The organism is Dyadobacter jiangsuensis (assembly GCF_003014695.1).
Classification (GTDB): Bacteria; Bacteroidota; Bacteroidia; order Cytophagales; family Spirosomataceae; genus Dyadobacter; species Dyadobacter jiangsuensis.
Genome location: NZ_PYAS01000005.1, coordinates 115344 through 230686, shown reverse-complemented (window position 1 = coordinate 230686; position 115343 = coordinate 115344). Strand labels below are relative to the sequence as shown.

101 protein-coding genes and 5 tRNA genes (2 of these 106 cut by a window edge) are annotated in these 115343 nt (G+C 48.6%); 85 read left to right on the top strand and 21 right to left on the bottom strand.

Annotation, left to right across the window (positions count from 1 at the left end):
- Nucleotides 1-966: the 5' portion of a TlpA disulfide reductase family protein gene (locus CLV60_RS12140; RefSeq protein ID WP_106595650.1), read on the bottom strand. 282 nt of this gene lie to the left of the window's left edge; only the first 966 of its 1248 coding nucleotides appear in the window; it begins with the start codon at nt 964-966; the stop codon falls past the left edge of the window.
- Between the two features lie 140 nt (nt 967-1106).
- On the opposite strand from CLV60_RS12140, the gene rsmH reads away from it, so the two are divergent.
- From rsmH to mraY, 5 genes are all read left to right on the top strand, one after another.
- Nucleotides 1107-2024 carry a 16S rRNA (cytosine(1402)-N(4))-methyltransferase RsmH gene (gene rsmH, locus CLV60_RS12135; protein WP_229210934.1) on the top strand — a complete coding sequence of 306 codons (918 nt, stop codon included), beginning with the start codon at nt 1107-1109 and terminating at the stop codon, nt 2022-2024.
- Nucleotides 2025-2239: 215 nt separating this feature from the next.
- Nucleotides 2240-2653: an FtsL-like putative cell division protein gene (locus CLV60_RS12130; protein ID WP_106595648.1), complete on the top strand. Its 414-nt coding sequence runs from the start codon at nt 2240-2242 to the stop codon at nt 2651-2653.
- A 22-nt stretch (nt 2654-2675) separates the two neighbouring features.
- Nucleotides 2676-4820 (top strand): PASTA domain-containing penicillin-binding protein, encoded by a 2145-nt coding sequence (locus tag CLV60_RS12125; RefSeq protein WP_106595647.1) that lies wholly within the window; start codon nt 2676-2678, stop codon nt 4818-4820.
- Between the two features lie 6 nt (nt 4821-4826).
- A complete protein-coding gene (locus CLV60_RS12120; protein WP_106595646.1) occupies nt 4827-6302 on the top strand; it encodes a UDP-N-acetylmuramoyl-L-alanyl-D-glutamate--2,6-diaminopimelate ligase in 1476 nt (491 codons plus the stop codon).
- Nucleotides 6303-6373: 71 nt separating this feature from the next.
- Entirely contained in the window at nt 6374-7588 is a 1215-nt protein-coding gene (mraY, locus tag CLV60_RS12115; protein ID WP_106595645.1) for a phospho-N-acetylmuramoyl-pentapeptide-transferase, read from the top strand.
- 164 nt (nt 7589-7752) lie between these two features.
- Here mraY and CLV60_RS12110 read toward each other — a convergent pair whose 3' ends face one another.
- Nucleotides 7753-8037, bottom strand: a complete 285-nt coding sequence (locus CLV60_RS12110; RefSeq protein WP_106595644.1) for a hypothetical protein — start codon at nt 8035-8037, stop codon at nt 7753-7755.
- 101 nt (nt 8038-8138) lie between these two features.
- On the opposite strand from CLV60_RS12110, the gene CLV60_RS12105 reads away from it, so the two are divergent.
- Both CLV60_RS12105 and CLV60_RS12100 read left to right on the top strand, forming a co-directional pair.
- Nucleotides 8139-10076 (top strand): SGNH/GDSL hydrolase family protein, encoded by a 1938-nt coding sequence (locus CLV60_RS12105; protein ID WP_106595853.1) that lies wholly within the window; start codon nt 8139-8141, stop codon nt 10074-10076.
- A 55-nt stretch (nt 10077-10131) separates the two neighbouring features.
- On the top strand, nt 10132-10581 hold the full coding sequence (locus CLV60_RS12100; RefSeq protein WP_106595643.1) for a DUF2442 domain-containing protein: 450 nt from the start codon (nt 10132-10134) through the stop codon (nt 10579-10581).
- Here the strand turns inward: CLV60_RS12100 and CLV60_RS12095 are convergent.
- Entirely contained in the window at nt 10578-11489 is a 912-nt protein-coding gene (locus CLV60_RS12095; protein WP_106595642.1) for a DUF1338 domain-containing protein, read from the bottom strand. The genes CLV60_RS12100 and CLV60_RS12095 overlap by 4 nt on opposite strands.
- A 72-nt stretch (nt 11490-11561) precedes the next feature.
- The gene (proC, locus tag CLV60_RS12090; protein ID WP_106595641.1) at nt 11562-12365 is read right to left on the bottom strand and encodes a pyrroline-5-carboxylate reductase; all 804 of its coding nucleotides are present in this window, start codon (nt 12363-12365) and stop codon (nt 11562-11564) included.
- Nucleotides 12366-12588: 223 nt separating this feature from the next.
- Between proC and CLV60_RS12085 the strand changes: the two genes are divergently transcribed.
- The 5 genes from CLV60_RS12085 to CLV60_RS12065 all read left to right on the top strand — a co-directional run bounded on the left by CLV60_RS12085 (nt 12589) and on the right by CLV60_RS12065 (nt 21219).
- Nucleotides 12589-16008, top strand: coding sequence for a transglutaminase family protein (locus CLV60_RS12085; RefSeq protein ID WP_106595640.1), 3420 nt, complete (start codon nt 12589-12591; stop codon nt 16006-16008).
- Nucleotides 16009-16035: 27 nt separating this feature from the next.
- Nucleotides 16036-18588: a circularly permuted type 2 ATP-grasp protein gene (locus CLV60_RS12080; protein WP_106595852.1), complete on the top strand. Its 2553-nt coding sequence runs from the start codon at nt 16036-16038 to the stop codon at nt 18586-18588.
- Nucleotides 18578-19453 (top strand): transglutaminase family protein, encoded by an 876-nt coding sequence (locus CLV60_RS12075; RefSeq protein WP_106595639.1) that lies wholly within the window; start codon nt 18578-18580, stop codon nt 19451-19453. Before CLV60_RS12080 ends, CLV60_RS12075 begins: the two co-directional genes overlap by 11 nt.
- Before the next feature lie 208 nt (nt 19454-19661).
- Complete coding sequence (locus tag CLV60_RS12070) at nt 19662-20642, top strand: pyruvate dehydrogenase complex E1 component subunit beta (protein ID WP_106595638.1); 981 nt, start codon at nt 19662-19664, stop codon at nt 20640-20642.
- Nucleotides 20643-20832: 190 nt separating this feature from the next.
- Complete coding sequence (locus tag CLV60_RS12065; protein ID WP_106595637.1) at nt 20833-21219, top strand: TraR/DksA family transcriptional regulator; 387 nt, start codon at nt 20833-20835, stop codon at nt 21217-21219.
- 201 nt (nt 21220-21420) lie between these two features.
- On the opposite strand, the gene CLV60_RS12060 is transcribed toward CLV60_RS12065, so the two are convergent.
- On the bottom strand, nt 21421-22641 hold the full coding sequence (locus CLV60_RS12060; RefSeq protein ID WP_106595851.1) for a metallophosphoesterase family protein: 1221 nt from the start codon (nt 22639-22641) through the stop codon (nt 21421-21423).
- A gap of 44 nt (nt 22642-22685) precedes the next feature.
- Here CLV60_RS12060 and CLV60_RS12055 point away from each other — a divergent pair, with 44 nt between their 5' ends.
- Entirely contained in the window at nt 22686-23516 is an 831-nt protein-coding gene (locus tag CLV60_RS12055; RefSeq protein WP_106595636.1) for a polysaccharide deacetylase family protein, read from the top strand.
- On the opposite strand, the gene CLV60_RS12050 is transcribed toward CLV60_RS12055, so the two are convergent.
- The 6 genes from CLV60_RS12050 to CLV60_RS12025 form a co-directional block, all read right to left on the bottom strand.
- Nucleotides 23513-24631 carry an acyltransferase family protein gene (locus CLV60_RS12050; RefSeq protein ID WP_229210933.1) on the bottom strand — a complete coding sequence of 373 codons (1119 nt, stop codon included), beginning with the start codon at nt 24629-24631 and terminating at the stop codon, nt 23513-23515. The genes CLV60_RS12055 and CLV60_RS12050 overlap by 4 nt on opposite strands.
- An 11-nt stretch (nt 24632-24642) precedes the next feature.
- Nucleotides 24643-25164 carry a KdsC family phosphatase gene (locus CLV60_RS12045; protein WP_106595634.1) on the bottom strand — a complete coding sequence of 174 codons (522 nt, stop codon included), beginning with the start codon at nt 25162-25164 and terminating at the stop codon, nt 24643-24645.
- A 64-nt stretch (nt 25165-25228) separates the two neighbouring features.
- Complete coding sequence (locus tag CLV60_RS12040) at nt 25229-26032, bottom strand: Rossmann-like and DUF2520 domain-containing protein (RefSeq protein ID WP_106595633.1); 804 nt, start codon at nt 26030-26032, stop codon at nt 25229-25231.
- Nucleotides 26029-26442: a PIN domain-containing protein gene (locus CLV60_RS12035; protein ID WP_106595632.1), complete on the bottom strand. Its 414-nt coding sequence runs from the start codon at nt 26440-26442 to the stop codon at nt 26029-26031. Before CLV60_RS12035 ends, CLV60_RS12040 begins: the two co-directional genes overlap by 4 nt.
- Complete coding sequence (locus CLV60_RS12030; RefSeq protein WP_106595631.1) at nt 26439-26681, bottom strand: hypothetical protein; 243 nt, start codon at nt 26679-26681, stop codon at nt 26439-26441. The genes CLV60_RS12035 and CLV60_RS12030 overlap by 4 nt, the downstream gene beginning before the upstream one ends.
- Before the next feature lie 64 nt (nt 26682-26745).
- Nucleotides 26746-27498, bottom strand: coding sequence for a 3-keto-disaccharide hydrolase (locus CLV60_RS12025; protein ID WP_106595630.1), 753 nt, complete (start codon nt 27496-27498; stop codon nt 26746-26748).
- A gap of 18 nt (nt 27499-27516) precedes the next feature.
- Between CLV60_RS12025 and CLV60_RS12020 the strand changes: the two genes are divergently transcribed.
- The 15 genes from CLV60_RS12020 (at nt 27517) to ftsZ (ending at nt 42211) form a co-directional block, all read left to right on the top strand.
- Nucleotides 27517-28218 (top strand): hypothetical protein, encoded by a 702-nt coding sequence (locus CLV60_RS12020; protein ID WP_106595629.1) that lies wholly within the window; start codon nt 27517-27519, stop codon nt 28216-28218.
- Between the two features lie 125 nt (nt 28219-28343).
- Complete coding sequence (gene rplM, locus CLV60_RS12015) at nt 28344-28787, top strand: 50S ribosomal protein L13 (protein WP_026350982.1); 444 nt, start codon at nt 28344-28346, stop codon at nt 28785-28787.
- Nucleotides 28788-28790: 3 nt separating this feature from the next.
- On the top strand, nt 28791-29177 hold the full coding sequence (rpsI, locus tag CLV60_RS12010; RefSeq protein ID WP_015812950.1) for a 30S ribosomal protein S9: 387 nt from the start codon (nt 28791-28793) through the stop codon (nt 29175-29177).
- A gap of 198 nt (nt 29178-29375) precedes the next feature.
- Entirely contained in the window at nt 29376-30194 is an 819-nt protein-coding gene (gene rpsB, locus CLV60_RS12005; protein ID WP_106595628.1) for a 30S ribosomal protein S2, read from the top strand.
- Between the two features lie 184 nt (nt 30195-30378).
- Nucleotides 30379-31215, top strand: a complete 837-nt coding sequence (gene tsf / locus CLV60_RS12000; protein ID WP_106595627.1) for a translation elongation factor Ts — start codon at nt 30379-30381, stop codon at nt 31213-31215.
- 136 nt (nt 31216-31351) lie between these two features.
- Nucleotides 31352-31954 (top strand): RNA polymerase sigma factor, encoded by a 603-nt coding sequence (locus CLV60_RS11995; protein WP_106595626.1) that lies wholly within the window; start codon nt 31352-31354, stop codon nt 31952-31954.
- 98 nt (nt 31955-32052) lie between these two features.
- On the top strand, nt 32053-32985 hold the full coding sequence (locus tag CLV60_RS11990) for a DUF3078 domain-containing protein (RefSeq protein ID WP_106595625.1): 933 nt from the start codon (nt 32053-32055) through the stop codon (nt 32983-32985).
- Between the two features lie 25 nt (nt 32986-33010).
- The gene (gene mscL, locus CLV60_RS11985; protein WP_106595624.1) at nt 33011-33340 is read left to right on the top strand and encodes a large-conductance mechanosensitive channel protein MscL; all 330 of its coding nucleotides are present in this window, start codon (nt 33011-33013) and stop codon (nt 33338-33340) included.
- Between the two features lie 153 nt (nt 33341-33493).
- Nucleotides 33494-34837: a UDP-N-acetylmuramoyl-L-alanine--D-glutamate ligase gene (murD, locus tag CLV60_RS11980; protein ID WP_374755644.1), complete on the top strand. Its 1344-nt coding sequence runs from the start codon at nt 33494-33496 to the stop codon at nt 34835-34837.
- 55 nt (nt 34838-34892) lie between these two features.
- On the top strand, nt 34893-36047 hold the full coding sequence (locus tag CLV60_RS11975; RefSeq protein ID WP_106595622.1) for an FtsW/RodA/SpoVE family cell cycle protein: 1155 nt from the start codon (nt 34893-34895) through the stop codon (nt 36045-36047).
- 1 nt (nt 36048) lies between these two features.
- A complete protein-coding gene (gene murG / locus CLV60_RS11970; protein ID WP_106595621.1) occupies nt 36049-37146 on the top strand; it encodes an undecaprenyldiphospho-muramoylpentapeptide beta-N-acetylglucosaminyltransferase in 1098 nt (365 codons plus the stop codon).
- Between the two features lie 18 nt (nt 37147-37164).
- On the top strand, nt 37165-38568 hold the full coding sequence (gene murC, locus CLV60_RS11965; protein ID WP_170118774.1) for a UDP-N-acetylmuramate--L-alanine ligase: 1404 nt from the start codon (nt 37165-37167) through the stop codon (nt 38566-38568).
- Between the two features lie 25 nt (nt 38569-38593).
- Nucleotides 38594-39370: a cell division protein FtsQ/DivIB gene (locus CLV60_RS11960; RefSeq protein WP_106595619.1), complete on the top strand. Its 777-nt coding sequence runs from the start codon at nt 38594-38596 to the stop codon at nt 39368-39370.
- A gap of 15 nt (nt 39371-39385) precedes the next feature.
- Nucleotides 39386-40732 carry a cell division protein FtsA gene (ftsA, locus tag CLV60_RS11955; RefSeq protein WP_106595618.1) on the top strand — a complete coding sequence of 449 codons (1347 nt, stop codon included), beginning with the start codon at nt 39386-39388 and terminating at the stop codon, nt 40730-40732.
- 39 nt (nt 40733-40771) lie between these two features.
- Nucleotides 40772-42211: a cell division protein FtsZ gene (gene ftsZ, locus CLV60_RS11950; RefSeq protein ID WP_106595617.1), complete on the top strand. Its 1440-nt coding sequence runs from the start codon at nt 40772-40774 to the stop codon at nt 42209-42211.
- Between the two features lie 35 nt (nt 42212-42246).
- Here ftsZ and CLV60_RS11945 read toward each other — a convergent pair whose 3' ends face one another.
- A complete protein-coding gene (locus tag CLV60_RS11945) occupies nt 42247-42789 on the bottom strand; it encodes an NADPH-dependent FMN reductase (RefSeq protein WP_106595616.1) in 543 nt (180 codons plus the stop codon).
- Between the two features lie 220 nt (nt 42790-43009).
- Here CLV60_RS11945 and accD point away from each other — a divergent pair, with 220 nt between their 5' ends.
- A complete protein-coding gene (gene accD, locus CLV60_RS11940) occupies nt 43010-43852 on the top strand; it encodes an acetyl-CoA carboxylase, carboxyltransferase subunit beta (protein WP_106595615.1) in 843 nt (280 codons plus the stop codon).
- Nucleotides 43853-43945: 93 nt separating this feature from the next.
- Here accD and CLV60_RS11935 read toward each other — a convergent pair whose 3' ends face one another.
- Entirely contained in the window at nt 43946-44419 is a 474-nt protein-coding gene (locus CLV60_RS11935; protein ID WP_106595614.1) for a nuclear transport factor 2 family protein, read from the bottom strand.
- Between the two features lie 59 nt (nt 44420-44478).
- On the opposite strand from CLV60_RS11935, the gene smpB reads away from it, so the two are divergent.
- The 21 genes from smpB (at nt 44479) to CLV60_RS11830 (ending at nt 67576) form a co-directional block, all read left to right on the top strand.
- Nucleotides 44479-44937: an SsrA-binding protein SmpB gene (smpB, locus tag CLV60_RS11930; RefSeq protein WP_015812934.1), complete on the top strand. Its 459-nt coding sequence runs from the start codon at nt 44479-44481 to the stop codon at nt 44935-44937.
- Between the two features lie 147 nt (nt 44938-45084).
- Entirely contained in the window at nt 45085-45594 is a 510-nt protein-coding gene (locus tag CLV60_RS11925; RefSeq protein WP_106595850.1) for an HNH endonuclease, read from the top strand.
- A gap of 412 nt (nt 45595-46006) precedes the next feature.
- Nucleotides 46007-47803, top strand: a complete 1797-nt coding sequence (gene rpsA / locus CLV60_RS11920; RefSeq protein WP_106595613.1) for a 30S ribosomal protein S1 — start codon at nt 46007-46009, stop codon at nt 47801-47803.
- An 86-nt stretch (nt 47804-47889) separates the two neighbouring features.
- Nucleotides 47890-47960, top strand: a tRNA-Cys gene (locus tag CLV60_RS11915).
- Between the two features lie 294 nt (nt 47961-48254).
- A complete protein-coding gene (locus tag CLV60_RS11910) occupies nt 48255-49529 on the top strand; it encodes a c-type cytochrome (protein ID WP_106595612.1) in 1275 nt (424 codons plus the stop codon).
- A gap of 45 nt (nt 49530-49574) precedes the next feature.
- Complete coding sequence (locus CLV60_RS11905; protein ID WP_106595611.1) at nt 49575-52673, top strand: TAT-variant-translocated molybdopterin oxidoreductase; 3099 nt, start codon at nt 49575-49577, stop codon at nt 52671-52673.
- 51 nt (nt 52674-52724) lie between these two features.
- A complete protein-coding gene (gene nrfD / locus CLV60_RS11900; protein ID WP_106595610.1) occupies nt 52725-54158 on the top strand; it encodes an NrfD/PsrC family molybdoenzyme membrane anchor subunit in 1434 nt (477 codons plus the stop codon).
- A 47-nt stretch (nt 54159-54205) separates the two neighbouring features.
- Complete coding sequence (locus CLV60_RS11895; RefSeq protein ID WP_106595609.1) at nt 54206-54736, top strand: DUF3341 domain-containing protein; 531 nt, start codon at nt 54206-54208, stop codon at nt 54734-54736.
- Nucleotides 54736-55359, top strand: coding sequence for a c-type cytochrome (locus CLV60_RS11890; protein WP_106595608.1), 624 nt, complete (start codon nt 54736-54738; stop codon nt 55357-55359). Before CLV60_RS11895 ends, CLV60_RS11890 begins: the two co-directional genes overlap by 1 nt.
- 34 nt (nt 55360-55393) lie before the next feature.
- Nucleotides 55394-56770 (top strand): quinol:cytochrome C oxidoreductase, encoded by a 1377-nt coding sequence (locus tag CLV60_RS11885; RefSeq protein ID WP_106595607.1) that lies wholly within the window; start codon nt 55394-55396, stop codon nt 56768-56770.
- A gap of 21 nt (nt 56771-56791) precedes the next feature.
- Nucleotides 56792-57901 carry a cytochrome c oxidase subunit II gene (locus CLV60_RS11880; protein WP_106595606.1) on the top strand — a complete coding sequence of 370 codons (1110 nt, stop codon included), beginning with the start codon at nt 56792-56794 and terminating at the stop codon, nt 57899-57901.
- A 29-nt stretch (nt 57902-57930) separates the two neighbouring features.
- Nucleotides 57931-59814, top strand: coding sequence for a cytochrome c oxidase subunit I (locus tag CLV60_RS11875; protein WP_106595605.1), 1884 nt, complete (start codon nt 57931-57933; stop codon nt 59812-59814).
- Nucleotides 59789-60817: a COX15/CtaA family protein gene (locus CLV60_RS11870; protein WP_106595604.1), complete on the top strand. Its 1029-nt coding sequence runs from the start codon at nt 59789-59791 to the stop codon at nt 60815-60817. The genes CLV60_RS11875 and CLV60_RS11870 overlap by 26 nt, the downstream gene beginning before the upstream one ends.
- A 20-nt stretch (nt 60818-60837) precedes the next feature.
- Nucleotides 60838-61731 carry a heme o synthase gene (gene cyoE, locus CLV60_RS11865; protein ID WP_229210932.1) on the top strand — a complete coding sequence of 298 codons (894 nt, stop codon included), beginning with the start codon at nt 60838-60840 and terminating at the stop codon, nt 61729-61731.
- A gap of 17 nt (nt 61732-61748) precedes the next feature.
- On the top strand, nt 61749-62336 hold the full coding sequence (locus CLV60_RS11860; RefSeq protein ID WP_106595603.1) for a cytochrome c oxidase subunit 3: 588 nt from the start codon (nt 61749-61751) through the stop codon (nt 62334-62336).
- A gap of 14 nt (nt 62337-62350) precedes the next feature.
- Complete coding sequence (locus CLV60_RS11855; protein ID WP_106595602.1) at nt 62351-63121, top strand: cytochrome c oxidase subunit 3; 771 nt, start codon at nt 62351-62353, stop codon at nt 63119-63121.
- A 31-nt stretch (nt 63122-63152) separates the two neighbouring features.
- Entirely contained in the window at nt 63153-63488 is a 336-nt protein-coding gene (locus CLV60_RS11850) for a cytochrome C oxidase subunit IV family protein (RefSeq protein ID WP_106595601.1), read from the top strand.
- Between the two features lie 9 nt (nt 63489-63497).
- On the top strand, nt 63498-64094 hold the full coding sequence (locus CLV60_RS11845) for a hypothetical protein (protein WP_106595600.1): 597 nt from the start codon (nt 63498-63500) through the stop codon (nt 64092-64094).
- A gap of 6 nt (nt 64095-64100) precedes the next feature.
- Nucleotides 64101-64640, top strand: a complete 540-nt coding sequence (locus CLV60_RS11840) for a DUF420 domain-containing protein (protein ID WP_106595599.1) — start codon at nt 64101-64103, stop codon at nt 64638-64640.
- Nucleotides 64637-64918: a CAMCR motif-containing small membrane protein gene (locus CLV60_RS11835; protein WP_106595598.1), complete on the top strand. Its 282-nt coding sequence runs from the start codon at nt 64637-64639 to the stop codon at nt 64916-64918. The genes CLV60_RS11840 and CLV60_RS11835 overlap by 4 nt, the downstream gene beginning before the upstream one ends.
- Nucleotides 64919-65053: 135 nt before the next feature.
- On the top strand, nt 65054-67576 hold the full coding sequence (locus tag CLV60_RS11830; RefSeq protein WP_106595597.1) for a glycosyl hydrolase: 2523 nt from the start codon (nt 65054-65056) through the stop codon (nt 67574-67576).
- A 4-nt stretch (nt 67577-67580) separates the two neighbouring features.
- Here CLV60_RS11830 and murI read toward each other — a convergent pair whose 3' ends face one another.
- The gene (gene murI / locus CLV60_RS11825; protein ID WP_106595596.1) at nt 67581-68390 is read right to left on the bottom strand and encodes a glutamate racemase; all 810 of its coding nucleotides are present in this window, start codon (nt 68388-68390) and stop codon (nt 67581-67583) included.
- A 132-nt stretch (nt 68391-68522) separates the two neighbouring features.
- On the opposite strand from murI, the gene CLV60_RS11820 reads away from it, so the two are divergent.
- From CLV60_RS11820 to CLV60_RS11740, 17 genes are all read left to right on the top strand, one after another.
- On the top strand, nt 68523-69113 hold the full coding sequence (locus tag CLV60_RS11820; protein WP_106595595.1) for an RNA polymerase sigma factor: 591 nt from the start codon (nt 68523-68525) through the stop codon (nt 69111-69113).
- Nucleotides 69094-69951 carry a hypothetical protein gene (locus CLV60_RS11815; RefSeq protein WP_106595594.1) on the top strand — a complete coding sequence of 286 codons (858 nt, stop codon included), beginning with the start codon at nt 69094-69096 and terminating at the stop codon, nt 69949-69951. Before CLV60_RS11820 ends, CLV60_RS11815 begins: the two co-directional genes overlap by 20 nt.
- A gap of 11 nt (nt 69952-69962) precedes the next feature.
- Nucleotides 69963-71087, top strand: coding sequence for a porin family protein (locus tag CLV60_RS11810; protein ID WP_106595593.1), 1125 nt, complete (start codon nt 69963-69965; stop codon nt 71085-71087).
- 164 nt (nt 71088-71251) lie between these two features.
- A tRNA-Tyr gene (locus tag CLV60_RS11805) sits at nt 71252-71334 on the top strand.
- A 63-nt stretch (nt 71335-71397) separates the two neighbouring features.
- Nucleotides 71398-71470 (top strand) — tRNA-Gly (locus tag CLV60_RS11800).
- A 173-nt stretch (nt 71471-71643) separates the two neighbouring features.
- Nucleotides 71644-71715: transfer RNA gene (locus CLV60_RS11795), tRNA-Thr, on the top strand.
- Nucleotides 71716-71967: 252 nt separating this feature from the next.
- Nucleotides 71968-73155: an elongation factor Tu gene (gene tuf, locus CLV60_RS11790; RefSeq protein ID WP_106595592.1), complete on the top strand. Its 1188-nt coding sequence runs from the start codon at nt 71968-71970 to the stop codon at nt 73153-73155.
- A 102-nt stretch (nt 73156-73257) separates the two neighbouring features.
- Nucleotides 73258-73328, top strand: a tRNA-Trp gene (locus CLV60_RS11785).
- A 19-nt stretch (nt 73329-73347) separates the two neighbouring features.
- A complete protein-coding gene (gene secE / locus CLV60_RS11780) occupies nt 73348-73539 on the top strand; it encodes a preprotein translocase subunit SecE (protein ID WP_015812909.1) in 192 nt (63 codons plus the stop codon).
- 33 nt (nt 73540-73572) lie between these two features.
- Complete coding sequence (gene nusG / locus CLV60_RS11775; protein ID WP_015812908.1) at nt 73573-74127, top strand: transcription termination/antitermination protein NusG; 555 nt, start codon at nt 73573-73575, stop codon at nt 74125-74127.
- A gap of 75 nt (nt 74128-74202) precedes the next feature.
- Nucleotides 74203-74652: a 50S ribosomal protein L11 gene (rplK, locus tag CLV60_RS11770; protein ID WP_015812907.1), complete on the top strand. Its 450-nt coding sequence runs from the start codon at nt 74203-74205 to the stop codon at nt 74650-74652.
- A 36-nt stretch (nt 74653-74688) separates the two neighbouring features.
- Entirely contained in the window at nt 74689-75387 is a 699-nt protein-coding gene (gene rplA, locus CLV60_RS11765; protein WP_015812906.1) for a 50S ribosomal protein L1, read from the top strand.
- 1 nt (nt 75388) lies between these two features.
- Entirely contained in the window at nt 75389-75919 is a 531-nt protein-coding gene (gene rplJ, locus CLV60_RS11760; protein WP_090149732.1) for a 50S ribosomal protein L10, read from the top strand.
- 90 nt (nt 75920-76009) lie between these two features.
- The gene (gene rplL / locus CLV60_RS11755) at nt 76010-76393 is read left to right on the top strand and encodes a 50S ribosomal protein L7/L12 (protein ID WP_019944912.1); all 384 of its coding nucleotides are present in this window, start codon (nt 76010-76012) and stop codon (nt 76391-76393) included.
- A 281-nt stretch (nt 76394-76674) separates the two neighbouring features.
- Entirely contained in the window at nt 76675-80541 is a 3867-nt protein-coding gene (rpoB, locus tag CLV60_RS11750) for a DNA-directed RNA polymerase subunit beta (protein WP_106595591.1), read from the top strand.
- A gap of 89 nt (nt 80542-80630) precedes the next feature.
- Nucleotides 80631-84953, top strand: coding sequence for a DNA-directed RNA polymerase subunit beta' (rpoC, locus tag CLV60_RS11745; RefSeq protein WP_106595590.1), 4323 nt, complete (start codon nt 80631-80633; stop codon nt 84951-84953).
- 168 nt (nt 84954-85121) lie between these two features.
- Nucleotides 85122-85451, top strand: a complete 330-nt coding sequence (locus CLV60_RS11740; RefSeq protein WP_041736494.1) for a DUF3467 domain-containing protein — start codon at nt 85122-85124, stop codon at nt 85449-85451.
- Here CLV60_RS11740 and CLV60_RS11735 read toward each other — a convergent pair whose 3' ends face one another.
- Complete coding sequence (locus tag CLV60_RS11735) at nt 85452-88193, bottom strand: M12 family metallo-peptidase (protein ID WP_170118767.1); 2742 nt, start codon at nt 88191-88193, stop codon at nt 85452-85454. It lies immediately after the preceding gene.
- Between the two features lie 335 nt (nt 88194-88528).
- Here CLV60_RS11735 and CLV60_RS11730 point away from each other — a divergent pair, with 335 nt between their 5' ends.
- From CLV60_RS11730 to CLV60_RS11710, 6 genes are all read left to right on the top strand, one after another.
- Nucleotides 88529-88990 carry a (2Fe-2S)-binding protein gene (locus CLV60_RS11730; protein ID WP_106595588.1) on the top strand — a complete coding sequence of 154 codons (462 nt, stop codon included), beginning with the start codon at nt 88529-88531 and terminating at the stop codon, nt 88988-88990.
- Between the two features lie 2 nt (nt 88991-88992).
- The gene (locus CLV60_RS11725; RefSeq protein ID WP_106595587.1) at nt 88993-91137 is read left to right on the top strand and encodes a xanthine dehydrogenase family protein molybdopterin-binding subunit; all 2145 of its coding nucleotides are present in this window, start codon (nt 88993-88995) and stop codon (nt 91135-91137) included.
- A 135-nt stretch (nt 91138-91272) separates the two neighbouring features.
- Entirely contained in the window at nt 91273-91416 is a 144-nt protein-coding gene (locus CLV60_RS34905) for a hypothetical protein (protein ID WP_310589311.1), read from the top strand.
- A gap of 39 nt (nt 91417-91455) precedes the next feature.
- Nucleotides 91456-92244, top strand: a complete 789-nt coding sequence (locus CLV60_RS11720) for a hypothetical protein (RefSeq protein WP_310589310.1) — start codon at nt 91456-91458, stop codon at nt 92242-92244.
- Nucleotides 92245-92297: 53 nt separating this feature from the next.
- Nucleotides 92298-94238 (top strand): KUP/HAK/KT family potassium transporter, encoded by a 1941-nt coding sequence (locus CLV60_RS11715; RefSeq protein ID WP_106595586.1) that lies wholly within the window; start codon nt 92298-92300, stop codon nt 94236-94238.
- A gap of 232 nt (nt 94239-94470) precedes the next feature.
- Nucleotides 94471-94836: a hypothetical protein gene (locus CLV60_RS11710; protein ID WP_146151549.1), complete on the top strand. Its 366-nt coding sequence runs from the start codon at nt 94471-94473 to the stop codon at nt 94834-94836.
- An 85-nt stretch (nt 94837-94921) separates the two neighbouring features.
- Here CLV60_RS11710 and CLV60_RS11705 read toward each other — a convergent pair whose 3' ends face one another.
- Nucleotides 94922-95203, bottom strand: a complete 282-nt coding sequence (locus CLV60_RS11705; protein ID WP_106595584.1) for a hypothetical protein — start codon at nt 95201-95203, stop codon at nt 94922-94924.
- A gap of 248 nt (nt 95204-95451) precedes the next feature.
- Between CLV60_RS11705 and porU2 the strand changes: the two genes are divergently transcribed.
- A complete protein-coding gene (porU2, locus tag CLV60_RS11695) occupies nt 95452-98781 on the top strand; it encodes a putative type IX secretion system sortase PorU2 (protein ID WP_106595582.1) in 3330 nt (1109 codons plus the stop codon).
- A gap of 38 nt (nt 98782-98819) precedes the next feature.
- Here porU2 and CLV60_RS11690 read toward each other — a convergent pair whose 3' ends face one another.
- On the bottom strand, nt 98820-99908 hold the full coding sequence (locus CLV60_RS11690; protein ID WP_106595581.1) for an acyltransferase family protein: 1089 nt from the start codon (nt 99906-99908) through the stop codon (nt 98820-98822).
- A 189-nt stretch (nt 99909-100097) separates the two neighbouring features.
- Nucleotides 100098-100724, bottom strand: coding sequence for an outer membrane beta-barrel protein (locus CLV60_RS11685; protein ID WP_106595580.1), 627 nt, complete (start codon nt 100722-100724; stop codon nt 100098-100100).
- 367 nt (nt 100725-101091) lie between these two features.
- On the opposite strand from CLV60_RS11685, the gene CLV60_RS11680 reads away from it, so the two are divergent.
- The 10 genes from CLV60_RS11680 to CLV60_RS34230 all read left to right on the top strand — a co-directional run bounded on the left by CLV60_RS11680 (nt 101092) and on the right by CLV60_RS34230 (nt 110531).
- Nucleotides 101092-102603: a serine hydrolase domain-containing protein gene (locus CLV60_RS11680; RefSeq protein WP_106595579.1), complete on the top strand. Its 1512-nt coding sequence runs from the start codon at nt 101092-101094 to the stop codon at nt 102601-102603.
- Between the two features lie 268 nt (nt 102604-102871).
- Entirely contained in the window at nt 102872-104110 is a 1239-nt protein-coding gene (locus CLV60_RS11675) for a site-specific integrase (RefSeq protein ID WP_106595578.1), read from the top strand.
- A 4-nt stretch (nt 104111-104114) separates the two neighbouring features.
- Nucleotides 104115-105182 carry a hypothetical protein gene (locus CLV60_RS11670; RefSeq protein WP_106595577.1) on the top strand — a complete coding sequence of 356 codons (1068 nt, stop codon included), beginning with the start codon at nt 104115-104117 and terminating at the stop codon, nt 105180-105182.
- 66 nt (nt 105183-105248) lie between these two features.
- Entirely contained in the window at nt 105249-105548 is a 300-nt protein-coding gene (locus CLV60_RS11665) for a helix-turn-helix domain-containing protein (protein ID WP_106595576.1), read from the top strand.
- Nucleotides 105538-106743, top strand: a complete 1206-nt coding sequence (locus tag CLV60_RS11660) for a primase-helicase family protein (protein WP_106595575.1) — start codon at nt 105538-105540, stop codon at nt 106741-106743. The genes CLV60_RS11665 and CLV60_RS11660 overlap by 11 nt, the downstream gene beginning before the upstream one ends.
- 218 nt (nt 106744-106961) lie before the next feature.
- Nucleotides 106962-107897, top strand: coding sequence for a DUF8464 domain-containing protein (locus CLV60_RS11655; RefSeq protein WP_106595574.1), 936 nt, complete (start codon nt 106962-106964; stop codon nt 107895-107897).
- Between the two features lie 122 nt (nt 107898-108019).
- Complete coding sequence (locus CLV60_RS11650; protein WP_106595573.1) at nt 108020-108397, top strand: plasmid mobilization protein; 378 nt, start codon at nt 108020-108022, stop codon at nt 108395-108397.
- Between the two features lie 43 nt (nt 108398-108440).
- Nucleotides 108441-109325, top strand: coding sequence for a relaxase/mobilization nuclease domain-containing protein (locus CLV60_RS11645; protein WP_229210930.1), 885 nt, complete (start codon nt 108441-108443; stop codon nt 109323-109325).
- Nucleotides 109322-109861: a hypothetical protein gene (locus CLV60_RS11640; protein ID WP_106595572.1), complete on the top strand. Its 540-nt coding sequence runs from the start codon at nt 109322-109324 to the stop codon at nt 109859-109861. Before CLV60_RS11645 ends, CLV60_RS11640 begins: the two co-directional genes overlap by 4 nt.
- A 505-nt stretch (nt 109862-110366) precedes the next feature.
- The gene (locus CLV60_RS34230) at nt 110367-110531 is read left to right on the top strand and encodes a hypothetical protein (RefSeq protein WP_170118766.1); all 165 of its coding nucleotides are present in this window, start codon (nt 110367-110369) and stop codon (nt 110529-110531) included.
- A 274-nt stretch (nt 110532-110805) separates the two neighbouring features.
- On the opposite strand, the gene CLV60_RS11630 is transcribed toward CLV60_RS34230, so the two are convergent.
- From CLV60_RS11630 to CLV60_RS11620, 3 genes are all read right to left on the bottom strand, one after another.
- Nucleotides 110806-111561 carry an SDR family oxidoreductase gene (locus tag CLV60_RS11630; RefSeq protein ID WP_106595570.1) on the bottom strand — a complete coding sequence of 252 codons (756 nt, stop codon included), beginning with the start codon at nt 111559-111561 and terminating at the stop codon, nt 110806-110808.
- A 41-nt stretch (nt 111562-111602) separates the two neighbouring features.
- Nucleotides 111603-112343, bottom strand: coding sequence for an SDR family oxidoreductase (locus tag CLV60_RS11625; RefSeq protein ID WP_106595569.1), 741 nt, complete (start codon nt 112341-112343; stop codon nt 111603-111605).
- Between the two features lie 195 nt (nt 112344-112538).
- Nucleotides 112539-115160: a sigma-54-dependent Fis family transcriptional regulator gene (locus tag CLV60_RS11620; RefSeq protein ID WP_106595568.1), complete on the bottom strand. Its 2622-nt coding sequence runs from the start codon at nt 115158-115160 to the stop codon at nt 112539-112541.
- Nucleotides 115161-115277: 117 nt separating this feature from the next.
- On the opposite strand from CLV60_RS11620, the gene CLV60_RS11615 reads away from it, so the two are divergent.
- Nucleotides 115278-115343 carry the 5' end (the start) of a YybH family protein gene (locus CLV60_RS11615; RefSeq protein WP_229210929.1) on the top strand. It continues 384 nt past the right edge of the window, so the window shows 66 of its 450 coding nt (coding positions 1-66); the start codon lies at nt 115278-115280; the stop codon falls past the right edge of the window.

The following is a 115343-nucleotide window of genomic DNA, read 5'->3' as shown; positions in this document are numbered from 1 at the left end:
ATTGCGCTCGAAAGACAGTCCGATGATCTCAATGCCACGATTCTTATTCTTTTTGTACCACGGAGCGAGGTAGTTGGTTTCATCCATACAGTTGGGGCACCAGGAACCCATGATCTGGATAATAACCGGCTTGCCCGCGAAACGAGGATCTTTCAATGTCCAGGTTTTGCCTTTGGTGTCTTTTAATTCAAAATCCACGCTTTCGAAGCCTGGTTTGAGGAACGTCATTTTGGTAGCGTCGGGCAGTTTGGCGTTAGCGTCAGGCTTGGCGGTCCAGGTTTTAAATGCCTTCACGCCCGACCACTGGTTGCCGCTCAATGTGCCATCGGGCTGGAAGCCTGCTTTGAAAAGCATCGCAAACGAGCCGTCGAATGTCGATAAATAGAGGCTGTCACCATTCACGCTGCCGGTCAGGAAGCGATAATCGCCAGTTGGAGTGAGGAATGAGCCGGTTACGTCGGTACCTTGCTGTGTGAAGTTTCCTACCGCAATGGTTTCATCGCCGGTGGCCGGGTTTCTAAATGTAGTGGCCCATTTGCCGCTTACATTACGGGTGCTTTTAGCTTCGCCCTTTTTGAAAAACTTATAATTTTCTCCTTGCTCGGCAGCAAAAGGTAGTGAGCCCGCCACAACACCATTGGCATAGCGATAGTAGGTACCTTTCAGTTCGTCGCCGGTCGATTTGGCGATGATCTTGGCATCGAACATCATCATCGGGATCACGAGGGAGTCGTTCTGGAAATAGCTGCTGTCCATTTTGAGCTTTTCCGTTCCGTTAATGATGTGCACGGTGAGTGTTTTGCCGTCGGGATTTGGTGAAATATCCAGTATCAGAGGCAGTTTCTGCTGGTCGCGGGTGAGTGTTGCGCGCCAGATGCCCGATTTTACGGGCGTGTCGGAAAATGCTGGAAAACTCGTTGAGATGATAAAAGATGAAAGTATTCCAAACAATAACAGGAGTCTCATATTCAAATTACTGGTGTTTAATGCGATGTGTGGTGCCAAAATTAATTCCCCGCGCGGGGATGATTCCTACGCTTGAAAATTGCTAAGTTTGTAACTGCCGGATTGCCGGAAATAGTTCCTCAGTACATTGCTTTTAACAAATGGATTCGCCTAGTACCTACCACGTTCCCGTCATGTTGTCCGAGTGCCTGGAAGGCCTTCAAATACAGCCTGATGGCGTTTATGTCGACGTCACTTTCGGTGGCGGCGGGCATTCCAGGGCTATTCTGGAAAGGCTTACGACCGGCCGGTTGCTGGTTTTCGATCAGGACCCCGATGCGGTCGCTAACGCGCTGGAATTCAAGGATGATCCACGGTTTACATTCATCCCGGCCAATTTCAGGCATTTGAAGCGCTATCTGAAACTCAACAAGGCGCCGCAGGTGAACGGCATCCTGGCTGATCTTGGCGTTTCGTCGCACCAGATCAACACGCCTGAGCGGGGGTTTTCTACCCGTTTTGACGCCGACCTGGACATGCGCATGAATCCCAATACCGAGAAAACGGCCCGCGAGGTGCTTAAAACACGCTCGGCAGGAGAATTGCAACGCATTCTGGGGATGTATGGAGAAGTGACCAACGCCCGCACAGCCGCGGAGGCAATTATCGCCGCCCGATACAATACGCCAATCGAAACCGTTAATGACTTGAAAAGCATTCTCATGCGCTATGCGCCCAAGCACCGCGAGAACAAGTATTTCGCACAGGTGTTCCAGGCGTTGCGGATCGAGGTGAATGATGAACTGGCGGTGCTCGAAGAGTTTCTCACGCAGGTGCCCGAGGTGCTCACGCCCGACGGCAGGCTCGTGGTGATGTCGTACCATTCGCTGGAAGACAGGCTGGTGAAAAATTACATCCAGAAAGGGAAGTTTTACGGAGAAGTCGAGAAGGACTTTTATGGGAACGAGCTCAAACCGCTGAAAAGCGTCACGCGCAAGCCCATCGAAGCGACCGCGGAAGAGGTAGCCGTAAACCCGCGCGCCAGAAGTGCTAAGTTGCGGATTGCGACGAAGGCGTGACGGTACCGGTGTGTGACGAAGTCAGGTGTGGTCAGGTATTGTCAAGTGTTGTCATTTATCGTCAAGTATTGTCAGAAATAGTATACATATTATTGAGTGAGAATATTTTACCGCGCGGCGAACCGCAATAAATGACCATTCATGACAACACCTGACTACACTTGACAACACTTGACCAAAACCCAGTCGCTCAAATATTCAACGTAACGTTACACATGGCTGAAAATAGAAAACGACCGAAACCAGTTCCGCCCAAACCGCCGAAGCGGAAGCGGGAATATTCGCTATTCAACTGGCTGAACAAGTTTTTGCCGCTCGACAAGGTTTTCGGCGAGAAGTTGCCGGGCCAGGAAGAGCGTTTGCCGGTGAAATACTTTTACTATTTCGGCTGGGTGATCATATTGCTTGTCGCTTATGAGCGGATCGGGTTCCAGTCGGAGGATTATGTGCGGAAAAGCATCAAGCTCAAAAAGGAGGTCGACGACCTGAAAGCGGAATATACCTCCATTCACGCGGAGTATGAGCGGGCCGGGAAACAGTCGGTGGTGGTGGAGAAAGTGCAGGCCGAAGGGTTGGTCGAGAACCTTACCCCACCCAAGAAAATCATTTTAAAAGAAGACGAAGAATAAGCCGTTTTTTTCTCAACGCCTCATGAAAAACGAAGTCGAAAGCGGTCAGAACAATAAAAAAGCACTGATCAACCGGGCCCGTTTGGTCGGCTGGATGCTGTTTTTGCTGGCGATCATGGTTTTCGCCAAGCTGATACGGGTACAGTATTACGATACTTTCAAAGGAAAAACCTGGGCGGAGTATTCGGAAAAGAACGACCTGAAACTGGACACGATCCCGGCTATGCGCGGGAACATTTATGCGAGCGACAACAGCTTGCTCGCGACCTCGTTGCCGTATTATTATGTAGGTTTTGACACCAAAGTCGCCGATTCGGCCTATTTCTACAACCACATCGACGAACTGGCGTCGCTACTCGCCAAAAACTTTAAGGAAAACACGGCCGAAGGCTACAAGAGCAAGATCATGCGTTATCGCGTGAGCAAAAGCAAACGGTATCTACGCCTGAAAAGCAAAGAAATCACGCACCTGGAACGTGAGCGACTTAAAAAGTGGCCATTTTTTGCCAAAGACCGGAAGGGCGGCGGCGGCAAGTTCGAGACGATCTACAAACGCTACAAACCATTCAGCCCTATGGCCGACCGTACCATCGGCGGCATCGACCCGAAAAGCGGGCGCGGGTATATTGGCCTGGAAGCCAGTTTTGACAAACAGCTTGAAGGCCGCCCCGGTATCGGCTGGGTCGAGAAAGTGGAAGGCGGACTGAAAATCCCTGTGGGTGATGCATTGAATGTGCAGCCCGCCGCTGGAAGAGACATTTACACGACGCTCGACATGAATTACCAGGAACGTACCGAGATCGCATTGCGCCGGAAGTTGCTGGAAATGGACGCGGACTTCGGTTCGGTGATCATTATGGAAGTGGCTACGGGCGAAATCAAAGCGATGGCGAACCTTACTAAACGCGGTCCCGGTAAATATGAAGAAGTCTTCAATTACGCATTGGCTGGCAGCAACGATCCCGGCTCGACATTCAAGCTGGCGACGATGATGGCCCTGCTGGAAGAGACCCATATGGATCCCGACCAGGTGACAGTGAACACCGGCGACGGTGCGATGAAATTCCGCAACCACATTATCCGCGACGCGCACCGCGGCGGCTTTGGCACCATTACTGCCTCGCAGGTTTTGGAGAAATCGTCGAACATCGGCATTGTGCAGCTTATGCAACGGTATTTTGCCAACAAGCCTGACAAATACCTGGGTTATCTCAAACAATTTCACCTGAATCAGCCGACCGGCATTCACATGAAAGGCGAAAAGCCGCCATTGATCCGCGATCGGAAATCGAAACAATGGAGCAGCTATTCGATGTATTTCATGGCACACGGCTATGAAATGCAGATGACTCCGCTGCAAACACTCGCTTTCTACAATGCCGTGGCGAATAATGGTTACTGGGTGCGGCCGATGATCGTGCGCGAGATCCGCAATGCAGAGGAAATCGAAGACAAAATCCCGCCATATGTGGAGGAAAAGCCTATTTGCTCGCCCGAAACAATTCGGAAAGTGAAGAAGATGCTCGAAGGCGTTGTGAATGCGGGTTTGGCCAAACACATTAAAAGCGATTTGTACCAGATTGCCGGAAAAACGGGTACGGCGCGGAAGCTGATCAATGGGGTTTATACCGAGGGTAAAAATTATACATCGTTTGCAGGTTATTTCCCGGCCGATAAGCCCAAATACAGTTGCATCGTAATTATCGATAATCCCAAAAGCACAGGGGCCGACTACACCCGTTACGCGGGAAGTGTGGCTGCGCCGGTGTTCAAGGAAGTAGCCGACCGCATTTATGCTTACGACGTGGCCATTCAGAAGCCGGTAAGGGACTCGGTTCCTGAAAAATCGGAGGATGTGAAATGGGCAGGCATTACCAACGACCTGAATGTGATCAGCAAATCATTGAACATGACGCCGGCGCCGGAAGAGAGCGAATATGCGGCGGCGTCACTCTACAAAAAGGGTAAAACCAAATGGAACCCACGCGAGGTCGATGCACGCGATGTGCCGAACCTGCAAGGCATGTCGATGCGGGATGCTTTGTATTTAATGGAAAACAAGGGTTTCAGGGTAACATTCAAAGGCTCGGGCAAGGTGGTGGAGCAATCGCTACCGCCGGGCAGCAATAAATCAGGAAGCAAGACAATCCTGCTTACATTACAATAATCCTTCATGGAAAACGAACAAGTGTTGAGCAGCCTGCTCGGCGAAGTTAAAGGAGCCATTATCCATGGTTATGCCGATGCCAAGGTCAAGAATATCATTCTGGATTCCAGAAGAGTACTGCCGGGAAGCCTTTTTGTGGCATTGCGCGGCACACAGGTGGATGGCCACCAGTTTATCCACACTGCCGCGGAGCTTGGCGCTACGGCTATCTTGTGTGAAGAGTTGCCGGAAAGTGTAAGGGAAGATGTTACCTACGTTCAGGTGGAGGATTCCGCGGCAGCTATGGGGCTGATCGCCGCCGCATTCTACGGACATCCTTCCAAAAAGGTAAAACTCGTGGGGGTAACCGGTACCAACGGCAAAACTTCCGTGGCCACGTTCCTCTTCCAACTTTTCCGGGCATTGGGCTATCGTTGCGGCTTGCTGTCGACGGTTCAGAATCAGATCGAAGATGAGGTTATTCCTTCCACGCACACCACGCCCGATGCCGTTGCATTGAATGCGTTGCTGGCTCAAATGGCGGCTCGCAATTGCAGCCACGTGTTTATGGAGGTGAGCTCGCATTCCGTCGCGCAGCATCGTATTACCGGCTTGCATTTCGCGGGGGGGATTTTTACCAACATTACCCACGATCACCTCGATTTCCACAAGACTTTCGATAATTACATCAAAGCCAAAAAGGGCTTTTTTGATGCGCTCCCCAAATCCGCATTCGCGTTAATAAACATTGACGACCGCCGGGGCAATGTGATGGTGCAAAATACCAAAGCGCGTGTTGAAACCTACTCGCTGCAAACGCTCGCGACTTTCAAAGGCAAAATTATCTCGGATACGCTCGCGGGGATGCATATGGAGATCAACAATCAGGAAGTTTGGTTCCGCGTGATCGGCCGATTCAACGCCTACAACCTGCTTGCAGTATATGGTGCAGCGGTGCTTTTGGGTGAGCAGGAAGAGGCTGTTCTGACAGAACTTTCCAACCTGAAAAGCCCTCCCGGGCGCTTCGAGCAATTCCATTCCGCGGACCATATCGTAGGCATTGTGGATTATGCGCACACGCCCGACGCGCTCGAAAATGTGCTCGAAACGATCACGCATTTGCGGCAGGGTAATGAGCAAGTCATAACGGTGGTAGGCTGCGGCGGTAACCGCGATGCCGAAAAGCGTCCTAAAATGGCGGAAATCGCCTGTCGGTACAGCAACCGTGTGATCCTGACCTCGGATAACCCGCGTTTCGAAGATCCGATGGATATCCTCGACCAAATGCGGAAAGGCGTGCCGGCATTGGATTACAAAAAAACAACGGTGATCGAAGACCGCCACGAGGCCATTCTCAAAGCCGGACTGGAAGCGGAGCCTGGCGACATTATCCTGATCGCTGGCAAAGGGCACGAGAATTACCAGGACGTAAAAGGCGTAAAACACCATTTCGATGACAAGGAAGTGCTGATGGAAGTGTTCGCAAAACGGGCGGGCAATTAAAAATCACTATGCTTTTGGCGTAGTCTATTAAAAAAACCAATTTTGCAGCCGTCATCCCAACACGCTTTTTCATGCTCTATTATCTCTTCGATTATTTAGACAAACAATTCAACATTCCCGGGGCCGGGGTATTCCAGTATATCTCGTTCAGGGCGTTGGGTGCGACGGTTTTGTCGCTGTTTATCGCTGCTGCCTACGGAAAGTCGATTATCAATCTGCTGCGTAGAAAGCAAATGGGCGAATCGATCCGCGACCTTGGGCTGGCGGGTCAAATGGAGAAAGCGGGAACACCTACCATGGGCGGTTTCATCATCCTGGCGTCGTTGCTGATCCCCGTATTGCTGTTTGCGAAATTGAGTAATGTCTACATCGTTTTGCTGATTATCACAGCTCTCTGGACGGGTGGTATCGGGTTTCTGGATGATTATCTAAAGAAGTTCAAGAACAATAAGGACGGATTGGCCGGGCGTTTCAAAATCGTAGGCCAGGTAGGGTTGGGATTGATCGTCGGTATTACGCTTTCTTTTAATGATAATGTCAAAATCCGCGTGTATGACCAGCCCGTGCTGAGTTCCAGCCTGGGCGAGGTGCAGCGCTACCGTGACATTATCCACCCGACGGTAACGACCATCCCTTTCATCAAGAACAACGAGTTCGACTACCGGGCACTGCTTTTCGGCTGGCTGCCCGAAGAATATACCTGGGTAATCTACACCATCATCGCGATTTTCATCATCACCGCCATTTCCAACGGGGCCAACATTACCGATGGTATCGACGGCCTCGCGGCAGGCGTTTCAGGCATTATCGCATTGACGCTCGGTGTATTGGCATACCTGTCGGGTAACACCAAATTCTCGCAATACCTCAACATCATGTACATTCCCAATTCGGGGGAGCTGGTAATATTCTGTGCGGCGTTCATAGGGGCCTGTGTCGGGTTTTTATGGTACAATGCATACCCTGCACAGGTATTTATGGGCGACACGGGCAGTTTGATGCTCGGCGGGGTGATTGCCGTCGTGGCGCTGGCGATCCGCAAGGAGTGGCTGATCCCGGTTATGTGCGGGATCTTCATTGTCGAGAATGCGTCGGTGATATTACAGGTCAGTTATTTTAAATACACCAAAAAGAAATACGGTGAAGGGCGAAGGATATTCCTGATGTCGCCATTACACCATCATTACCAGAAAAAAGGCATTCACGAAGCGAAAATCGTCACACGCTTCTGGATTGTCGGTATCATCCTGGCGATTTTGACGCTCGCGACGTTGAAGTTACGGTAGAAGGAAAAAGGGGAGGAAAGGGAGGAAAGGGAGGAAGGGGAGCCCAACGAAGAATGTCAGTCTGAGCGCAGTCGAAGACAATCCTTACCGTATGGACTGTCTTCGACTGCGCTCAGACTGACATCTTTTTTTTGTGGTTTTTAGTCTGATGATATCGGAGTAATTTATTCTCTTAGTTCCATCAACATCTCTTCGGTGATGTTGTTCTTGCTTCTGAAATCGGCCACGGTTTCGGAGAATGAGTTTTGAAGGTTTTCCACATTCTGGAGATTTTTATAAACACCGTCGTAAATCTCGTTCAGGGATTTGTCGAGGTTTTGGACGTTGACGTTCATGTTTTCTGTTTCAATCTGACCAATCTTCTTGATCACGGCAGTTTCGCTGTTTTTCAAATCCTCGATCTCGCGCAGGATTTTCTCCATGGTCTTAAACTTCTCGATCTTATCCATAAGTCTTTTTCAAGATTGTTTTCAGGATAAATAGTTAAAATATCATACCAAACCGAATGCGCCTCCCGGTAAAATGGGCCATATGCGTGCTTTTGAAAGCTATGAACACGAAAAGCTTCGCATGCAGTCTGCTGACCATTTTTGCGCTGTCAGCAACCTATATTTCAGCCCAAACCCCCGAAAAAACGACCCAGTGGAAAGGTTTTGAAAAAGTAGAATTTACATTTCAGGACCGCAATGCGTGGTTTGTGAAACCAAAGAAGGCGATTGAGGGCAATCCGTGGGTATGGCGGGCACATTTCCCCACATGGCACACGGATATGGACAGTATTCTGCTCTCACGCGGGTTCCATGTGGCGTATGTGAACACCAACGACATGTTCGCCCATCCCAAAGCCATGCAGGTGTGGGACGCTTTTTATGATTACCTCGTAAAGGAAAAGCATTTCTCCCCGAAAGTGGCATTGGAAGGCGTAAGCCGCGGCGGGTTGTATGTGTACGGCTGGGCGAAGCGGAATCCTGATAAAGTAAGCTGCATTTACGCCGAGGCACCCGTTGCCGATCCAAAAAGCTGGCCCGGCGGCAAAGGAAAAGGCAAAGGCTCGCCCAAAGACTGGGAGGCCTGGAAGCAAATTTTTAACATGAACGAAGAGCAGGCCGCCAGTTTTACCGACATCCCGCTGAACGACCTGGCCGGGTTAGCATCTTACAAAGTGCCAATCGTCCATGTGGTAGGATTAAAAGACGAACATGCGCCGGTTGCTGAGAATACGGATCTGCTCGTCAGAAATTACCTCGCATTGGGCGGGCCTGTAAGCGTGTACCCGATGACGCGCGGCGAGCAGACGCTGGAAGGCCATCACTTCCCGATCGAGCATCCCGAATTCTTTGCCAATTTTATCGAAGAGAATAGCGTGCCGGTTCAAAGGCCGCTGTTGCATACGCCTTATATTACTTTGAATAAAGGCCTGGGCAATGCATTTGAGAAGTTCAGGACTACCAGAAAAGGGACTGTCGCATTCCTCGGCGGCTCCATCACCCACAACCCGGGCTGGCGCGATAAAACCTCTCAATATTTGCAGGAGCATTTTCCCGACACTGAATTCAAATTCATCGCTGCCGGCATTCCATCGCTGGGCAGCACGCCGCATTCCATGCGTTTCAGCCGCGATGTGCTCGCGAAGGGAATGCCCGACTTACTTTTTGTAGAGGCAGCCGTAAACGACCGGGGGAACGGTTTCAGCGAAAAAGCGCAGGTAAGGGCATTGGACGGTATTTTGAGACAGATGTATGCAGCTAATCCGACAGCGAATGTGGTGATGATGGCCTTTGCGGAGCCTAAAAAGAACGACGACTATGAAGCCGGCAAGGAGCCTGTGGAGGTAGGTGTGCACGAGCGCGTGGCGAAGCATTATGGCGCGGTTTACATCAACCTGGCGAAGGAGGTGTACGACCGCATTAAGGCGGGGGAATTCACGTGGAAGTACGATTTTAAAGACTTGCACCCATCGCCCTACGGCCAGGAAATTTACGCTCAGACCATTAAGGAAATGCTGAAAATGGAATCACGGGTGACCGGGGATATTAGCTTACCCGCGCCAATGGATCGTTTCAGCTATGATAAAGGCAGTTATCACAAACTCGAAGAAGCCAAAAATCTGAAAGGATTCACGATCGACCCGGATTGGAAGCCCAAAACCAAGTTTTCAACCCGCGAAGGATTTGTAAACGTGCCTATGCTGGTGAGCGAAACAGCCGGATCTTCCCTCAATTTCGAGTTTAAGGGCCGTGGCGTAGGTATCGCGATCATTTCCGGGCCCGATGCCGGGAAGATTACTTACACCATCGATGGCAAAAAGCCACAGACGCTCGATACTTATACACCTTGGAGTAATCAGCTGCATTTGCCATGGTATTTAATGCTCGCGGATGAATTGTCGGCCGGGAAGCATAAGCTGCATTTGACGATTTCGGAGGATAAGAATGAGAAGAGTGAAGGGAATGCGGTTAGGATTGTGCATTTGCTTGTGAATGACTAAATAGTTGAATAGCGAAACTTGTTTAGGCAAGTCTTAACACACTATTTGATGAATTATGAAAAAGAAGGATTCCACAGAAGAAGATTTTTGGGACAAACTTGATGTTGAAACCAGGCGTGCGATCAAAGAGGGAATTGAAGATGGTAATCAGGGAAGGGACTGTGAGGCTTTCGAATACCTGCGCGCCACATACGGGGTACGGCCGTCGAGAAATCCGCGCGTTAAAGAAATATTGTCAATCGAGCCGTTTGTAATCAAGGCACTCTGGACTGATGGAATCGTCAGATCGGTCGATTTCAGCAGTTTTCTTCAAGAATATGCTGAAAAAGAAGGAAGCATTTTCAAGAAAATTCTCGATAGGAATACTTTCAAGCAGGCTCAAACCGACGGGCGTACGATCTACTGGGATGGATTAGCAGAAATGGTCGATTATGATGGCAAGATCATTCCTGCGCCGCTCGATTTCTGCCCGGACGTCCTTTTCCAAAACTCAACTCCGGCCTAACGCCCCGTCTGCGTAGTATAAGTACTCTCAAAAATTTTATCCGCATTACCTGCCTCAAAGCCATCCCGGCGGTGTTTTCTTTTGATTTCACCCGCTGGCAGATCGGCGAACTCCGGCAGCACTTTCCTTTCGGCAAATTCTACATATGAGCCGGAAATACGCAGCTTTTCACCATTGGCAAATTCTGCATTCAGCATTTCGGCCACTGTAGCGCTTTGCAATAACCCGCCATCGGGGCTTACTTTAATTTTACCGCCAGAAGTATTCAGCTTAATGCCGTGTTTTTCCAAAAACTCATTGAATTGGGCAACGGTATTGAAGCCTTCGGGTAAGTTATGGACGCTGATCGTAAAATGGTTGAGGTAATAGCGGTTGTAGATCACCCAGGCGGCGTATTCACTTTCTTTGAGCAGCGATTGGTAGTCGGAAACCGTCGGTGTGCGCCATAGCGGCTGGTGCAGGAATGCGTCTACGGCTTCGCCATTGTCGAGGTCGAGGGAATCGACGGGATCCGTGGCAACTTCGTCGGTGTAGCTGCGGATAATGCGCTGGCTCTCCTCCGACAGGTCGCCAACGCGGAGCTCGCTCACGAAAATGCGCGGATCGGTTTCGCGGGGTGGGGCGTACCACCAGGCGTCGAGCTTTTTACCTTCGAAAAAATAATGGTCGCGTTTTTCGTAGCCGTAATGCAGGAAAATTTTCTCGAACGACTGCACACCAAGCTGAGGTACACCCATCGTACGGAATGCGATATGGTCGTTTTCGATGGTATCCGCGCTGTCGACAATGCCGTCGCTCACCATCGCGTCGAGGATAATGCCTACGTCGGGCACACGCTCTTTGTAGCGGCGCATTAATCCATTCAGAACGATATCGAGAGTAGCGAGTTTGCTGGCTGACGTTCCCATATTTTCAAAGTTTGATGATTATGAAGTGTCGCCCGCGCGGGAGCACGATTGTGCGCGCCCGCGCGAGGCTTTTTATCCTTTCGACAATTCCGCCGACCGCACCTGCGCCGCGAAAATGCCTTTTTCAAGTGTCTTATCAAGTTCTCCGGCTTCAAACTGGCGCAATGCAGCCTCGGTGGTGCCGCCCTTGGAAGCCACCGCCTTGATCAGGTCGTCGAGCGACTTATCGGCGGTGTTGATCAGGTGATAGGAGCCCAGCATGGTTTGTTTCACGAGCAATGCGGCCACGTTTTCTTCGAAGCCCATTTGCTTGCCGGCTTCGATCATCGCTTTTACGACGTAAAAAAAGTAAGCCGGACCGCTTCCGCTCAATGCCGTCACGGCGTTCAGTTGCTCCTCGTCTTCGAGGAATACCGACCGGCCGGTTGCATTGATGAGGTTTTCTATTTTACGCAATTGATGAATATCTACTTCGGGTGATGCCGAATAGGCGGTGATCCCCATTCCAAGCATTGCGGGCGTGTTCGGCATCGCGCGGATCACCGGTTTGTGGTCCAATGCATTCTGAATGCCTTCGATCGTGACGCCGGCCATGATCGACAACACTACCTGGCTGGGCTTGATCACTTCTTTGAGCGCACCGGCTACCGAAAGAAAATCCTGCGGCTTCACTGAAAGGATGATCAGGTCGTATTCGCTGATCTGCGGGCCGATTATGCCCGTGATCACGCCCGGCTGGAAGCTCGTGAGGCTGTCCATGCGGTCGGTGCTTTTTTCAACCAGTAAGAAGTCCTGGTTTTTAACGAGGTCAAATTTCAGGAAGGCGCGGGCGAAGGCCATGCCCATGTTGCCGCAGCCGATGATAGCAATTTTCATTTTTGGACTAAACTAATGGTATCGTAAGGATTTTGGCGAATGTCGTAACTTTTAAGGAATTATCAGTCCTGTGTTGCAGGGTATGGCAAATGCCTTTGAAGAAAATTCTGTAATCAGTATTTGTTGTAGTCTTATATTTTGAAAAATACGGACAAAGCATTTGTTTAGGGTAATGTATTTTCCCTCTTGCCAAATTATCTAATTTTATTGTAATACTCCTATTATGGCTATAAAAGTTGCTATTTCGCACAAAACAAGATATAAGTTCGACCGGAGTGTTTCACTTTCACCGCATATTTTCAGGTTGCGCCCCGCGCCGCATTCACGTACGCCGATCGAGGGCTATTCGCTGAAAATTACGCCTGAAAACCATTTCATCAATTGGCAGCAGGACCCGTTCGGAAATTACCAGGCACGGGTTGTGTTCCCGGAAAAGACGACCGAGCTGAGCATCGACGTGGAGGTGATCGCTAAAATGCAGGTGATCAATCCGTTTGACTTTTTTGTGGAGGATTATGCGGATAAATATCCGTTCAAATATGAAGCGACCCTGGAAAAGGAGCTGGGGCCCTATCTCGAGCCGCGCGAGGCCGGTCCGCTTCTGATGGATTTTATTGCGAATCTGAATATTCAGCCGGATATTAAGACGGTCGATTTTCTGGTATACCTTAATCAGGAGCTATACAAGGCCATTAATTACAATATCCGAATGGAAGCGGGTGTGCAAACCTGCGAGCAGACGCTTACAATTCAAAGCGGTTCCTGCCGCGATTCGGCGTGGCTGCTGGTGCAGGTCCTGAGGCATCTGGGCATCGCGGCGCGGTTCGTGTCGGGTTACCTGGTGCAACTCACTTCCGATATCAAGTCGCTCGACGGGCCTTCGGGTCCGGAGGCGGATTTTACCGACCTGCACGCATGGACGGAGGCTTATGTACCGGGCGCGGGATGGATCGGTCTGGATCCTACTTCCGGCCTTTTTGCCAGTGAAGGGCATATTCCGCTCTGCTGCACGCCCGATTACGCCAGCGCAGCCCCGGTTTCGGGGGCTACGGATGTTGCCGAGGTGACTTTTGAATTTGATAACAAAGTTTTTCGCATTCACGAAGATCCGCGGGTGACCAAGCCCTATTCGGAAGAACAATGGGCCCAGGTAATGCAAGTGGGCTACGATGTGGAAAAGGATTTGCAGGAAAACGACGTCCGCCTTACCATGGGTGGTGAGCCTACCTTTATTTCCATAGATGATTACGAATCGGCCGAATGGAACACGGCGGCGGATGGGCCGTTGAAGCGGCAATTGGCATATGATCTTTCATTGAGGCTTAAAAACCGGTTTGCGCACGGCGGACTGCTGCATTTCGGGCAAGGCAAGTGGTACCCGGGTGAATTGTTCCCTCGCTGGCAATATGCCTTGTACTGGCGGAATGACGGCGTTCCGATGTGGAAAAACGATGACCTTGTGGCGAAAGAGGGTCAAACAAAATATGCTTTCGGGGATGCTGAGGTTTTTACCAATGAATTAACCAAATACCTCGGCCTCGATACCAACAACATTACGCCGGCTTACGAAGATCCTGTTTACTGGGCAATGGAAGAGGGCAAACTGCCTGTCAATGTGGATCCTTTGAAAGTGAATTTGAAGGATTCGGTAGAACGCCGGACGCTGGCCAAGTTGCTCGAAAAGGGCCTGAATAACCCTGCGGGGTTCGTGATACCTGTCAGGTGGGACGGGGTGCATTGGACTAGCACGGCCTGGCAGTTCCGGCGCGGCAACTGCTTCCTGATTCCCGGTAATTCGGCAATGGGTTACAGGCTGCCGTTGAATTCGCTGCCGGAGATTGCCAAAGAACGCCGTGAACAGCCTGTGGAGCGCAGCCCGTTTGAAGATTTGCCTGCGTTGGCAGATTACCAGCCTATTGTGCAGGCACGGTACGGCTCGGTAGCGCCCGCTTATGAGTTGCCATTGAATGTACAGCCGGTTGACGAGGAACAAGATTCAAAGAAAAACAAAGAAGAAGAAACCCAGAATAACCTTCTTTTTGACGTGCCGGTGATCAAAACGGCGATTTGCGTCGAGGAGCGCGACGGCATTATCTACATTTTCCTGCCGCCGACGGATTACCTGGAACATTACCTCGACCTGATGGCGTCCATTGAAGCCACTGCGGAGAAACTAAAAATGCCGGTGCGCATTGAAGGCTACCCGGCACCATCGGATTACCGTGTGCAGAAACTGATCGTTACACCGGACCCCGGCGTAATCGAGGTAAATATTCATCCGGCGAAAAACTGGCAGGAGCTGGTCGATAACATCAGTGCATTGTATGAAGAGGCATTCTTCTCGCGGTTAGGCACGGATAAATTCATGGTGGATGGCCGGCATACCGGCACGGGTGGTGGTAACCATGTGACCATTGGCGGGGCCAAGCCGGTCGACAGTCCGATATTGCGCCGTCCCGATCTGCTGCGTAGTTTGCTGACCTACTGGCAGCATCACCCGGCGTTGAGTTACCTTTTCGCAGGACCATTTATAGGCCCTACCAGCCAGGCGCCACGCATCGACGAAGGCCGCGACGAGCGGCTTTACGAAGTGGAAATCGCATTTGACCAGATTCCCGAACACGGCGAAGTGCCATTCTGGATGGTCGACCGCATTTTCAGGAATTTGTTGGTGGACATCACCGGTAATACGCACCGGTCGGAGTTTTGCATGGATAAGCTGTATTCGCCCGACTCGTCGAGCGGACGGCTGGGTATTTTAGAGTTCCGCGCATTCGATATGCCTCCGCACAAGCACATGAACCTCGTGCAGACGCTGCTTATACGCGCGCTCATTGCGAAGTTTTGGAAGGAACCTTATAAACATAAACTGATCCGCTGGGGCACCGAGCTCCACGACCGCTTCCTGCTACCGCATTTCGCTTACCTGGACATGGTGGATGTGGTGAACGACCTCAAAGCGGCGGGCTACAATTTCGATATTTCGTGGTTTGATCCATTCTTCGAATTCCGTTTCCCGCACTATGGCGGCATCACGGTCGACAATATACAGCTGGAATTGCGCCTGGGCATCGAGCCGTGGCATGTTTTGGGAGAGGAATTGTCGAATGCCGGCACCGCGCGGTTTGTGGATTCCTCGCTCGAAAGGTTGCAGGTAAAAGTGAGCGGTTTTGTGGAAGGAAGGCATATTTTGGTCTGCAATGGATGCCGTGTGCCGCTCCGGAGCGCGGGAATTAAGGGCGAATATGTTTCGGGAATCCGGTATAAGGCCTGGAACCCGCCATCGGCATTACACCCGACGATCGGGGCTGATGCACCACTGGTTTTCGATATTGTGGATACCTGGAATAACCGTATATTGGGCGGCTGTACCTATTTCGTTTCGCACCCCGGCGGGCGCAGTTTTGATACTTATCCGGTCAATGCTTTCGAGGCCGAATCACGCAAAATCAGCTTGTTCCAGGGATTTGGGCATACGCCGTCGGCTACCCGCGAGGTGCCGGTTGTGGAGAAGACATCCTCGGGCGTTTCCCGGTTTGTAGCCGAAACGAAAAAGGAAATGCGCGGCGACACCCCGATCGAACTGATCAATCCGGAGTATCCCAATACACTGGATTTACGCAAATTCTGGAAATCGCGATAGATTTGCAGTATAACCCTGATTTTGAATATGCTTACCGAGGCTTCCGTGAACCTGTTACAATCCTATCAAGCCGGCCTTACTTCTTACGACGAGGTGCTGGATACCAACGGAAAATTGAAGCCGAACTGGCAGGCGCTCTTTGCCACACTGGAAAAACTGGGCATCGGGGAGCTTCAAAACCGTAATCAGGAGATTATCAGCAAGCTGCGGGAGAATGGCGTGACCTATAACGTCTACGGCAGTCCCGACGGCATGAACCGCCCCTGGCAGCTCGACCCGATCCCGTTCCTGATTGAGCACCGCGAATGGGACAAGATTTCGAAAGGGTTGCAGCAGCGGGCGATATTGCTCGACCTCATTTTGAAGGACATATACGGGCCCAGAAATCTCGTCAAAGATGCCGTCATTCCGGCGGAGCTCGTTTTTGAAAACACAGGATTTTTACGCCCTTGCATTGATATCAAAGTCCCCGGCCCGCGGCAGCTGACGTTGTTCGCGGCCGATATGGCACGTGGCCCGGATGGGCAAATGTGGGTGCTCGACAGCCGCACTCAGGCGCCATCGGGTTCAGGCTACACGCTCGAAAACCGCATTGTGATGAGCAAGCTGCTGCCCGAGCTGGCCGACGGCATGTATGTGAGCAAGCTCTCGCCTTTTTTTAACAGTATCCAAAACACAGTTCTCAGGCTGTCGGACAAAACCCGAGACGCCCCGAATATTGTTTACCTTACCCCCGGACCGGGCAATGAGGCCTATTTCGAGCATGCTTACCTGGCTTCGTACCTGGGTTACACGCTCGCGCAGGGAGACGACCTGCTCGTGCGTAACGGGAGCGTGTGGCTGAAATCCATTGACGGGCTGCAAAAAGTGGATGTGATCGTCCGCCGCGTCGACGACGACTGGTGCGATCCACTTGAATTACGCGAAGATTCCCGCCTGGGCGTGCCGGGGCTTTTGCAGGCAATCCGGCTCGGTAATGTGCAGGTGATGAACCCGCCGGGATCGAGCGTGCTGGAAAATCATGCATTTCTCGCATTCATGGAAAATATATGTCAGTATTTCCTGGGGGAAAAGCTGATTATGCCTAATGTGGCTACCTGGTGGTGCGGGCATCAGAAGGAACTGAGTTACGTGCTCGATAATATCGACGAGCTGATCATCAAAAAGGCGAATCGCAAATCCAAATTCGCCTCGATCTATGGCCGGACCCAGAGCAAGGAGGAAAAGGAGAAGTTGAAAGCGATGATTATCCAGCGGCCGCATGACTTTATCGCGCAGCAGGAGGTAAGCCTTTCCACAACCCCTTCATTGATCGATGGCGTGATAGAGCCCCGGTATGCAGCGTTGCGGGCATTTATGGTAGCTGATGAAAATGGTTATCATGTGATGCAGGGCGGACTTACGCGCAGCTCGGCGGTGAAAGACCGGTTTGTGATTTCCAATCAGCAGGGAGGTTTTTCGAAGGATACGTGGATCGTTTCCGATAAATCCGATGAACCGCAGGAAAGGATTGTCCTGAATACGCCTGCTGCGGTGAACAAGCACGTGTCGCTGCCGAGCCGGAGTGCCGAAAACCTTTTTTGGGTTGGGCGATACTGCGAGCGAACGATGGCCGTGATCAAGTTTATGAACATCACCATCAATGTGCTCAACCTCGATCGCAACTTCGGTGGATCGGCGAAGCAGGAGCATATTAAGGTGCTTTTACAGTCGCTGACACACGTTTCATCCACTTATCCCGGCTTTTTGGATGGGGATGAAAAGCTGAATGATCCATACAAGGAAATCATCGCATTGATTTCCGACAATTGTCGCGCCGGGACGATCGCTTCGAACATCGGCTCGTTTCTGAATGCTGTCGGTGCGGTTAGGAACCAGTGGGAGCTGGAAATCTGGCGCATTGTGGACCTGATCGATAATGGCTACCACGAGATCCGGAATGCGTCGCACATGAACAGTACCAACATCCAGCGGACGCTCGATGGGCTGTTCAACAACATGTTTACGTTCCTGGGCGTGATCGCGGAGAGTATGCCGCGGGATAACAGCTATCTGCTGCTGGAAACCGGGAAACTGATTGAAAGGATATTGTCCAGAATCAGCGTGATTCAGTCGAATTTTGGCGTGGTGCGTACGGCTGCTGTGGAGAATGAGCTGATCGAAGCCACCTTGATCAACCATCATATGCTGGTGAATTACCGGCAGATCTATAAGTCGCATTTGAGTGTGGAGGCGATGCTGGATATGATTTTGCTGGAACCGCGGTTGCCTTATTCACTAACCTACATGCTCGATGAGCTGGGTAAAAACCTGGCGGAACTGCCGGCTACTGCACACGGAGAAAGACTGAATGAGGCCGAAAAGCTCGCTTTGAAGGCTTCGACGCTGATCAAGCTCTCGAATATCCAGGATTTATGTAAATGCAATGCGGACGACGAGCGGGAGGAGCTTTTCAGCCTGCTGGCGGAAGTAGCACGGCTGGTTAGCTCGGTATCCATTTATCTTACCAACCAGTATTTCAGCCATACTTTGATACACCACTCTTTCGAACCGATGGACTACGATACGGATGAAGTATAAGCTGATCCATAAAACAGAATACAAATACGCCGAGGCCGTGAATAACTACCACAGCCTCGTGTGCCTCACTCCACGCACGCTACCCGACCAGCTTTGTCAGGATTTCAGCATTAAAATCACTCCTGAACCGGCACAAATCAGCGAGCGTGTTGATTTTTATGGTAATACCACCCATTATTTCTCTCTGCATTCGCCGCACAAAACGCTTACGGTGCTCACGACGGCGATCGTCGAACGTTTGAAAGAGCGTACGGGCTCGTTGTTCATTCCCTCGTCGGTAACGAGTGGGGAGGCCAGGGAGCGGCTCACGGGCGACCGCGCGACGAAGATTTCCGTTTTGGAATACACATTACCCAGCCCGCTGGTGAAATGGGATGCGGAAATCAAGGCGTTTGCCAGTGATTGCTTTGATGATAAAGTGCCTTTGTATGAATGCGTTGCGAAACTTTGCCGGAAGATTTTCACCGAATTCAAGTTCATGCCCGATTTTACGACGGTGAATACGCCCATTAAGGAGGTACTGGCTGCTAAAAAAGGCGTTTGTCAGGATTTTTCGCACCTCGCCATTGCCTGTATCCGCAGTTTTGGTTTCGCGGCACGGTACGTGAGCGGGTACCTCGAAACGCTTCCGCCGCCGGGAAAACCCAAGTTGCAGGGCTCCGACGCTTCGCATGCCTGGATCTCGGTTTTTATCCCCGATTACGGCTGGTGCGATTTCGACCCGACCAATAATGTAGTGCCCGGTGAGCGCCATATCGTCACGGCCTGGGGCCGCGATTACAGCGATGTGCCGCCGTTGAAAGGCATTATTTTCAGCTACGGAAAACACACGCTTTCAGTAGAAGTGGACGTGATCCCGATTTAATACCGGAATGGGCTGCATTTACCCCATTTTTTAACAGAATGGTTCCGGTAAAGAATTTGAGAATTGGCCGGTGTTGCCTAATTTTACCAGATCATTTTGAAATAAGTGTACAAAACCTCTTTTAATGTAACCGCGCAGGTCGGTCTGTATCAGATGCAATGATGCTGCGGTGGTTTCTTCTAAGAATTAATAATTATCAGAATTACGAATGAAAGAAATAGCATTTAGAGATGCCATTCGCGACGCTATGTCGGAAGAGATGCGCCTTGACAAGAGTATTTTTTTGATGGGGGAAGAGGTTGCGGAATACAACGGTGCTTATAAGGCGAGTCAGGGAATGCTCGATGAGTTCGGCCCTGAGCGCGTGATCGATACGCCTATCGCGGAGCTTGGCTTTGCGGGGATTGCGGTAGGAGCCGCCGGAAACGGCCTGCGCCCGATCGTCGAGTTCATGACGTTCAACTTCTCGCTCGTGGCGATCGACCAGATCATCAACAGTGCGGCGAAAATTCTTTCGATGTCAGGTGGCCAGTACGGTTGCCCGATCGTGTTCCGCGGACCGACCGGTAATGCAGGTCAGCTGGGCGCGCAGCACTCACAGAACTTCGAAAACTGGTTTGCCAACACGCCGGGTCTGAAAGTGGTCGTTCCTTCGAACCCTTACGATGCAAAAGGTCTTTTGAAATCATCTATCCGTGACAACAACCCGGTTATCTTCATGGAATCGGAGGTGATGTACGGTGATAAAATGGCTGTTCCCGAGGAAGAATACCTCATTCCACTGGGCAAAGCCGATATCAAACGCCAGGGTAAAGACGTAACGATTGTTTCTTTCGGTAAAATGATCCCCCGCGTGGTAATGCCGGCGGTGCTTCAACTGGAAAAAGAAGGTATCGACGTGGAAGTGGTTGACTTGCGCACTGTTCGCCCGATCGACTACGCTACCGTGATCGAATCGGTTAAGAAAACCAACCGCTGCGTGGTGGTGGAAGAAGCCTGGCCATTGGCTGCCATTTCTTCGGAACTCGCTTACCACATTCAGCGCCATGCATTTGACTATATGGATGCGCCGGTGATCCGTGTGAACAGCCGCGACGTACCTCTTCCATATGCGCCTACGCTGATCGAAGAGATCCTGCCAAGCGTGAAGCGTACGGTAGAGGCCGTGAAATCGGTGCTTTATAAATAATCTTCAGAGATTCACAGCAAAGCCATTACCGATCCAGGTTTTGGCTTTGTTGATTATAGCCCCTGATGTCGGTGTTAGTAAGTTTCTCATTTGAAAGTGGTTATTAATTAAATACTATTCCGAAATAGGCAGAATACTAGTACTTTTGTGCTTTGAACGCTCCTTGATGTAGACTAACAAATCAATTCAGATTATGCAAGAAGAACGAACAAGATATTCAGAGGAAGAATTAAAGGAGTTTGAAGAGCTGATCCGTGGGAAACTGGAAGCGACAAGAAGTGAGCTCGAATACATTAAAACAGGATTGAGTAAAAAGAACGATAGCGGCACGGACGTAACAGCCGGAGCAGCCAAATTGGTGGAGGATGGGGCAGATGCCAGTGAGCGTGAGAATTTGAGCCAGTTGGCGGCACGTCTTCAAAAATATTCGGTACAGCTCGAAAACGCGCTGATCCGCATTAAAAACGGTACTTACGGCATTTGCATCGACACCGGCAAGCTGATCCCGAAAGAGCGCCTGCGCATCGTACCGCATACACAGCAAACCATTGAAGCGAAGCTGAAACGGGCTAGCTGATATTCATCAAGACCAAATAGGACAGAAAGCGGGTTATTCCAAAAGGAGTAGCCCGCTTTTTTGTGCGATGGTGCAAAGCTCCTGCTTTGCACACGCTATTCGCAGGCCTCCGGCCGGTCATTTGTGCAAAAGCGTCTTCGGTATGGGCCGGCCGGAGGCCTGCGAATAGTAGGCACGAAGGAGACCTTCGCGCCATGGCTTTTATTCTGCTTCGCTGCCTAGTACTTCGCGGAAAACCTCCATTAAGCCCTCGGAGGGCTCCTGGCCCTTATTTTTGCTTTTGAAATACTCTTGAAATAACTTCTCCATACTCAGCGAAAGATCAACTTCCGCCGACGTATCTGCCACCTCGCTCTTTTTAATCTGAGGAATAATCTGAATAATACCCGAATGCGCTTCCATTAACCGCTTTTTGTCGGATGCTTCCAGATAATTGTCGGAAATGATCGTGAGTTCAATCAAATCATCTGAATGCTCGCCGAGCCATTCAATCGCTTCATCAATGCTGTCGAAGCCTTTGCGGCGGAGCTTTTTGCCTTTCAAAAGCTCGATAGGCTTGTAGCCGACCAATTTTCCTGCTTCGGCTTCAATCAGGATCACATATTTGTTCTGATTGGCCTCCGAAAAACTGTAAGCCAGCGGGCTGCTTGAATAAACAGACGGTGCCGGCATCCTATCCACCTGGTGAAACCGGTGCAAATGCCCTAACGCAATGTAATGCACCTGCTTCGGGAAATTTTCGGTGTAAATGGCTTGCGCGCCGCCTATGTGCAGGATCGGGCGCTCGTCGTCGGGCTCTTCGGGCATGGGGCCGCCTTTTTGCATCACAAATAAGTGGGTTGCCAGCAGATTGAAGCCATTATCATCGAGATATTGATCGGCCAGATTTTGCCAATGCTCTTGCAAATGAATGCGCAATGCCTCTTCCGATTCTTCTACGCCGAGGAAGGTTTTCAGACGTTGCTCGTTCGCGTAAGGCGTGTGCAGTACGCGGAGGGGAAACGGGGCATCAGGAAGCTTGATTTCGATAAATCCGGGCGCGGTTTTGATAATTTCGACCTGTCCCTGCGTGCAGAATGGCTTGATTTCCGTGTTGGGGAAACCTACAAACAGAATGCCGCACACCTTCGCGAGGGCGTCGGGTACCTGTATGCGCTCGGGGGAATCGTGGTTGCCGGCAATGGCGACGACCGCCCGTGTACCATTGGTCGAAAGCCGGTGTAATGTGCTATACAAAAGCTCGGTCGCTTCGGATGACGGGTTGAAGTTATCAAACAGATCACCGGCAACGACAATCGCGTCGACGGCCTCTCGTTCTGCTATTTCGCAGATTTCTTCGAGGACGAGGCGTTGTTCGTCCAGCCGGGAAAAGTTGTCGAGCTTTTTGCCGATATGCCAGTCGGCGGTGTGCAGTATTTTCATCCGTGTCATTAATTTAGCGAAAATAACAGATCATTTCCGAAGTTTTGAAATACATTAAAACTGCTTCAAGGTCATTAAAAGGATTGCTTTGGGTGCTGCTTGTCACAATGGCGGGTGCATTCTGGGGTTGCGGAAGCCCGTCGGGCAAGCCAGGTGCGGGCGGCATCGCCATTTCGTTTGACGACCATTTTATCAAAGAGTGGTACGAGCTCAGGCCATTATTTCAGAAATACAATGCGAAAGTAACCTTCTTCATTACCTGCCCGGATAGCCTGAAAGCGGAAGAGGCAGCCATGTTGAAGCAACTGGAAAAAGAGGGGCACGAAATCGGTTTCCACGGTACCGTCCATGCCAAATCCACAGAACTCATGACGGCGGGTGGCCCGAAAGGGTACATAGAGGCTGAGCTCGAACCGGGGCTGCGCCACATGAATGCGGCAGGTTTCAAACCCACTTCCTACGCGCACCCGGGCGGGAACCATAACGGCCGCGTCGATTCGGTACTTTTGGCAAAGGGATTTACGACTTTACGGGACGTAGCCATTTCAAGAAGGAAATATAAGGGCTTTCAGCTCTACGCCTGGCCGCCGCGTTGGATGAATGCGATCTACTACATATTTGACGGAGAGCAAAAAGTGGATGCGCTGATGATCGATTACGACGAGGTAACCGAAGAGGAAATTGCCGAGGCTATTCTGGAAGCAAAGGAAAATGGCACAGCACTGATGATTTTCGGGCATGAGCCGCTATACAGCGAGCCTAAGAATGGCAAATATGGTTTTAATGTGAGTTTTCTGGCTGCGGTTTTGCGCGAGGCGGACAAGCAGAAATTGAAATTCTACACCATGTCGGAACTGCCGAAATCAAATAACTAGCGACCGAACTTGCGGTCTTTGTACGCGAGGAGTGGTTTCTCAATATAATTAAAAGAAAAAGTAGCCACTGCCACGGAGCCTGCGAAGCTCAGTACATAAAGGACTGCCTGATAACTGCCATCCCGCCAGCCCGGTGCATACATTTCGAACAGATTGATAATCACCACAATCACCGCTACGTGGTAAATGTAAAGCCCGTAGGAAATCTTGCCGAGGTGATCCATCACCGGGTGTCCCAAATGCACGATCGTGTTCGGATTGCAGGAGACATTCAGCACAAAAAATGCGAAGAAAAGTGCATATACTTCGAGGAATCCAAAGAAATGCACGCCTGAGAAAAACAATGCGAGCAGGATCGTGTAGGCGACGATCTGTACATCTTTTCGGAAAATGAAGTTCAGGAATTTCAATTTGTCATTATAAACCAGCCAAGCACACACGCCTCCCAACGCCATGGTCTGAATGCGGAACTGGCCGAGGAATGTCGTGATCATCGACTTCCGGGTTTCTTCCGACGGGTCGGCTATTTCCAGCCCGAGGTAAAGCAAGCCAGCCGTTAATGCGAGGAAGAAAATAAATATCGGAATGCGCTTTTTGGGATATTTGATCAGCCAGGGCCAGAGGTAATAAAACTGCTCTTCCACGCCGATGGACCACGTTTGCGCGCACCAGTAGGGCAGGTCGTAGAGGACGAATGCGAAGTTGGGCAGCACCAAAAGCAACAACGTAAGCCGTTCTGGCAGGTTTACGGTCAGTTTTTCTTCGATGCCCGGGTAATCAAAAATGGGGATGTGCGGAAAAACAAAAAAGGAAAGCCCGATAATCAGGAAATAAATCGGCCAGATGCGGAATACGCGGCGCAAATAGAATTTTTTGGCGTCGACATCCCCGAACCGCCCACGCTCTTCGAGCAACAAATAGGTGATCAGAAACCCGCTCAATACGAAGAAGAGCCCCACGCCAAGCCTTCCTGCATGCTGGATAATGGGCATATCGTACACATTGGCGATGCCCAATGCGTGCTTGGCCTGTTCGAGGTGATGAAATACCACCAGCGATGCAGCAATGGCACGGATACCGTTCAGATTCGGGAAATAGCGCTTTTTCTTGTCCACCACCAAGCTTTTTATTCAAACCAGGCCATCCATTTTCCCTGCACTTTCATCACCTGTTCGATCAGGTCACGAACGGCACCGCGGCCACCGTTTTTTGGGGAAATGTAATCAGCGATAGCAAGGATTTCGTCGGCGGAGTCGGCCGGGCAGGCGCCCATGACGCTCGTGCGCATGACCTCATAATCGGGCAGGTCGTCACCCATGAACACGATTTCGCCTTCGGTAAGGCCGGTTTCTGCGAGGTATTTCTTGAAAACGGGCAGTTTCCCATCCGGTGAAGTGCCGATGAAAATATCGGTAACGCCCAGGTATTCGAGCCTTTTGCGGACGCCTACCTGGCTTTGTGCAGAGATAATCGCCACACGGTAGCCCATTCTGATCGCCCGGTTGATGCCGTAGCCGTCGCGCACGTTGAAAACGCGGGGTTGTTCGCCGGTTTCGAGGGCTATGACGCTGCCGTCGGTCATGACGCCGTCGATATCAAAAATGAAGGTAGTAATGCGCTTGCAACGTTCCGTTAGAGTCGAATTCATGAATAGCAGAATTGTGAATCCTGCAAATATAGCCTAACTTTTTTCGTGACGGTGCGGCGACTTATTATTTTGAAATGTAGAGGTTGCGGATCTTGTCGGTAAGCAGGCGGTATATCTCGGTGTAATCCTCGTTGGTTTCCTGCAAATATTCGAGATGGCGTGCAGTAGTTTTCCAGTCGCCCCGGCGGGCAGGTCCTGTCTGGCCGATCGAAGGATCATCCGATTGCATGGCTTTGTAGATGGTCGTCTGGATGAGTGGTTTCAGCAGGTCGAAGTTGAGCTGTTCGCGTTCCAAAAGGTCGTGGGAGATTGTGAGCATGTAGTTGGTGAAATTGCTCGCAAAGACGGCAGCTACATGCAGAATGAAGCGTTCGTCGGAATCCATCCGGGTTACATTATCGCTCACGCTCGATGCCAGCTGCATTAGCTTTCCTTCAATGAGCTCGTTGCGCGATTCGATGCAGAACGGCAGCTCGCTATAATCCATTTCGACGTCCTTTGTAAATGTTTGTAAAGGATAGAACACGCCCGTGTGGACATATACGTCGCTGTAAATCTCCACAAGTTTCTGAAATTCAGCGAGCGAGCGCGTGCCCGACGTGTGCACGAGGATCACGCCCTCGGGTAGTACAATGCGCTGGATCACGCTCTCGATCGCGTCGTCAGTCACCGCGATCACGATCACTTCGGCTTCGCTTTCCGAGAAATTGAGGTCGGGCTGGATATTGGTATCATATAAAGAAGAAGCCAACTGACGCGCTTTCTGCGTATCGCGGCTATACACCTCGCAAATCCAATGCCCCGCGTCCTCAAATGCCTGCGCCAGATGCCAGGCAACGTTACCAGCGCCTATGAAGGAGATTTTCAATGATCTATCCAGTTTTCCAGCTGAATGCCAGCCAGGTTTTCAAAATCTTTTGTGTTTCGGGTGACCAAGGTAAGGCCGTATCGTAACGCGGTTGAGCCAATCAGCAGATCGAATTCACCTATAACCCGGCCGAGTCTTCTTAATCTTGCCTTTTCTCTGGCATAAATAGAAAAACCCGTGACAGTTGGTAAAGTTTGGGCGGAAAAGGCCAGTTCAAATTTGCGAGCCCTTTTCAGGTTCTCTTGATATCTGGCCGGTGCGCTATTTTCAACACCAAATAAAAGTTCTGCAATGGTGATTTCGGAGATGTAGCAGTTAATACGACCAATTTGACGAACCTTCTTTTTTAAGTCAAAATCTCCTTTTAAATAGTGTATGCAAATATTGGTATCTAACAGATATTGATTCATAGTTCAATGTCCCTGGGTGAATCACTTCGACTTGAATATATCATTTTTACAAGTTCTTCCCCAGTTTCCTCACTTTCCCAACTGCCGAACAAGCTGTCCAAAAGAGCGTCTTTGTATTCATTGCTCTCCGTAATATCTTCGACTACGATCTTCAATTTTCTTTCACCAAAGATTTCCTTCACCGATTCAATAAACCGGCTGTCGAGTTCGGCGGTATTTATCTGAAAGGTTTGCTGCATGGCATTTTCAGTTAGTTATATGCTAATATAATATTTTGCCTACACATAACCCATGCAAGTGCCGTCAATGCACCACCGGCGCCACTTGCTCCGGCGTGGTAATGCCGCCCGGCAGCTCCATAATCCGCATATTCCGGAAATGGATTTCGGCGCCTTCGGCTTCGAGGCAGATGTAGCCTTTCTTGCGCTCGGAGGCGCGCAGGCCGTTCACGAATTTGCCGTTGACGGATAGTTTTACGGTACCGTCCACGGCTACGACCACGTATTTGTTCCATTCCCCTTTGCCTTTGCAGCGCTTTTCGAGGGATTTGCTGCGGATCCCTCGCGGGTTATCCGGGATGGCGGTCATGCCCATGGTGGGGAAGAGCTCACCGTGGACGTAATCTTCTGTCGCATTGTGCTGCGGGGCGTACTCCAGCTCGAGCATTTGTACTTCGATAGCCTTCGTGAGCGGGTCATGTTCCTGCGGAGTGCCTTCACTCCATATGAATATGCCCGAGTTGCCGCCGGCCTCCATATGTTTCCATTCCACTTCGAGGATGAAGTTTTCATATTGCCGGTCGGAGCGCATCACGCCAATCGGCTTGCCGGAGCATATTAAGGTGCCGTTTTTGACTTTCCAGGTTTCTTTGGAGGTGTTGACATCGATCCAGCCGTTCAGGTTTTTGCCATTGAAAAGGGGGACAAACCCCAGATGGTCGCTGTCTTGGGCGCGCGAATGGGTGCTGAACAGCCCGCACAGTAGTAATATAACCGCTTGCAAACGGATAACCCGCGATTTCTTTCGGGTATAAGTTATTATTGTAGAATTCATCATCTAACTATGGGTTCAGCAATGAAAATTTTAAAAGGACTATTGATCATTTTATTACTGAATGCCACTTCCACACACGCACAATATACTTCCCCGATTGCTGGCGGTGTGGATGTCGGTGCCAGCTTAGGGAACAACACCTGGGCGCCTTCTATTATGTATCACGAGGAAATTGGTTCGCAACGGCTTCCCTGGCTGCGGTTTGGTGTCGGCTTCAGGGCATGGGGCCTCTATGGCGGCAGAACAAACCTCTATACCGAGCGTGTTGCGGGTGTTAAGGACTATCTGGAATACCGGGATGTTTCCGTCAATGGTCTCAGCTTCCTTGCAGGTGTGAATGTGAGTTTCTGGAAGCTCGATATTGGTGTAAATGCCGACCTGCTCGGGCTGACTTACGGCTCTAAACGGCACGGGTATTATGAGAAAAACGCTCCGACGAATGGAACTGGAAAGCCCAATTACGATCAATGGCTGGCCAGCAAACCGACGTTATTCAACGTGTTGCCGTTCGCGCTGCGCAGGAACACGGGGCAGTCGGAAGCATTCGTGCGTTTCAAGGCTACCCGGAAGTTGGGCGTGAAGCTCGGTTACACTTACACCAGGCTTACTTACACCACCCGAAAAAACGATGGTTTCAACGTTTACCTCGATAACAACCAGCGACATGTGTCCAAAGTTTACGGCCTTCCGTACGTCGCATTAGCCTTTGGATTAGGGAATTGACAAATGAATTTCACAAACATACTTGTAATTCAATTTGTTAAACTCTATATTTGCACTCCCATTTTGCGATGGACTGTCTTGTTACAGTGTAAATTATTGAAAATCAATTTAATTTTTTGTTAATCGTGGATACGTTAAGCTACAAAACCATCTCGGCGAACAAAAACACAGTAAACAAGGAGTGGATTGTTGTGGATGCTGAAAATGCAGTTCTTGGTCGTTTGGCCAGCGAAGTTGCTAAGATTATCAGAGGCAAACACAAAGCAAGCTACACTCCTCATGTGGATTGTGGAGATAACGTAATTGTTATCAACGCCGATAAGATCAAGTTGACAGGTAAGAAAATGACGGACAAGGTTTATGTTCGCCACACAGGTTACCCAGGAGGTCAACGTTTTCAAACTCCTCGCGAGTTGCTCGAAAAACACCCTGAGCGTGTGATCGAGAAAGCCGTGAAAGGCATGCTTCCAAAGAACCGTTTGGGACGTCGTTTATTTACAAACCTGTTTGTTTACGCTGCCGCAGAACACCCGCACAGCGCACAGCAACCAAAGCAAATCCAATTGTAATTCATGGAAGTGATCAACACAATAGGTAGAAGAAAAACAGCCGTTGCTCGTATTTACCTTACACCCGGTAAAGGCGATATCAAAGTAAACGGTCGTGATTACAAAGAATATTTCCCGTTTGAAGTACACCAGATCGTTCTGCAACAACCGTTTGCAACAATCTCAGGTGGAAATGGTTACGATATCAAAGTAAACGTAAGAGGTGGTGGAATCTCAGGTCAGGCGGAAGCGATCCGTATGGCGGTTTCACGTGCACTGGTTCAATACAACGGCGAATTCCGCGGCGCATTGAAAAAAGAAGGATTCCTTACCCGCGACCCACGTATGGTTGAGCGTAAGAAATACGGACGCGCTAAGGCTCGCAGAAGATTCCAGTTCTCGAAACGTTAATAAGTGGTCAGATGTGGTCAGAAAGGTCAAGTGTAGTCAGGAATGGTCATTTGTTGTTCTTTATAGTTTAAAACAACACATGACAATCAATGACAACCTCTGACAATCAATGACAATAAATTGTCCAGACGTCGCTTATCGTGCCCGATGCTTCGTGCTGCGTAACAAGTCTAAAATATTTTTAAATCAAATTTGGCAATGGCACAAATAGAATATAAAGAACTATTGGATGCAGGTGTCCACTTTGGTCACCTTACCCGCAAGTGGGATCCACGGATGGCTCCGTATATCTTCATGGAGAAGAACGGGATCCACATCATTGACCTGAACAAAACTTTGAGCTGCCTCGGCGAAGCGGAAGCTGCGTTGAAACAGATCGTTCGTTCAGGACGTAAGATCATGTTTGTTGCTACTAAAAAACAAGCGCAGGAAATCGTAACGGAAGAGGCAAAACGCCTTAAAATGCCTTACGTGACCGATCGCTGGTTGGGTGGTATGCTGACAAACTTTGGCACAATTCGCAAGTCTTTGAAAAAAATGCAGACTCTCGAGAAGATGCTGAAAGACGAAGCCACGGTTAGCAATATTGCGAAAAGAGAACGCCTGATGCTTACACGTGAAAAGGAGAAACTGGAAAGAGTACTAGGTGGTGTAGCGGACCTTACTCGCCTTCCAGCGGCACTTTTCATCGTTGATGTAAAACGCGAGCACATTGCGGTTGCAGAAGCAAAAAGATTGAACATCCCTATTTTTGCGATCTGCGATACCAACTCAAACCCTGAATTGGTTGACTTCCCAATCCCATCGAACGACGATGCTTACAAAGCAATCTCGTTGATCACTTTGGCGATCGGTAAGGCTATCGAAGAAGGTTTGATGGAACGCAAACAAGACAAAGACGATCAGCGCCTGGTTGAGGAAGAAGAAGCGAAACGCGCAGCTGACAAAGGTGATGAGGCAGCCCCTCGTGCCGAAGTTGCCGCAGAAGCAGAAGTTGCTGAATCTGACGAAGAGTAAAAAGGGCAATATGGCGTGATTTTCAAATGACCCGCCATACTTGACATATACGGTAGCCCATAGCCTCTTGCTATGGGCTACGTTTTTTTAAAATTCTTGCGAAGGGATTCCTTAACCATTTCATAATCGGCGGTTAACGGCCCTTTTACCACAAAACATTAATACAAAAATATTTATCACGATCATGGCAATTACCGCACAAGATGTAAACAAACTCCGCCAGATGACCGGCGCGGGCATGATGGATTGTAAAAAAGCCCTGCAGGAAGCAGATGGCGATTTCGACAAAGCCGTTGATATTCTCCGTAAACAAGGACAGAAAGTGGCTGCAAAACGTGCTGACAACGCTGTATCAGAAGGAACTGTTCTGATCAACATCAGCGCTGACGGTACCAACGGTAAACTCGTTGCTTTGGCTTGCGAAACTGAGCCCGTATCGAACGTGGAAGATTTCAAAAACCTTGCGCAATCTATCCTTGACAAAGCAGTAGCGGATAACATCGCTGACAAAGATGCCCTTTTGGCTGCAACTTTGGCGGACGGTCGTCCTGTATCAGAGCACATGGTTGAACTGACAGGTAAACTGGGAGAGAAACTGGAAATCAGCGCTTACGAGAACGTAACAGCTGACAAAGTTGTCCCTTACATCCACTCAAACGGTAAATTGGGTGTGTTGGTAGCATTCGCCGGCGTAAACGGAACCGATGTTGCTGAACTTGGTAAAGACGTAGCAATGCAAATTGCCGCTATGAAACCGGTTGCGCTTGACAAAGACGGTATCGACGCTGCTACTATCGAGCGCGAAATCGAAGTTGGTAAAGAGCAGGCTCGTGCAGAAGGTAAGCCTGAGGCGATGCTTGAGAAAATCGCTCAAGGTAAACTTCAGAAGTTCTACAAAGACAGCACCCTGTTGAACCAGGAGTTTGTGAAGGATTCTTCATTGACTATCCGTCAGCTGCTTGAGAAAACTTCAAAAGGTTTGTCTGTTACCTCATTCAAACGTGTAGCGATCGGCGGATAAGCCTTTTCAGCAACAAAATATATTGACAACGCCTGGTATCTAATTTGTATACCAGGCGTTGTTTTTTCATATTTACAGAAAGTTAAATGCAATTTAATTTTCGACACACGCTATCGGCGGCATTTCATCAGGCAGAATGGTTGAAACACGGAGCAATTCCTGTTCGGAGCATAATTCGACAGATGAAGAATTAGTTAGACTTTTCCTCGAATCAAGGGACAATCGTCATTTCCAGAAACTTTACGAGCGTTATGCTTTAAAAGTTTATCAAAAATGCGTCACACTCACGAAAGACGCAACGCGGGCCGAAGACGTTATGCACGACGTCTTTCTTAAACTGATCCACAAAATGAGCTCGTTTAAGACCGGCGCCAAGTTCTCCACCTGGCTTTTTACCATTACCCATAACCATTGTATGGACCTCGCGCGCGTGAGTAAGCGCCGGGTGATCCTCGTACACGAGGCCGAAACGCCTGAAGGTGGCGGGAAGGAAGAACTTTGTCTGCAGGGGCTGTTTGAGGAAGAGGTAAATCTGATTATGCTGAAAGAAGCACTCGATTTACTCGACCTGGAAGATAAGGCGATGATCTACCTGCGCTATCTCGACGACCGCAGTATCCGAGACATTGCAAGCCTGTTCAGGATCACCGAAAGTGCTGTTAAAATGCGCCTGATGCGGTCGCGCAGGAAACTTCGTAGGTGGTACCATAAACTTTCGGAAGGCAGCAATTTTTTTTGAAAGCGTCAGAAATTGCTTTACTTTGACCGCAACCTCCTCATTTGTTAGCTGTAAATCGTGGAAATTTAATGAGTATGGTCCCACTAAACACATTGACTATGAGCCAAAAACTTCAACGTACATCCTTTATTGCCCTAACTTTACTCGCACTTCTGACATTCCCGGCCATTGCCCAAAATAAGGTTGATCTTACCAATTCGATCAATTCAGGCCGTTTGAAAACCGCTAATGATACCGCCTGGCACAAAATTGAATTCGGTGCCAACCTCAACCAGGGGTCTTTCAGCTCCAACTGGACGGGTGGTGGTGTAAACTCTATTGCACTGGGTCTTTTCCTGAATGCACTCAGTGAAAAAAAAGTGGGTAAAAATTCGTGGCGGAATGACTTCCAGGGACAGTACGGTATCGTCCGGAACAAGGGTCAGCAAAGCCGCAAGAATGTCGACCGGATATTCTTCGATACCAAGTATAACCGGGAACTGACAGCCAAATGGAGCCTTTTTGCCAATGTCAACTTCCTTTCTCAGTTTGGTAACGGTTATGAATACTCTGCCGAGACAGATACTGTTAAATTCAAGAAAAAGGTATCCGGGATACTCTCGCCTGCGTATCTGACCGAGGCGATCGGTATCGAATACCGGCCCGTTCCCTATTTTTTTATTGACCTCGCGCCCGGCGCGCTGCGGCAGACCATCGTTGTTGACAAGGATCTGTACGTAAATACGCCCGACCAGAAGAACTATGGTGTGCCCATAGGCAAGCGAGTGCGTACCGAAGCGGCCCTGATCCAGTTAGTCGCCAATTTCGACAAGGATATTGCGAAGGACGTGAACCTTAAATTCCGTTATCTGATGTTTTCGAGCTTCAAACACCCTTTGAATATAGACAACCGTCTGGACGCGCAGCTGACTGCCAAGATCAACAAGTATGTCAATGTCAACCTCGGCGCCATCATGGTTTACGACGAAGACCAGAGTAACAAAATCCAGTTTGCTCAGGCCCTCAGCATAGGCTTTTTGTTCGCTTTTTAATCTAATCAATTAACCTCATCTTGTTATGCTAAAGGAGTTCAAAACGTTTATCGCACAAGGGAATGTGCTCGACCTCGCCGTCGGTGTCGTGATCGGTGCCGCGTTTGGAAAAATCACTACTTCGTTGGTGGAAGACATTCTCAACCCGATCCTGGGCCTTATCCTCGGTGGAGTGGATTTTACACAACTTAAGATTGTGCTGAAAGAGGCTGTCGGCGAAACGCCGGAAGTGGCGATCCGTTACGGTAACTTTATCCAGGTCCTGATCCAATTCCTGTTAATTGCCTGGGTGATATTCCTGATCGTGAAAGCGGCCAACCGATTGAAATTATCCGAATCGATGAAGAAAGAGTAGAACTAGTTTAAAAGTCATAAATACTAATTGAGAGGCATATTTCCTGTGCCTCTTTTTTTATCTGCGTTATTGGGAGGGCATTAAAAAAAGTTTTCGCCAAAAGATTTACCTTCGTGGTTAAGGCAGATTGTTCAACGTTCTAAATTCATTCTTGTGCAAAAAAAGGTGACGATTCTGGGTGGCGGAGAAAGCGGCGCCGGTGCCGCGATTCTTGCGAAATCCAAAGGTTTTGAAGTTTTTTTATCGGATAAGGGCCAGTTGCATCAGAAGTACGCTGACATTCTGAACAGTGAAAATATTCCATTTGAGCAGGGGCAGCATTCGGAGGAACGCATCCTCGAAAGCGACCTCGTAGTGAAAAGCCCGGGCATTCCCGACAAGGTGCCTTTGATCGTCGCATTGAAGGAAAAAGGGATCCCGGTGATCTCTGAAATTGAATTCGCCTCGCGCTATACGGACGCGAAACTCATTGCGATTACGGGTAGCAACGGCAAAACCACCACCACCTTACTGACCTATCATCTGCTCAAAACAGCAGGCCTGAATGTAGGCCTCGCCGGGAATATCGGCGACAGTTTCGCGTGGGCGGTTGCTGAAAAGCATTTTGATTATTATGTATTGGAAATCAGCAGCTTCCAACTGGATAATATCGTCGATTTCCATCCCTATATTTCTGTTCTTTTGAATATCACTCCCGATCACCTGGATCGTTATGGGTATGATTTTCAGAATTATGTGAATTCCAAGTTTAACATTATCCGTAACCAGACGGCGTCGGATCATTTCATTTATTATAAAGAAAGTGAAGTGATCGAAAAGGAGCTCGGAAAGCGGAGCCCGGCGGTTGGGAAGGTGCAGGTTTCGCTGGAAAATGTATTGGAATCGGGCTCGTACCTTGAAAACGGTCAGCTGATTTCCAATGTCAATGGCCGTGCATTTGAGCAGGCATTCAGTGAGCTGCCGATCAAGGGACCGCACAATGCGATCAACGCGCTGGCAGCAATATCGGTTGCACAGCTGCTGGGTATCGATGCGGAAAAGATCAGTGAAGGCTTGAAGTCGTTCACGAACGCGCCGCACCGTTTGGAACAGGTAGAAGTGATTGGCGGTGTGGCATACATTAATGATTCCAAGGCTACCAATGTGGATTCGGTATATTATGCGTTAGGTAGTTTCGATCAGCCGGTGATCCTGATTGCCGGCGGTGTGGATAAAGGAAATGATTATTCACAAATTGAGGAGCTGGTAAAGAATAAAGTAAAAGGACTGATCGTGCTGGGGAAAGACCCGGCAAAGCTGGAAAACTATTTTTCAGGCAAGGTCCCGCAAATATATGCGACCGAGGACGTCCAGGATGCCGTCAACAAAGGACGGGAATGGGGCGTGCCGGGGGATATCGTTCTGCTATCGCCCGCCTGCGCGAGTTTTGATTTATTCAAAAACTACGAGGACCGGGGTGATCAATTCAAGGCTGCCGTCAGAAACCTCATCCAATAACCATCTCTGACAACACTTGACAATACCGGACATAAATTCTTAGCCGCCAAACGATATGGATTTCCTGAACAAAACAAGGGAGGATACCCAGGCATGGTTTAGCAAAAACCTCAAAGGCGATCCCTGGATATGGGGGATATGCATCATTATGCTCATGTGGAGCATCGTGGTCGTGTACAGCGCTTCCGTGAAGGACGCTTACAGCCAGATGGATGGTAATACGGAATATTATCTCTACAAGCATGCATTGTTATGCGTGCTGTCGCTGGGAGTGATGTATTTCGTGCACCGCGTGCCCTATATCAAATTTGTATATGTGACGAGGCTCGCTGTTTGGAGCTCCATCCTGCTTTTGATATTCACGATGTTTTTCGGAAGATCAGTGAACGATGCTGCCCGGTGGATTGAAATACCGGTGATCGGCCAGCGTTTCCAGCCTTCGGAATGGGCCAAGGTGGCGTTGGTAGCACATTTGTCGCTGATATTGGCACGGCATATAAAAGGCGGCTGGAATACGCGTGAGCTTTTCATGGAGCCGCTCGCGCTTGTAGGTGTCGTGTGTGGGCTGATTTTCGTGAGTAACGTATCGACGGCCGTGATGCTGGCCGGTATTTGCTTTTTGCTGATGTTCGTGGGCAAGGTACCGCTGCATTACCTGGCATTTACGGCGCTCGGCCTTGTATTCTTCGCAACGATCGCGATTTTGCTTAACTCCACGCAGCGTTCAGGAACGGCGCAAAGCCGGATATCTACTTTTTTTGACAAAGACGTGGTGGTTTACCAATCCCAGCAATCCTACATGGCCATGGCCCGCGGGGGATTGTATGGAGAAGGCGTTTCCAAAAGTCGCCAGCGCCGTTTCCTGCCCGAGCCTCAAAAAGACTTCATTTTCGCGGTGGCGGTGGAAGAATACGGCACATTAGGCGGAACGGCGTTGATCATCCTTTACCTGATTCTCTTGTACCGCGGCCTGAAAGCGATCGAGGCGACCAAACGACCATTCGGCGGGCTGCTATCGGCCGGACTTACATTCATCGTGGTGAGCCAGGCGTTTTCGGCGATGGCCGTAACGGTCGGGCTGGTGCCGGTGACGGGGCAAACGCTGCCGTTTTTTAGTCAGGGAGGAACTTCGCTGTTATTTACGGGTATTGCAATGGGGATGATCCTCAGCGTGAGCCGGGGCGAAATCGTGGAGGAAAAACGCATTTAACATGGCAAAAAGAATCATTATCAGCGGAGGAGGTACTGGCGGGCATATTTACCCGGCCATCGCCATTGCCAATGCATTGCAGCACAGGGAACCGGATACGGAGATCCTGTTTGTGGGTGCGTTGGGCAAAATGGAGATGGAAAAAGTCCCCCGCGCAGGTTATAAAATTGTGGGGCTTCCCATTGCAGGTATTAAAAGGAGTCTTTCGCTGGAAAATCTCACACTTCCCTTCAAAATGCTCCGAAGCCTGATGAAAGCCCGGGAGGTGATCAAAGACTTCAAACCGGACGTCGCAGTAGGCGTGGGTGGTTTTGCCAGCGGTCCATTGCTGATGATGGCATCCATGGCCGGTATCCCGACCTTGATCCAGGAGCAGAATTCCTATGCGGGCGTTACCAATAAATTGCTCGCCAAAAGAGCGTCTAAAATATGCGTGGCTTATCCCGGAATGGAGGCGTTTTTCCCCAGGGAGAAGATCACCATGCTCGGTAACCCCGTCCGGAGCGACATTACGTATGTGCATTTGAAGCGTGCCGCTGCTCTGGAACATTTTGAGTTGAACGAAGGGGCGAAAACACTGTTCGTGATGGGTGGGAGCCTCGGCGCGCGCTCGATCAACGAAAGCATTACCGAAGGACTCGGTAAATTGGTGGAGGCCGGGTATCAGGTACTGTGGCAGACCGGTAAAAATGATATTGATAAGGCCAAAGCCGCTATCGAGAAACTCGGAACGGATAAGGTGAAGGCATTTGATTTTATTTATACCATGGACCTCGCCTATGCGGTGGCCGATGTGGTGGTGTCGCGTGCGGGTGCATTATCGGTTTCGGAATTATGCCTCGCAGCCAAGCCGGCTATTCTTGTGCCGTTTCCGTATGCTTCGGAAGACCATCAAACCAAGAATGCGATGAACCTTGTCGACAGCAATGCGGCTATTCTGGTAAAGGATTCGGAGGCGCGTACGCGATTGGTGGATCAGGCATTGGCACTGCTCGATGATGTAACCCGCCAGCGCGAATTGCAGACGAATATCAATAAGCTGGCACGTCCCAGCGCGGCCGACGACATTGCCGCCGAAGTTTTTAATTTGATTCAATAACCCCAAGATTTGAATATGATGTCATCCTCTGTGACAAACTGGAAATATATCTATTTTGTAGGAATAGGCGGGATCGGAATGAGTGCGCTGGCCCGCTGGTTCAAGGCCAACGGCTTTGAAGTGGCCGGTTACGATAAAACCATGACCCCGCTGGTAGGTAAGCTTATCGAAGAAGGCATTCCGGTAACACTGGAAGATGATATTGCCACCATTCCTGCGGCATTTACCGCCGATCCGCAGCAGACGCTCGTTATTTACACCCCTGCCGTGCCTGTGCAGCACAAGCAAATGCATTATTTCCGGGATGAAAATTTCCTGATCCTGAAACGCTCGCAGGTACTGGGCATTCTGACCCAAAATCTGAGAACGATCGGTGTCGCGGGTACGCACGGGAAGACGACCACATCCTCGCTTGTAGCGCATATCCTGCGTCACGCGCATGTGAACAGCACGGCATTTTTGGGAGGTATTACCCAGAACTACGGGACCAACTTGCTCCTCAATGAGCCTACCGATAAGCTGGAAGAGGTTTTCTGCGTAGTGGAAGCCGACGAGTTCGACCGCTCTTTTCTGACGTTGTTCCCGGAAATAGCGATCGTGACCTCCACCGACGCCGACCACCTCGATATTTACGGCAAGCACGAAGCAGTGCTCGAATCGTTCCGCGATTATGTGAGCCAGATCGACGAGAACGGGGCATTATTCATGCGTGAAGGTCTGGAAATTGCCGACAGCTGCAAGGCAAAGGTATTTACCTACTCGTTGAACAGCGGCCCGTACCATTCGGCTAACATCCATATTGAGAATGCCCGCTTCGTATTCGACCTGATTTACCCTGGGGGTATAATCGAAGGCATTGCGATGAAAATTCCGGGTTACCATAATATCGAAAACTCCATTGCGGCGAGCGCAGTGGCATTGTATATAGGAGTCGCGCCCGGCGAGATCAAGGAGGCACTCGAAAGTTACGGGGGCGTGAAGCGCCGTTTCGAATACCAGGTGGAGGAAGAAGGGAATGTGTATATCGACGATTATGCGCACCACCCGACGGAAATAGAGGCATTTTTGTCGTCGGTGAAAGGGTTGTATCCGGGCCGCCACGTGACGGCGATCTTCCAGCCGCACCTGTTCACCCGTACGCGTGACTTCGCGGATGGGTTCGCAGAAAGTTTATCGTTGGCGGACCGGCTTTTGTTGCTCGATATTTATCCTGCACGCGAGCTGCCGATCGAGGGGGTCAATTCTGAAATGATCCTGGACAAAGTGACCTCGAATGATAAACAACTGGTTGCAAAAGAAGAAGTTTTACAACTTTTAAAAGAATTAAATACGGATATTGTGGTCACGATAGGCGCCGGGGACATCGATACTTTGGTGGGCCCGATACGCGATTTGCTGCAAAATCCAGTTGCGAATAATTAGTCAAAGCATTTTTAATATTACTAAGATGTTACGTAAATTTGACTATTCATGGACTTTGTTGAAGCGTAGTTTGTGGCTTATTCTGCCAATTGCCGGCATCGGTATGGCGGAAAGCAAGCTGGGTCAACAGCGTTGTACAAATCTCGTAATATCGATCCAGGGCGATTCAGGTACAAGATTCCTGAACCAAATGGATGTACAAATGCTGCTGACCGAGAACGGCGGTGATCCGTTGATCGGGGCCAGGCTCAGCGATGTAGCCCTGCACGATCTGGAAAACCGTGTCAGCCGCAACAAATTGATCAAGAAATGTCAGGTTTTTCGTGACCTCAGGGGCAATATAGTAGTCGAAGTTGAGCAGGAGAAACCGCTTGCGCGCTGGATTAACACGTCGGATAATGGGGAAATGCGGAACACATCGGGATACTATATCAACCATGAGGGCGTTTTTTTTCCTCTATCAGAAAGTTATTCAGCAAGAACGTTACTGGTTTCAGGGGCGTATTTCCAGAACCCTCAAAAGCTGAGGTCCGAAAAGGGCGCTCAGGTTTTGGAGTTATTGCGTTTTCTGAACACCGACCCGTTCTGGAAAGCGCAGGTTACACAAATGAATGTGGATAAGGATGGTGAGATAGACCTCACGACATTGCTGGGCGATCAGCGGATCGAGCTGGGGATGGCGGAGGATTTCGAGCCCAAGTTCAAAAAGCTGCGCATCTTTTATGATAAGGTGCTGAGCAAGGATTGGGGCCGGTATAAGAGAATTAGTGTTAAGTTTCAAGATCAAATAGTTTGTGAATAATAATTCACCATCAGCATGGCACACGATAAGATTGTAGTTGGGGTAGATATTGGAAGTACTAAAATAACGGTGGTAGCTGCGCAAGGCTCAGCGACACGCCGGAACAATATCGAGATTTTGGGCTTCAGCGAAGTCCCTGTGCCGTCGGGAGCAGTGGTAAACGGCTCCGTTGAAAACATTAAACAGGTAGGCAGCGCGATCAAGGAAGCATTGGCGGAAGCCGGTTCACGGTCGGATCTCGATATAGGAATAGTGAATGTAAGCTTTGGCGGCACGCACGTGAAAGTGAGTGCACAGAGCGATGGCGTAATCAGGCCGTCGGCATCTTCGGGCGAGGAAGTAACGCAGCGGGATGTTGACCAATTGGTTGATGATATGTACCGCGCGAAAATCGAACCGAATTTCGATGTGCTGCATGTGTTGCCGATGGACTTTACAGTCGATAACTCTACGGGCGTACGCGAGCCGGTAGGGCGCACGGGCATTAAGCTGGGAGGGAACTTCCTGGTGGTATCTGCCAACAGCCAATCGGTGTTGCGGACGAAGAAAAGCCTCGCCGAAGCAGATCAGGCGTTGAAATGCGATAAACTGGTATTGGCGCCATTGGCAACGAGCCTCGCCGTTTTGACAGACAATGAAATGAAAGCCGGTATTGCGATGGTGGACATCGGCGACCATACTACGGACGTGATCATTTACCACGACCGCATTGTGCGTCATATTGCCTCATTCCCGATCGGCGGACGCCATATTACGGCCGACCTCGAAGTAGGCTGTGGTATCCAGTTCGAGAACGCGGAGCATTTGAAAAAGGAATACGGTGTGGCGGTGTCCGCAGACGTTCCTTTGAATGTAGAAATCCTGATCAACTACCTTGCAGGCCGACAGCCCAAGCCGGTTTTGAAAAAGAACGTGGCATTGATTATCGAGGAGCGTTTGAAAGAAATCGCGGCGATGGTTTATGCGGAAATCATTAAATCAGGTTATGCCGACAGGCTGATTGGCGGACTCGTGCTTACCGGCGGCTCAGCGAACATTCCGGAAATCGAGGCATTGTTCGAAAGAGTGACCGACATGTCGGTGCGCGTAGGCTATCCCGAAAACCTGGAACGCACTGCGAAAGCGGATGCCGTAAGCAATGCTTCGTTCAACACCGCTATCGGATTGGCGTGGGCCGGATTGAAATCGGTTGATCCGCGGGTGAAATCGGTTTGCAAGCCTGCATCTGCATTCAATACGGGCAACGTCGTTCAGAAAGAGCCTGTGAAGGAGGTTAAAGAACAACCAAAACGTAATGGAACGTTTTGGGATAACATTACCGGCATTATTGGTAAAAAAGACGAGAGTCTGGGAGACTATTAACAGGAATATCATCACGCATACTCAACCCCGGAAAGAATTATGAATAATAGCTTGTTGCACGCATTAGACCAGGACTATATAGTGAACGAAATCATCAAAGACACCAACGGAGAAGGCCACGGTGAACCGGCTATCATCAAGGTGATTGGTGTGGGCGGCGGTGGTAGCAATGCTGTGAACTACATGTTTGAGAAAAAGATCAAAGATGTAGAGTTTGCGGTTTGTAATACCGACAGACAAGCGCTGGCAAATAGCCCCGTACCTGTCAAAATCCAGTTGGGTGCGACTTTGACACAAGGCCTGGGAGCCGGTACGGATGCCACAAAAGGTAAGGAAGCGGCTTTGGAAACCATCGAGGAGATCAAAGGTCTTCTGGGAGGCTCTACACAAATGGTATTTATCACCGCCGGTATGGGTGGTGGAACAGGAACCGGCGCCGCACCGGTGATCGCGCAGTTGGCCAAAGAAATGGGCAAACTGACGGTGGCCGTGGTAACTGCGCCATACACCTGGGAAGGACTTGACAAGAAAGAGCAGGCGCTCGAAGGGATCGAGCAGCTGAAAGAATATAGCGACACCGTCCTCGTGGTGCTCAACGACAAACTCGAAGAGCTGTACGAGGACATGACATTGACGCAGGCTTTCGCGGAAGCGGACGGTATTTTGCTCAATGCAGTGAAAAGTATTTCCGAGATCATTACCACCAATGGTAATATCAACACCGACTTCAAGGATGTGGAGAAAGTGTTGAAAAGTGCCGGTCAGTCGGTTATGGGAACTTCGGAATCTACCGGTGCCGACCGTGCGCAGAATGCGATCAAGGAAGCATTGGATTCACCGCTGTTGAATGACCGTGACATCCGCGGAGCCAAAAGAATCCTCGTGACACTTGCTACCAGCAAGAAGAAAGAGGCTACCATGCGCGAGCAGCGCGAAATCTGGCAATATGTGCTTTCACAAGTAGGCGGCGAAGCTCGTATGTTCAAGCTGGGTACGATCACCGATGACTCGCTGGGCGACAAGCTCCGGGTTACCGTAGTGGCGGCTGGTTTTGACAGTATCGAATCGCCGATCCCGGGTATTCAGCTCAAAGGAGTGAAAGGACAGCCCGAGCCGACGCCGGTGGTTGTCGAGGAGCCGAAAGAAGAGCTGCCTCCTGTCGCCGTTGAAGAAGAAGAATTGGTATTGACAGGCGAACTGGAAGAAAATACGCCAACGAGCTCTATTGACCTCGTTCTGGAAGATGAAAGAGTAACGCACGGATTCGATCCTATCAATATTTCGCTGACGGAAATCGAGCCGACGAACGACTGGACCGACGAAGATGCCCTGAAAATGGAAATGATGGTCAAATCATTCCGCGACGGACTTGTAAAGTACTCTGATCTGGAAGGTCCGGCTTATCGCCGCAGCAGGGTAGAGCTCTGGAAGCGACCTACGATTCCGGCACATGAAATGGAACAGCACTGGCTGAAATAGCAAAAGGGGAGCGACGAGCTCCCTTTTTTAATATGCTAGAAGTGGATGATCTGCCCGGCCTGTATTTCGAGCAGTTCTTTATACAATGCGTTTGACATCACGTTTTCGTTGTAATGCGAACGTATCTGCCCGAGCTTTACGCGCATTGCGAGCGTATTCATACCCAGGTAACTGAAAACGTCATTTAAATGGCTCAATGCAATGGTAGCACCTTGTGGATTCGATGACAATCCTACCAATGCAGCCTTTTTATTGGAAAAACTATTGGGGTAAGGAAGGCCGTCGATAAATGCTTTCAGTACACCCGGGTAGGAGCCATTGTATTCAGGCACAATGAAAACGAACTTGTCGGTCTGTTCCAGCAATGATTTCAGGTTGTTGAATGCTTCGTTTTTGCCGGTATTGGCATAGAGCGCCGACACCGTAAAATCGTCGGGTAAGTTCACCAGATCGAGGATAATGCTGGGTGCGTGCAGTTGTTGAAGGATTCCCTGATAGTATTCCGCAATTTTCCTGGACATCGAGTTGGGCCGGTTGGTGCCAACGATGATCACAATAGGCGAGGTGGATGCAGTCATGTGCCGGTTAATGTTCTTGTCACTAGTAACAAATAATGTTTGAAATTGTTCTGATGACGCCGTTACTCGGGGGCAAATCTAACCGTCAAACCGACACGTTACCAGGCAGTTTTCATGATACACAACAATTATTGTTATATTTGAGCCCGTTATTTATCATGAAACTTCAATAATTATCTGATTTTCAGATTATTATATATAAATCAACCCACATACAAATATGTCCTGGTTTATTCGCAAAGAAAAAGGTATCAATACACCGACTGAAATGAAGCGCGAAGCGCCGGACGGTTTATGGTATCAATGCCCTAATTGCAAAAAAATCACTCCTACCAGGGAACATAAGCAGAATGCTTTCACCTGCCCGCATTGCAACTACCATGAAAAAGTAGGTTCGGATGTGTATTTCAACCTGCTTTTCGATGACAACGAGTTTATCGAGCTCGACGCTAACCTGATTTCCGGCGACCCGCTAGGCTTTGTAGATACCAAGGCTTATCCGGATCGTATCAAGTCGACCATGAAGAAAACCGGGTTGAAAGACGCGGTTCGTACCGGTCACGGTAAAATGAATGGGTTGGACCTGGTGATCGCTTGTATGGATTTCAGCTTCATCGGAGGGTCGATGGGTTCGGTGGTAGGTGAGAAAATCGCCCGTGCGATTTCTTACTCGCTCGAAAAGAAGGTTCCCTTCCTGATGATCTCGAAGTCGGGAGGAGCGCGTATGATGGAGGCAGGGTTTTCACTGATGCAGATGGCTAAGACCTCTGCACGCCTCGCGCAATTGTCAGAGGCTAAGATACCTTATATTTCATTGCTAACTGACCCTACAACCGGCGGTGTAACAGCGTCTTACGCAATGCTCGGCGACTTCAACATTTCGGAGCCCGAAGCATTGATCGGTTTCGCCGGTCCGCGTGTAATCCGGGAGACAATCGGTAAAGATTTGCCGAAAGGTTTCCAAAGCGCAGAATTCGTTTTGGAACATGGTTTCCTCGACTTCATCGTAGACCGCAAGGATTTGAAAGATAAATTGACCAGCCTGCTGAATATGCTCAAATAGGCAATAGCATTTAACAAAGCGGCCCGTCAGGTTATCTGGCGGGCCGCTTTGTATTTATGTTAACGTGTTGTTTGCAGTTAAATGGAATGCGGATCAGGGGCAAGCGTCTTTCCGGCGTGTGTCGGTAATGTCATTAATCTTCCAGCCGGTGCTGGTTTTAATGAGGTTGAAAACATTGACGCCGCAATGCGAGAACTTGTCGCCGAGGTAAAACTTGTAAGGGGCCCAGACGACCGCCATCGGCCCGTCGATGGAGACCTTTACGTCGTAAATGCGCTCGTCCCATTGTTCCTTATGCGGTGTTCCCACGGCCTTCACGAAGCCGTCGACGCTTCCTTTGTGCGTAACCACTGAATCGGCCGCGTTTTTGGAAATGGAAGTCAATGCGGCAGTTTTGGTAAATACGTTTCTGACGGCCGTTGAGTCGCCGGTCCGCATGCCGGTAAACAGTTTGTCGACCGTCGCCCGCGCGTCTGCGGCGTCTGTTTGCGCGAGGGCGTGATTTGTCACTGTTCCAGCGATCGTGATGAGTAATACAAGTGTCAGGAAATGGCTAATAGGTTTCATTGGTATAGTTTTAACAAAAACTTAATTTTGAGCCCCTTTGTAAAATTTTGGGAATCGATATGTCGGAAAAAATAGTTAAAAAAGTAGATATAAAGAACAGACGGGCTTCATTCGAGTACTTCTTCCTGGAAGAGTTCACGACCGGTATGGTGCTCACGGGCACCGAAATCAAGTCGATCAGGCAGGGTAAGGTCAATTTTCAGGATGCTTACTGCCTGTTTATGGATGGTGAACTGTTCATTCGGAGTCTTCACATTTCACCTTATACGGAAGGTACGCACTATAATCATGAGCCTATGCGTGATCGCAAGCTGTTGATTACCAAGAGGGAGCGGAAGAAATTGATAGAAGGTTTGAAGGATGTTGGCCTTACGATTATACCTGTCCGGTTGTTTACCAGCGAGCGAGGCTTAGCCAAGTTGCACATAGCATTGGCGAAAGGCAAAAAGCTTTATGACAAGCGCGATAGTATCAAAGAGCGCGACGTAAAACGCGAGAACGATCGCGCTGGTTACTGAGCAGCCGGCTGGTTTGGTGCCTAGAAAGTGCTAATACGGTGATCCTCGGGACTTTCTGTTAAATTCTTTCAACAATATTTGAAAATGCCGGAGCGTTTTTTCTGGTGAAATATTCTTATATTGTGGGAATTAACTCACACAGGGCTCATGGGTAAAGTACTGGTTCTGAATCAAGATTATAGCGCACTAAGTGTTTGCACGGTTCCGAAGGCGTTTTTGCTGGTTTATATGAAAAAAGCCGAAATGCTCGCTGAGTCTCAGATGGAGCATCTCAGGACTGTCAACGACAGGTACCCCATGCCCGTCGTGATACGTCTCCATCGCTACATACATATACCGTACAGGGGCGTAGTCATGACCAGGCAAAACCTCTTCAAGCGGGACGGCAACAGGTGCCAGTATTGCGGAACCCACGATAATCTGACCCTGGACCATGTGATGCCGAAAAGCAGGGGAGGGAAAACCACCTGGGATAATTTGGCCACCGCATGTAAAAGATGCAACTCCCGCAAAGGAGACCATACGCCGGAAGAGGTTGACATGCCGTTAAAGCAGCGACCGTTCCGGCCTTCTTTTTTAATGTTCATTCGTGATTTTTCAGGCATGGCCGATGATGAGTGGCTGCCGTATCTCGGATCGAAGGAACGTTCGTGCTGATCGGTACCTTCTCCACTGATTGTCAGGCATTGTCACTTTTAGTCAGGTGTTGTCAAGAATAGTCAAGAGGTTGAAAAGGAATGGTCAGTGGTTGTCATGTGCAGTCATTGATTGTTAGGTTCTGTTAATCAGCCATGTTCAGACAATTTCTTCTCCAATAATGCTTCCCGCACCCACACCTGACTACACTTAACTATCCCTGACAATACTTGACCACTTCCTGGCCACACTTGACCATTCTACGTCCCGACGGCACCTCAGCCTCAGATCGTTAAATTAAATCGCCCAGCTCTTCGGATTTTCGCAGGGATTGCGTAATTTTGCGTCCTGATTTTTCAAAAAATACTTGTTGAACTAATTTTCAGCCGATTAGCCCGGCGGCTGATGTATCGAAGGGCCATTATTCCTATTTATGTCTAAGGAAAAACAAAATCAACCGCTTCCCGAATTCGATTGGGATAAAGCATCAGACAAAGGTTTCGGAACCGCTTATTCATCTGCTGACCGTACCCGTCTGGAACAAATGTATGAGACTACCCTTTCTCCTGTTTCGGAAAAAGAAGTAGTTAAAGGTGTTGTAGTAGGTATTACAGACCGCGAGGTGATCCTGAACATCGGTTTCAAATCTGATGGTATCGTTTCATCCAATGAATTCCGCGACCTGCCAGGTTTGAAAATCGGCGACGAAGTGGAAGTTTACGTAGAGAACCAGGAAGACGCACAAGGTCAGCTGGTACTTTCACGCAAAAAAGCGAAAGTTATCACTGCATGGGATAACATCCAGAAATCATTCGACGAGGATGTTGTTATCGATGCAAATGTTAAGAGAAGAACCAAAGGTGGTCTTATCGTTGATATTTTCGGCATTGAAGCCTTCTTGCCAGGTTCACAAATCGATGTGAAGCCAATCCGTGACTTCGACGTTTTCGTTGGAAAGCGTATGGAAGTAAAAGTTGTGAAAATCAACTACGCTAACGATAACGTAGTAGTATCACACAAAATCCTGATCGAGAAAGACCTCGAAGCACAACGTCAGCAAATCCTGAACAACCTCGAAAAAGGTCAGGTACTGGAAGGTGTGATCAAAAACATGACCAACTTCGGTGTGTTCATCGACTTGGGTGGTGTGGATGGTTTGTTGCACATTACTGATATCTCTTGGGGCCGTATCAACCACCCATCTGACCTCCTTTCACTGGATCAGAAACTGAACGTGGTTGTTCTCGACTTCGACGAAGAGAAAAAACGCATTTCTTTGGGTCTGAAACAACTTCAGTCTCACCCATGGGATTCTCTGGACGAGTCAATCCAGGTTGGATCGAAAGTTACTGGTCGCATCGTGAACGTTGCTGACTACGGCGCTTTCCTTGAAATCAAACCAGGTGTTGAAGGTCTGATCCACGTTTCTGAAATGTCATGGTCTCAGCACCTGCGCAATCCACAGGAGTTCATGAACGTGAACGACGAGATCAGCGCGGTTGTATTGACGCTTGACCGTCAGGAGCGCAAAATGTCTTTGGGCATCAAACAACTCACCGAAGATCCTTGGACTCAAGGTTCATTGAAAGAGAAATATGCGATCGGTACCCGTCACAAAGGTGTTGTTCGTAACCTGACCAACTTCGGTCTCTTCATCGAGCTTGAAGAAGGTATCGACGGTCTGGTACACGTTTCTGACCTTTCATGGACTAAGAAAATCAAGCATCCTTCCGACTTCGTAAAAGTAAACGACGAGCTGGAAGTAGTTGTTCTTGAACTTGACGCGGAAAACCGTCGTCTGGCTCTGGGTCACAAGCAGCTTGAAGAAAACCCATGGGATACTTTCGAGAGCATTTTCGAAGTAGGTTCAGTACACAAATCGACTATCGTTGCTAAAGGTGATAAATTCGCTACACTCGAACTTCCTTACGGAATCGAAGGTGTTGCTGCTATCAAAAACCTTGCGAAAGAAGACGGAACATTTGCTGAGGTAGGTGAAAGCCTTGACTTCACTGTTCTTGAATTCCTGAAAGACGAGAAGAAAATCGTTCTGACTCACTCTAAAGTAAAAGGTGTTCCTGCTGAGGAAAAGAAAGAAGCAAAAGCTGCCAAAGCTCCTGCTGCTGAATCAGTGAACAAAGAAGTAGAAAAATCTACTTTCGGAGACCTTAGCGTTCTGTCTGCTTTGAAAGAGCAGCTGGAAGAGAGCGAGAAGAAAGGAAAAAAGTAAAATAAAATATGGTGCGGAAGAATTTTTTAATACTTTTGCACCCGGATTAGCTGTCAGCCTCGCGCAGGCAGCTAATCTTTAAAAATGGTTCCGTGGCCGAGTGGCTAGGCAGAGGTCTGCAAAACCTCGTACAGCGGTTCGAATCCGCTCGGAACCTCACCTTGAATTGTGGTCATTTTCCCCAGATTTTGGACACAATTAAATGCCTGAAAAATACCATTTGGACACCGCTTTTTAAACGAGCTCCAAATGGTATTTTTTTTGCTAGTTGATTGAAAATCAGCTTCTAGAAATTTTGTAACTGCTGTTAATTTAGTTAGGCAAATTAGACAAATTATAAATAAGAAGGTGGGGTAAAATATCCCTGAAATACTTTTGTGGATAAAAAATCGTAAGCTAGTTTTGTCTGTTGAAGAATAATGAATAGTTGATTATGAATATACCATTCCGAATGGACGCTAAGTTTTGTTCCTTCTTTAATTACTCAAAAACCTTTATAGCTATCCTCTTAGCTATCTTATTAAGCGTACCCACTTTAGTATCTGCTCAGGATAGCACTGCTGCTGCAGGCGCTGCGGCACCTGCTGGAGGTGGCGACGCTGCGAAAGGTGAGTCGATCTTCAAAAACAACTGCGCCCAATGCCACGCTCCAACAGATGAACGTGTAGTTGGTCCAGGTTTGAAAGGGGCAAGCTCCCGCCACGATTTTGCATGGCTTTCCAAATGGGTACGTAACTCTTCGGCGATGATCGCTTCCGGCGATGAATACGCTGTGAAGATTTACAACGAGTATTCGAAAGCTCAGATGACGAGCTTCCCCAACCTTTCGGATGACGACATCAAAGCGATCTTCGCTTATGTAGACCAGGCGTCTGCTGCTCCTGCTGCTGCGGCGGCCGGTGCTGCTCCTGCTGGCGGCGCTGCTGCTGGTGATGCCAAGGGCGGTGCTCCTTCCGATCTGTTTGTGATCGTACTGGTTGCATTGGTAGTTGTAATGGTACTGGTGCTCGGCGTTCTGCTCGTGATCGTATCGCTTCTATCTAAAGCTGTTAAAGGCGGAGGTGCTGAAACTGAGGCTGCTGCCGGCGAAGGCTTCGGTGGTTTGCTGAAAAGAATTACGGTTGATCCGGCGATTCGTTCCGCGACGCTCTGGATTTTCGTTTTGCTCGTTTTGAAATCTACTTTGGACGGTGCGTTTAATGTAGGGGTTCAGCAAGGATACGCTCCTAAGCAACCTATTTCATTCTCTCACAAATTGCACGCAGGCGAATACAAAATCGACTGTAACTACTGCCACACCGGCGTTAACCGCGGTAAGTCGGCTCACATCCCTTCTGCTAACATCTGTATGAACTGCCACGGTGTTATCAAAAAGGAATCTCCTGAAATTCAAAAGATTTATACTTCTATCGAGAACAACCAGCCTATCGAATGGGTGCGCGTTCACAACCTGCCTGACCTGGCTTACTTCAACCACGCGCAGCACGTAAACGTGGGTGGTCTTGAGTGCCAGAACTGCCACGGCGAAGTTGAGAAAATGGAAGTAATACAGCAACGTTCGTCACTGACGATGGGATGGTGTATTGATTGTCACCGTAAAACTGAGGTAAATACCAAAGACAATCAGTACTACGATAAGCTGGTACAGTTGCACGCTTCTGAAAGCAAAGAGGCTTTGAAAGTAGCGGATATTGGTGGTTTGGAATGTTCTAAGTGCCACTACTAATCAAGAAATTAATACCGGATACAACTCATTGTATTGAATAGTTTTATGGAAAATACTAATAAAAGATACTGGCGGGGACTTGAAGAGCTGAGGAATGACGAAAAGTTTGTCAAAGATGCAAGTTCTGAGTTCCCAAGCGCACCGACCGAAAGTCAGTATGAAAGCCTGGTGGATGGCGTAGGAACCCATCGTCGTGATTTCCTTAAAGTACTGGGTTTTGGAATGGCGGCGGTATCTCTGGCTGCCTGCGAAGCTCCGGTTAAAAAAGCGATCCCTTACGTTAACAAGCCGGAGGGTGAATTCCCGACTATATCTAACTGGTATGCATCCACTTACGCAGAAGGTGGAGACTACGCGAGTATTCTGGTCAAAACCCGCGAGGGCCGACCTATTAAAATAGAAAGCAATTCCCTTTCAAAAGTTTCTTACGGTGTGAGCTCACGTGCGCACGCTTCATTGCTCGGCCTGTACGATAATGAGAAACTGAAAGGTCCTAAAAAAGGAGAAGATACAAAGGTGAGCTGGGAAGCTGTTGACAAGGAGATCGCTGATCAACTTGCACAGGTCGCTGCCAAAGGCGGAGCAATCCGTATCCTTACTTCAACAATATTGAGCCCGTCGACTAAGGCGGTAATTGCAGACTTCACTGCGAAATATCCAACCACTACCCACGTGGTTTACGATGCCAACTCTTCTTACGCTATTGTAAAAGGTAATGAGTTGTCATTCGGCAAAGCCGTTATTCCTTCTTACGATTTCAGCAAAGCGAAAGTGATCGTAGGTATCGACGGCGACTTCCTCGGAACATGGCTTGCACCTGATACATTCTCGAAGCAGTTTGCCGACACCCGTCGCGTGAGCAGCGATAAGGAAGGTAACAAGCAGATGTCCCGTTTGTACCAATTCGAATCGACACTTTCACTTACCGGTGCCAACGCGGATTATCGTACTTCGGTAAAACCTTCGCAGATTGGTCTGGTAGCAGCTGCACTTTATAACAAAGTAGCCGCGAAACTGGGCGGTACTCCCGTTGCTACCCCTGCATTGAATATAGATAACCTGGACAAAGCTGCTGCTGAACTCGTTGCTGCGAAAGGCCAGGCATTGGTTGTTTCGGGTGTAAACGATCCTTCGGTACAAGTGATAGTAAACGCGCTAAACAGCCTGCTGGGAAGCTACGGTTCTACTATCAATTTGGACAAGCCTGCAAACTACCGCCAGGGTAACGATATCGCTACCAACCAACTGATCGATGAGATCAAAGGCGGTAAAGTTTCTGCACTGATTTTGTGGGGTGCTAACCCGGTTTACGATCACCCACGTGGTGCTGAACTGGCTGGCGCATTGCCGCAGGTTTCATTGAGCGTATCATTCAACGATCGCGCTGATGAAACATCATCCCTTTTGAAATACATCCTTCCTGCACCGCACTACCTCGAATCATGGGGTGATGCAGAGCCTGTTGCAGGATCATACAGCTTAATGCAGCCGGCGATCAGCCTTATTTTCAGCACTCGCCAGGCGCAATCTACACTCTTGAAACTGGCAGGAGTATCTGCTGATTACCATGAGTATGTAAAAGCATATTGGAGAAAGAACATCTACCCGCAAAGCGCTGGTGGTGACTTCGAGAAATTCTGGATTAAATCTCTGCACGACGGCGTATTCGATGTAGCTTCGGCTGCTACGGGTGCCGGTGCTGCGTTCTCAGGAAACCTTGCTGCTGCTGCTGCCGGCGTTGCTAAGAGATACAAAGCATCTTCGTCAGGCCTTGAACTTGCGATTTTCGAAAACGTAGGTTTGGGTACAGGTTTCGCTGCAAACAACCCTTGGCTGCAGGAAAACCCTGATCCGATTACAAAGGCTTGCTGGGATAACCACGCTGGTCTTTCACAAAAAACTGCTACTGAGCTCGGCCTTGCACAAGGAGACGTGGTGAAAGTAGATCTGAAAGGCAAAACAGTTGAATTGCCGGTGATTATTCAGCCGGGTCTTGCACAGGGAACGGTAGCGGTTGCGATCGGTTTCGGTCGGGAGAAAGCGGGTAAATCAGCTAATGGTGTAGGTAAAAACGTATTCCCGTTTGCTACATTCACCGACGGTTTCCTGAACTTCACTCCGGGTGAAGTAACTGTTTCGAAAACAGGTGATACCCGCGAGATCGCTCAGACTCAGACGCACAATACCGTAATGAACCGTAAGTCGGTTCTGCAAGAGACTGTACTCGCTCACTTCCAGAAGGACCCGATGGCCGGACGTTTCGTTCCGAAAATCCAGACTTCGGAAGGTGAAGTGGATGCAACTGATCTCTCACTCTGGAACGGTCACAAATACAAAAACCACTCGTGGGGTATGGTGATCGACCTGAACACCTGCTTTGGTTGCGGATCTTGCGTGATCAGCTGCCAGAACGAGAACAACATTCCGGTGGTTGGCCGTCAGGAAATCATCAACGCCCGTGAAATGCACTGGCTGCGTATCGACCGCTATTACAGCAGCGATGCGGATGTAGAAGATCTGAGAGGATTGGAAATCGCTTCTGAAAACCCAGAGGTTACATTCCAGCCAATGCTTTGCCAGCACTGTAACAATGCTCCTTGCGAGACGGTATGTCCGGTATTGGCTACCACCCACAGCTCTGAGGGCTTGAACCAAATGGCTTACAACCGTTGCGTAGGTACGAGATATTGTGCAAACAACTGTCCATATAAAGTACGTCGCTTCAACTGGTTCAAATATTTTGATAACGACAACTTCGATTACGCATTCAACAATGACCTCGGTAAAATGGTCATTAACCCTGATGTAACAGTACGTTCAAGAGGGGTAATCGAGAAATGCTCGATGTGCGTTCACAGAATCCAGGAGGCTAAGCTGACTGCGAAGAAAGAAAGAAGACGCATTGTTGACGGTGAAGTAAACGTGGCTTGTGCATCTTCATGCCCTACCGACGCGATTACTTTTGGAGATATGAACGATCCGGAAAGCCGCATTTCGAAATTGCTCGAAGTCGAGAGAGAAGGACGTGCATTCCACATGCTGGAAGAAATCAACGTTCGTCCGCAAATCTCTTACCTCACCAAAGTCCGTAACAAGGATGCAGCAGCTGCAAAAGCTGAAAAGGTTGAGAAAGAGCACGCTTAATATCAGAGTTTAGAATTATTGACGATCCAATCATTATAAATAAATAGTAGTATGCATGTTACTTCACCTGTAAGAGAACCGCTGATCCAAGGTGGGAAAACGTACGCGGACGTAACGGAAGACATATGTCGTCACGTGGAGGCAACTCCAACGAAAGAATGGAAGATTGCTTTCGGACTTTCGCTCATCGTTCTGGCGTATGGATCTGTGTGTCTTGCCTGGACCTGGTGGGAAGGCCTCGGAGTTTGGGGTTTGAATAAAACAGTAGGTTGGGCCTGGGACATCACCAACTTCGTATGGTGGGTAGGTATCGGTCACGCGGGAACGCTGATCTCCGCGATCCTCTTGCTCTTCCGTCAGAAATGGAGAACTTCCATCAACCGCGCAGCGGAAGCGATGACGATCTTCGCCGTTATTTGTGCTGCTTCTTTTATTTTGATGCACATGGGTCGTCCCTGGATGGCTTACTGGGCTCTCCCATTGCCAAACGCATTCGGTTCACTTTGGGTTAACTTCAACTCACCGCTCGTTTGGGACGTATTCGCGATTAGTACTTATTTCTCCGTATCGTTGGTATTCTGGTACATCGGTCTGATTCCTGACCTTGCTACCATCCGTGACCGCGCTACCAGCAAAGTTTCGAAATTCATGTACGGAACATTTGCAATGGGCTGGGACGGTTCAGCTAAGACCTGGGCACGTTACGAATACATCTCTTTGATCCTTGCGGGTCTTTCTACGCCACTCGTACTTTCGGTACACACCATTGTAAGTATGGACTTTGCTACCTCGGTAATCCCGGGATGGCACACGACCATCTTCCCTCCGTACTTCGTTGCGGGTGCGATCTTCTCCGGATTCGCGATGGTACAAAACCTGATGTTGATCACACGTGTAGTTTACAAATTGGAAGACTACATTACCCTTGAGCACATCGAAACGATGAACAAGGTAATCACGCTGACAGGTTCTGTTGTAGGTGTGGCTTATATCACCGAGTTCTTTATCGCATGGTACGGTGGTGTTGAATACGAATACTACGCGTTCTTCAACCGTATGACCGGTCCTTACTGGTGGGCATACTGGGCGATGATGACCTGTAACGTAATCTCTCCACAGCTTTTCTGGTCAAGAAAACTGCGTCGCAACATCACGTTTACATTCTTCATCTCTGTGGTTGTAAACATCGGTATGTGGTTCGAGCGTTTCGTAATTATCGTGACCTCCCTGCACCGTGACTACGTTCCTTCAAGCTGGTCGATGTTCTCTCCAACGAGATACGATATCGGGGATTACATTTTCTCCTTCGGTTTGTTCTTCACATTGTTCCTCCTGTTCTCGAAATATCTGCCGGTAGTAAACATGGCGGAAGTGAAAGCGGTATTGCGCTCGACTTCTGCACAGCTTCCAGCTAAGATCGCCGGAGTTGCGAAAGTGAGACAGCGCGGAACTGCTGAGCCGGTTTATAACAAGGATCAGGAATAAAAGCATTGCGAAAAAGCGAATTATAGAGATTATAATTAAGTAATAGTATGGCAGAATTATCTGGTAAATATTTGGTCGGAGTTTACGACGATGACGATACTGTTCTTCACGCGGTACCTAAGCTGAGAAAAGCCGGTGTGAAAATCAAAGAAGTATACTCTCCATTCCCTATCCACGGATTGGACGAAGCACTGGGGCACCCAAGAACGCGTATCGGTATCGCTGCCTTTATGTTCGGAGTGACAGGATGCTGCTGCGTGCTGACGCTGATGATCTGGACAATGGGATTTGACTGGCCGATGATCATCGGTGGTAAAGATCCGATCTCGATTCCTAACTATATCCCCATTACTTTCGAAGGAACAGTGCTTTTCACTGCATTCGGTATGGTGATTACCTTCTTCATTTCGAATGGACTCGGACCTGGTACTCATTTCCATCCGCGTTTCGACGTACGTGCCACAGACAACAAGTTTGTAATGGCGATCGAGATGAGCAGAAACTCAATGAGCGAAGAAGAAATAGCAAGAGCGTTGAAAGACAGCGGAGCAGAAGAAGTCAACATTAAGCAATTCTAATGGCGTTTAAAGCAATGAAATTGAAAAGTTTATATAGATCTCTATTGGTTGCTGCCGTATTGCTTACTGCTGCCGCTGGTTGTAAAAAGGATCCTAACAATCCTGGAAAGGAATATGCACCGAATATGTACCTGCCGGTAGGTTATGAACCATACAAGCAGGAGAAGGCGAACCCGATCAACCCGCAGGGGCTGACCATGCGTTTGCCGGTAGCTGGTACTGTTGCCCGTCGTAACTACCACACAAGCTTCGGTTCTTCAGACTCGGCAGTTGTTGACCTGATGGTTTACAACATCCCGGCCGATAGTATCGAGATTTCAGAAAGAGTACTAAAAAATCCAGTTCCTCTGAACGAGAAAACGCTGGCAGAAGGAAAAGTACTTTACGACAGATATTGCCAGCATTGCCACGGTGCTTCCGGTGCCGGTGACGGAAAAGTGGGCGCGATGTACAAAGGTGTTCCCAACTACGCGAGCGATGCTTACAAGAACCTGAATGAAGGACATATTTTCCACGTGATCACACACGGGAAAGCGCGCATGTGGCCTCACGGATCCCAGATCAACCCTGAGGAACGCTGGAAGATCGTACACTACGTACAGAAATTGCAGAAAGGGGCTTAAGTACAATTTTGAAAACAGAGAAATATTTTAAATAATGGCATCAGGACATTCGATTCCTTCTATTGAAGAACGGTTTGAATTTACATCGGGAGCTAAGAGAAGTTTGCTCATTGGTGGCGGTGTAGGACTGGCTCTTGTACTATTAGGAGCATACCTCGCAGCCAATGGCGGTGGTGGTCATGAAGTGGCTGCGCACGGAGCAGAACATGCTGCGGCGGCAGGTCATGCGGCGGCTGAGCACGGAGCGGCGGCTGCGGCACATGGCGCGGACGCACACGGCGCTGCGGCGGAAGGCGGTCACCACGCGAAGAGCTGGGTGGCGCGCATTTGGGCTAACCTTTGGGTAAATGGTGTATATTTTACCGGAATGTCCGTTATCGGGATGTTCTTCCTTTCTTACAACTACCTGGCACAAGCTGGTTGGTCGGCAGTATTCAAGAGAGTACCTGAGGCGTTACCTGCATTTCTTCCTGTAACAGGCGTAGTACTGATCGCTACTTTCCTCCTTGGCGGACACGACCTTTTCCACTGGACGCACGAGGGACTTTACGAAATAGGCGGTCCTGAATATGACAAAATCATCGCTGGTAAGCGTGGCTATTTGAATACACCTTTCTTCCTGATCCGCCTCGTTGCTTATTTCGCAATCTGGTATTATCTGTGGAGAGTGATCCGTAACCTTTCATTGCAGGAAGACGAGATCGGCGGAACTGAGTTCTACGAAAAGTCAATCCGTATCGGAACGGCGTTTCTGGTGGTATTCGGTGTGACGTCGTCTACATCTGCCTGGGACTTCGTGATGTCAATCGACACACACTGGTTCAGTACCATGTTCGGTTGGTATACTTTGGCTAGCTGGCACGTAGCTGGTCTGGCGGTAATCACCCTGACGATCGTAATGCTTCGTGAGAGAGGTTATCTGAGAGCCGTTAACACCAGTCACCTGCGCGATCTTGGTAAGTTTGTATTTGCGTTCAGTATTTTCTGGACATATGTGTGGTTCGCACAATTCCTTTTGATCTACTATGCTAACCTTCCGGAAGAAACGATCTATTTCATCGAGCGTTTCCGCGGACACGGAGGTTTCTTCAAGGCGCCTTTCTTTATCACGTTGTTCATGAACTTCTTCTTCCCGTTCCTGGTGTTGATGACCCGCGACGCGAAGGGTACGCATTCGATTTTGAAAGTGGCTTGCTGGAGTGTGATCGTCGGACACTGGTTCGATTTCTACACGAACATTATGCCGGGAACGGTAGGTGCTAGCGCTTCGCTTGGACCTTTGGAGTGGGGCTTTTTCCTGATCTTCCTTTGTGCCTTTGCATATTCAATCGCAAACCAGTTGACCAAGGCAAATCTGATCCCGAGAAATCACCCGATGTTGGAGGAATCACTGCATCACGATATCGCCTAATTGCAAAACCAGTAAATCATCATGTATATTATTATCGCATTAGTTGCTCTTGTATTTATTGTCCTCACCGGGGTTGTGATATCCAGGTTGCAGGGTGTTTTGAAGAGTATCAACAAAACCGATTCAGAGGAGGTTGAAACTTCTGGTAATAAATTCAATGGTGCCATGTTCATCGTGGTGTTGTTGATTGGTGCTGTGGCAATTACCTGGTCTTACCTGCATTCACGCGAATTCTTCCTGCCGGAGGCATCTTCTGTACACGGTAGAAGAACCGACGACCTTTTCTGGTTCTCGATGGGTATCCTTACGATTCCTTTCATTATCGTAAACTTCCTGGTGTTCTTTTTCTCCTGGAAGTACCAGTTCAAGAAGGGACATAGAGCTACATTCTATCCTGAAAACCACAAACTGGAATTGATCTGGACGATTATCCCTGCTATCGTAATGGCGTTGCTGGTATTCACAGGTTGGAAAGCATGGTCGGATATCACTGCAGAAGCACCGCGCGATGCGGAAGTAATCGAGATCACCGGTAAGCAGTTCAACTGGATCGCCCGTTACGGTGGTGTGGATAATAACAAGCTGGGTGATTACAACTATAAACTGATTGATGCACAAAACGAGGTAGGTATCGATTTGTCGGACGAAAATTCTTTCGACGATTTCACCAACCCTTCTGAAATGCACATCCCGGTAGGACGTCCGGTACTATTGAAAATCCGTGCGCGCGACGTGTTGCACAGCGTATTTATTCCGCACATGCGTGTGAAGATGGACGCAGTTCCTGGTATGCCTACCAAATTCTGGTTCGTACCGGACAAGACAACCGCTGATATGCGTGCCGAAACCGGTAACCCGAAATTTGACTACGAGATTGCTTGTACAGAGGTATGTGGACAAGGTCACTTTTCAATGAAAATGAGATTGATCGTAGACGACGAGGCTACATACAAAAAATGGGTTTCAGAGCAGGCTACTTTCCTGTCGACTTACCCAGAATATCTTGCGAAAGTTCCTGAGAATCTGAAAGCAAAGGCGATGAAATATGTGCCTGCCGAAGCAGCAACGCCTGCCGCCGACAGCTCAGCAACATCAGCTGGCGGTGCCGGAGCAAGTTCTAGTCTACGATAATTCTATTAATTAAAATACAATAAAAGTATATGTCAGCTATTGAAGGATTGGAAACAGCTCACCACCACGCAGACGAGCATGCCCACCACCACGAAGCACAAAGCTTTTGGCAGAAATATATATTTTGTGAAGATCACAAGGTAATCGCCAAGCAGTATCTGATCACGGGTATTTTGTGGGCTGTTATCGGGATTACCATGTCGGTGATCTTCCGTATCCAGCTCGGTTTGCCCGATTCTAACCTGTCATGGTTGAAGCCTATCCTTGGTGGCTGGATCAGCGACGCAGGTAAGCTCGACCCGAACTTCTACCTGGCTTTGGTTACAATGCACGGTACCATCATGGTATTCTTCGTATTGACGGCCGGTTTGAGCGGTACTTTCAGTAACTTCCTGATCCCGCTTCAAGTAGGAGCACGTGATATGGCGTCAGGTTTCATGAACATGCTCTCTTACTGGTTCTTCTTCCTGGCCAGCGTAATCATGTTCGCTTCTTTGTTCCTGCAACAAGGCCCTGCGGCAGGTGGCTGGGTAATTTACCCTCCATTGAGCGCATTGCCACAGGCACACCCTGGCTCAGGCATGGGTATGACATTGTGGTTGGCTAGTATGGCATTCTTTATCGTGTCACAGCTGTTGGGTGGTATCAACTACATTACCACAGTTATCAACCTGCGTACAAGAGGTATGTCTTTCGACCGCCTTCCTTTGACGATCTGGTCATTCCTGATTACTGCGGTACTGGGTCTGATTTCGTTCCCTGTATTGCTTTCGTCTGTATTGTTGCTGATTTTCGACCGTCACTTCGGTACCAGCTTCTATCTTTCCGACATTTACATTAATGGTGAAGCGCTGCCAAACGTGGGTGGTAGCCCGATCCTGTTCCAGCACTTGTTCTGGTTCCTTGGTCACCCTGAGGTATACATCGTATTGCTTCCAGCTTTGGGTATCACCTCCGAAGTAATCGCGACGAACTCACGCAAGCCGATCTTCGGTTACCGCGCGATGATCGCTTCCATGCTCGGTATTGCATTCCTTGCATTTATCGTATGGGCGCACCACATGTTCGTAACAGGTATGAACCCATTCCTCGGATCGGTCTTCATGTTCCTGACGCTGATTATCGCGGTACCTTCTGCGGTGAAAGGCTTTAACTACATCACAACACTCTGGAAAGGTAACATCGTATTTACCCCTGGTATGTTGTTCTCGATCGGTCTGGTTTCCCTGTTCGTATCAGGTGGTTTGACCGGTATTATCCTGGGTAACAGTGCATTGGATATTCAATTGCACGATACTTACTTCGTAGTAGCTCACTTCCACTTGGTAATGGGTGCTGCATCGGCCTTCGGTCTGTTTGCAGGGGTTTACCACTGGTTCCCTAAGATGTTCGGCCGTATGATGAACACTTCATTGGGTCAGGCTCACTTCTGGTTAACTTTCATCGGAATTTACCTGGTGTTTATCCCAATGCACTACGTAGGTATCGCGGGCTTCCCTCGTCGTTACTACCAGTTCACCAGCTACGACTTTACGCATAAGTTCATGGATATGAACATGTTTATCTCTATCGCAGCGATATTCACGTTCCTTGCACAGTTCATATTCCTCTGGAACTTCTTTTACAGCATTTTCAAAGGAAGAAAAGCTCCGCAAAACCCATGGCGTTCAAACACGCTCGAATGGACTGCACCTATCGTTCCGGGTCACGGAAACTGGGAAGGCGAAATTCCTGCGGTATATCGTTGGTCATATGATTACAGCAAACCGGGAGCCAAAGAGGATTTCATTCCTCAGAACATCCCGTATTCTCAAACACCTGAATCGAACTTCCCTCATGAGAATGAGCTGATCGCGACCGAAAAGGTGATTGAGTCACAAAACTTCAATGACCAATTCAAAACACATCATTGATCTTAAAGCGAATCGCCGGTTCCGGCGATTCGCTTTGAATACGCTCATTTCGCTGTACCTGGTAGTGATAGCAGGCGGCGTGGTGAGAAGCACAGGCTCAGGAATGGGCTGTCCCGACTGGCCTAAATGCTTCGGCAGATGGGTCCCTCCTACCGAAGCATCACAACTTCCTCCCAATTACAAGGAGATTTACGGTGCGAAGCTGAAAGGAGAAGTCGAGTTTAATGCGACGAAAACCTGGACCGAGTACGTAAACAGGCTTGTGGGAGCGCTTACTGGTATCATCATTTTTTTGATGCTTTTGGCCTCCATTCCTTTTCTGAAATCCGGAAACAAGCAAGTATTCTTTTGGAGCCTCGGAGCATTTCTGCTGACGGGCTTCCAGGGCTGGCTCGGTGCGAAAGTGGTGTCTTTTGAGCTTCATCCGCTGATCGTCACAGTACACATGCTCCTAGCCATAGTGATTATTTTCATCGTGCTCTATGTATTTACGTGGGCCGGCTATGTCGAAAAGGTTCTTACGTTGCGAGAGGGGAGCGAGAAGGCGCTCAGTGGAATAGGTATCGCAGTAATGGCGCTATCGTTGTTCCAGATTTTGCTTGGGACGCAGGTGCGTGAGGAGATGGATGTGGTGATCATGAAGCTTGGTTATGGTGCACGGTCACAATGGATTGACGAGTTAGGAGCTAATTTTTACATACACCGGTCATTTTCAATTCTGGTCTTTGTTGTGAATGCAATCTGGATCAACAAGGTTTTAAAATCCGGTAACCAGGGGACGGTAGCAGGCAAAATAGCCAAAGCGTGTTTCTGGATATTGATAGCGGAGATCGCAACAGGTGTAATCATGGCGTATTTCGGGGTTCCCGCATTTGCTCAACCTATTCACCTTACATTCGCGATTCTTTTGATCGGCTTGCAATTTATCGTATGGCTGGTTGTGAACGGTAAGAAGTATTTAAAATACAAAGGCGTGGCCGCGACGGCTGGTAGCCAATTTTAGAATTTTCAATTTCTGTAATAATGATTTCAGTAGAGGAAAGTGCAGGTGGGGTTGGGAAGATCAGAGAGAGATTAGGGGTTTTATTTGAATTACTCAAATTCCGGTTGGCGTCATTGATCGCGTTCTCCGGTGCAATGGGATATTGCCTGGGCGCGAAAGAAGTGAAAACCTCCGATATGGTGCTTTTCATCCTGGCGTCGATCGGTATTACCGGTGCTGCCAACATTATCAACCAGATCCTCGAAAAGGATCTGGACAAAATGATGAAAAGAACGGCTTCACGGCCGTTGCCAAGCGGAAGAATTACGGTGGAGCAAGCTGCTGTCTGGGCAGTAATTCTCGGGGTGGCTTCGCTGGCGATATTTGTAATGGTATTTAACCTGACAACGGGGCTTATTTCCCTGCTGTCGCTCGTGCTTTACGGCTTTGTTTATACACCGTTGAAGCGCGTCGGTCCGATCGCGGTGTTCGTGGGAGCATTCCCCGGCGCATTTCCTCCGATGATCGGTTGGGTAGCGGCCACCAACCATTTTGGTCTGGAACCTGGTATCCTGTTTGCGATCCAGTTCTTCTGGCAATTCCCGCACTTCTGGGCAATTGCATGGGTATTGGATGAAGATTACAAAAGAGCAGGTTTCAAATTGTTGCCCGCCAACGGTTTGAAAGACTCAGATACGACTTTGCAGATTATGATCTATACGTTGTTTCTGCTTCCGATCGGCTGGTTGCCGTACGAACTGGGAATGACGGGAATTAATTCCGCATTCATTGCGACGATTTTCGGGGTGTTGTTCCTCGCGCAGACGTTCCACCTCATGCGCACCTGTACGGACAAGACCGCGAAGCAGTTGATGTTCGGATCGTTCATTTACCTGCCTATCGTACAGATTGCTTTTTTGTTGGATAAATTGTGATATTGAATTGAGAGAAAATGGAAAACGTTCAGCAATATAAATTGGAAAGAGAGCCGCAGGAGACGTTGGCGATGGACCCGAAGAAGTTTATTCTTTGGTTGTTCCTCGTAACGATTATCATGCTTTTCGCCTCTCAGAGCAGTGCATACCTGGTACGCCGTGCAGAAGGTAACTGGCTCGAATTTGAGATGCCGCAGATCTTCTGGTACAGTACAGTGGTACTGTTAATGAGCAGCGTAGCAATGCAATGGGCCTATTTTTCGGCAAAAAAAGATCAGTTCCAACAATTGAAAATAGCAATTTCTATTACTTTTGTACTCGGCCTGATCTTCCTTTATATGCAGTTTCAGGGCTGGAAAGAGCTGGTGGCGATGAATGTTTATTTTGTAGGAAACCCGTCCGGCTCGTTCTTTTACGTGTTCACAGGACTGCACGGCTTCCACATCATTACCGGCCTGATTGTTTTGGTATTCGCATTGGTTTCGGCATTTAAGCTGAACATGCATTCCAAAAATCTGAGAAGAATTCAGATCAGTGCTACTTACTGGCACTTTTTGGATATACTCTGGTTATACCTTTTTGTTTTTTTATTGACCTTTAATTAATAATTTTTTTATCAATGGCGGCACATGTAACAACACCCGGCGCGGTAGAACCCAAAATGTGGTTGGGGGGTATTGAGCCTATGAAAGCAAGTTACGGTAAACTGATGATGTGGTTCTTCCTCATCTCGGATACCTTTACTTTCTCTGCCTTGCTGGTGGCATATGGTACAGCCCGGTTTAGTTTCCCTGCATTCACCGGAAAACACGAAGATTTCACCTTCTCCAACATGTACTGGCCGGTGCCTGAAAGGGTTTACGAAGCCGTACCATTCCTGCACGGTGTTTCGCTGCCGCTGGTATTCGTTGGTATCATGACATTCATTCTCATCGCGAGCTCCGTTACAATGGTACTTGCAGTGGAAGCTGGTCACCGCATGGACCGCGCGAATGTTGAAAAATATATGCTTTGGACAATCCTCGGCGGTTTTACCTTCCTTGGTTGCCAGGCTTGGGAATGGAGCCACTTCATCCACGGAACCGACGCAGGTACCGTAATGAAAGTGATCGAAAACGGCACCTGGGTTGAGAAAACGATTTTTGGTGCTAACCTGACGGAGAACCAGTACGGCCCTCCTGCATTCGCCGACTTCTTCTTCTTCATCACCGGTTTCCACGGAACGCACGTATTCTCGGGTGTGATCCTGAACATTCTGATCTTCTTCCGTGCCGCGACAGGTTTCTACGACAAGAGAGGAAGTTACGAAATGGTTGAGAAGGTAGGTCTCTACTGGCACTTTGTGGATCTGGTTTGGGTGTTTGTATTTACATTCTTCTACCTGGTTTAATTTATAGGACAATATTTAAAATTGAAGTAAAATGGCGGAAGTACATCATCACCACGTACATAACCAGGATCCCGAAGCAGGAGCAGAGCAGCGCAAAGCGATCTGGAAAACCTTTTGGATTCTCTTGATCATCACCTCACTCGAGTTCTTGATCGCATTTACAATTCCCCATGGCGTTCTTAAAGTTTCGATCTTTATCGTCATGACGATCGTGAAAGCATTCTACATCGTTGGGGAATTCATGCACTTGAAACATGAAACAAAAACGCTGATCTGGTCGATACTTGTACCGGTCATATTCGTAGCCTGGTTGATCCTGGCGCTCCTGCTCGAAGGAAATGCGATTTTCGAAGCGATTTTTGGATAATAGAATAGAATGAAGAAATTTCCCAAAGCCGGATTACTGATCGTCACATTAGTAATACCGGCTTTGATTTTTACTTTACTGAAACTGTTCGGGACGAACCATTACGATCTGCCTTACTTTGTGGCGGAAAGGGATGGTGGCGGCTCGATCGCCGTACAAAATGGCGATACCGTGTTTCATCAGGTTTCTGCCGACTGCGGTGTGTTCGGAGGTGTAAACCTGGATGGGCGATTGACGGTCGTCAGCCGGATGCCCTCGAAATGCGGGGAGCCTTGCGACAGAGCAGTCGATGAAATAGCTCGTATTGCAGCCTTGAAAGCCGGGATTCCGGAATTGCAGGTATTGTTGATTGCGACGGATACTGTCAGACGCGGAGAATGGCAGTCGGTAAAGGCGGACAGTGTGACGATTGCAGACTGTTTTTCGAAAGAGCTGACAGATGCTGCCAAAGGAAGCGACGCAATGAACGGTCGGGCAGGACAGATTGTGCTGATTGACCGTAACAGGCAGGTGAGGGGCTTTTATAAGGCCGGAGATGGGGAGGGAACCGACCGGTTGATGGCCGAGATCAAGATCCTCGATTATGAAAAGAAGAATGAGAAATAAGTGGGTATGGCTACATTAACAATCGAAAGAAAACCAAAATACGAACGTATCATCAATGTTCTGGCAGTCGTCATTCCGGTGGTGGTTGCATTGTTGCTGGGAATCCGGCAGAAGATCGATCTCGGTGCGTGGACGAAAGTTCTGCCGCACGTGATTGGCGTGATTAATACGCTGACGGCCATGTTGCTCATCATGGGCTATTATTTTATCAAGCAAAAAAATGTAACCGCACATCGCCAGACGATGACGGCGGCATTCGCGCTGGGTTCAGTGTTTCTGGTGTGCTACGTTCTTTACCACATTTCTAACGAAGCAACGCCATTCGGTGGAACCGGAGTTGTACGGCCTGTTTATTACTTTTTGCTGATCTCACATATCGTGTTGTCGATCGGGGTCGTTTGGTTTGTATTACGGGCGGTGTATTTCGGATATACCAACCAGATTCCGGAACACCGGAAAGCTGTGAAATGGGCCATGCCGATCTGGCTTTATGTGAGTGTTACCGGTGTGATCGTTTACTTGATGATTAGTCCTTATTACGTATGAAAAAGTTTTTGGCAATATCCGGAATGGTAATCCTGTTCGTGATGAACAGTGCAGGGGCGTTCGCACAATGTGCTATGTGCCGCGGATCAGTGGAGAGCTCGATGGGTAACGGGCGAAACAATGTAGGTGTCGGATTGAATACTGGTATCATGTTCCTCTTTGTGATCCCCTATATCCTCGTAGCGGTGATCGGTTACCTCTGGTACCGTAATTCCAAGCGGGCGCAAGCCGAGCGTCAATTCGTAGCTGCGCGCGTGCGATCCGCATACGAGAACTGATTTGCAAAAGAAGATATTCAAGGGCAGGACCATGCGGTTCTGCCCTTTTTTGTGCATGAGGTTTTTGGCAAAATATTTCCTTGTAGTGGCGTAGATAATGCTTTGCGCGTCTTTAAAGAAAAACAATGTCCAGTCATGCTTCGGATTCTACTCGCTGTTTTCCTGATACTCGCCCAATTTGCCCATAGTAATGCGCAAAAATTGTCGACCTCCAAACCCTGGACTTACTGGTGGTGGATGGGTAGTGCGGTTACCAAGGCGGATATTACGGCCCAGCTCGAATATTTCAGTAAGTCGGGGCTCGGCGGCGTGCATATTATTCCGATTTATGGGGTGAAGGGCTATGAGAAAGTGGCAATCTCCTTTTTGGGAAACCAATGGCTGGAAGCAATGCAGCATACTGTGCGGGAAGGCAAGCGCCTCGGACTGGGCGTGGACATGACCACAGGTACGGGCTGGCCGTTCGGTGGACCGAATGTGGTGGCGGCCGCTGCTGCACAAAGTATGACGATCGTGGATGGGAAACCGGTGGTAAAACCAACAGGCCAGAAAGTGAAGCGGGCTGCGCCTGGTGGGGAAGGATTGGTGCTGGACCCGTTCAATGCAAATGGGATGGCGGAATATCTTTCCCGGTTCGATTCGGCATTCAGCAAGACTTCCGAGAAACCGAGGGCGATGTATAATGATTCCTACGAAGCGTACGGCGCCAATTGGACAACAGATTTTGTCCAGCAATTTCAATCCCGGCGGAAGTATGACCTGCTGAGCAAGCTTTCGTTATTGAACGATTCCACAGGAAATTCCGAAGCGACATTAGTTAAAATTGATTATCACCAGACGTTAGCCGAGTTGCTGCTGGAACGGTATGCAAAGCCCTGGACGGAATGGAGCCGTGCGAACGGATTCGTAACGCGTTACCAGGCACACGGATCGCCCGGTAACCTGCTCGATTTGTATGATGCGGCGGATATTCCGGAAACGGAATCATTTGGTACGAGCCGTTTCAGTATTCCCGGCCTGCGCGTCGATCCTGATTATTCCATCGATCAGTTCGGTACTCCAAACCCGTTGGCGATGAAGTTCGCCTCGTCAGCTGCTAATTTGTCGGGTAAAAAACTGGTCAGTTCCGAAACCGGCACCTGGCTGGCTAATCATTTCAAGGTTTCACTATCTCAAATCAAACCGCAAATCGATGAGCTGTTTATTGCCGGGATTAACCATATTTTTTACCACGGCACAACCTATTCTCCGGAAAGGGAAGGCTTCCCCGGCTGGTTGTTTTACGCCTCTACCAATTTTGGTAAATCATCCCATTTCTCGGAGCATTTCCCGCTGCTGAACCGGTACGTGGACCTTTGCCAACGTCTCTTGCAAAACAGCAAGCCGGACAACGATGTGCTGGTCTATTTCCCGATCCACGATTTATGGGCTACCAAAGCTAAATCGGGTGCAGGCGTGCATTTGCTGGAAGTCCACCATGTAGATCGCTGGCTGCTGGATTTGCCGTTTGGAAAACTGTCGGAAAGGCTTTGGAAGGAAGGTTACGCGTTCGATTTCGTGTCGGATTTGCAGTTGAAAAAGTTTACGGTCGAGGCTAACGGCGTTTTGAATTCAGGAAATGCTACTTACAGAACTTTGCTTGTCCCGTCCGCAACTTACCTGTCGGGGGAGACTTTGAAGGAAATAGAGCGGCTGGCCAATGCGGGGGCAAAAGTCCTGGTCGATGGTAAATTGCCAACCACGGTAACCGGTAATGTAAACCATCACGAGCGACAAAAAATATTTAGCGCTAGCCTGACACGACTTTCAAGTCTTAAAAACGTGAAGGTTTCGTCTGATCTGAATGCTGATTTGGCAGAGAACGGGGTTGTGAGGGAACAGTTGGCAGAGAAAGGGTTGACGTTCATCCGCAAGAAGGAAGCGGACGGTGTGCCATTGTATTTCGTAGCGAATGTGGGAAACACATTCAGGGAAGGTTGGATAAGGCTCGGCAGGGGCGGTCACCTGTTTAAATCGGACCCGCTTAGAGGTGTGTCGACACTGAAAGCACGCGGTAGCAAAGGTAATGAAGAGGTTTTCCTGAGGCTTTTGCCAGGAGAGTCGTGCTTTTTGACGACGTCGGCCGACGGCTACGATGCGCCGGAAGTAAGCGACACGGGCCAGCATTTTGATATTAAAGGGAAATGGGAGCTCACATTTTTGAATGGAAAGCCGGATTTGCCGGCCCCAGCCCAACTTACAGCACTTACGTCCTGGACTTCGCTGCCGGATTCTGCGGAGTACTTCTCCGGAAAGGCGAAGTACCGCATTACCTTTGACTTGCCCGGTCCGATCGCTACATACGCAAATGCAGCGCTGGATTTGGGCGATGTGCGCGAGGCAGCAGCGGTAAAATTGAACGACAAAGATCTCGGTGTTGCCTGGCACATCCCATTTATACTACCGGCCGGAAGGGCGTTGAAGGCCAAGGGCAATATCCTCGAAATCGAGGTGACGAATCTCTCTGCCAACTATATGCGCCTCCGCGACCAGCAACAGCCCGACTGGAAGAAATTTTATGATATCAATATCGTGGATATCACATACAAGAAATTTGACGCGACACGCTGGCATCCGATGCCTTCGGGCTTGCTAGGGCCGGTGAAGCTGATTTACTAATGCATTACTCCCACAACGGGTAATGTTCGAGCTGGATTTGCCGACCGAAGAAAATGTTGGTGGATTGCTCAAATGACAATGTGTAATCCGACACGTAGAACTGCCGTTTGCCTTCCCCTTTCTCGTTGATCAGGTAATGCTGTTCGAGCCATGCTTTCAGGGATCTTGCGACGATCTCCGAGGTGTCGAGCGTCTCTACCGTATCTCCATAGAATTTGCGGATCTGTGTTTTGATCAACGGGTAATGTGTGCAGCCGAGGATCAATGCCTCAATGCCATTCAGAGAGGGATCGGAAAGGTAATTGGCAATTACGCTTTCACTGATGTTGTTGTCGAAAAAACCTTCCTCGATCATCGGTGCGAGTAATGGCGTAGCGAGGGATTTCAGGTGAATGTTGCGATCCAGCGCATCGACTTTCTTTTTATACACATTGGAAAGGACGGTTTGCTTCGTACCGATCAGGCCGATGGTTTTCCCTTCATAATGCTCCTTTACATAATCCACCACCGGATCGATCACATTCAGGACCTTCGCTTTGCTCCCTACGTACTCGCGCACGAGCTCGTACGCGGCTGCGGAAGCGGAGTTGCAGGCAATAAGGATCAGTTTGCAGTTCTGCTGTAAAAGCATATTGCAGATTTTGATCGAATAAGCCTGGATAGCCGCCGTGGACTTGTCGCCATAAGGTAAATGCGCCGTGTCGCCGAAATAGATGGTGTTTTCCTGGGGAAGCAACCGGGTTACGGCACTGGCGACGGTCATACCGCCGATTCCGCTGTCAAAAATTCCGATGGGCGCAGAGGAGTCGAGCATGGGAGAAAAGTCCTTTTGGTGATCAATGAGTGATATTCGCATCAAAGCTAAAAAATATATCAAAAAACTTTTCCGGCACATGCAACCTCACGCGGAGGATTGCGCATCTTGCTGTCGAAACCACCAATTAGAATGGGTCGAATTTTAGCATTATTTAGCCAGGAAGCACAGCTCGTCAAAGCTCTCAGGAAGGAAGATCCGAAGGCGCAGCGACAGCTTTACGATAAGTACAGCCATCGAATGCTGGCTTTGTGCTTCCGCTATGTATGCGACGAAATGGCGGCCGAAGATGTAATGGTGGAGGGGTTTTTAAAGGTTTTTGAAAAAATTAACCAGTTCAATAGCGACGGGAGTTTCGAGGGATGGATCAGGAGAATCATGGTGAACGAGTCGTTGGGCTATTTGCGGAAACAAAAGCGGATTCTGGAAGATAACCTGTCGGATGAGGCCAACAACATTCCCGATTACATCCACGCCGATCAAAACCTGGAAACAGAGGAATTGATGGCCTTGATTGAGGCCCTGCCGGTAGGTTACCGGACGGTTTTTAACCTGTACGCCATTGAAGGCTACGCACATATTGAAATTGCCCAAATGCTGGGTATTACTGAAAGTACATCGAAATCACAATTGCACCGCGCCCGCGCATTGTTGCAGAAGATGGTGGCGGAATGGCAGAATGATTATAAAAAAAAAGTAGACTATGAAAAAGCATCCTGTTGATGATCTTTTCAAGCGCAAACTCGAAGGTTTGGAACGTACACCTTCGGAAAATGCGTGGCTGAAAATTCAGGAAAAGCAACCGGCGAAGAGTCGTCCGGCGATGCGTCGCGCGGCTGTGTGGGGTTGGTATGCTGCGGCCGGTGTGGCTGCGGCGGTGATGGGAGGATACCTGGTTTGGCAGAATCAGCAGGGTGTTTCACCGGGAGGCATTCAATCGCAACAGACCGTTGCAGTGGTTAAGCCTGCGCCAGTTGATTCGGCGGTTTCTCGGATTAGAAAGTCAGATGAGCCGGTTGAACAGTTGGCGGTTGCAGACGAAAAGAATATCGGATCGGCCGTTGATCAGGAGAATGTTAAACGAGCTACGCATTTCAACAAAATAACCAAAACACCAGAAGCGCCCAGACAGGTAACGGAAACATCGGTTGCCGATGCTGAGCCAATTCAGAATGTGCCGATGGTGGCTATTGCGGAGAAACCAGATGTTCCGGTGAATGCGATTCAATCGGGGCAAATAAAAAGTCCTGTTGCCCAGGATATCAAGACTTTGCCCGATGAGCCAGCTGTTAGCCGGGTAAACAAGCCGGAGCCCGAACCGACAAGAACGATTGTCGTGGCGGTAGAGACCGGTACCAATGAAGCGGAAGAGAAGCCACGTAACACCCGGTTTGCAAGGGTTTTCCGTCAGCTCAAAAATGCAAGAGCCGGCGAGAAAGTCGACTGGGATGAAGTGGGTTTTAATCCAAAAAGCCTTGTAGCACGTGTGGACGATCGCCTGCGTAACAAGGAAGACAGAAGTTCAGAAAAAGACCACCCTAAAGACAAGACAAAACTGTAATCTATTGTGCCATGAAAAGTAAAATATATGCAATGGCGGTGCTGTTTGTATTGGCAGCCATTGGCACGCGCGCTGGTTCGTTGAAATCCTCCGACGAAAAACACTGGCGCCCCGGTATCCAGGACAAGGACTCGATTATCGTGACTTTCGGAGACAAAACGCGGCTGATCATTTACGGCGAAAACCGGACGGAGCTTGAAAAGATCATGAAGTATGATTTGAATGCATTGCTGAAAGACCTGAAAGTGAGGTTGGACAGCACAAAGGCCGACACGACGTTCCTGCGCGAGGAATTCAACGGGAATAAATATTTGAAAGATCCCGATCAATCGGCGGATAAGGACTACGTAAGGATTGGCCTTCGCGGGATCCATATCAAGGACGGCGACACGAAGGTTTCCATCGACGGCTCTGGTGTGGAGGTGAAGGATGGCGACGAGGTAGTCGGGTCGGATTCGACTTACAGGCGAATCGGGAAGCGGTTTCAGCGAAAGTCATGGGGCGGATCGAGTCCGCGGAAGGGTTTTAATGTCGCATTGGGACTGAATACCTATGGCACCAATGAGGCTACTGCCGGTTTCAATAAATCGGATTATGATCTGAAACCATTCGGGTCGCGCTATGTGAGCCTGGGTTATGTGGCCAGCGCGCGTGTCGTGCGGGGTAAGAATGCCCGGCTGCATTTGGACTTCGGTGTCGATTTTTCGTGGTACAACATGATGTACGATGGGAATAACACGATTGTCAAAACGGACGATGGTGTCGAGTTCCGGGATGTGGTAGACGACCAGGGGAAACCGGTGGAAGTACGGAAGTCGAAACTCGTGGTACCATACGTCAACCTTTCCGTTATGCCTACGCTAAGTTTTTCACACTCATTCATATCGTACGTCAGCGCGGGTGCCTATGGCGGTTACCGGATCGGCAGTTACACGAAGGTCCGCAAGGTCGGTACGAAGGATGTGGACCACGACCGGCGTAACTTTTACATCGAAGATTTGCGCTATGGTTTAGCTGCCGAAATTGGTATCCGTAACTTCCCTGACTTCTTTGTGAACTATGACTTGAACTATCTTTTCGAAGCCAATCGGGGGCCATCGGTCCGGATGCTGAGTTTTGGGGTGAGATTATTTTGAGTCGAAAAAGTGCCCATGTGGCCTGGAATCGCTGTTTTTGATTCCAGGCCACATTTTTTTTTAATTTTTTTTCAAAAGAATTTGAGAATCTAAAAAATGGGTATAATTTTGCGACTCCAAATTGTGAAACAAACGGTTTTCACGCTTGTGTTGAAATGTTGTCTGGGGGTGTACCAGAGTGGCCAAATGGGGCAGACTGTAAATCTGCTGACTTATGTCTTCGGTGGTTCGAATCCATCCGCCCCCACAGTTTGAGTCTGAGAAAATGCTTCAATTATGACCAGTTTTTGAGGTAAAGACGAAAACAAATGCGGAAGTAGCTCAGCTGGTAGAGCGATAGCCTTCCAAGCTATAGGTCGCGAGTTCGAACCTCGTCTTCCGCTCAATTAGAAGCATCATCGAAGCGATTAGCGAAAACATTCAATAGATAACTTTCGCTAATCGCTTTTTGGTTCTAAGAACAATGCTTTTAGTAACAATGCTTTTTGAGCTCAGGGCGGTCCGCCGATGCGGTAGAGCACTTCCTTGGGACGATGAAAGAAAAAGAAGTAACAATGCTTTTGTAGCTCAGGGGTAGAGCACTTCCTTGGTAAGGAAGAGGTCAGGGGTTCAAATCCCCTCAAAAGCTCAGAGTATTTTTGAGCACTTCCTTGGTAAGGAAGAGGTCAGGGCCGGGCGGCCGGTGCCGTTCAAATCCCCTCAAAAGCTCACAGTATTTTGAGTTTGGTGTTTCGCCGCTCAGAAAGCAGGAAGAGTCCCTGCATTGGTTTTGATCCTGGTTTGGTAACGTTTGCGGTGTTTGATTGCAGGAAGCCAGCAGGATCAATTAGTAGTGTATAATAAATTCGTAATAACTTTTAATTTTAAGCGTACTTAAGTCATGGCAAAAGAGACGTTTGACCGCTCGAAACCCCACGTAAATATCGGTACTATCGGGCACGTTGACCACGGTAAAACTACCCTTACAGCGGCGATTACAACTGTGTTGGCTGATAAAGGTTTTGCACAGAAACGCGACTTCTCATCAATCGACAATGCTCCTGAAGAGAAAGAGCGCGGTATTACAATCAACACTTCTCACGTAGAATACCAGACAGCCAACCGTCACTATGCGCACGTTGACTGCCCAGGTCACGCTGACTACGTGAAGAACATGGTAACTGGTGCTGCTCAGATGGACGGCGCAATCATCGTGGTTGCTGCTACTGACGGTCCAATGCCACAAACTCGTGAGCACATCCTTCTTGCTCGTCAGGTAGGTGTTCCTCAGCTTGTTGTGTTCATGAACAAAGTGGACATGGTTGATGATCCGGAACTTCTTGAACTCGTTGAGATGGAAATCCGCGAGCTTCTGAGCTTCTACGAATTCGATGGCGATAACATTCCTGTAATCCAGGGATCTGCTTTGGGTGGTCTTAATGGCGAGCCGAAATGGGTTAAAACTATCGAAGACCTGATGGAAGCTGTTGATACTTGGATTCCAATTCCTCCACGTATGACTGATCTTCCATTCTTGATGCCTGTTGAAGACGTATTCTCGATCACTGGTCGTGGTACTGTTGCAACTGGTCGTATCGAGCGTGGTGTAATCAACTCTGGTGATCCTGTTGATATCCTCGGTATGGGTGCAGAAGGTCTTAAATCAACCGTAACTGGTGTTGAGATGTTCCGTAAGATCCTTGACCGCGGTGAAGCTGGTGACAACGTAGGTTTGTTGCTTCGCGGTATCGACAAAGAAGAGATCCGTCGTGGTATGGTTATCTGTAAGCCAGGTTCAGTTAAGCCTCACTTGCACTTCAAAGGTGAAGTTTACGTACTGTCGAAAGAAGAAGGTGGACGTCACACTCCATTCTTTAACAAATACCGTCCTCAGTTCTACTTCCGTACCACTGACGTGACAGGTGAAATCTCGCTTCCAGCAGGTGTTGAAATGGTTATGCCAGGTGACAACATCACGATCGAAGTGAAACTGATCAACAAAATCGCTATGGAAAAAGGTCTTCGTTTCGCGATTCGTGAAGGTGGACGTACCGTAGGTGCTGGTCAGGTAACTGAAATTCTTGACTAATCAAGATAGCAATATTAAAACAAGTGCATTTCTTTTGGAATGCACTTGTTTTTTATAAAAAAGTCGTATCTTTGCAGCCCCGAATGGGCAATTGCACGATAAACGGGTGTAGTTCAAGGGTAGAATAGCGGTCTCCAAAACCGTTGATGGGAGTTCGAATCTCTCCACCCGTGCATAAATCGAAAAGGTGAAATGGAAAAATTTACTTCTTTTTTGAAAGCGTCCTGGGAGGAAATGACCCAACATGTGACATGGCCGCCTTTCAACGAACTGCAAGCCAACACCACACTGGTGCTTGTAGGTTCGCTCATTTTTGCCTTCGTGGTAGGTGTGATGGATCTCGTATTTGAGAACGCACTGAAACTGTTTTACCAGTCTTTCTAAGGCTATTTTAGTAAAGATAACCCCCTGAAAGGTATGAGTAGTCTAAATTGGTTTGTATTAAGGGCAGTGTCTGGGCAAGAGAAAAAAATCAAGTCCTACATTGAAAATGAAATCACACGCCAGAAGCTAAACGAATTCGTTCCGCAAATCCTGATCCCTTCCGAGAAGATTTATGAAATGCGTAACGGTAAGAAGCGTGTACGGGAAAAGAACTTCTTTCCCGGGTATATTATCATTTCAGCCGATCTGTCAAAAGGAGAGGTGCTGCACATTATTACAAGTATTCCCGGCGTGATTGGTTTCCTGGGTAATGCCGAAGGAAATTCCAAAGTGCCTGTTCCCCTGCGCCAGTCCGAAATTAACCGTATCCTCGGTAAGGTCGACGAAGCAGAGCAGCACGAAGAAGCGCCAAGCATGTCATTCATCAAAGGCGAGACCGTGAAGGTTGTAGATGGTCCGTTCAGCGGATTTATCGGTCTGGTGGAAGAAGTGTTCGATGAGAAGAAAAAACTCAATGTAGTTGTAAAAATATTCGGGCGTAATACACCCGTGGAACTCAGTTACGCACAAGTAGAAAAGGATAGTTGAACGAATAGCGGGCAGGTAGGCTTCCAACTGCATGTGAGCCGCTAGTCAATCGATGAACCGACAAATTCCAAAACAATGGCAAAAGAAATAGGTGGATACGTCAAACTGCAGGTGAAAGGTGGCCAAGCCAACCCATCACCTCCAATTGGTCCTGCACTAGGATCGAAGGGTTTGAATATCATGGAGTTTTGCAAGCAGTTCAATGGCCGTACCCAGGATAAAATGGGTGTGGTATTGCCGGTAGTTATTACATACTACAAAGACAAGTCTTTCGACTTCGTCATCAAAACCCCCCCGGCCGCTATTCTTCTTCTGGAAGCCTCAAAAGTAAAGACAGGTTCGGCTCAGCCAAACCGTGTAAAGGTAGGATCAGTTTCATGGGATCAAGTTAAAACGATCGCTGAAACTAAAATGCCCGACCTGAACTGCTTCACCGTAGAGTCTGCTATGAAAATGATCGCGGGAACGGCTCGTAGTATGGGTATCACCGTGGCTGGCAAGGCCCCATGGGAAGAAAACAACTGAGCGTAGATTTATAGATACGCCAAAGAAACAAAGAACATGGGAAAATTGACCAAAAAGCAAAAAGAAGCTCTTTCAAAATACGACGCAACCCAGGCTTATACCCTGGAAGCAGCTGCGGATGTTCTGAAAACGATTTCCTATACCAAATTTGATGCTTCCGTAGATATCGACGTTCGTTTGGGCGTAGATCCTCGTAAAGCTGACCAAATGGTGCGTGGCGTGGTAACATTGCCACACGGAACCGGAAAAGAAGTTCGTGTATTGGTGTTGTGTACTCCCGATAAGGAGGCAGAAGCGAAAGAGGCAGGAGCGGATTATGTTGGTCTTGACGAATACATTACAAAAATCGAGCAAGGCTGGACAGACATCGACGTGATTATTACAATGCCGAGTGTAATGGCAAAAGTAGGTAGACTTGGTAAAGTGTTGGGTCCTCGCGGTCTGATGCCAAACCCTAAGTCAGGAACTGTAACTCCGGATGTAGCGAAAGCTGTGAAAGAAGTGAAGGCTGGTAAAATCGACTTCAAAGTTGACAAAACCGGTATCATCCACACTTCTATCGGTAAAGTTTCTTTCGGAACTGACCAGCTTGCACAGAACGCAACGGAGGTTATCAATACCTTGGTTCGCCTTAAGCCTTCATCGGCAAAAGGTACTTACGTAAAAAGCATTCACTTGTCAAGCACGATGAGCCCGGGTGTTATTATTGACAAAAACACGATTCCAGGATTGTAATATGACACGGGAAGAAAAAGCAGTAATTATTGACGAGTTAAGTCAAAAATTCGCCAACACGCCATACTTCTACATTACCAACGCAACCGGTATGACCGTGAGCGAGGTAAATACCCTCAGAGGCCTTTGCTTCGAGCGTGGTGTTGAGTATCGTGTTGTGAAGAATACATTGATTAAAAAAGCGCTTGAAACACTAGATACGGACTATTCTTCTTTCGACGAAGTGTTGAAAGGGTTTTCCGGAGTAATGTTTCACCCGGAGTCAGGTAAAGTACCTGCACAACTGATCAAGGATTTCAAAAAGAAATCAGGTAGCGACAAATTGAAGTTCAAAGGAGCTTCTGTTGACACTGCCCTTTTCGTTGGAGAAAGCCAGCTGGACGTTCTGATTTCACTGAAATCGAAACAAGAACTGATCGGCGAAGTGATCGGATTGTTGCAATCACCTGCCAAAAATGTTATCGGCGCTCTTACAAGCGGCGGACAGAACCTGGCTGGTATTCTGAAAACTTTATCTGAAAAAGAGGACTAATTTGAGTAACCAGGTCTAGCTCTCCGGGTTAATATTAAATGGAGCTTTTTTAAATCATCTTATTGTATAATCAAAAAAATCAAAATAAAAATGGCAGATTTGAAAGCTTTCGCAGAACAGCTTGTTAACCTTACGGTTAAAGAAGTGAACGAATTGGCTACAATTCTTAAAGACGAGTACGGCATTGAGCCAGCAGCAGCTGGTGCAGTAGTAGTAGCAGGTCCTGCTGGTGGTGGTAGCGATGCTCCTGCAGTTGAAGAAAAAACATCTTTCGATGTAATCTTGAAATCAGCTGGCGCAGGTAAACTTGCTGTTGTGAAGTTGGTTAAAGACCTGACTGGTCTTGGCCTGAAAGAAGCGAAAGAACTCGTTGACGGCGCTCCAAAACCTGTAAAAGAAGGTGTTGCTAAAGACGAAGCTGACGCTCTGAAAAAGCAACTTGAAGAAGCTGGTGCAGAAGTTGAAGTGAAGTAATTTGCTCCACAGCATTAGAAGATAAATTCTTAGGGAATAGGCCTGACAACCGTCAGGTCTTTTCCTGTTTTCTATACCAACCAAACGAAAAGCACTTTTTTATCGTTCTGGTTAGAGGTGGCGACGAGATCGCCCCGCATTAATCTCCCCAAGCTGATTTGCCCGAAACACTTCTTTACTCGTAGGAAAGAAGAACAGGGGCGTCAACTTTACTCTTCTACGAGGCAATAGATTAGGTTAAAACTAATTAGTTTTTCTGCTAACCCAAATCACAAATAGCCTTGGCTACTATTAATCCAAAAACACCAAGAAAGAACTTCTCGCGGATTAATCAGATTATCGATTATCCCGATCTTTTGGGAATCCAGGTACAATCGTTCCGTGATTTCTTTAGTCTGGATACATCGGTTGAAGACCGTTCCGGAGAAGGACTTTACAAAGTTTTCGCTGAAAACTTCCCCATCGCCGACTCTCGTGAGAACTTCGTTCTCGAGTTCATCGATTACCTCCTTGAACCACCGAAGTATTCTGTCGACGAATCCATCGATCGCGGTCTGACTTACGCAGTGCCTTTGAAGGCGAAACTGCGTCTGATCTGTAACGACGCCGATCATGAAGAATTTGAAACCATTGAGCAGGAAGTATTCCTTGGAAACATTCCTTACATGACCGAACGTGGTTCGTTCGTGATCAATGGTGCTGAGCGCGTAATCGTATCTCAGCTTCACCGTTCACCAGGCGTGTTCTTCTCGATGAGCAAGCACACCAATGGCTCCAAACTATATTCTGCGCGGATTATTCCATTCAAAGGTTCCTGGATCGAATTCTCTACGGACGTGAACAACGTGATGTACGCGTACATCGACCGTAAGAAGAAGTTCCCGGTAACTACCCTTTTGAGAGCGATCGGTTTCGGATCTGATAAAGACATCCTCGACCTGTTCGGCCTTTCAGAAGAAATCAGCGCAACACCTGCTAACCTGAAAAAGGCAGTAGGACGCCGGTTGGCGGCAAGGGTTCTCCGTACATGGACTGAGGACTTCGTGGATGAGGATACCGGCGAGGTAGTTTCTATCCAGCGTAACGAAGTGTTGCTGGAACGTGACTCTACTATTTCTGCGGATGATATCGATGTGATCCTGGAATCAGGTCAGAAGTCGATCATCATGCACAAAGAGGACATGAACGTAGCGGATTATAACATCATTTATAATACGCTTCAAAAAGATAGCTCAAATTCCGACAAGGAAGCTGTTGAGCAAATTTACCGTCAGCTGCGTAATGCAGAAGCTCCTGATGAGCAAACTGCGCGTGACGTGATCCAGAGCTTGTTCTTCTCGGATAAGCGTTACGACCTGGGTGATGTAGGCCGTTACCGTATCAACAAGAAATTGGGATCGGATACCAGCCTCGACGTTCGCGTGTTGACAACCGGCGATATCGTTTCCATCGTGAAATACCTCATCGGTCTGATCAATGCGAAAGCGGTAGTCGATGATATCGACCACTTGTCAAACCGTCGTGTACGTACCGTGGGCGAGCAGCTTTACGCACAGTTCGGCGTAGGTCTTGCACGTATGGCGCGTACCATCAAGGAGCGTATGAACGTACGTGACAACGAAGATTTCAAACCTGTTGACCTGATCAATGCAAGAACATTGTCATCGGTAATCAACTCGTTCTTCGGTACCAACCAGCTTTCTCAGTTCATGGACCAAACAAACCCATTGGCTGAGATTACGCACAAACGTCGTATGTCGGCACTCGGGCCAGGTGGTCTTTCCCGTGAAAGAGCAGGTTTCGAGGTTCGTGACGTTCACTACACGCACTACGGGCGTCTGTGTACAATCGAAACGCCGGAAGGTCCGAACATCGGTCTGATCTCGTCACTTTGCGTTTTCGCGAAAGTGAACGGCATGGGCTTCATCGAAACCCCTTACCGGGTGATCGATAGCGCAGGTAAGCTGACCAATGAGCTGATCTATATGACGGCGGAAGAAGAAGATTCCAAATACATCGCGCAGGCGAATGCCTCTGTCGATACGGAAGGAAACTTCACCGTTGACAAAATCAAAACACGTTTCGAAGGTGACTTCCCGATGGTGGACCCTTCGCAAGCATCCTATATGGACGTTGCTGCGAACCAGATCGTATCGGTAGCGGCTTCGTTGATTCCATTCCTGGAACACGATGATGCTAACCGTGCCTTGATGGGATCTAACATGCAGCGCCAGGGTGTGCCTCTGTTGCGTCCGCAGGCTCCTATCGTAGGAACCGGTCTGGAACGCCGCGTGGCCATGGACTCCCGTGCATTGGTAGTAGCAGAAGGCGACGGCGAAATCGAATTCGTAGATGCGAAGAAGATCGTCGTGAAATATGACCGTACGGACGAAGATCGCCTCGTGAGCTTCATCGACGACAGCGTTTCTTACGACCTCGTTAAATTCCGTCGTACCAACCAGGACACTTGTTTGAACCTTCAACCAATGGTGTTGAAAGGCCAGAAAGTGAAAAAAGGCGAACCGCTTTGCCAGGGATATGGTACCGAGGGCGGTGAGCTTGCATTGGGCCGTAACCTTTTGGTTGCATTCATGCCTTGGCAGGGATACAACTTCGAGGATGCGATCGTAATCTCCGAGAAAGTAGTACGCGACGATATCTTTACTTCGATACACATCGAAGAATTCGAACTCGAAGTGCGTGATACCAAACGCGGAGAAGAAGAGCTTACTGCTGAGATCCCTAACGTAAGCGAGGAAACTGTGAAGAACCTCGACGAAAACGGTATCGTACAAGTAGGTACAGAAGTAAAAGAAGGTGATATCCTGATCGGTAAGATCACTCCAAAAGGAGAATCTGATCCTACCCCAGAAGAAAAACTCCTTCGTGCGATCTTCGGTGATAAGGCTGGTGATGTGAAGGATGCTTCCAAAAAAGCACCGCCATCGATGAAAGGTGTGGTAATCGATACCAAACTGTTCTCCCGCCCAACCAAAGAAGAGCGTGCAAAACATAAAGACGAGCTTCGTCTGTTGATGAAAAAATACAGCCGTGACCTGACTGCATTACGCGGTCGTGTGATCGACAAGTTGGTTACGTTGACAGATGGCAAAACCAGCTCAGGCGTGAAGCACAAATTCGGTGACGAACTGATCAGCAAAGGAATGAAGTTCAACGTGAGAAACATCTCCGAGAACCTGTTCCCTGCCAACAACCCGTACCGTGACGAAAGCCAGTACGCAGTTCCCGAAGAGGTTAACCTCATCGGAGACGTATTGACAGACTCATGGAGCGAAGACGGCGACGTAAACCGTCAGGTTTCACTGGTGTTGAAAAACTACCTGAATGCCCGTAGCGAAGTAATGGGCCGCTTCAAACGCGATCGTTTCGCATTGGAAGTTGGTGATGAACTACCTGCTGGTATCGTGAAACTCGCGAAAGTTTACATCGCTAAGAAACGTAAACTGAAAGTAGGTGATAAAATGGCAGGTCGCCACGGTAATAAAGGGGTTGTTGCCCGTATCGTTCGTGACGAAGATATGCCATTCCTTGAAGACGGAACTCCGGTAAACATCGTGTTGAACCCACTTGGGGTACCATCACGTATGAACATCGGTCAGATTTACGAAACCATCCTTGCATGGGCTGGTCTGAAACTCGGCCGCCGCTACGCAACACCGATTTTTGACGGTGCTACCGAAGCGGAAGTTGCTGCTGAGCTGAAAGAAGCAGGTCTGCCGGATTGGGGACGTACTTATCTGTACAATGGTCTCACTGGTGAGCAGTTCGACCAGCCGGTAACTGTCGGTCTGATGTACATGATGAAACTGGGCCACTTGGTTGACGATAAAATGCACGCGCGTTCTATCGGGCCATACTCGCTCATTACCCAGCAACCATTGGGTGGTAAAGCGCAGTTCGGTGGACAGCGTTTCGGTGAAATGGAAGTGTGGGCGCTTGAAGCGTTCGGTGCATCGCACATTCTTCAGGAGATCCTTACGGTGAAATCTGATGACGTGGTAGGCCGTGCCAAAGCGTACGAAGCGATCGTGAAAGGTGAAAACCTTCCGAAACCAAATATCCCAGAGTCATTCAACGTACTTGTTCACGAGCTTCGCGGACTAGCATTGGAGATTACACTGGACTAATTTCTAGTCGTAAGCGGCGCATTGAAAAGTGCGCTGCTTAAAAAAAGCAATTGAATTAGTTTCGACTAACAGACAAACGACTCTTTATTATGTCTTTCAAAAAGAATAAAAAATTAAACAGCGACTTTTCCAGAATGACTATCAGTCTGGCGTCACCGGAGTCCATCCTGGAAAGCTCCTTCGGTGAAGTAACCCAGCCTGAAACCATCAACTACCGGACCTACAAGCCGGAGATGGGCGGTCTGTTCTGCGAGCGCATTTTCGGTCCTGTAAAAGACTGGGAATGTCACTGCGGGAAATACAAGCGCATTCGTTATAAAGGAATCATCTGCGACCGTTGCGGTGTAGAGGTAACCGAGAAAAAGGTTCGCCGCGAGCGCATGGGTCACATTGAATTGGTGGTTCCTGTTGCACATATCTGGTACTTCCGCAGCTTGCCGAACAAAATCGGTTACCTGCTGGGACTTTCTACCAAGAAACTCGACCAGATCATTTACTACGAACGGTACGCGGTAGTTCAGCCAGGTATCAAAGAAGAGGACGGCGTTGGCTACCTCGACTTCCTGACCGAAGATGAATACCTCGATATCATCGACAAGCTCCCGCGTGAGAACCAGTTGCTTCCTGACACGGATCCCAACAAATTCATCGCGAAAATGGGTGCCGATGCATTGGAAATGCTGTTGAGCCGCATTAAGCTCGACGAACTTTCTTACGAACTCCGTCACCAGGCTGCTACCGACACTTCTCAGCAACGTAAAGCGGAAGCTTTGAAGCGCTTGAAAGTGGTAGAAGCATTCCGTGATGCGAATACCCGTATCGAAAACCGCCCTGAATGGATGGTGATCAAAATGGTACCGGTTATTCCACCAGAATTGCGTCCATTGGTTCCTCTGGATGGCGGTCGTTTCGCGACTTCGGATTTGAACGACCTTTACCGTCGTGTAATCATCCGTAACAACCGTCTGAAACGCCTCATCGAGATCAAGGCACCTGAGGTGATCTTGCGTAACGAAAAACGGATGTTGCAGGAAGCGGTTGACTCCCTTTTCGACAACAGCCGTAAAGTGAATGCGGTACGTTCAGAAGGTAACCGTGCTTTGAAATCACTTTCTGACATGCTGAAAGGTAAGCAAGGCCGTTTCCGTCAGAACTTGCTCGGTAAGCGTGTCGACTACTCTGGTCGTTCGGTTATCGTGGTAGGTCCTGAATTGAAGTTGCACGAATGCGGTCTGCCGAAAGATATGGCTGCCGAGCTTTTCAAGCCGTTCATTATCCGTAAGCTCATCGAGCGGGGTATTGTTAAAACGGTGAAATCAGCGAAGAAGATCGTAGACCGCAAGGATCCTGTGATCTGGGATATTCTCGAAAACGTGCTGAAAGGTCACCCGGTATTGCTTAACCGTGCTCCGACACTTCACCGTTTGGGTATCCAGGCATTCCAGCCTAAACTGATCGAAGGTAAGGCGATCCAGCTTCACCCATTGGTGTGTACGGCATTCAACGCCGACTTTGACGGTGACCAGATGGCGGTACACGTACCACTGGGCCAAGAAGCCGTATTGGAAGCTTCGATGCTGATGCTTTCTTCGCATAACATCTTGAACCCTGCCAACGGGGCGCCGATTACGGTACCATCTCAGGACATGGTTTTGGGTCTGTATTATGTGACAAAAGGTCGCGTAAGCACCGAGCAATATCCTATTCAGGGTGAAGGCAAAATCTTCTACGGTCCGGATGAGGTTATCATCGCGATCAACGAAGGCAAATTGTCGAAACATGCAAATATCAAATGCCGCGTTCGCGTTCGTAACGAGGACGGTACATTTGAAATTAAGCTGATCGACACCGTTGCAGGTCGTCTCCTGTTCAACCAGGCTGTTCCTGAGGAAGTAGGTTATATCAACGAATTGTTGACTAAGAAAAAACTTCAGCAGATCATTGGTTTGGTATTCAAACAGGCTGGTGTGGCCCGTACGGCTCAATTCCTGGACGAAATCAAAGAACTTGGTTTCCAAATGGCCTTCAAAGGCGGTTTGTCGATGGGATTGGACGACGTAATGGTTCCAAGTGAAAAAGAGAAACTCATCGAGCAGGCGAAAGGCGATGTTGAAAACGTCTGGAACAACTACCTGATGGGTCTTATCACCGAGAACGAACGTTACAACCAGGTGATCGATATCTGGACGCGCGTTAACTCACGCATTACAGAAACGTTGATGAAGCAGCTGGAAACAGACAAAGGCGGATTCAACTCAATCTATATGATGATGCACTCCGGAGCCCGCGGTTCTCGCGAGCAGATCCGTCAGTTGGGTGGTATGAGGGGTTTGATGGCCAAACCTCAGAAGAACATCGCTGGCGGTGCGGGTGAAATCATCGAAAACCCGATTCTTTCTAACTTTAAAGAAGGTCTCGACGTTTTGGAATACTTTATCTCTACCCACGGTGCGCGTAAAGGTCTTGCGGATACCGCTTTGAAAACTGCGGATGCGGGTTACCTGACCCGTCGTTTGCACGACGTTGCACAAGACGTGGTAGTAGTAGAAGAAGACTGCGGCTCGCTCCGTGGTATCGCGATCTCGGCATTGAAAGACAATGAGGATATCGTAGAACCATTGTCGGAGCGTATCCTTGGTCGTGTGAGCGTTCACGATGTGTTCGATCCGTTGACTAACGAATTGATCCTTACATCAGGACAGGAAATCACCGAGGAAATTGCTGCTTACATTGATGAAACCAGCATTGAAACGATCGAAATCCGTTCGGTACTGACTTGCGAAACCCGTGACGGTGTTTGCGCGAAGTGCTACGGACGTAGCTTGGCGTCTGCCCAGATGGTGAACATCGGCGAGGCGGTTGGTGTAATCGCTTCCCAGTCCATCGGTGAGCCGGGTACACAGCTGACACTCCGTACATTCCACGTGGGTGGTACGGCTTCCAACATCTCTGTTGAAGCCAACATCAAAGCGAAATTCGATGGTTTGATCCAGTTCGAAGACCTTCGTTTGGTACAATCTGTTAATTCAGAAGGCGACGAAGTAACCGTAGTAATGGGTCGTTCAGGTGAGGTGAAAATCGTACACCCTGAAACGAAACAACTGCTGATCTCGAACAACGTACCTTACGGTGCGCATTTGCAAGTGAAAGAAGGCGATACCGTATTCAAAGGACAGGAACTTTGTACCTGGGACCCTTACCACGCGGTAATCCTTTCTGAATTCACAGGAACGGTATCTTTCGACGCTATCGAAGAAGGTATCACATTCCGTGAAGAATTTGACGAACAAACAGGCTTCCAGGAGTCGGTGATCATTGAAACACGTGACAAAACCAAAAACCCGGCTATCGTGGTGAAAGGAAAGTCTACCTTGTTGAAAGATCAGACTGAAAAAGGTTACAACCTTCCTGTTGGAGCTCGTCTGGTGGTGAAAGCAGGTGCAGCAATCAAGGCTGGTCAGCCGCTGGCGAAAATCCCACGTGTTGTTGGTAAAACACGCGATATCACGGGAGGTCTGCCACGTGTGACCGAATTGTTCGAAGCACGTAACCCGTCTAACCCTGCAACGGTTTCTGAAATCGACGGTGTGGTATCTTACGGTGGCGTAAAACGCGGTAACCGTGAAATCCATATCGAATCGAAAGACGGAACACAACGCCGTTACATGGTACCTCTTTCGAAACACATCCTCGTTCAGGATGGTGACTTCGTAAGAGCCGGTGACCCGCTTTCCGACGGTGCTATTACCCCTGCGGATATCCTTTCTATCAAAGGACCAACCGCGGTTCAGGAGTACCTGGTGAACGAGATTCAGGAAGTATACCGTCTGCAAGGTGTGAAGATCAACGATAAGCACATCGAGTGTATCGTACGCCAAATGATGCAGAAAGTGGATATCCTGGACGCTGGTGATACCAACTTCCTCGAAATGCAGGCTGTCGACCGCGTGGTATTCCGCGAGGAAAACGACAAGATCCTGGATATGAAAGTGGTTGAAGACTCTGGTAGCTCCGAAACGCTGAAACCGGGTATGATCATTTCAGTACGCCGTCTGCGCGATGAGAATTCGAGCTTGAAACGTCGTGACCTGAAACTGGTTACAGCCCGTGATGCACAGGCTGCGGTTGCAAGACCAACGTTGATGGGTATTACACAAGCTTCTTTGGGTACTGAAAGCTTTGTTTCCGCGGCTTCATTCCAGGAAACAACGAAAGTATTGAGCGAAGCAGCTGTTCGTGGAAAACGCGATGAACTGAAAGGCTTGAAGGAGAACGTGATCGTAGGTCACCTGATCCCGGCCGGTACAGGTATGCGCGTATACGAAAACCTGATCGTTGGATCGAAAGAAGAATACGATGCGCTGTCTGATTCTCGCGAGAGACAATCACGCAAGAAAAAAGAGTTGGCGTAATCCAGCTGAATATGAGTAAACAAAGAGCCGGCCTGCATTAGCGGGACCGGCTCTTTGCTTTCCATGCGAGGCTTCCCAAGTCGGGCCTTCCAGGCCGGACTTTTCCAAGCAGGGTATTTTTAGTAATTTCCCCATCAAATTCAATAGCACAGCTATTTAAAACCAGCAATGAAAGAAGAAAACAAGGAGAACGAACAACAAATTAATGTTGAACTGTCAGAGGAAATGGCAGAAGGTGTCTATTCCAACCTGGCGATGATAGCCCATTCCAACAGCGAATTTATTCTTGACTTCATCCGCCTGATGCCCGGCGTCCCGCGTGCGAAGGTGAAAGCCCGCATTATCGTAACGCCCGAGCACGCAAAACGCCTCGTAGCCGCATTGCGCGACAATATCCAGAAGTACGAAGACCAGTACGGCCCCATTCAGAATTCACAGGACAGCGAGCCGACTTTCAATTTCCCGATCAGTTTCGGCGGACCCGGAGGCGAAGCGTAATCAATCCTTCACGATTTTCCAGGACCGTTTATGACCATTGTGGACGGTCCACAATACATACATTCCCACGTTCAATTTGCTGATATCCCATTCCGTCAGCTGTTCGCGGATTGGCTTCGATATCAGGATATTACCCCGGACGTCTGATATGTGGTAAGTAGCAGGGTTGCTATTTTGCCCGGCATATTGGATGAAAATTCTATCTGAACTCGGATTGGGGTACACGCTCACCTTGGGCAACGATGGCTCAGTAATGCCCGTAATAGGCTCCGGGAGGATCTGTGCCAATTTAGCAAGCCCGTATGAACCTGTGAGCCAGATATTGTCGCTTCCATCGACTTCCATACTGGTGGCGAACTCTGTAAGAGGAATATCTTCGCCCGTTTTCTCCCATTTCGATCCGTTGTATTTCAAAATTCGGGTTTGCAGACCCGATACCAATGTGTAGAACTCACCGGACGGAGAACTGGTGATCGATTTGATGGCACCGCTTGATACCAGCGGGCCCCGCCCGTCCAGCACAGTCCATTTTTGTTTATCCCACAATGCTACGCGATTTCCCATCGCGTTGGCGTCGTATTGCAGGGCCATGATTTTCCCATCGGGGCTAAGTGCAAACGAATCCATACCGGGTAGTAGCTCGGGATGTGTCGAGGAGTTGATACGTTCTATTTCTGAACCAGAAACCAGGTCGATCACGGTGATCTCCCCCTGTCGCTTGTAGTTGGCCGCAAGAATCCACACTTTGCTCGCCATTACGATCACTTTCCTGATAAACCAGTCTTCGGGATAGGATTTCAATAGGGCCAGGTTGTTGTTGCTTTCCTTGTAAACTGCTGAATTGCTCCAATAGAGCCGATGAGACGGATTATACCCGGAGACACCTCGAGTGAAATTAAGGGGACTCAGCGGCGTGAGATTCGATGGCTTGTCATCGCGAAATTTGGCTCTGATGAAGCTGCCGACGGCTCGAAAACCCATAAACTCGATGTTCAGACTGTCATCCACTTGAAATGGGGCCGGCAAATCCATATAGCCAAGAAGCCCGTTGGTATTGGTCCTGTTAAAAACCTGATAAGTGAGATCCTTCTGATTGAGCCTTACAAAGCCCTTGGTCGGGGATGCCAGCCACACATTCTTGGATGTTAGAGCAATCTTCGGATAGGCATGGTTGAATACATCCGGGCCCAATGGCGAGAGGAATGATAGGCCGGCAGGAAGCGAAATGTCAGTTGTGGAGAATGAAAATATGTAATCTTTGGTCTTCGCTTTGGGATAATAGGTATCGTCCTCGTTCCATTCTTCCAGCCTGAAAAACAGATTGGTATTGGCTGGAAGATTTGAAACAACGTCCGTTACTGGCCCAACGTGGCTATATTCCTTCATAAAGACGGCATTGCTGAAATCACGATTGTCGGCGACGCTCACTTTTACCTTTACACGCGAAGTCGGCGCATTATACGAAAACGGGAAAGTCCTTGGAGCATTTTGGTAAAAGGGAATGGATAATGGGAACGCTTGGGAAGGGTTGATGGAAAAGAAGCCGGGCTCAGACCATTTGCTTTGCCCTTGCCCATTAACCGCCCGTACTCTCCATTTGAGCATACTGGGCAGGTTTGCCGTGTATTGTGCTTCCGAAGTGTTTGAAACAATCTTAATGTACGGGTTTTCGAATGAAGCGTCCACCGGATTGCCAATCTCTATCTCATAACTCGTTGCACCAGGAACGGTGGCATACGACAATTTCACCACGGTACCCATTTGAAAAATAGGCGGCGTTGCCTGCATGTTGATTTCAGGAGGCGGAAGCTTATCCGAACCTGTCCTGACAGTAACCGGCTGCGACCACGATGATGCACCGAAAGTGTTGACTGCCCTTATTTTGACAAACAAAGTGTTAGCTGAACCAACTCCCGTGATTTGAAAGCCATTGAATGGCACAGAAACGGTCTTTGCGTTGGAAAACTCGGCGTTTGCGGCGTAGGTGACTTCGTAGGAAAGTGCGGTCGGTGACGCTCGCCAGAAAAGAAAATCCCCTGGCGAAACCTGCGTATTAGTGGTTAATGCGGGCGTTGCGGGAGTACTGCGGATCTTCGAAAACAGCTGGTCGGCGTGGTCCCGCATAATGGCCTGGGACAGCGGATGGAAAGTCGACTGCCTTGTGCAGTAACTCATGAGCGTTCCCGACCGGTCGTGAAGCGCTTCAAGTGCTTTATCGTAGCAATCGCCTTCCGCATTTGTACAAAAGTCGATAGGGCCGCCGGGCCAATTGCAGTTGTGGGTATGAGGCGATGCAAAATTGTGCCCGAATTCATGCATAATTACCAGAGGATTGCCCAATGGTGACACACTGTACTTCCCGCCCAGGTTTGCAACCCCTCCGGCGCCGAACACATTTTTTGTAAAAAGATACACCCGCTTGTCAAAATCCTGATTTACGGGAGCCATGGTTTCGAGAATGCCCAGCAGGTGAAAAATATCATACGTGCTGCCGAATGGGTCGGTGTCCTGATTTTTGAAAATGCGGATACTGGTAACGACCATCCGCGTGTTGATCTCCCTTTCATAAATCTGCGAAGCCTTTTGAATGTCTTCGTGGATTTGGCGGTAAATAAGGTTCGTATCCTTCTCAAACTTGATATAGGTCTGGTAATCGATTTCAACGCCTATCCGGCAGAGGTTCATTTCACCTGCGCCTGTGCGAGCCTTCTGCTGTTGCAGGATAGCCGGTAAGATGGCCATTTTATCGAGAATCTCTTTGGGTAAAGCTTGGTCGCTGGTGCCACACGATGTAGGGTTTTGCTGGGCAACAACCGCAGATAATGAAAGAAACAGAACTAAGGCAAGATAGAGAAAACGCATACTGAGGGGAAGGAGGCAACTGATATAAATCTAAGTCACCAAATTATACTATTTATGTAAAACTTCCTGGTTTACACCGGTATATAAATTGATTTCATGTATCGTTGAGGCGAAATGTAGACGCGGCTATATCGCTATCAGTCAGGCACTTCGCGAATTAGAAGTTTGGCTTCCTTGCCGTTTTTTTTGTAACTTTTGCCAAACTCTTAATCACCATGGCATTATTCAAACTTTCAATCAACAACCGTGCATACAGCGCAGATGTGGAGGGCGATACCCCGCTACTGTGGGTATTGCGCGATAATCTGGGCCTTGTAGGCACCAAGTACGGGTGCGGGATCGCGCAATGCGGGGCCTGTACCGTTCACCTGGATGGCAAAGCCGTCCGCTCGTGTGTATTGCCGGTGTCGGCAGTAGGCAAGGCTAAGGTGACCACGATCGAAGGGTTGTCGGAAAAAGGAGATCACCCGGTTCAGAAAGCGTGGGACGAAGTGGATGTGGCGCAATGCGGGTATTGCCAGGCGGGCCAGATTATGACGGCCGCGGCATTCCTCAAAGAAAAGCCCAAGCCTACCGAGGAGGAGATCGTCGGCGCGATGAGCGGCAACCTCTGCCGTTGCGGAACCTACCACCGCATTCGCGAGGCCGTGAAAGTTGCAGCTTCTAAAACCAACTAACCATGAGCACGTTAAATCAGACATCGCGTCGCGACTTCATGAAGCTCGCGGCTGCGGCCGGTGGCGGTTTGTTCCTGGGATTCAACTGGTCGGACACGAATGCGGCGCCCGTTGTGGTGGACGCGAAGCAAATCGCGGCAGGATCGGTAAAATTCAATAGCTACCTGTCCATTGGTTCGGATAACATTATTACTATTGTTTCGCCAAACCCTGAAATAGGCCAGGGCATTAAAACAGCATTTCCCATGGTGGTAGCCGAAGAGCTGGACGCCGATTGGAAACTGGTGAAAACCGTACAGGGTAAACTGGACAATGCTGCATTTGAGCGGCAGGTAACCGGTGGCAGCGGTGCTGTTCCGCATTCGTGGGAGCGCCTGCGCAAGGCCGGCGCGACGGCCCGCCATTTGCTCGTCAATGCGGCGGCTGCCAAATGGGGAGTACCTGCGGCGGAGATTACGACGGCGGATAGCAAATTGTTCCATAAAGCTTCGGGCAAATCCGCCGGTTATGGAGAGTTTGCAGAGGCGGCGGGTAAGCTCACGGCTCCGACCGACATTAAATTAAAAGATGAAAAGTCGTTCAAACTGATCGGACAATCGGTCAGGAATGTCGACAACAAGAATATCGCCACAGGCAAGCCCCTTTTCGGGCTGGACTTTTACCGCGAGGGCATGCTTTTCGCGATTATCCAGCGGCCTAAGGCATTTGGTTTTAAACTGAAATCCGTTGACTCCGCGGCTGCCAAGGCAATGCCCGGCATTGTGGACGTGGTTACTTTTGAAAACAGCGTGGCCGTAGTAGGTAAATCGACTTGGCAATGCAAAAAGGCACGTGAGGTACTCAAAATCGAGTATGAGAAAGCGGCCGACCTTGAAAGTTCGGAAGACCATAACCGCATTTTCTCCAACCTGATGGACAATGGCGAGGCCACGGTTCGCCGGAAGAATGGCGATGTCGAGGCGGCATTCAAGGGCGCGGCAAAAGTGATTAAGGCCGAATATCAATGCCCATTCCTGCCTCACAGCCCGCTGGAACCGATGAACTTCTTCGCGCATGTACGCGAGGATGGTGTCGAGCTCGTAGGCCCGACGCAGACGCCTGATCGTGCACGCGAAGCCGCGTCAAAAATTACCGGTTTCCCCGTTGAAAAAATCAGCGTGGAAATCACCAGGCAGGGAGGTGGTTTTGGCCGCCGGCTTTCGGCTGATTTTGCCATTGAAGCGGTGCATGTTTCCAAACTGGCGAAAGCGCCGGTGAAGGTAATATGGACCCGCGAAGACGACATGACCGGCGGTACTTATCGCCCGGCAGTTCGCTACCGTTTTGAGGCAGCATTGGATAAAAACAATGAATTGATAGGCTACAAGCTGCGCGGGGTGGGTATCAACTCGGGTAATCCTACACGGGAGGATAACTTTCCGTCCGGCTCGGTGGATAACCTGCTGATCGATTCGGTGGAGCATAAATCGGCCATTACAACCGGCCCTTGGCGTGCGCCTATCACCAACTTCCTCGCTTATGCCGAGCAGTCGTTTATCGACGAAGTGGCTGAGGCCGCGGGTAAGGATCCGGTACAGTTCCGCCTCGCTCTTTTGGAAAAAGCAAAAAAATCACCGGCCGGTGAGGTGAAATATGACGTCGACCGGATGATCGCCGTGATCAAACTGGCGGCTGAAAAGAGCAACTGGGGCAAGAAAAAAGGTGTTCACCAGGGTTTCAGCGTTTACTTTTCACACCGGTCGTATGTGGCGCAGGTTGGAGAAGTAGTTGTTGAAAAAGGTAAGCCTGCATTGAAAAACATCATCGCGGCGGTCGACTGTGGTATCGTGATCAACAAAAGCGGCTCGTTGCAGCAGGTACGCGGCGGCGTCGTTGACGGCGTCGGTCACGCGATGTTCGGGAATATGACTTTCAAGGCGGGTACTCCCGACCAGAGCAACTTCAATGGCTTCCGTTTGATCCGTATGAACGAGATTCCCGAGGTGGATGTACATTTTGTGGACAACGGCATTTCCCCAACCGGCCTGGGTGAGCCTGCGTTGCCGCCAGCAGGGGGAGCGGTTGCCAATGCATTTTATAAAGCGACCAAGCAGCGCCTGAGGAACCAGCCTTTTATTAATGAGGAAGCTTTCAAAGGCATTTCGTAGGTATTAAATCATGCAAATTGTAAGGCAGTAAGGTGAAAATGTGATACCGCATTTTTATCTTACTGCCTTTATTTATAGCGGGTTCGAAATGTTACTTAACCGGCCCTGTTTTTCTTCCTAAACCATTTTATTCAAATGAAAAAGATCGTTGTCCTGTTTTCTGCATTGATATGCATCGCTGTCACTGCATTTACCATCGCGGAGTTTCCGCAAACCGATATTTCGAACGGGATAATCAAGGCAAAACTGTATTTGCCTGATGGAAACGAAGGATATTAACGCGGTGTTCGCTTCGATTGGGCTGGCGTGGTACCGAGTTTGGAATACAAAGGCCATACTTACTTCGGCACCTGGAACCAGGCGCCTTACGACCCCAAACTGCACGACGCGATCATGGGGCCCGTGGAGGAATTCACGCCGCTGAATTTCGATGACGCAAAGCCCGGCGAGCAGTTTGTCAAGATCGGCGTGGGTGTTTTGACCAAACCGGATGATAAGAAGTATTCTTTCGCGACTAATTACGCAATCAAAAATCCGGGTAAATGGTTGGTGACGAAAGGGAAAGACCAGGTCGCTTTTACCCACGAATTGAAAGATGAAACCGGTTACGGCTACGATTACCATAAAACATTGAAGCTGGTAAAAGGCAAACCGCAACTCGTATTGGAACATACCCTGAAAAACACAGGCTCCAAACCGATCGTAGCGAGTACTTATAACCACAATTTTTTCATGATCGATAATGAACCGTCCAATGAGAATATCCGGATTGTGTTTCCTTTTGAAGTGAAAGGTGAGGGCAAGGGTTTCGGGAGCATCATCAATGCAAACGGCAAAATGCTGAACTATTCACGGGAGGTAGTTAAAGGCGATCAGGTTTTCAGCGCTGGTTTGCAGGGTTTCGGGCCTACCGCTAAGGATTATGATATCAGGATTGAAAATACCAAAACAAAGGCGGGCGTGAGGATTACCTGCGATCAGCCATTGGAAAAGCTGGTTTACTGGGCTTGTCCGACCACATCCTGCCCCGAGCCCTACATTAAGATCGCCGCGGAGCCGGGTCAGGAGATCAAATGGAAGGTGACGTACGAGTTTTACACCTTTTAGCGAAGAGCAGCGGGATTTTTCTAAATTCGCACCGCATTTCAATAGACTAACGAATGGGTTCGCATAAACACCTGGATAAAGCGTCGGCCGCCGGGCTTCTGGTAGCATTAGGGATTATTTACGGAGATATCGGAACGTCTCCTCTCTACGTAATGCAGGCGGTAATCGGTACCAACAAGATTACAAATGACGTCGTTTACGGGGCGGTATCCTGCATTTTCTGGACGCTTACTTTGCAAACGACCATTAAATATGTGATCCTTATTCTCAGGGCCGATAACAAAGGTGAAGGGGGGATTCTCGCATTATTTGCCCTTGTGCGCAGGCGTGCGGCCTGGCTGACGGTCCCGGCTATTATAGGCGCGAGTACGCTGCTCGCCGATGGGATCATTACGCCGCCCATTTCGGTCTCGTCCGCGGTGGAAGGTTTGCGTATACTTTATCCCGATATTCAGACGATCCCGATCGTGATAGGCATTCTGACGCTGCTATTCATCATTCAGGTTTTTGGAACGACGATTGTCGGCCGCGCATTTGGCCCGGTGATGATGATATGGTTCCTCATGCTGGCCGTGCTCGGTGTTGCGCAGGTGATCGATCACCCCGAGATCATGAAATCCCTCAGCCCGGTTTATGCCTACCGGCTCCTCGCCAACCATCACGGCGGTTTCTGGATGCTCGGCGCTGTTTTCCTGTGTACGACCGGTGCAGAAGCATTGTACAGCGATCTGGGGCATTGCGGGCGCGGAAATATCCGTATCAGCTGGGTATTTGTAAAGACTTGTCTTATTCTAAACTATTTTGGTCAGGGAGCCTGGCTCATTGTGCATTCGGGCGATTTGCTGAATGGCCGCAAACCTTTTTACGAAATCATGCCCGACTGGTGGTTGCTGCCGGGTATTGGTATTGCGACCACCGCCGCCATTATTGCCAGCCAGGCGTTGATCAGCGGCTCGTTTACCCTTATTTCGGAAGCGATCCGGCTTAATTTCTGGCCGAAGGTACGGCTGGTGTACCCGAGCGATCAAAAGGGACAGCTATATGTGCCGAGCGTGAACTGGCTGCTTTGGGCAGGTTGTATCGGCATTGTACTGTATTTCAAAGAATCGTCGCATATGGAGGCGGCGTACGGGCTCGCGATCACGCTCACGATGATCATGACCACAATCCTGATGTCGGTGTACCTCTATGTGAAGCGGGTGAGCAAATCGATCGTAATCGTTTTCCTGGTCATTTACCTCGCTATTGAGGGCTCATTCCTGGCTGCGAACCTGCTGAAATTCACACACGGCGGTTGGGTTTCGCTGGTGCTGGCTACGGTCATCGGCCTGGTGATTACCGTTTGGCTGAAAGCATACTATATCAAAATGCGACTGACGGAGTTCGAAAGCCTGGAAAAATACATTGGTCCGTTGAAGGAGCTGAGCAACGACATCAGTATTCCCAAATACTCGACGCATTTGATATTCATGTCGAATGCCTCACGCGAGAGCGAAATCGAGAACAAGATCATCTATTCGATCTTTTACAAGCGGCCGAAGCGGGCCGATATCTACTGGTTTGTGCACGTGGAAACCACCGATGAGCCCTATACCATGGATTACCATGTGAATACCCTTGCGGAGGACGATGTGATCAAGGTAACGTTCCGTCTCGGCTTCCGGATCGAGCAGCGCATCAACCTTTTCTTTCGCAAAGTGGTGGAAGATATGGTGCTCAACAAAGAGGTGGACATTACCAGCCGCTACGAGTCGCTGAGCCGGCAGAATATCACGGGCGACTTCCGTTTCATCGTGCTCGAACGTTACCTGTCGCTTGAAAACAACCTGCCGTTCATGGAGGAACTGATCATGAAGATCTACTTCGGGATCAAAAGCATTACTACGTCGGAGGATAAATGGTTTGGCCTAGATAGTAGTTCCGTAAAAGTGGAAAAAGTGCCGCTCGTATTAACCCCGAGCGAGAAAATCCGCATGAAAAGGGTGTACAGCTAGCAAATCGAATGCGAAGTATTTCGAGTCAAAAAGCTGGCTTTCGAATTCACACTTATCCAATGGCCAGCCGCACATTTTGGGTATATCGCTACGCATTTTGTGGTCGGCGCGTTGGGAATTTCTTTTGAAGGATGCCATGGGACGCCTGGGTGCAGCGCGAGGTTCTGGAATGCTTTTAGTGCGAGTAACCGCCTAGTATAGGTAGTTTTTGTTCACTAAACCAGCATGGACCATGAAATACCTTGCATACATATGCATAATGCTCCTGGGAATAGCGGGAGCATTTGCACAGAATCCGGTGACACCGGAACCGTCTGTGCCCCAGCCCGTACCGCAGAATCCTGTTCCGACAACAGCACCTGAAACGAAGCCCGAATTCAATTCGCCGCAAACACCTGCCCGGCCTGCTCAGATTCCGTCTGAGGATACACTTATTAAAGGACAAAAAAGCTCGGGAGCTGTGATCCACGATACGCTGATGCCGACCGATGACAAACGAAAAGAGCGGTCTGAACGCAGGAAAAACCGCAAAGGGACCGCTGAAACCGATGACACTACTTCGGTAAAGCCGCAAACCGATCCTGCGGGAAAGCCCTGATAATGGAAAGATTGAAACTGAAAAAGCCCGGGAGAGATTCCGGGCTTTGGTGTTTAGTTTCGAGAAGAGAATAGGCTTTCGGGAACTAGTGCGTGTGATTGAGGGACGAGTAGGTATACTGATCGTTCTGCCGCTGCACAGCAGGTTCCAGATCATCTTCCCAAAACGGCTGTGTGATCACCGCCTTGTTTTTGTTGACCCAGGTACACCAAACCTTCCCACTGAATACCCGTCTGGTGACGGGACGTGTGGCCGATCCATTATGATTAACCACAGTTTCGACGATCTGGTATTCGTCGACCTGCATGAGCTGGTCGCTTCCTTTTTCCTTCACCCAATCGTCTTTCATAAACTTAAAAGTGTCCATTGGTCTTGAGTTATTTTATGCAGGAACAAAAAGTCAAATCCTGTGCCAGAAATTATACATTTTCAAGAGCGGTGCAGGTGTAGTATCCCTATTGAATTGGCTGGTAGAAATATTTCAACAAAACTACGACACGGGCGAGACTGCCTGTGAAATCCAGTTGCTAACCCATACAGCACGCTCGCTGGAAGGAAGCAGATGGAATCGTCAAGCAATGTTTTATTGAGGATTCATCAGACATTTCAGGAGATATGCGGTATTTCATCAGGCAGGCGCTACTCATTGCGGCGTTGTTGATCGGTTATCAATTGCAGGCTCAGTGGATGGCACCTTATGCCAATAGCTGGATCGATTACAATAGACCCTATGTCAAAATCGGCATCCTGAAAAAAGGCTTGCATCGGGTAGCCTTCTCATCCTTGCCGAAGGGTTTTCCTGTCGATTCGCCTGAAAAATTTCAGCTGTGGCGCCGCGGGAAAGAGGTCGCCATCATCAGCACAGCGAACCAGGAAATCATTTTTTATGCGGTTCCGAACGACGGTGCGAGCGACTCGCTGTTATACCGGCCGATGAGCTCGCGCGTGAATCCCTATTTCAGTATGTATTCGGATGAAGGGGCCTATTTTCTGACGGTGGGTGATAAGCCGGGGAAGAGGGCCGCCGTGGTGGATCAGTTGGATGTGCCGGCAGCGCCGGTTGTTGATAGTCACAATGAACGGGTAACGAAGATTTTTCAGCAGGATTATTCCCTCGGGACCAAATCCTCGATCAATCCGGGGTTTTTCAATAGCTATTTTGAGTTGGGAGCAAGCAGGACAAGCGAAGTATTCAAAGATGGGAAGGAGGCAGCGTTCGAATTTAAGTTGAATGATTTTGCCCAAAATACCCTTAATCCGACAGTCAAATTGCTGCTGCATGGCAGGAGTAAGAACGACCGGAAATTGGAATGCTACGTAGGCAGAAGCAAGAATGCGTTGCGTTTGGCAAAAGTATTGGACAATTCCGGCTTCGCTGCGGTCGAATGTGCATTTGATATCAAGCCGCAAGACATGGATTCCGGGAAGGGTGGCGTGCTGGTGATCCGGTCTGTAAGCGACGAACCTTTGGAGCGGTTTTCAATCGCCTACTATTCTATTGAATTTCCACAGACCCTTCGAATAGGGGGTCAGCCAGTTAAGGAATTTGGATTGAATCCAGTTGTGGATAAATGGAGTAGAATACTGGTCAAGGGCGTCCCGTCTCAATTCAGATTTATCGATATTTCGGATACCAATAATCCGATTCTCCTCAAAAGAAGAGATGAAACCCTGATGATTCCGCGACAACCTGGGAAGAAACAGGTGTTGCTGGCAACATCCGAAATTTTCGATGTTGCTTCATCAAAAATCGCCAGGGTGGAGTTACAGGCCCATGATCCTAAATCGGCCAATTATATCATTATTACGACAGAAGCCCTCCGGGAGGGGGCGACGAGTTACGCAAAGTACAGGGCCTCGCCGTCCGGAGGGGGTTTAAAGCCCGCCATTTTTGACATTCAGGATATTTACAATCAGTTCAATTATGGCGAACCTAGCCCGATCGCGATCAAAAATTTCATGACTTACATGCTTTCTGATGGCGTGGAAGGCAAATACCTATTCCTGATTGGTAAATCCATTACGCAAAACGAGAAGATGGTAAGAGAATTGCCAGGTGAGGTCCCAACGATCGGCTTTCCGGGGTCGGACGCATTGCTCGTAGAAGGCATAGCCGGAGGCGCGGTGAATGTGCCTGTTATTCCTGTGGGCAGATTGTCGGCAGTGACTAATCAGAATATTGCCGATTATCTTCGAAAAGTGATCGTGTATGAGGCCAGCGAACCGGGAGAATCGGGCTGGCGCAAAAAGATACTTCATCTTAGCGGAGGAAAAACGACGAGTGAAATTGTGCAGCTTAGGGATTATTTACGCGCATTGGAGCCGAAGGTGGAGCAGGGAATAGCCGGCGGAACGGTGAAGTCTTACGTAAAACAGCAACCTACCCAGGAGGTGGAATCCATAGATATCAGCAAAGATGTTAATGAAGGTATAGGGATGATTACCTTTTTCGGGCACGGTTCGACTATCATAACTGATCCTGACATTGGGCATGTTAGAGATGAGGCGAGAGGGTACCACAATCTGAACAAATATCCGGTACTATATTTCAATGGGTGTGGGGTTGGTAATGTGTTTTGTAACCGGTTCAATCCTAACCCGCCTAATCCCAAAGCAGCCGACCGGATTACGCTGTCGCTCGATTGGCTCGTTGCACCCGACCGGGGTGCTATCGCAGTCATTGCGAGTTCTTTTGAAAGTTTTGTGAGTCCGGGAATGACCTATCTTAACTCATTGTATCACTATATGTTCGAAAATCCGGCGACAGTTAGTCTGCCTATTGGCAAAATACAGCTGGCGGTCGCTGACGACATTTTGTCGAAGTATAAGGACAAATATAACATTGCCTACGTACACCAATCACTGCTGCAAGGCGACCCTGCCTTACGCTTGCAAGCAGCAGCAAAACCGGATTATGCCGTAGCGACGAACGCCGGGATCACACTGCTTTCCGATTCGCCGGATAAAACAATTGAAGAATCTGATTCGCTGCACGTTCGCATTGATCTGGTGAATTCAGGCAGATTTACGGCTGGGCAATCCGTGCCATTGGAAGTCATTTGCTCTGGAAAACGAGCCAGCCATTCGATCAGGTTGAATGTTAAATCTTTTCCCGTTCAGCAACTTTCAAAACTATCCTTCCCCAACGACAAAGACCTCGTTTCGATAAAGGTACAGATCGATCCAGGGCATACCTTAGATGAGCTTTCTCTCGAAAATAACAGCTCCGAATTGCTGATTGACTGGGATTGGGCGAAGGATAAGCAGATGTTTTCCAACAATTCGCTCAAAGATAATATTCCACCTGTTCTCGTTGTCCAGTCCGCGGGACGTCTCCTGGTGCAAGATGAACCTATTTTTCCAAATCCGTCATTTGGTATAATCCTCCGGGACGACAATCTCCTGCCTTCTGACACCACGCTGATTGACATATTTGTAAAGCCGTGCGCTGATGATCGTTGCGATTTTGAGCGGGTTTCCTATGCCGCAAATAAACTGGCCATGCAAACATCCGGAAGCAGAGAGGTGACGTTGGATTATGCTAGCAAGCTGGGGCCGGGGAAATATGAAATGCTGGTTAATGCGAGAGATAAAGCAGGTATCGAAGTTTCTCAACCGTATCGGATGTATTTCGAAATCGTCAACCCCGAAGCCATGCAATATAGCCTGGTGGTGAGCCCCAATCCTGCCACCTCATATGTGCGATTTGAGTTAAAGAGGGCCAAGTCGCCGGCATTGAAGTCAATTCGCTATGTTATTTATGATCCGCGGGGAATGGAAGTAGAAGGAAAGAGTTTGACGGTTGCAGCGGGGTTACCCGTCGTCGGTTGGTATTGGATTCCAGGTAATGCCCCGGCCGGGATGTACAGCTATAAGGTATTCCTGGAAGGTGAACAGAACACCTTAATCGATAGCAAAACAGGTAAAGTGGTTTTACAACCTTAACACTCGCATAAGCGGATTTCAAATGTTGACGTAAGCGGTCAAGCCTTTCCTGCCCTTTTATCACTCAAATACCTCCTCACCGGAATATCATACATCACCATTACCCAATAGGCCACTCCCACCAGCAGAAATACGGCGGTAGTGACGATGAAGGCTAATTGGGTACCATCCGGTTTATGACTGGTGTAATAGTTTCCGAACATCCACAGCGCGGCATAATGCGTCATGTACAAGGGATAGGAGATCTTGCCGGAAAATATGGTAACCTTTTTGAAGGTGGCAGATGGCTCGGTTCCTGCCCCCAGGGCGATCAACAGCGGGAAATAAAAAAGCACTACCAATGGCTCGGATATCCAGTTCCATTTTGAAATGGGCATCAGGAAAGCAAGCAGCAGCAACACCGCCAGCCCGGCAAAGCCAAGCTTGTTCTGAATGATCCAATTGGAACGGTAAATGAGCAATCCTGCCAAAAAAGAATACGAAACGCGGGCGCATCCGTCCCAAAAGGTAGGGCCGCTCCAACCGCCGAGCAAATTGCCCGATTGGTAAGCTACAAAGCAGATAGCCAGTGCAGAAAGGATTGTTAGCAGGAACAGATAGCTGCGGGCGATCCGGCAAAGCACCCATGCGTAAGCAATGTTGGCTACATATTCCCAAAATAATGACCAGGCCGGTGCATTGAAACTGAATAGATTAAATGCGCGATCAGCGATTGTCGGGTAGGGGATGAGAAATACCGAGCACAAAAATGCCAGTATGATGTTTCCGGTGCTGTATTGTTCGGGGTGGCCGCCAAACGGGTCGAATAAAAACGCCAGCAAGCCGAGTATTGATCCTGCAATAACGAGTGGATGCAGCCTGATGATCCGTGACACAAAAAAATTGCGAAGGCCCATTTTGCGGATTCGATCGTCGTAGGCGTAACCGATTACAAATCCCGAAAGACAGAAAAAGAAGTCGACGGCCAGAAAGCCATGGCCGATAAAGTTTTGGGAGGGATCGGTGTAAACCCATTCCATAAAATGAAATATAACAACGGCCAATGCGGCAACGCCCCTGAGTCCGTCGAGAATTTCGAAATGCTGTTTTGTCTGCGGAAGTGCGGAGGTAGTTTGGTTCGTGCTCAAATCTCGGGTCAAAAAAACGCAAATAACCCGACTTTGTTCCGGTTATGCAAGGAGATGGAGCCTTCATGGCAGAGTTCCATGTCCGGGAAAAGTAGCGCCAGAAGCGGTATTCCTCAATACAAGGTCCTTCAATACTGATGAATGAAATATTCACTTCAACAGAATGAAGCATTATATTGGTTGTGTTAACTATCTGAAATACAGCGAAAATCCAAGCCGAAAGCGGTTGCCTCTGATCATCTCATTTGTTTCCGGATCTACGACGATCGGCAGGTTATATTGCGCTTGTAACCCCACAGACTTCCCAACTCGCAAACTTAAACCAACGGCCCCGAACATGACGTAATTATTGGTGCTGACAGATATTGTTTTATCAAAAAAATCATCCCGCGCGGTAAATTTGCCCAAGTTATAACCGGACGACAATTGTACGAAAGGAGTTATCCGGAACGGAAGCACATAATAACGGGCATATAACTCGGGTGTGAAAGCGTATTCCTTTATTCCCCCACTTTTCAGGCTCATCCAGCTCCTTTCTTCCTTGGAAAATCGATTTGCTACCGACAATTGGAGACCAACTGCGAGGCGGTCAGCGATTAAATAGCCGGCTTGTGGAGTGATAGACCAGCCCGCTTTTTGCTTGCTATTGTTCGCAGAACCATTCAATGAAAAAGTAATAGCCCATTTCTTTAAGTTCTTATAGGTCGGAATTTCTGTTAATTCCCCGGTCTGATCAACATTTTCGTTTTGCTGGGCAAACAGATTATCTGAGAATAGCAGAAAGCAGACAAGAGTACAGAGGAGTATTTTTTTCATGGTTAATATTGGGGGTAATATGCTATCCGGTAAATCCAAAGGAACAAGTACTTAAAGAATGTGAGCGGCTAAAATTACACAATTAAGGAGTTGTCTAATCTTATTAACTTTTTTTAAGAGTTTTTAATAGAATCACGATATGAGTAATACGGGAAATTAATTTTGTCGGCTGGAAATATAAGAATTGGGAAAATCCACAGAAGTCACAAGTCTTTGCTGATCGTTCAGAAACGAATTCCATTTGTCCGAATCCGGACAAATTCCAGCGTGTTAATAAGCACTATTGACCGGTAAAACCCTATTTTCAATGATGGCATAAGTATTGTGGTATGAACCTACGAAAAATTTCCTACCATATAACTATCCGATGAAAACACTGATTATTCTGTTGACTATTGCTTATTTGAGTTTTGCCAATTTCCTCGGTGCCCAGCCCTATCTCCAACAGATTGATAGCTTGGTAGAAGGACAATTTGCTAATGGAGAGCTGGCAGGTAATATCCTGATTGCCCAAAAAGGAGCCATATACTACCAGAAGTCGCTCGGGTTGGCGGATGTAGCAAATCGGGTGGCGATAAATGAGCATTCGGCCTTTCAATTAGCCTCTGTTTCTAAAATATTCACCTCGGTGGCGATCCTTCAATTGAAACAAAAGGGAAAGCTTAGGCTGGATGATCCCGTGAAAAGCTATCTCCCTACGTTCAGCTATCCGCAGATCACCATTCGGCATTTACTTACGCATACGTCCGGATTAGCTGACTTTCAGATGTTGGAAAAGTCGTACGCGGCCGATACCGGGAAAATATTTACAATTGCTGATTTGGTGCCTGCCATTAATCAGTCCGATAGAGCGATTTTGTTCAATCCCGGGGAAAAGTGGAGCTACTCCAACAGCGGCTATGGTTTACTGGCTTTGATCGTGGAAAAGGTGAGTGCTCTTTCCTTTCCGTCCTACCTGACCAGATACATCTTTCAGCCCGCCGGTATGAGCCATACTTATGCCAATACTCCGCTCCTGAACGTCGCGGACCCGCACCGGGTGAAGGGTTATGATGCTCCCACTTATGCCCCCTGGCTTCGGCAGCGAGTAGATTCACTGCCACAAAATCGCATTGAGCTGCATAATCTGGCAGGACTACTCGGGCAGGCAAATGTGATTAGCACTACCGGAGATTTGCTTTTGTTTGACCGGGCGCTGTATGGATCCAAACTTCTCAAACCTTCCACTTTACAAGAAGCATTTAATCCGGTTCGGCTCGCTAATCAGGAGTTGGCCACTACCGGTTGGGGAAACACCTCCGCTTATTATGGATTGGGCTGGATGATATTAAAGGATACGACCGCTGGCAAGGTGGTTTTCCACAGCGGCGGAATGCCGGGAGCTGTTACGCTGTTTTTGCGCAACATCACGAAAGATCAAACGGTGATCCTGCTCAATAATATAACGCACCGGGGTACTCATGGCATCGGGGTTAATTTGTTTCAGGTGTTAAACGGCGTGTCCTTCCCGGCAAACAAACAATCCCTGGCGAGTCTTTATACCCGCACCCTGATCAAGACCGATGCCGAGTCGGCATTGGAAAAACTTAACGCCTGTAAAACGGATACGGCTCGTTATTACCTGAACGAGCAAGAGATGAATCGGTTGGGGCTGCAAATGTTTTATAATGATTATCAAGCGGCTGGTTTGGAAGTCTTGCGATTGAATACGGTTTTGTTTTCTGCGAGTTGGAACGTTTACGATAGTTATGCGGAAGGCTTGAAAGTAGTCGGGCGTCGCCAAGAAGCCATTCTCATGTACCGTAAATCGTTGGAACTAAATCCGAAAAACCAAGGCGCTGAACGGGCTTTGGCGGACTTGACTCCGAAGAAGGAGTAGCCTTATGTAATGGTGCTTACAAAAAATGTTCGACCTAACGAAAAAGCCACTTACAACTTTACGTCGTAAGTGGCTGATTTCCAATGTCGGGATGACAAGATTCGAACTTGCGACCCCTAGCACCCCATTGGATATTTATTGTATTATTCCAAGAAGTTTTATTAGGCATGATTATCATAAAATGCTCTGAATGAGCATTTTGATTATTTTTAGTAACTTTGGTTAACTTACGTTAGACACGAAATGTTCGACCTAAAGTTGTAGTGCTATGGCTATTTCGACCAAGTTTGTATTACGGAAGAAACGTGATACAGAGGAAACTCAGTTCCCGATAATGCTTCAAATCATTATCGACAGAAAGAACCTTCTGGTGAGTACGAGGAAGATATGTGCGGAAGATCAATGGCAGACCAAGTCTCAATCCGTTACTAAGACGCATACAAAGCACAAGGAAATTAACCTCCTTCTCCGCACCATTGAGTCGGAAGTTGACTTCATGATCATCTCTTACGGGAAGCAGAATAAGCGTCCCTCGTTTGACGAAATCAAGGCGCTGGTTAAAAAATTGACTGGCGGGCATACGGAACCTGAAAAGAAAAGGCTGTTTGTACTTTTTGAAGAACACATTGCTAAGCTTAAAAGCCAAAACCGACTGGGCAGTGCAGAGTCACATAACTCGACGTTAAAAAGTCTAAAGCACTTCATGAATCAGAAGGATCAGGATATCCTCTCGATCGGCTTGCCATTCATTAATCGTTATGAACAATGGCTGATCGACAAAGGCTGCACGATAGTCACGAGAAGCTTTTACCTGAGAACCTTCCGGACGCTCTGGAAAGTCGGGATCAAAGAAAACTATTATCCCGAAACACATTACCCCTTCAAAGACTTCTCTTTCTCTAAATACAATAACCCTCGCACGAAAAAGAGGGCGATCTCAAAGGAGCAGATCGAATTGATTGCAGGGGCGGAAATCGATCCGGAAGACGATTCGCTGATCAACTCGCGTAACTACTTCCTGTTTAGCTTCTATTGCCGAGGCCTGAACTTTACAGATTTGGCCGAACTGAAATGGACAAACATTATTGATGGCGAGCTCCATTATGTGAGATCAAAAACAAAGGAGGAGTTCCGGTTTCGTTTGCACCCCTCGGCAGCTCATATACTGGATTACTACAAAGATCTGAAAGGTAACAGTGATGCTGGCTTTGTATTTCCAATCTTGTACAAGCGTCACGCGACGATTCAATCGGTTCGGGATCGGAAGAAGAAGATTTTGACCAGGGTTAATAAGCAAATTAAGGAGTTGGGTATCTCCCTCGGTATTTTGAAGCCTATAACGACCTATGTGGCCAGGCACTCGTATGCGACAACCCTTCGGCGAAATGGAATATCCAAGGAGAATATCGGGAGAACGTTGGGTCACGATAGCTTGAAGACCACTGATATTTACCTGGAAGACATTGGAGACCCCGTGCTGGATGATTTGATCAACTCAACGATTTGAACGAATGTATTTTTTTAATTTGCCAGGTTTCGACCCTGATCTCGGTATAAATCTGGACGATCAGGGGCGGTTTCCATATTTAAAATTCGTAGATCATGTTTTTCGCAGAGGAGAAGCAGACTACCTATCACGTAATTTTCACTTTGAGAACATTGCTGAGAAAACAGCGCCACCGGTCTTCCTCAGTGAACCGAATCTGGCTGACATTTTCGACCAGAAAAACCGGGCGAATGTCATTGTAGATCATCATAGCCCAATCTCGGAGTCTTATGCCGACGAACTGAGAGAGCAGTTTGAAAGAGGTTACTTCGATGCGATGAAGGAGTATCCACAACAGATAGTCTCCATTCTTTACAATCCTGACAACGAAAGTAAAATCGCTCATTTAGAGCAATTCATTGAATTTTGCTCCTATCATTTATACTTCGAGGGATTTGCTGTTCCATCCTGTTTATACGCGCTTGGATTTATCCAGGCTTACCTCGTACGTGCGTGCGGCGATAGAATTAATACCCTCCGCCTTCCCAAGTCTAAATCTCCGGTCGGGTTACAGAAGCAAGAATTGCCAGTGGTCGAAGCGCAAACGAAAGGGCCGGAGCGAATTCCCCTGGACTACGCGGTTGACGAAATCATATCCATGTGGTTGATTTTAATTGATGCATGGAAATGTAAGGCAGTGGGCTCGATTCAGGTTTTCATCAGTGAAGAGGAAGTGTTGCAGCTGTTGGGAATGATGTTTGAAGAAAAAGGAGGCAGACTGCCTAGACCTGAACACGAGTACTTTGAAATGCCTCCGGGAAACTACGAGCGTGTTTTAAACCTGCTTATGCACGCCACCTATAAGCTGAACACAGATCGGAACAATATTGGGCTTGACAGATACTGTCAATTGCTGCTCGATACATTTTCCTGCTATTCGAAAACGAAGCTGGAAAGTCTTCGCAGTAACATCAATAAAGCGCGTGGCAACATCGTGCAGAGTATTGCTAGTCTGACTGACAGTCCGCACTCTAAAAATGTTTTGAAAACATTAAGGAAAATAAACGAGTACGGAGTTGAAGACCTGACTTAGTCAACTTCATATTGTTTTTTCCCGATTTTCTAGCCTTGCTTTGCCCATCACCAAAACGCAAAAGGGATGAGCACAACAGTTCTAGTTTCAATGAACGATCAGCAGTTATCGGAGTTGATCGAGTCTTCACTGCGCCGGGTTTTAGAATCAAAACCGGAAGCTGCGGCAGATACCAGTGACACTTTGCTGGACACTAAGGAGGCCGCGCGTCTGACCAAATACAAGGAGACTTCCATTTATGGGCTGGTGAAAAGAAAGAAGATTCCGTTCTGCAAAATGGAGGGCAAGCTACTCTTTTCACGAAAGGAACTCCTGGAATGGATTGCCAACGGTCAGCAAAAAATCGCAGGTAGCCATGAAAGATAATCCCGTTTATCTACGCATCGGCACCGGTTACTTCAAGAAAGTCAACCGGCCACTATCTTCCGGCGACACGATTTCCTCGTTGATCCCCTGGTCGGCTGAATGCATCCGGCTAGATCACAGCCGTGACTACTTGAGGGACCGGGTGGAGTGCTACGACGGCTTTTGTTTCGTCCCGAGCCATTTAGACTACCAACAAAAGGTCGGCGGGTTCTATAATCGCTACCAGCCATTCCAACATGAGTCGCGGCACGGCGATGCCTCGGTAATATTCAAGTTCCTGGGTCACATTTTCGGCGAGCAGATCGAGATGGGTTACGATTACTTCAAAATCCTGCTCGAACGTCCTACCCAAATCCTGCCGATCCTGTGCTTGGTCAGCGAGGAACGCGGAACCGGAAAGACTACATTCCTGCATTTTGTCAAATCCATCTTCGGCGAAAATATGACAATCAACAGCAATGAGGATTTCCGCTCAAACTTCAATATCGAGTGGGCGCAGAAACTGGTCATCGGGGTGGACGAAACTTTCCTGGATAGAAAGGAGGATTCAGAGCGGATCAAGAATCTGAGCACGGCTAGATTTTACAAAGTAGAGGCCAAAGGCCATGATCGCCAGGAAGTGGAGTTTTTCGGAAAATTCATTTTGTGCAGTAACAACGAAGATCACTTTATCATCGCAGACCCAGGGGAAATCCGCTACTGGGTGAGAAAGGTTCCACCACTCAAATCAGAGAACCACCACCTGCTTGCCCAGCTACGAGCCCAGATCCCGTTCTTTCTGCATTTTCTGGTGAGCCGTGACTTCGTCCATCCCAATAAAACAAGAATGTGGTTTACGGCTGATCAAATTGCGACACCTGCATTGAAAAAGCTGCTGAACCAAAATCGGAATAAGCTGGAAGTGGAGATCGCCCATATCCTGCTGACGATCGCAGATGAAAAGGAGCTGGATGAAATCCGGTTTTGCACTGGCGATGTCCAGGACTGGCTCAATAAAAAGCACATCCGTTTCAAAGACCTCTCACAGATCAAGCGGATCCTGCAAAATGCCTGGAAGTTGAGCCCGGCGAGTAATTCACTGACTTACCCGCAATACAAATTTTTAACCGACGGTTCTGTCTTCGAGCAGACCGGCAAGGGCAGGTACTATACCCTATCCCGAAGACGTATAAACGAGCTCAATGAATTGCCTTAATTTTTGATGCTTTGATGCGCATCATATTTAATTAATTGATTAATAAATAATTACAGCGCATCAAAATCCGCATCAACGCGCATCAATCTCACAATAGCGATGCGACTCATGATGCATTTTGATGCTTTTCTGATGCGGGCTTAAATGATTAAAATCCAATCAGTTGCAAGCTCTTCGCATCAATTCATCAATTTTTTCACTTTCAAGCCCCAGTAATTATGACTTGCGAGCAAGCCAAACAGATATCTATGGTAGACCTGCTGGAACACTGCCATATCCGTTCTCAATATGTGAGGGGACAAGACCATTGGTATCTCTCCCCGTTCAGAGATGAGAAAACGCCTTCATTCAGGGTCAATGCCAGGTTGAATCTCTATTATGACCACGGTAGCGGTCGGGGAGGTGATATTATTGATTTGGGACGCACCCTGTTTCGCTGCGATACGAAAGCTCTGTTGGAAAAATTGGATTCGGGTCTTTTTCTATTTCAACCGCAAGACCTAAAATCGACGGGCTTGCATATAGATAGTGGCGTTACCCCAGCCCGGGCTCTCGATCAATCTGGCATCCATATTACTGCTTTGAAGGAGTTAGGCAGTACCCCGATAATTACCCAGTACCTGGAATCGCGTGGTATCGATCTGGCCGTTGCGAAATCATACTGTCGCGAGGTATACTATCGGGTCGGCGACAAGAATTATTTCGCCGCCGGTTTCGAAAACCGGTCGGGTGGCTATGAGCTGAGAAGTGCCTATTTCAAGGGCTCGAAATCTCCGAAGGATATATCCCATATCGAGAATGGCCATAGCTCGGTCTGCGTGCTGGAAGGCTTTATGGATTTTTTGTCGCTTCTCTCGCTTCGAAAACAGGAGCAGATCCAGACCGACTTTGTGGTGCTTAATTCGGTGAGTCTGGCAGAGCGAAGTGTGGACATTGTCAAAAGTTACAGCACCGCTTTTCTATATCCGGATCATGATGCAGCTGGGAAAAAGTTGCTCGAAAAATTTCAGAATGCGGGGATTAATGGTGTTGATGCCTCGGGGATTTATCAGGATTACAAAGATTTGAACCAGATGCTGGTTGCTAGCAAACAGCTGGAAAAACAGCCACAACATCGGTCCTATTACAGGAAGTCCCGAGGGCTGGGCCTCTAAGTTTCTTTCAGGGAGCAAGTTTGTGTTTTCGCTTCGCAAAAACTCGTTCCGGCCGCGCCGGAACTCAAACTTGCTTTTTCTCCCGATGGTCGCAAAAGGTAATCAACAGATTTTGTCAACGAATGAAAGAGGTAGAAAGCATGGAGCAAAATTCGCACAAATCCAAAGGAGGAAGGCCGCCAAAAAAGGTCAAACGAAACGCGCAACTAATGGTCCGACTTTCGGAAACTGAGCGGTTTTTGATTGAGTCGAAAGCCAAGGATGCAGGCCTACGTCCAAGCACCTGGCTGAGGCAAGCCGCCAGGAAAGCCAGGGTTGTTGCGCGGCTCTCCGCAGAGGAAGCAGGTTTCATCAGAATGCTGGCTGGCCTGGCCAATAACTTAAACCAGCTGCTCAGGTTTACGAACATGCAGGGACTGCTGCACGAGACAAAAAAGGCCGCAGAGCTTCTATCAAATATTGATCATTTACTCAAAAGACTAGCCAACGATGATCGGTAAGATAATGATAGGATCAAGTTTCGGAGGGGCAGTCAGATATGTCATGCAGAAGGAGCAGGCTATCGTGCTTCATAGCGAAGGGGTCAGGACCCAGGATGTAAAATCAGCTATCCATGACTTCAATGCTCAGCGCCAGATGAATCCCGAGCTGGGCAAGGCAGTCGGACACCTAGTGCTGAGTTGGAGCGGATTCGACAAGGATAAACTTTCACCAAAAATCATGGTAGAGAGGGCTGCCGAATATATGGCCAAAATGAAAATCCAAAACACCCAGTACTTGGTCGTTGAACATCGCGATACAAATCAGCCGCATATTCATATTCTCTACAACCGGGTTGATAATGCTGGTAAATCCATTTCGGACCGCTTTCAGAAGCGAATCAATCAGAAGGTTTGCAAGGAGATGACCCTGAAACATGGCTACTACATAGGCAAAGGGAAAACACTGGTTAACCGAGCTAGGCTTAAAGGGATTGATAAAACGCGTTACGAGCTGGCAGACCAGATCAAGATGGCAAGCAGATCGGCAGTGAATTGGAAACAGTTTGAAGGTGCGCTTTCGTCGAGCGGGATTACCCTCATCTACAAATATAAGTCTAGTACTGATCAGATTGAAGGTATCAGCTTCCAGAAGGATGGAACGGTGTTGAAGGGATCAAAAGTTGACCGAAGCATGAGTTTTCTGGCACTTGATCGAAAGCTGCGGGAAAATTTTCAGCAACAAATGTCGGTGAGGCGTCGGATGTGGGAGCGTGGGACACCACCACCGGCGCAAGAAGAAATGCCATCTCACCGGTATGGTTTGCCACACTACAAGGAAGAAAACTTGCTGAAAGACTTGATGGATCCGGTAACTCAACACGACACAATCAACCCCAACCTTAAAAGAAAACAAAAACGCAAAAAATCGAGAGGACTGCATTTATGAAAAATATTGAAGATAAACTCGATAAATTCGATCAGGTACTGGCTATCCTGGTAAAAAAGATCTCAGTGCTGGAAAGCCTGTTGATTGATCCAAAAGTGCCGGTCGATGATTTAACTCACCAAATGCTGGCTGATATTCAGGCCAGTGTGGCAAAAATGCCGTCAGGTAATATAATACTTTCCGAGCTTGTTGGTATTCGAAAGCGTCTTGACGCATTATCCTACGCTCTGGAAAATCCCAAACCAGTCACATTCGATTTCAAGGCGAAAAGTTATTTCGTTTCACTAGCAGTACTGCTTTGTACTACTGCTGCTTCGCTGGTGACAGTTAGATGTTCGAATGAGAAAATTGAACAGGCGAGCCGAACTGCGGTCAGGTATGAAGTGGCTCAGCAATTATCTCCTCGTTTAACGAGAATGATCGATCAAGCCTTTGCCCAAACAACGGAACCCTCAGTAGATTCGCTTAGGCATGCGTGGGAATTGCTGGAAACAAATTCGCACAAGCATGAAAGTAGCAAGCGGAAAAGACGATGAAGGAAGTACGGTTTAACGTCCACAACTGTAATACACTGTAATTAGATTTCATGTACCACTAAACTGTACCGTTTAAGGCCGGGTTTCGCGAAAAAACTACCCGACTGTAATTCGTGCCGCGGAGTACAGAAATACGACCGGATAAATTAGCGTAGTAGTATCATAGACATAATCTATCATCGGGAATCAATCCTTAATATGGTCGCTAACACAGCACTTATATTTTTTGTGATGTTCAAATTAACACCCGAATGAACTGCTCATACGGTAGTGGCATGTCAAGCCACTTAAAGCTATCCGTAAAGGCTAGTATGATTATGAATGAAGTCACTATCCCGACGACAGCAATACCAATTGCCGCTGGTTTCGATTTAGTTTTCAAATAATGAATGGCCGAAACATGTAAACTGATTGAGGCCACGGCCAGGAAATAGTAGGGTATAAAAATAAAAGTTGCAGGATAATAGTTAAGCCCAGCCGCTGCAAAGTAGAAATTCGTGTCCAGATGCTCGATGTACCGAGCGGAAAGAACAGCCCCTACGTGGGCAATAAGAAAAAACGAAAGGTAAAGGCCGGAATATACCTGGATCTTCTCGGCAATGGCCTGGGCATCCCGTTTGTAAATCAGTCTGATGCCAGTAACAATCTGAAAGAAAACGACCAGCAATAGCAGCGTTTCCACGACCGGATGTCTGTACACGAGCCGGAATTGTTCCATTATCTGGATATGTTTTTCTGGCCCATCCAATGCAAAAAGGTGGTTTAGTAAGTGAAATGCTATGAAAACCGACAATGTAACACCGAATATGTAATGCAGGGATTTTACCAATGCCCTTCTATCGTTTTGAATGTTCATGGGATACGCAATCAAAGTTGTTTAAAAGCACGGCCGGTAATAGCTACCAACCGTGCATGATCAGTACAATCTAGAAACTGCAAGGTTGTCACGCCTGGGGCGACAGAGACCCGAGATACTCCTCGAACCGGGTTTCACCCAGATACGCATTTCCTTCCGGTACCAAGGTGGATGCCGGCACTTCCAAGCCGAAATATTCACTGCTGTCGTCGGCGATCACCGTTTTACCCGCGTCTTTGGCCTTCACATAAGCTTCCACGAATTCACTCATGGGCCCACGGACAGGGCCCGCAATCTCGACAGTTCCGTTCGCAGGCTCAGATATCGCAAACCGGGCAATGAACAGCGCCACCTCTTCGGCAGCAATGGGCTGGAAATCGAGCTTCGAGACATGAACTTCACTCCCCTGTGTGCCTCCCGCGGCAATGGTTGGTACAAATTCCTGGAATTGGGTGCTGCGGACGATAGTGTAGGGCACACCGGATTTTTTAACCAGATCCTCCTGGATTTTCTTCGCCCGCATATAACCCATGCCTTCCATCAGGTGCGTGCCGACAATGGACAGCACTACATGGTGTTTGACGCCTGCATTCAACTCGGCCGATAAAATGTTGCGGCCCACGGTCTCGAAAAACTGAATGGCCGGACCATCCTCAAATGAAGGAGAGTTGGAAAGGTCAACGACCACGTCCGTATTTTCCAATGCATCTGAAAGCCCCTCGCCTGTGAGTGCGTTAATACCTGTCGAAGGAGAACCAGCAATGACGGTGTGGCCAAGCTGACGAAGTTTTTTGGTGACGTTGGAGCCGATCAGGCCTGTGCCGCCTATGATTACAATTTTCATGATTTCTGGTTTTATGAATTGTTTGAAATGAACAGGCTTAGTTAACCTTTAATCCAGTCGACGAACCGGATTGCACCGGAGTAAAAATCGCCCTGAGGAACCAAAAGGGATTTGGGGATTTCGAAGAACATGTACTTATTCTCGTCGCTAGCGACCAAGGGCTTTTCCCCGCCTTTCACAGACAGGTATTGGCTTACGAACTCGTTCATGGGCGCCAGGTCTGGCCCTGCGATTTCCACGGTCGTGTTTTTGGGTGCTTCCAATGCGAGCCGGGTGACCAATGCAGCCACGTCTTCTGCCGCAATGGGCTGGTAGTCCACGGTGGAAATGTGGATGGCCTCCTCGTCGGATTGCACCGCAATTAAAGTCGTGATATGTTCGTGGAACTGTGTAGCGCGGATGATCGTGTACGGGATACCGGATTCTTTGATAATATCCTCCTGCTCTTTTTTGGCGCGCAGATAACCGATATACAAGGCCCGGTCGGTTCCTACGATCGAAAGTACCAGGTGGTGTTTCACACCGGCCGCAATTTCTGCCGCTGCCAGGTTCCTGCCTGCTACGCGGAAGAAATTGATGGCCGTATCTTCCTCCGGAGAAGCCGAGTTAGACAGATCGACGACCACCTCGGCATCTTTCATGGCCTCAGCTAGGCCTTCGCCAGTCACTGCATTGATGCCCGTCGAAGGAGCGGCTACGACTACCTGATGGCCCAACACCCGCAGTTTTTCGCTAACCCTTGTTCCGATTAACCCCGTACCGCCTACAATGACAATCTTCATAATTTTGAAATGTTTAAGTTTAAAATCTTACAGATGATCCTAAACTTGCCATTTCAATGCCAAATATTTAATAGACTGATTATCAATAATATATTTAATGCAGACACCTCTCATTTTCACCGTATTTAGTGAAAATATGAAATGTATCATCTTATTTGATGAGCATAGACGAAACGCCCCAACTATTTAAAGCACTCAGTGAGCGTAATAATCGGCCTTTGAGATGCCCAGCTTCCGCATTTTAGAGTGAAGGGTGTTGCCGGGAATGCCTAATATGTCCGCAGCGCCCCCGATGCCGGAAATTTTGCCGCCGCACCGGCGCAATACCTGTATGATGTGCATGCGCTCGACTTCTTCCAATGGTAAATCGGATGGCCTCATTGGATCGTCGGTCGTTGCCCTTGTTGCTTGCGGCAAGAAAAACTCGGTGATCAAGGGACCTGTCGCCAGAATCACCGAGCGCTCAATGAGATGTTCGAGTTCACGCACATTGCCCGGCCACAGATAAGCCTGCAACTGCCGTAACGCGTTGGCTGATAGCTTGACGGTTTTCTTGCCTACACTTTTGCTGAATTTGGATAAGAAAAATCCGGCAAGACTTTCGATATCCTCACGGCGGTCGCGCAGCGGCGGCAGCTTGATGGGGAATACATTCAAACGGTAATACAGATCGGAGCGGAACCGGCCCGCTTTTACTTCCGCTTCCAGGTCGCGGTTGGTGGCAGCGATGATCCGAACGTTCAATTTAATGGTTGTTTTGCCACCTACACGCTCCATCTCCTTTTCCTGCAAAACCCGCAGCAACTTCACCTGTGTTTCCAGCGGCATCTCCCCCACCTCGTCCAAAAACAGTGTACTGTTATTGGCCAGCTCGAACTTTCCGATGCGCCGCTCGACGGCCCCGGTGAATGCGCCACGCTCATGGCCAAACAACTCGCTCTCGATCAGGCTGGCTGGCATAGCTGCGCAGTTGACCTTGATCATCAGCTTTTCTTTGCGGGAAGACGCGTTATGCACGGCTTTCGCGATCAGCTCCTTACCAGTTCCCGTCTCGCCCAACAGCAGTACCGTCGAGTTGCTTTCTGCCACCAGGGAAATCAGCCGGTATACCTGCTGCATCGCCTCGCCGCCGCCGACAATCTCCTCAAAATCCTGATTGAGCTGCTGTTTGAGATAGTCGTTTTCGTCTTCCAGCTGTTTTTTCAAATGCATTATCTGCTCGTGCGCAAGCACATTGGAAACCGCAGTCGAAATTTGGGCACAAATTCCTTGCAAAAGCGGGCCGCTGATCTGCTGCCCCAGCATCCAAACCATGCCCAGGTTCTGTTCGCCCAATCTCAGCGCCGATGCATAGACAGTATTAATCCCGCGCTGCTCACGCTGGATAGACAGTTTGAGGCACTTCGCTTCCAGGTTTTCATCAATGTCCAGCAAAATCGGCTGGTTGCTTTCGAAGACAAGTTTTATATGTTGCTCATTAATATTTAAAGAGTAAAATTCTTCGTGTTCAGCTACCTCGGTTTCCTGGAAAAACTGCCGGTCGAAAAGGTAAGGCCGCAGGGTAACCTGGTCTTCCGCCAAGAGGTACATCACAGCGATCCGGGTTTGAAACAGGGCCTGCAAAACATTCGAAACCACATAGTCCAGGTCGGATTTGGATTTAACACCGGTGATATCGTTCGAAAACCTAAGCATCAGTTGCTGCTCTGCCTGGCGGCGCAGAATGTCCTCGTTGGCCATAATGTTGCCCATCGCAATGGCAATCTGCGAGCAGATGCCCTGCAAGATCGGAATGTTGATCTCGTCGATGCTCAGCCAAAGCAGACCAATGTTGGCGTTGCTGTTCCGCAATGCAATGCCGACCATCGTTTTGAAACCCATATTTTCCCAAAGATCCAGGTAGGACAGATTGTAGCCTCTCTGCAACTCGCGGCCCACATTGAAAAGCAACGGGATATAGCTATCCAGGATGCGGTTTTGGAGCCCGTCATTGATCGGGTACTTCTCGGAAAGCACCCGCTCCAACAATGCAGGATCGAATGCAGAAGCGCCTGTATCGTACAGGTATGCCGACATCGTCAGCCCATCTTCATTGATCTTGCGGATCACATATCCTCCCTCTGGGTTGAGCTTTCGTAGTGCTGCTTTAACTACGACGGCCAGATCTTCCCGGCTACGGACAGCCGTCATATCATTGCTGAAATCAAGCAGGAATGACTTTTCATTTTCCTTTTGCAGGATTTCTTCGTTTTTGATAATGTTGGAAACCGCGCTTGACAATTGCGGGGTGATCCTTTGAACGATGTCCTTGAATTCCTGAGAAAAGCCACCTTCATGATCGGTGTAAATATGGATAAACCCGATCGGCTGGTCGCCGGTCCGGAGCGTTGTCATCAGCACATGCCGGATACCTTTCTCGAAATTTACGCGCAGGAACGCCGGGCTTTGCGGGGCATCGACAATATCGGCGAGAAAGAAATCAACAGGACCGCCGGCCGCCAAAACGGATTGGATGAAGGGCTCGTCAAGCGGAAAACACGCCTTGACCATATCATCGTATTCGGGGTGGTCCTTGATGGCTGATGCACGGTGATCAAGTAAAAATGGCTTATAGGTTTCATCCTTGCGTTCGATCAAGGTCACAATCGTATGCGTAAAGTGCATTAATGACTTGATCCGATTCGAAAACAGCACGATCAGGTCATTCTTGTCGCGCACTTTGGTGATATCATTGCCCAGATCGAGCAGCAATTGTCGTTCCCATTCAAGATTTGTATGAATACTACTGTTTTGATCCATGTTGGAAAACTGCTTCATCTGTGCGAGGTATATCTGATTTTAAGTTGATTTGTCCACCTTTTGCGCCGAATAGTAGGACAATTCAAATCCGCAACCATCCGTGCTTTGCATCAACAAAACAAATCAACCAAAGTTATGAAACAGCAAAGTATGGATTCAATCGAAAACACAGTTAATGCAATTGCAGAAAAATATCCGCTC

Coding starts and splice junctions, on each gene's coding strand:
- CLV60_RS12100 (WP_106595643.1), top strand. CDS start 10,132: ATGAAAAAGAAGGATTCCACAGAAGAAGATTTTTGGGACAAACTTGAT.
- CLV60_RS11675 (WP_106595578.1), top strand. CDS start 102,872: ATGGCTATTTCGACCAAGTTTGTATTACGGAAGAAACGTGATACAGAG.
- murG (WP_106595621.1), top strand. CDS start 36,049: ATGGCAAAAAGAATCATTATCAGCGGAGGAGGTACTGGCGGGCATATT.
- CLV60_RS12095 (WP_106595642.1), bottom strand. CDS start 11,489: ATGGGAACGTCAGCCAGCAAACTCGCTACTCTCGATATCGTTCTGAAT.
- CLV60_RS12080 (WP_106595852.1), top strand. CDS start 16,036: ATGCTTACCGAGGCTTCCGTGAACCTGTTACAATCCTATCAAGCCGGC.
- CLV60_RS12060 (WP_106595851.1), bottom strand. CDS start 22,641: ATGAAAATACTGCACACCGCCGACTGGCATATCGGCAAAAAGCTCGAC.
- CLV60_RS12045 (WP_106595634.1), bottom strand. CDS start 25,164: ATGAATTCGACTCTAACGGAACGTTGCAAGCGCATTACTACCTTCATT.
- cyoE (WP_229210932.1), top strand. CDS start 60,838: ATGATTTCAGTAGAGGAAAGTGCAGGTGGGGTTGGGAAGATCAGAGAG.
- CLV60_RS11990 (WP_106595625.1), top strand. CDS start 32,053: ATGAGCCAAAAACTTCAACGTACATCCTTTATTGCCCTAACTTTACTC.
- CLV60_RS11705 (WP_106595584.1), bottom strand. CDS start 95,203: ATGGACACTTTTAAGTTTATGAAAGACGATTGGGTGAAGGAAAAAGGA.
- CLV60_RS12085 (WP_106595640.1), top strand. CDS start 12,589: ATGGCTATAAAAGTTGCTATTTCGCACAAAACAAGATATAAGTTCGAC.
- CLV60_RS11925 (WP_106595850.1), top strand. CDS start 45,085: ATGGGTAAAGTACTGGTTCTGAATCAAGATTATAGCGCACTAAGTGTT.
- rpsA (WP_106595613.1), top strand. CDS start 46,007: ATGTCTAAGGAAAAACAAAATCAACCGCTTCCCGAATTCGATTGGGAT.
- CLV60_RS11960 (WP_106595619.1), top strand. CDS start 38,594: ATGTTACGTAAATTTGACTATTCATGGACTTTGTTGAAGCGTAGTTTG.
- CLV60_RS11840 (WP_106595599.1), top strand. CDS start 64,101: ATGGCTACATTAACAATCGAAAGAAAACCAAAATACGAACGTATCATC.
- CLV60_RS11875 (WP_106595605.1), top strand. CDS start 57,931: ATGTCAGCTATTGAAGGATTGGAAACAGCTCACCACCACGCAGACGAG.
- CLV60_RS11630 (WP_106595570.1), bottom strand. CDS start 111,561: ATGAAAATTGTAATCATAGGCGGCACAGGCCTGATCGGCTCCAACGTC.
- mscL (WP_106595624.1), top strand. CDS start 33,011: ATGCTAAAGGAGTTCAAAACGTTTATCGCACAAGGGAATGTGCTCGAC.
- CLV60_RS12030 (WP_106595631.1), bottom strand. CDS start 26,681: ATGCAGCAAACCTTTCAGATAAATACCGCCGAACTCGACAGCCGGTTT.
- CLV60_RS11620 (WP_106595568.1), bottom strand. CDS start 115,160: ATGAAGCAGTTTTCCAACATGGATCAAAACAGTAGTATTCATACAAAT.
- CLV60_RS12110 (WP_106595644.1), bottom strand. CDS start 8,037: ATGGATAAGATCGAGAAGTTTAAGACCATGGAGAAAATCCTGCGCGAG.
- nrfD (WP_106595610.1), top strand. CDS start 52,725: ATGCATGTTACTTCACCTGTAAGAGAACCGCTGATCCAAGGTGGGAAA.
- CLV60_RS11910 (WP_106595612.1), top strand. CDS start 48,255: ATGGACGCTAAGTTTTGTTCCTTCTTTAATTACTCAAAAACCTTTATA.
- CLV60_RS11975 (WP_106595622.1), top strand. CDS start 34,893: ATGGATTTCCTGAACAAAACAAGGGAGGATACCCAGGCATGGTTTAGC.
- CLV60_RS11995 (WP_106595626.1), top strand. CDS start 31,352: ATGGTTGAAACACGGAGCAATTCCTGTTCGGAGCATAATTCGACAGAT.
- ftsA (WP_106595618.1), top strand. CDS start 39,386: ATGGCACACGATAAGATTGTAGTTGGGGTAGATATTGGAAGTACTAAA.
- CLV60_RS11650 (WP_106595573.1), top strand. CDS start 108,020: ATGAAAGAGGTAGAAAGCATGGAGCAAAATTCGCACAAATCCAAAGGA.
- mraY (WP_106595645.1), top strand. CDS start 6,374: ATGCTCTATTATCTCTTCGATTATTTAGACAAACAATTCAACATTCCC.
- nusG (WP_015812908.1), top strand. CDS start 73,573: ATGAGTAGTCTAAATTGGTTTGTATTAAGGGCAGTGTCTGGGCAAGAG.
- CLV60_RS11945 (WP_106595616.1), bottom strand. CDS start 42,789: ATGACTGCATCCACCTCGCCTATTGTGATCATCGTTGGCACCAACCGG.
- CLV60_RS12025 (WP_106595630.1), bottom strand. CDS start 27,498: ATGATGAATTCTACAATAATAACTTATACCCGAAAGAAATCGCGGGTT.
- CLV60_RS11660 (WP_106595575.1), top strand. CDS start 105,538: ATGAAAGATAATCCCGTTTATCTACGCATCGGCACCGGTTACTTCAAG.
- rpsB (WP_106595628.1), top strand. CDS start 29,376: ATGGCACAAATAGAATATAAAGAACTATTGGATGCAGGTGTCCACTTT.
- rpoC (WP_106595590.1), top strand. CDS start 80,631: ATGTCTTTCAAAAAGAATAAAAAATTAAACAGCGACTTTTCCAGAATG.
- secE (WP_015812909.1), top strand. CDS start 73,348: ATGGAAAAATTTACTTCTTTTTTGAAAGCGTCCTGGGAGGAAATGACC.
- CLV60_RS11670 (WP_106595577.1), top strand. CDS start 104,115: ATGTATTTTTTTAATTTGCCAGGTTTCGACCCTGATCTCGGTATAAAT.
- CLV60_RS12105 (WP_106595853.1), top strand. CDS start 8,139: ATGAACACGAAAAGCTTCGCATGCAGTCTGCTGACCATTTTTGCGCTG.
- porU2 (WP_106595582.1), top strand. CDS start 95,452: ATGCGGTATTTCATCAGGCAGGCGCTACTCATTGCGGCGTTGTTGATC.
- CLV60_RS11835 (WP_106595598.1), top strand. CDS start 64,637: ATGAAAAAGTTTTTGGCAATATCCGGAATGGTAATCCTGTTCGTGATG.
- CLV60_RS11890 (WP_106595608.1), top strand. CDS start 54,736: ATGGCGTTTAAAGCAATGAAATTGAAAAGTTTATATAGATCTCTATTG.
- rplL (WP_019944912.1), top strand. CDS start 76,010: ATGGCAGATTTGAAAGCTTTCGCAGAACAGCTTGTTAACCTTACGGTT.
- CLV60_RS11640 (WP_106595572.1), top strand. CDS start 109,322: ATGAAAAATATTGAAGATAAACTCGATAAATTCGATCAGGTACTGGCT.
- CLV60_RS12125 (WP_106595647.1), top strand. CDS start 2,676: ATGAAAAACGAAGTCGAAAGCGGTCAGAACAATAAAAAAGCACTGATC.
- CLV60_RS11710 (WP_146151549.1), top strand. CDS start 94,471: ATGAAATACCTTGCATACATATGCATAATGCTCCTGGGAATAGCGGGA.
- CLV60_RS11885 (WP_106595607.1), top strand. CDS start 55,394: ATGGCATCAGGACATTCGATTCCTTCTATTGAAGAACGGTTTGAATTT.
- CLV60_RS11830 (WP_106595597.1), top strand. CDS start 65,054: ATGCTTCGGATTCTACTCGCTGTTTTCCTGATACTCGCCCAATTTGCC.
- CLV60_RS11820 (WP_106595595.1), top strand. CDS start 68,523: ATGGGTCGAATTTTAGCATTATTTAGCCAGGAAGCACAGCTCGTCAAA.
- CLV60_RS11685 (WP_106595580.1), bottom strand. CDS start 100,724: ATGAAAAAAATACTCCTCTGTACTCTTGTCTGCTTTCTGCTATTCTCA.
- rpsI (WP_015812950.1), top strand. CDS start 28,791: ATGGAAGTGATCAACACAATAGGTAGAAGAAAAACAGCCGTTGCTCGT.
- tuf (WP_106595592.1), top strand. CDS start 71,968: ATGGCAAAAGAGACGTTTGACCGCTCGAAACCCCACGTAAATATCGGT.
- CLV60_RS11895 (WP_106595609.1), top strand. CDS start 54,206: ATGGCAGAATTATCTGGTAAATATTTGGTCGGAGTTTACGACGATGAC.
- CLV60_RS12035 (WP_106595632.1), bottom strand. CDS start 26,442: ATGAATCAATATCTGTTAGATACCAATATTTGCATACACTATTTAAAA.
- CLV60_RS34230 (WP_170118766.1), top strand. CDS start 110,367: ATGCTCGATGTACCGAGCGGAAAGAACAGCCCCTACGTGGGCAATAAG.
- rplA (WP_015812906.1), top strand. CDS start 74,689: ATGGGAAAATTGACCAAAAAGCAAAAAGAAGCTCTTTCAAAATACGAC.
- CLV60_RS11655 (WP_106595574.1), top strand. CDS start 106,962: ATGACTTGCGAGCAAGCCAAACAGATATCTATGGTAGACCTGCTGGAA.
- CLV60_RS11730 (WP_106595588.1), top strand. CDS start 88,529: ATGGCATTATTCAAACTTTCAATCAACAACCGTGCATACAGCGCAGAT.
- CLV60_RS11845 (WP_106595600.1), top strand. CDS start 63,498: ATGAAGAAATTTCCCAAAGCCGGATTACTGATCGTCACATTAGTAATA.
- ftsZ (WP_106595617.1), top strand. CDS start 40,772: ATGAATAATAGCTTGTTGCACGCATTAGACCAGGACTATATAGTGAAC.
- murI (WP_106595596.1), bottom strand. CDS start 68,390: ATGCTCGACTCCTCTGCGCCCATCGGAATTTTTGACAGCGGAATCGGC.
- CLV60_RS12070 (WP_106595638.1), top strand. CDS start 19,662: ATGAAAGAAATAGCATTTAGAGATGCCATTCGCGACGCTATGTCGGAA.
- CLV60_RS12020 (WP_106595629.1), top strand. CDS start 27,517: ATGAAAATTTTAAAAGGACTATTGATCATTTTATTACTGAATGCCACT.
- CLV60_RS11880 (WP_106595606.1), top strand. CDS start 56,792: ATGTATATTATTATCGCATTAGTTGCTCTTGTATTTATTGTCCTCACC.
- CLV60_RS34905 (WP_310589311.1), top strand. CDS start 91,273: ATGAAAAAGATCGTTGTCCTGTTTTCTGCATTGATATGCATCGCTGTC.
- tsf (WP_106595627.1), top strand. CDS start 30,379: ATGGCAATTACCGCACAAGATGTAAACAAACTCCGCCAGATGACCGGC.
- CLV60_RS11850 (WP_106595601.1), top strand. CDS start 63,153: ATGGCGGAAGTACATCATCACCACGTACATAACCAGGATCCCGAAGCA.
- CLV60_RS12075 (WP_106595639.1), top strand. CDS start 18,578: ATGAAGTATAAGCTGATCCATAAAACAGAATACAAATACGCCGAGGCC.
- CLV60_RS11815 (WP_106595594.1), top strand. CDS start 69,094: ATGAAAAAGCATCCTGTTGATGATCTTTTCAAGCGCAAACTCGAAGGT.
- CLV60_RS12130 (WP_106595648.1), top strand. CDS start 2,240: ATGGCTGAAAATAGAAAACGACCGAAACCAGTTCCGCCCAAACCGCCG.
- smpB (WP_015812934.1), top strand. CDS start 44,479: ATGTCGGAAAAAATAGTTAAAAAAGTAGATATAAAGAACAGACGGGCT.
- CLV60_RS12120 (WP_106595646.1), top strand. CDS start 4,827: ATGGAAAACGAACAAGTGTTGAGCAGCCTGCTCGGCGAAGTTAAAGGA.
- rsmH (WP_229210934.1), top strand. CDS start 1,107: ATGGATTCGCCTAGTACCTACCACGTTCCCGTCATGTTGTCCGAGTGC.
- CLV60_RS11860 (WP_106595603.1), top strand. CDS start 61,749: ATGGAAAACGTTCAGCAATATAAATTGGAAAGAGAGCCGCAGGAGACG.
- CLV60_RS11665 (WP_106595576.1), top strand. CDS start 105,249: ATGAGCACAACAGTTCTAGTTTCAATGAACGATCAGCAGTTATCGGAG.
- CLV60_RS11625 (WP_106595569.1), bottom strand. CDS start 112,343: ATGAAGATTGTCATTGTAGGCGGTACGGGGTTAATCGGAACAAGGGTT.
- CLV60_RS11740 (WP_041736494.1), top strand. CDS start 85,122: ATGAAAGAAGAAAACAAGGAGAACGAACAACAAATTAATGTTGAACTG.
- CLV60_RS11715 (WP_106595586.1), top strand. CDS start 92,298: ATGGGTTCGCATAAACACCTGGATAAAGCGTCGGCCGCCGGGCTTCTG.
- CLV60_RS11810 (WP_106595593.1), top strand. CDS start 69,963: ATGAAAAGTAAAATATATGCAATGGCGGTGCTGTTTGTATTGGCAGCC.
- CLV60_RS11870 (WP_106595604.1), top strand. CDS start 59,789: ATGACCAATTCAAAACACATCATTGATCTTAAAGCGAATCGCCGGTTC.
- CLV60_RS11905 (WP_106595611.1), top strand. CDS start 49,575: ATGGAAAATACTAATAAAAGATACTGGCGGGGACTTGAAGAGCTGAGG.
- rplJ (WP_090149732.1), top strand. CDS start 75,389: ATGACACGGGAAGAAAAAGCAGTAATTATTGACGAGTTAAGTCAAAAA.
- CLV60_RS11680 (WP_106595579.1), top strand. CDS start 101,092: ATGAAAACACTGATTATTCTGTTGACTATTGCTTATTTGAGTTTTGCC.
- murC (WP_170118774.1), top strand. CDS start 37,165: ATGTCATCCTCTGTGACAAACTGGAAATATATCTATTTTGTAGGAATA.
- CLV60_RS11855 (WP_106595602.1), top strand. CDS start 62,351: ATGGCGGCACATGTAACAACACCCGGCGCGGTAGAACCCAAAATGTGG.
- CLV60_RS11935 (WP_106595614.1), bottom strand. CDS start 44,419: ATGAAACCTATTAGCCATTTCCTGACACTTGTATTACTCATCACGATC.
- accD (WP_106595615.1), top strand. CDS start 43,010: ATGTCCTGGTTTATTCGCAAAGAAAAAGGTATCAATACACCGACTGAA.
- CLV60_RS11645 (WP_229210930.1), top strand. CDS start 108,441: ATGCAGAAGGAGCAGGCTATCGTGCTTCATAGCGAAGGGGTCAGGACC.
- CLV60_RS11725 (WP_106595587.1), top strand. CDS start 88,993: ATGAGCACGTTAAATCAGACATCGCGTCGCGACTTCATGAAGCTCGCG.
- CLV60_RS11735 (WP_170118767.1), bottom strand. CDS start 88,193: ATGGCCATCTTACCGGCTATCCTGCAACAGCAGAAGGCTCGCACAGGC.
- rplK (WP_015812907.1), top strand. CDS start 74,203: ATGGCAAAAGAAATAGGTGGATACGTCAAACTGCAGGTGAAAGGTGGC.
- proC (WP_106595641.1), bottom strand. CDS start 12,365: ATGAAAATTGCTATCATCGGCTGCGGCAACATGGGCATGGCCTTCGCC.